The following is a 115343-nucleotide window of genomic DNA, read 5'->3' as shown; positions in this document are numbered from 1 at the left end:
GGCACCGCCATCATGTAAAGCCCGACTCCTTCTTCACCGATAAAACGGGCGATAACCACCCGGTTGACAAACCCGAGCATTCTTGTAACCATTCCAGCTGCGATAAGGATAAGAGTGCCCTTTAAAAACGTCTGTTTCGCCATTTTTACCCCCTGCCTTCTCAAACTACCTGTAATCATATACAATAAAGATATGCGTATATATCGTCCAAGCATGACAAGTCTTCTTGAAAAACAATAAAAAGGAGCGTGGAATTCATGGAGAAGCATCCCGCCGATCTATATAAAGACCACGTCAGGCCGTTTCTTTACAGCAAACTGGAAGAGTTTAAGATTCTCGGGTATGATGATGTTGAACTCGAAAGTTTGTGGTCATACTTAACAGGTAAGAAGTGGAAAAAGAAAACGGAACTGCACATTTATGAGATGACGAGCGATATTTTATCAGTGAAAATTGGCGAATTTATGAACTATGCAACCGTTGAGTCATTTAAAACGTCTAATTGGCTGGGAAGTGAAGAAGGCCAGGAAGCATTGGAAGAACTGCTGAGATAGCAGGTTGATTCGCACAGGTTTAAGGGAGGATATACATAATGAAAAAAGGACGCTTGATTGCGTTTTTCCTTTTCGTTTTATTGATCGGCACGGGCTTGGGCTACTTTACGAAGCCTGCCGCTAACAATATTACGTTAGGATTGGATTTGCAAGGCGGATTTGAGGTGCTGTATGATGTACAGCCCGTAAAAAAAGGTGACAAAATCACAAAAGACGTTCTGGTCAGCACAGTAGAGGCGCTGAACCGCAGGGCCAACGTTCTCGGTGTCAGCGAACCGAACATCCAAATTGAAGGAAATAACCGGATTCGCGTTCAGCTCGCTGGGGTGACAAACCAAAACAGAGCGCGTGAAATCTTGGCGACTGAAGCCCAGCTTTCTTTCAGAGATACGAATGACAAAGAATTGCTGAATGGCTCTGACCTCGTCGAAAACGGAGCCAAACAAACATATGATGCCAAAACAAATGAACCGATTGTCAGTATTAAACTGAAAGATGCTGATAAATTCGGTGAAGTGACCAAAAAGGTCATGAAAATGGCGCCAAATAACCAGCTTGTCATTTGGATGGATTACGAAAAAGGGGACTCCTTCAAAAAAGAAGTTCAAAAAGAGCATCCTAAATATGTATCCGCTCCAAATGTAAGTCAGGAATTAAACACAACAGACGTTACAATTGAAGGACAATTTACCGTTCAAGAAGCGAAAGATTTAGCCAGCATTTTAAACGCCGGCGCGCTTCCTGTGAAACTGACTGAAAAATATTCGACATCAGTAGGCGCACAATTCGGCCAGCAGGCACTCCATGATACGGTGTTTGCCGGTATTGTCGGTATTGCAATTATTTTCTTATTTATGCTTTTCTATTACCGCCTGCCGGGATTAATCGCTGTGATTACGCTATCAGTTTATGTATACATTACACTCCAGATTTTTGACTGGATGAATGCTGTACTTACACTTCCGGGAATTGCCGCTCTCATTTTAGGTGTCGGGATGGCTGTTGACGCCAACATCATCACCTATGAGCGGATTAAAGAAGAGCTCAAGCTAGGAAAGTCAGTCCGCTCTGCCTTCCGTTCAGGAAACAGACGGTCATTTGCGACGATTTTTGACGCGAATATTACAACGATTATTGCAGCAGTTGTGCTCTTTATCTTCGGGACAAGCTCTGTTAAAGGGTTTGCGACGATGCTGATTCTGTCGATTTTGACAAGCTTTATCACTGCCGTTTTCTTATCAAGATTTCTTCTCGCTCTCCTTGTGGAAAGCAGATGGCTTGATCGGAAAAAAGGCTGGTTCGGCGTCAACAAGAAGCATATCATGGATATTCAGGATACGGACGAAAATACAGAGCCGCATACACCGTTCCAAAAATGGGATTTCACGAGCAAACGCAAATATTTCTTTATTTTCTCCAGTGCGGTCACGATAGCCGGGATTATTATCCTGCTTGTGTTCAAGCTGAATCTTGGCATTGACTTTGCAAGCGGTGCACGGATTGAAGTGCAAAGCGACCATAAGCTGACGACAGAGCAGGTGGAGAAGGATTTTCAATCTCTGGGTATGGAACCTGATACTGTAGTTCTGTCAGGCGAAAAGAGCAATATCGGTGTTGCCCGTTTTGTTGGAGTGCCAGATAAAGATACCATTGCAAAAGTCAAAACGTATTTCAAAGACAAATACGGATCTGAGCCAAATGTCAGCACAGTTTCACCGACAGTCGGCAAAGAGCTGGCAAGAAATGCGCTGTACGCAGTTGCTATAGCTTCAATTGGCATCATCATTTACGTTTCGATCCGATTCGAATACAAAATGGCGATTGCCGCAATAGCTTCACTGCTTTATGACGCTTTCTTTATCGTCACGTTCTTTAGCATTACAAGGCTTGAGGTAGATGTTACGTTCATCGCGGCCGTCTTGACGATTATCGGGTATTCTATTAACGATACTATCGTTACATTTGACAGGGTTCGAGAGCATATGAAAAAGCGCAAACCGAAAACATTTGCCGACCTGAATCATATTGTAAACCTGAGCCTGCAGCAAACCTTTACACGATCTATTAACACAGTATTAACTGTCGTGATTGTTGTCGTGACATTGCTGATCTTTGGAGCATCTTCTATTACAAACTTCTCAATTGCTTTATTGGTCGGGCTGTTAACAGGCGTTTATTCCTCTCTCTACATTGCCGCACAAATTTGGCTTGCATGGAAAGGAAAAGAACTGAAAAAAGATTCGGCACAATAAAAAAACAGGCTGTCCTTTGCAGGGCAGCCTGTTTTTTGAAGTTTCATTGAACTTAAAATAGACATTTGCTATAATGACATACGCTTACATTTAAACATATAAATGGTGTTAAGAGTGTTTGTGACAGGTTTTCAGAATGTGGGAGGGTTATATATGAGGGTTCGCGAATCAGAGCTGCCGGGCATAGGGCAAAAAGTTGAAATGATTACTAGAAACCACGATAAAATTTCAATTATTATTCATCATGACGGCCGGAGAGAGCTGTACTATTTTGACGAAAACGATCATGAAGAATGTGTTGCCTCCGTGCAGTTAGATGACGCTGAAGCTAGGCAAATTTCTGCAATTCTCGGCGGAATGGCATATAAACCGAAAGCATTAGAAAGCGTCGAGGCAGCCCTTGGTGATTTGATCATAGAATGGTTTAAAGCAGAGACTGGAGCGCCTGCCATTCATCATACAATTGGTGATTTGGATGCAGGGCAGGAATATCATGTGACTGTCATTGCGATCATTAAGAAGAATCATGAAAAACAATTAAATCCGGGATCTGAAACAGTCATTGATGAGGGCGATACCCTTGTGATTTCCGGTGAGAGAAACGGACTGAAGAGGCTGATCCGGGAAAAATTAACTGCAAATGAGGCTTGACCTAGCGTCAAGCCATGTTTAAAACCAGTCTTGATAGGGAAAGTTACCTCAATAAGTGAAGTTTGGGGGAAAGAGAATGAATAAACAATGGACCATTATTTTCGCACTTATTTTTACCTTAATTGTCGCTATTTTTGCAGTCATTAATGTCAGATCGGTAGAAGTTGATTACCTGTTTGGCAGATCAGAATGGCCGCTCATTCTTGTCATTTTAGGCTCAGTTTTAATGGGAGCGCTGATCGTGTTTTCTGTTGGGATTTTTCAGGTGATGAAATTAAAGCGCGAAATAAAAGTGCTGCGGAAAGAAAACAAAACTGAGATACATAAACAAGAGGATACTCAACTTGCTGATCAGACCGATACACAGGATGCATCAGCCGTGATTGAGAAAAAAGACTAGTTTTCGAATAATATTTGAAACCCCTCAGCTTGCTCTAGTATAATAGGGTGGTTGAGGGGTGAATTTATGTTAGCGTCAAAAATGCGATGGGAAATCCAGCGACCAGATCAGGATAAGGTCAAATCACTCACAGAACAATTGCATATAACACCTCTTGTTGCGTCCCTGCTTGTAAAAAGAGGCTTTGATACGGCAGAAAGCGCAAAGCTGTTTTTACATACAAAGGATGCCGATTTTTATGACCCTTTTGAAATGAAGGGCATGAAAGAAGCGGCAGAGCGTATAAAACAGGCGATTTCACAACAAGAACAGATTATGATATATGGCGATTATGACGCCGATGGAGTTACCAGTACGTCAGTGATGCTGCACACACTGCAAAAGCTGTCGGCTCAAGTTGATTTTTATATACCTGACCGCTTTAAAGAAGGATATGGCCCTAATGAACAGGCGTTCCGTTCGATTAAAGAACGGGGCTTCTCTCTGATTATTACGGTTGATACAGGAATTGCCGCTGTGCATGAAGCAAAGGTGGCAAAGGAACTTGGGCTGGATGTCATTATAACCGATCACCATGAGCCGGGACCGGAGCTCCCGGATGTTCACGCGATCGTCCACCCGAAGCAGCCGGGTTGCACCTACCCGTTTAAAGAATTGGCCGGGGTCGGAGTCGCGTTTAAGCTTGCTCACGCTTTATTGGGCGAACTTCCAGAGGAACTGCTTGACTTGGCGGCAATCGGTACTATTGCCGATCTTGTCCCGCTGCATGACGAAAACAGATTAATTGCAACACTAGGACTTGAAAGGCTTCGGCGGACGACTCGGCTGGGTTTAAAAGAGCTGATCAAGCTGTCAGGCGGGGACATCGGAGAAGCGAACGAAGAAACAGTCGGTTTCCAGCTTGCACCAAGGCTGAATGCCGTCGGAAGAATTGAACAGGCTGATCCCGCTGTTCATTTGCTCATGTCAGAGGATCCGTTTGAAGCGGAAGAGCTTGCCGCCGAAATTGATCAGCTGAACAAAGAACGCCAAAAGATGGTCAGCAAAATGACGGATGAAGCGATTGAAATGGTTGAACAGCAAGGTCTCAATCAAACTGCAATCGTCGTGGCCAAAGCCGGGTGGAATCCGGGAGTCGTCGGGATTGTGGCTTCAAAGCTAGTGGACCGTTTCTACAGACCGGCCATTGTGCTCGGCATTGATGAAGAAAAAGGGATTGCTAAAGGATCGGCCCGAAGCATCAGGGGCTTTAATTTATTCGAGAGCCTTTCTGAATGCAGAGATATTCTCCCTCATTTCGGCGGCCATCCAATGGCGGCGGGGATGACGCTGAATGCCGAAGATGTGCCGGATTTGCGTAACAGACTGAATGAAATAGCGAACAACACGCTTACGGAAGAAGATTTTATTCCTGTACAGGAAGTCGATCTTGTCTGCGATGTCGAGGACATTACAGTTGAAAGCATCACAGAGATGAACCAGCTGTCCCCATTTGGCATGCTGAACCCGAAACCGCACGTTCTCGTAGAAAACGCTGTGCTGGAAGATGTCCGCAAGATCGGGGCTAATAAAAATCATGTCAAAATGACGGTCAGAAACGAGTCATCCCAGCTTGATTGCGTCGGTTTTAATAAAGGTGAGCTTGAAGAAGGCATCGTCCCGGGTTCAAGAATTTCAATTGTCGGCGAGATGTCAATCAACGAATGGAACAATAGAAAAAAACCGCAGCTTATGATTAAGGATGCCGCTGTTTCTGAATGGCAGCTGTTTGATTTAAGGGGAAAACGGATGTGGGAAGACACAGTTTCCGCCCTTCCATCTGCTAAACGGGCCATTGTCTCTTTCAAAGAAGACTCAACAACACTTCTTCAGACTGAAAACCTTCGCCACGAAGTGCACGTCATTAGCTCTGTAGATCAAGCGAAGGCGTTTGACCTCGATGGTGCATATATTGTATTACTTGATCCGCCGCCTTCGTTGGACATGCTTGCACGTTTGCTGGAAGGCAAGACGCCCGAGCGGATATATTTTATTTTTCTCAATCATGAGGACCACTTTTTATCAACTTTTCCCGCAAGAGACCACTTTAAATGGTATTATGCGTTCTTGCTGAAAAGAGGCGCTTTTGACGTAAAAAAACACGGTTCAGAGCTTGCAAGACATAAAGGCTGGTCCGTTGAAACAATCAATTTCATGACAAAGGTGTTTTTTGATCTAGGTTTTGTTAAAATAGAGAATGGTGTGCTGTCTGTGGTTAGCGGAGTAAAGAAACGCGACTTAACAGACTCACAAACATATCAGGAGAAACAGCAGCTAATGGAACTGGATCAAAAGCTGAATTATTCTTCTGCTGAAGAGCTGAAGGAATGGCTGAATAAGCTGATGAAACAAGATTCAGAGGCTTATGAAAGTACGAGGAGGACATAAAACAGATGGATTTAAAACAATACGTAACAATTGTACCGGATTACCCGAAAGAGGGCGTGCAATTTAAAGATATTACGACACTGATGGATAAAGGCGATGTATACCGCTATGCCACAGATCAAATTGTTGAATATGCGAAAGAAAAACAAATTGATTTGGTCGTCGGCCCTGAAGCGCGCGGCTTTATTATCGGCTGTCCCGTTGCTTACGCGCTAGGCGTAGGTTTTGCGCCGGTCCGCAAAGAAGGCAAACTGCCACGTGAAGTGATCAAAGTGGATTACGGCTTGGAATACGGAAAAGACGTATTAACGATCCACAAAGATGCCATTCAACCGGGGCAGCGTGTGCTTATCACAGACGACCTGCTTGCGACAGGCGGCACAATTGAAGCCACAATCAAACTTGTTGAAGAGCTTGGCGGCGTTGTTGCTGGTATCGCTTTTTTAATCGAGCTTTCTTACCTTGACGGCAGAGAAAAACTTGATGATTATGACATTTTAACATTAATGAAATACTGAGGATAATCGCATAACGGAAAAAGCACTCCATGTCAGGGTGCTTTTTTCCTATTGTTTTGACATTTATTTTATATAATATTTGGCTATTTGAACTTCTGCTCTTTACATCTTTCGTTTTTTTCTTGATAATAAACTACAATACAGTTTACATTTTAAAAAAGGTGATTCCATGGCGAACGAACAAGTATTGACTGCCGAGCAAGTTATTGATAAAGCGCGCAGCTATCTATCCGATGAGCATATCGCATTTGTCGAAAAAGCATATCTGTACGCTGAAGGTGCTCATCGCGAGCAATACCGCAAATCGGGCGAGCCATATATAATTCATCCGATTCAGGTTGCGGGCATTCTCGTTGATCTTGAAATGGACCCTTCCACGATCGCAGGCGGATTTTTGCACGATGTCGTGGAAGATACAGATGTGACGCTCGATGACCTGAAAGAAGCATTTTCCGAAGAAGTGGCAATGCTTGTGGACGGCGTAACGAAGCTCGGCAAAATTAAATATAAATCTCAAGAGGAACAACAGGCGGAAAATCATCGCAAAATGTTTGTCGCTATGGCTCAAGATATCCGGGTCATACTGATCAAGCTGGCGGATCGTCTTCACAATATGCGGACGCTGAAACATCTTCCTCAGGAAAAACAGCGGAGAATTTCAAATGAAACGCTGGAAATTTTTGCTCCTTTGGCGCATCGTCTCGGGATTTCAAAAATTAAGTGGGAATTGGAAGATACGGCGCTCCGTTATTTGAATCCTCAGCAATATTACAGAATTGTCAACCTCATGAAGAAGAAACGCGCAGAACGTGAGCTTTATGTCGAAGAGGTTGTCAATGAAGTGAAGAAACGTGTCGAAGAAGTGAACATTAAGGCTGACTTCTCGGGACGTCCAAAGCATATTTACAGCATTTATCGAAAAATGGTACTGCAAAATAAGCAATTCAACGAAATTTACGATTTGCTGGCTGTCCGCATTCTTGTGAATAGCATAAAGGACTGCTACGCGGTGCTCGGCATCATTCACACATGCTGGAAACCGATGCCCGGCAGATTCAAAGATTATATCGCAATGCCGAAGCCGAATATGTATCAATCTCTTCATACAACGGTTATTGGACCTAAAGGCGATCCGCTTGAAGTGCAGATCCGCACCTTTGAAATGCATGAAATTGCGGAATACGGGGTTGCGGCTCACTGGGCTTATAAAGAAGGGAAAGCGGCCAATGAAGGCGCAACCTTTGAGAAAAAGCTTTCTTGGTTCCGTGAAATTTTAGAATTCCAAAATGAATCAACTGATGCAGAAGAATTTATGGAATCGCTCAAAATCGATTTGTTTTCTGACATGGTGTATGTCTTTACGCCGAAAGGAGATGTAATCGAGCTTCCGTCCGGTTCTGTTCCGATTGATTTTTCTTACCGGATTCACTCTGAAATCGGCAATAAAACAATCGGTGCCAAAGTAAACGGAAAAATGGTAACGCTGGACCATAAGCTTCGGACAGGTGATATCGTTGAAATTCTCACCTCTAAGCATTCCTACGGTCCGAGCCAGGATTGGGTGAAGCTTGCCCAAACATCCCAGGCGAAGCATAAGATCCGTCAATTCTTTAAGAAACAGCGGCGCGAAGAAAATGTCGAAAAAGGCCGTGAACTGGTAGAAAAAGAAATTAAAAATCTGGATTTTGAAGTGAAGGATGTCTTAACGCCGGAGAATATCCAGAAGGTTGCTGACAAGTTTAATTTCTCAAATGAAGAGGATATGTACGCAGCGGTCGGCTACAACGGCATTACAGCCTTGCAGGTGGCAAACCGCCTGACGGAAAAAGAGAGAAAGCAACGCGATCAGGAAGAACAAGAAAAGATCGTTCAGGAAGTCACTGCGGAATCTAAGCCATACCCGCAAGGAAGAAAACGGGAAGCGGGCGTTCGCGTCAAGGGCATCGACAATCTTCTTGTCCGTTTATCAAAATGCTGCAATCCTGTACCGGGTGACGATATTGTCGGATTTATCACAAAAGGCAGAGGGGTTTCGGTCCATCGTGAAGACTGTCCGAATGTCAAAACGAATGAAGCCCAGGAGCGGCTGATCCCGGTAGAGTGGGAACATGAGTCACAGGTTCAAAAGCGCAAGGAATACAATGTTGAGATAGAGATTCTTGGTTATGACCGCCGCGGATTGCTGAACGAGGTGCTTCAGGCAGTGAATGAAACGAAAACAAATATTTCATCTGTCTCTGGCAAATCGGACCGCAATAAAGTGGCAACCATTCATATGGCGATTTTCATTCAGAATATTAATCACTTGCATAAAGTCGTCGAGCGTATTAAACAGATAAGAGATATCTATTCTGTGCGCCGCGTCATGAACTAGAGGGGTTAAAAAATGAGATTAGTTGTTCAGCGAGTAACAGAAGCAAACGTTACTGTGGATGAAGACGTTGTCGGTCAAATTGGACAAGGCCTCATGGTGCTGGTCGGCATCACTCACGATGATACAGAAGAGGATGCAGCTTATTTAGCCGATAAAGTTGTTCATCTACGTATTTTTGATGACAGTGAAGGAAAAATGAATCTGTCTCTTTTAGATATAGGAGGAGAGATTTTATCTGTCTCACAGTTTACGCTTTACGGAGATACGAAAAAAGGGCGCCGGCCGAACTACATGAACGCCGCCAAACCTGATAAAGCTTTAGGGCTTTATGAAAAATGGAATGACCTACTTCGTGAAAAAGGAATCAAGGTGGAGACCGGAACGTTTGGAGCAATGATGGATGTTCAGCTAACAAACTCCGGACCGGTCACGCTCATTATGGATTCAAAATAAAAAAAGCTGCCAAGAGGCAGCTTTTTTTATTGGAAATATTTCTCTAATCCACTTTCGATCCCGTCTGTTACTTTTTCTTGGTATGAATTGCTATGTACAATGGCTTCTTCCTGCGGATGGCTTACATATCCCAGCTCATACAGCATAGCGGGCTGCCTGTTTTCCCTGAGCACAAAATAATCTCCGAATAACACGCCGCGGTCAGGAATGGAAGAACGCTTTACCACTTCAGAGTGTACATCTGATGCCAGTTCCTGATCTTTGGCAGGACTGTAGTAATAAGCAGTGCTGCCTCTTGTGGAAGTATCTGCATAGCTGTCATAGTGAATGCTTATAAAGGCGTCAGCGTTGCGATAGTGAGACGTGGAGACCCGTGACTGTAAACTGACAAAGGTATCATCCTGGCGTGTCACATACACATCTGCTCCAGCTGATCTGAGTTTACTGGCGAGCAGCTTTGCCGTCTTGATCGTCAGGTTTTTCTCAAATTTGCCCGAATAGCCGATCGTTCCGCTGTCTTTTCCTCCGTGTCCCGGGTCAACAATAATCGTTTTATTGTTCAGAGAGCCGTTTCCGGACGGGGAATCAGAGACAGGCGGCTCACCTGCTTCTTCTGCGCTTTTAGACGTTTGGACCACCCAATTGGCTACATAAGCAGTCTGCCCGTTATCAAGCTTTATTTCATACCAGCTTCCCTTTGAACCAGTAATGGTATACGAATCGCCTTTGGCAGCACGTTCAACGATCGAAGCTGATGTTGACGCTTCACTTCTTAAATTCGTTCCTCCGTATACGATATAGGCTTTTTTAGCGGTGGATGAACTGCTGGCATTTGCTGAATCTTCAGCTGGATCAGAACTAGTCAAAAGGTAATGACTTGCAACCCAGCCTTTCAGCCCATTCACCTCGATGTGAGCCCAGCCATTTTTCTCGTTGAGAATCGTCAGTTTCGTTCCGCGGTCAAGTTTTGTTATAATCGCCGCGTCATGTGAGGCGGAGGCTCTTACATTAAGTGAAGAAACACCGACTGTGCCCGTTGATGCCCCGGAAGATTCGGTTTGATCGCTCTCATCAGACGCTGAACTGCTGCCGCCTGACGTGACATATTCAGATGACACCCATCCGGTGGCATTTTGATAGGATATCTTGATCCAGCCGGAATCTTTATCAATGACAGATGCTTGGCTGCCTTGAGGGAATTTGCCGATGACTTCGTATGAAGTGCCCGGTCCGGTTCTCATCCGCAGATCGGGGTCTGTTGATGTCACAGTGTCACTGCTTTCTGAAGAACTTGAGCTGGCCTGGTCTTCCTTTGTAATAAGCCAGGAGACCACCCATCCTTTTTCTCCGGAACCAAGCTGTATCTGCACCCAGTCTCCGTCTTCCTTTAAAATCGGGTAGTGCTCTCCCTTTCTCACTTCCGCTGTAATGCCGTAGCTAAGCCCCGGGCCGCTTCTGACGTTCATTTCATCTGTTGCGATGACCGCTTCTCCCTGAGCGGCTGTAACAGATGAAAAAGGCGGGAAAAGCGCCCCGGCGACGATAATACATACAATAAGAACAAAGTATTTCTTGCTCATTGTGTCCTCCTTTCGATGATCATAAAAAAGCATTCTTGCTTAATATCGTAAAGTCCTTTCTGATTTTTAAATAAAAATAAAATGATTTGTTTATACTAGGCATAAATAAATCAAAAAGGTGTGCAAATCATGAAATATCATCCAAAAATGGGACGCGCATTTCACGACGGTGAAGCAAATCTGCATTACAGCGATCACGCTGACCCCGATACGACCGGTTATCTTACGGAAACAGCTTCTGAATTTGGTCTTATGTCCAAAGAAGCAGCGATGAGGAAAAACAACCGGAATAAAGCTTGACAGAGAACCCCAATCCCATTATTATAATAGAAATTGAGTACATAGCAAATGATGAATGATTTGAACCAATAATGGAGAAGAGTAGGTCAGATTGCATGGCTAGAGAGGAACCGCCCCGGCTGAAAGCGGATCCCATTGCGTCTTTCTCGAAACAACACTCCGGAGGTTTCCTGCTGAACGCGTTAATCCCGTCATTAGGCAGTGAACGTGAACCTGCGTTAAAGGATCGAGCGGGAATATGAACATATTCCAATTAGGGTGGCACCACGGGTATAACTCTCGTCCCTACTATACATGTATAGTAGGGGCGGGGGTTTTTTTCATTTTCATCATTAACGATAATTGTATATTTTATAAGGAATACATAAGGAGGTCTACATATGGGATATAACATTCCGAGAGGAACACAGGATATTCTGCCTGAAGAATCAGATCGCTGGCAGTTTGTTGAACAAATTATGAGAGACACTTGCCACACTTATCAATATAAAGAAATCCGCACACCGATTTTTGAGCATACAGAACTGTTTGCCAGAGGTGTCGGGGAGTCAACGGATATCGTACAAAAAGAAATGTATACCTTTCAGGACCGCAAAGGCAGAAGCCTGACGCTTCGTCCAGAGGGAACAGCCGCGGCGGTTCGCGCTTTTAATGAAAACAAGCTATTCGCAAATCCTGTTCAGCCGACAAAGCTTTATTATGTCGGGCCGATGTTCCGTTACGAACGTCCGCAGACGGGCCGCTTCCGCCAGTTCTATCAGTTCGGAATTGAAGCGATTGGCTCGAAAGACCCTGCGATCGATGCAGAAGTAATGGCGCTTGCGATGAGTATTTATCAAAAAGCAGGCTTGCAAAATGTTAAGCTTGTTCTTAACAGTCTCGGCGATCAAGAAAGCCGCAAAAGCTACAGAGAAGCGCTCGTGAAACATTTTGAGCCTCGCATCGAAGAGTTTTGTTCAGACTGCCAGTCACGTCTGCACACGAACCCGCTCAGAATCTTGGACTGCAAAAAAGACCGAGATCATGAGCTGATGAAATCGGCACCTTCGATTTTGACCTATTTAAATGAAGAATCAGCTGCTTATTTTGAAAAAGTGAAACAATACTTAAACGACCTTGGCATTTCGTATGAAATCGATCCTAACCTTGTGAGAGGATTGGATTATTACAACCACACCGCATTTGAAATCATGAGCAATGCGGAGGGCTTTGGCGCGATTACGACACTTGCCGGCGGCGGACGCTACGACGGACTTGTCGAACAGATCGGCGGACCTGAAGCGCCGGGCATCGGATTTGCGATGAGCATTGAACGCCTGCTTGCCGCAATTGATGCTGAAAAAAGAGAACTGCCTGTTGATCAGGGAATTGACTGCTATATCGTCACACTCGGCGAAAAAGCGAAGGATTATTCTGTTTCATTGGTGTACAAACTGAGAGAAGCAGGCATTTCCAGCGAAATTGATTATGAAAATAAGAAAATGAAAGGCCAGTTTAAAACAGCTGACCGCCTGAATGCCAGATTTATTGCGATTTTGGGTGAAGATGAGCTTGCCCAAAATAAAATCAATGTAAAGGATTCACAGACGGGCGAACAGATTGAAGTGGCACTTGATGAATTTATACATGTGATGAAGGCAAACCAAAAGGGATAAGGAGTGGAACGCATTGTTTGGAAGAACATATTATTGCGGTGATATAACTGAAAAAGCAATTGGTGAATCTGTAACGCTGAAAGGCTGGGTCCAAAAAAGACGGGACCTCGGCGGATTGATTTTTATTGACTTGCGTGACCGTACAGGAATTGTTCAGGTCGTTTTTAACCCTGATGTGTCAAAAGAAGCGCTTGCTATTGCAGAAGGCATCAGAAACGAATACGTCCTTGATGTTAAAGGGAAAGTGGTAGCGCGTGAAGAAGGCACGGTCAATGCGAATTTGAAAACAGGCGCAATCGAAATTCACGCTGATGGAGTGACAGTATTAAGTGCTGCAAAGACACCGCCGTTTGCGATTTCTGATCAAGCAGAAGACGTATCAGAGGACGTCCGTTTAAAACACCGTTACTTAGATTTGCGCAGACCGGCTATGTTTCAAACGATGCAGATGCGGCATAACGTGACGAAAGCAGTCCGCATCTTTTTAGATGATAACGGGTTTCTTGATATTGAAACGCCGATTTTAACAAAAAGCACACCTGAGGGAGCACGTGACTACTTGGTGCCGAGCCGTGTGCACGAAGGTGAGTTCTATGCGCTGCCTCAGTCTCCGCAGCTATTTAAACAGCTTCTGATGGTATCCGGCATTGAACGCTATTATCAGATTGCCCGCTGTTTCCGCGATGAAGACTTGCGTGCGGACCGCCAGCCTGAGTTTACGCAGATCGATATTGAAATGTCCTTTATGAGCCAGGAAGACATTATGTCATTGGCTGAGGATATGATGGCAAAGATTATGCGTGAAACAAAAGGGGTGGAGCTCAAGCTTCCTCTTCCTCGAATGACGTATGACGAGGCAATGAACAAATACGGTTCTGATAAACCTGATACGCGTTTTGACATGCTGTTGACAGATGTGTCTGACATTGTGAAGGATACAGAATTTAAAGTATTCTCATCAGCTGTGGAAAACGGCGGCGTTGTCAAAGCGATTAATGTAAAAGGCGGAGCCGGCGATTACTCCAGAAAAGACATCGACGCTCTTGGCGCTTTTGCTGCAAACTACGGGGCAAAGGGACTTGCCTGGGTGAAAGTTGAGGCAGACGGAGTAAAAGGCCCGATCGCCAAATTCTTTGATGAAGAAAAGCAGTCTAAGCTGATTGAAGCACTTGAGGCTGCTGAAGGTGATTTGCTGCTGTTCGGAGCGGATAAATTCGAAGTTGTAGCCGCATCACTCGGCGCCCTGCGCTTAAAGCTTGGAAAAGAGCGCGGACTGATTGACGAAAACCTGTTTAATTTCTTATGGGTCATCGACTGGCCGCTCTTAGAGCATGATCCGGAGGAAGGCCGTTTTTACGCAGCCCACCATCCGTTCACAATGCCTGTCCGTGAAGACCTTGAGCTGATTGAAACAGCGCCTGAAGACATGAAAGCACAAGCCTATGACCTCGTCTTAAACGGCTATGAGCTTGGCGGAGGTTCGATCCGTATTTTCGAAAAGGATATTCAGGAAAAAATGTTTGCGCTTCTTGGCTTCTCACAAGAAGAAGCAGCTGAGCAGTTCGGATTCCTTTTAGAAGCATTTGAATACGGCGCTCCTCCGCACGGCGGAATCGCGCTCGGCTTAGACCGACTCGTTATGCTTCTCGCAGGACGTACGAACCTAAGAGATACGATCGCATTCCCGAAAACGGCAAGTGCAAGCTGCCTGATGACAGAAGCGCCAGGGGAAGTAAGCGACGCCCAGCTTGATGAGCTTCATCTTTCTATTAAGAAAAAAGTTAAGAACTGAATGAGCAGTTCGATTCTTGAAAATCAAAATCGTCTGTGATATGATTTTGACAAGTTAAATAAAGTCCTGATGTGTTAGTTGTACACCTAGTTTTGACCGAACATTTTTTTGATTTGGGAGCCCGCATTTTTAAATGGCGTACATGCCTCTTTTCATTCGGTAAAGAGGACTTACAAGATTTAAAAGAGGGCACCCACCTGCTGAGAGCGGGTTCAAAACAAAGGAAAGCTGCAACGGCACTATTGGGACTTTATTTTTTGTGCGCAGAAAAAACGGCTGCTCATGGATCAGCCATTTTATAGATGAAAACCAGAATACGAATGTGGAGTGAGGTTCTTGTTACACCAGTTTTCACGCAATGAATTAGCTATCGGAAAAGAAGGCCTTGAAACGCTGAAAAACAGCACGGTTGCTGTTCTTGGGGTCGGCGGAGTCGGATCGTTCGCGGCGGAAGCTCTCGCACGGTCAGGCGTCGGCCGCATTCTGCTTGTCGACAAAGATGATGTAGACATTACAAATGTAAACCGCCAGCTTCACGCGCTTCTTTCAACAGTCGGACAGCCGAAAGTTGATTTAATGAAAGCGCGGATCGCAGACATTAACCCAGAGTGTGAAGTGATCGCGTTAAAAATGTTCTATACGGAAGAAACGTATGAGCAATTTTTTGAATATAATCTTGACTATGTCATTGATGCGTCAGACACCATTCATTATAAAATTCATTTAATGAAAGAATGTCTGAAACGGGATATTCCGCTCATTTCCAGCATGGGTGCAGCGAATAAAACGGATCCGACACGCTTCCAAATCGCTGATATTTCAAAAACGCACACTGATCCAATTGCAAAGGTCGTCCGTACGAGATTACGCAAAGAGGGTATCAAAAAGGGCGTTCAAGTGATTTTCTCTGACGAAAGCCCGATTGTCATTCGGGAAGATGTCAGAAAAGAAGTGGGAAATGATGAAGCGAAAATCCGCAAAGCGAAAATGCCGCCATCCTCTAATGCTTTTGTGCCGTCAGTTGCCGGTTTGATTATGGGCGGACATGTTGTCATGGATCTTTTGAAAGACATTGAAATCAAACGTGTGAAAGATAAATAACCCGTAAAAAACAGCCTTGAGTCATCAAGGCTGTTTTTGTCTTATTTTCTTTTCATTAATTTGTCGTATACCTGTTTTAACGCTGATTCGAACTTGCCCGTTTGCTTCGGCTTGTAATATTGCTTGTTCTTTAAAGGATCAGGGAGATATTGCTGTTCGATCCATCCGTTGTCGTAATTGTGCGGGTATTTATAGTCGATTCCTCTTCCTAATTCCTGTGCTCCTTTATAATGCGCGTCCTTTAAATGCTTCGGGACATCCCCGATTTTTCCGGCTCTGATATCCGCCAGCGCCTCATCGATTGCGAGAATGGCTGAGTTTGATTTCGGTGAGAGGCAAAGTTCAATGACTGCGTTGGCCAGCGGGATTCGTGCTTCGGGAAATCCGACTCGCTCAGCGGTCTGGATAGCGTGCAGCACTCTTGGACCGGCTTGCGGGCTTGCTAAGCCGATATCTTCATAGGCGATAACAAGCAGTCGTCTTGCGATGCTTTCCAGATCGCCAGCTTCAATTAATCTTGCCAAATAGTGAAGAGCGGCGTTGGCATCAGAGCCGCGGATTGATTTTTGAAAGGCGGACAAAACATCATAATGCGCGTCACCATCTTTATCGTGAGAAAAGCTCTTTTTCTGCAAACATTCTTCCGCGGTTTCTAATGTAATGTGAATTACTCCATCGGCAGATTCCTTTGTTGACAAGACGGCCAGCTCAAGCGCATTTAAAGCGGATCGGACGTCTCCTCCGCATCCGTGGGCAAAATGCTCCATCGCCTGATCATCAATGGATACAGAATATGTGCCAAGGCCCCGATGCTCATCATGAAGCGCCCGTTCCAGAGCCTGTTTAATCAGTTCCGGTGTTAACGGCTCAAGCTCAAAAATCTGTGTCCGGCTTCTGATCGCAGGATTAATGGCATGATACGGGTTAGCCGTGGTTGCTCCGATCAAAATGATCATCCCGTTTTCTAAATAGGGCAATAGAAAATCTTGTTTCCCTTTATCCAGCCTGTGAACTTCATCCAGAATCAAAATCACCTGACCTGACATTTTAGCTTCCTGGGCTACGATTTCCATATCTTTTTTATTGTTAATGACAGCATTCAGCTTCCGAAAAGCAATACTTGTTGAACCGGCGATTGCTGTTGCGATTGATGTTTTTCCAATTCCGGGCGGCCCGTACAAAATCATGGATGACAAATGTTTTGCCTGAACCATTCTGCCGATAATTTTATCTTCAGCCACCAGATGCTGCTGGCCGATAATATCCTCTATTTTTGTCGGACGCATCCGATATGCCAATGGCTTCATCATCATCTCTCCTTACTTAATTACAGGGTAACGGAAAACTGGACATTAGAAAAGAGGGAAGGCCCGTTTCCGCCTGGCTCAATGAAAATTTGCTGAAGGTATGTTATAATAACAGTTGGTCTATTAGATAATAAACGGACGAATCATATAGAAATTACCATTATAAATGTGGAAAATCATGAAATAACAGAGGTGTTCATGTTGAAAATATCAACTAAGGGAAGATACGGACTCACCATTATGATCGAGCTTGCAAAAAAGCATGGTGAAGGCCCGACTTCATTAAAAAGCATCGCACAGACGAATAATTTGTCCGAGCATTATTTGGAGCAGCTGGTATCGCCGCTCAGAAATGCCGGTTTAGTGAAAAGTATCAGAGGCGCATACGGCGGATATGTATTAGGCAGCGAGCCGGATGCGATTACGGCGGGAGATATTATCCGTGTACTTGAGGGGCCGATCAGTCCTGTTGAAGTGCTGGAAGACGAGGAGCCTGCCAAGCGTGAGCTCTGGATTCGCATTCGGGATGCTGTGAAAGAGGTTTTAGACAGTACAACACTAGAGGATCTTGCAAGCTATACAGACGGAGAGCAAGAAGCTTATATGTTCTATATTTAGATCAGAGGTGTAAACATAATGGAACGGATTTATTTAGATCATGCCGCAACGTCTCCGCTGGATGAGCGCGTGCTGGAAAAAATGATACCGCATTTCTCCGGCAATTTCGGCAATCCATCCAGTATTCATTCATTTGGAAGAGAATCTCGAAAATGGGTGGACGAAGCAAGAGCGCAGATTGCAGCTGAAATCGGAGCTACAGAGCAGGAGATCATTTTTACAAGCGGGGGCACGGAAGCCGATAACTTGGCTATCATGGGAACCGCGCTTGCAAGAAAAGATTTGGGCAGACATATCATCACGACAAAAATTGAACATCATGCCGTGCTTCACACGTGTGAAAAACTTGAGGAAGACGGATTTGAAGTAACGTATCTGGACGTTGACCAAAATGGAAGAGTCAGTGCAAATCAGGTGAAAGAAGCACTGCGTGATGATACAATCCTTGTGACAGTGATGTATGGAAATAATGAAGTCGGAACAGTGCAGCCGATCGATGAAATCGGTGAGCTGCTGAAGGAACACCAGGCTTATTTTCATACGGATGCTGTTCAGGCATTCGGGTTGCTGCCAATTCATGTGAAAAACAGCCATATTGACCTTCTGTCTGTTTCTGGGCACAAGCTCAACGGGCCAAAAGGGACAGGCTTTTTATATGCAAGTAAAGATGTGAAGCTTTCCCCGCTCTTATTCGGAGGAGAGCAAGAAAGAAAACGCCGTGCCGGAACAGAAAATGTTCCCGGTATTGTCGGGCTGAAAGAAGCCATCAAGCTGTCAAGTGAAGAACGGGACGAAAAAAACGAGAAGTATCAATCGTTTAAAACAATTGTTGCCGACACGCTTGAAAATGCCGGTGTGGCATTCGAGATCAACGGGGACAAAGAGCATAGTTTGCCGCATGTACTAAACCTGTATTTCCCCGGTGTATCAGTAGAAGCACTGCTTGTAAATCTTGATATGGCGGGAGTCGCTGTCTCAAGCGGATCAGCGTGCACCGCCGGTTCGGTCCTGCCGTCACATGTGCTGACTGCCATGTTCGGAGAAGAAAGTGACAGGCTGACGTCCTCGATTCGGTTCAGCTTCGGCCTCGGCAATACGGCTGAGCAAGTGAAAACCGCTGCCAAACATGTGGCCGACGTTGTCAAACGGTTGACACAATAAGGCGGCTTAGTTATTGGAGTGAATAAAATGGAAAAACGGCCGGAGGATACAAGAGTCGTCGTCGGCATGTCCGGCGGAGTAGACTCATCTGTGGCGGCCCTGCTGTTAAAAGAACAGGGCTATGATGTAATCGGAATCTTTATGAAAAACTGGGATGATACGGACGAAAACGGTTTTTGCACAGCGACAGAGGATTATGAAGATGTGATCCGCGTCTGCAATCAAATCGGAATTCCGTACTATGCCGTTAATTTTGAAAAGCAATATTACGAGAAGGTATTTCAATACTTCCTCGATGAATATAAAGCAGGCAGAACACCAAACCCGGATGTGCTGTGCAACAAAGAAATTAAATTCAAGGCATTTTTGGAGCATGCCCTGTCACTTGGCGCCGACTATTTAGCGACTGGCCACTATGCAAGGGTCGACAGAAGCGGCGGCAAAGTCAGAATGCTGCGCGGCATTGATGAAAACAAGGATCAAACGTACTTCTTGAATCAGCTGACAGAAGATACGCTAAGCAAAGTCATGTTCCCGATCGGCGAGCTTCAAAAAAGCCGTGTGCGTGAAATTGCCAAAGAGGCAGATCTTGCAACGGCAACGAAAAAAGACAGTACGGGCATCTGTTTTATCGGCGAACGCAACTTCAAAACGTTTCTCAGCCAATATCTCCCTGCACAGCCGGGCGATATGATGACGATGGACGGCGAAGTAAAAGGACGCCACGACGGGTTAATGTACTACACGATCGGACAGCGTCACGGCCTTGGCATCGGCGGAAGCGGCGAGCCTTGGTTTGCGGTTGGTAAAGATCTTGAAAAGAACATCCTCTACGTGGATCAAGGGTTCCATAACCCGCTTCTTTATTCCGACAAAATTACAGCTACGAATATTAGCTGGGTTCGTTCGGATATCATGAAGGGCGAAGAGATTTCCTGCACGGCTAAATTCCGTTATCGCCAAGAAGATCATAAAGTGACGGTGCGCATGACAGGTGAAGGCGAAGCGGAAGTCATCTTTGATGAACAAGTCCGCGCTGTCACGCCGGGACAAGCCGTTGTCTTCTATGACGGAGAAGAATGCCTTGGCGGCGGAACAATTGATGATGTGTACAAAGACGGAACAAAATTGTGGTACGTATAAAAGATGAAAAACCTCAACACTGAGTTGGGGTTTTTTAATGAAAGGAAGATGGTCGGTGGATTATAATCAACTCGGTATAGAGGCGATGCAAAAAGGCGATTACGAGAAAGCGGCAGAGGCATTTACAAAAGCGATTGAAGAAAATAAAGAAGACGCGATTCCGTATATTAACTTTGCTAACCTGCTTTCATCCGTGAACGAGCTGGAACGGGCTTTAGCGTTTTATGATAAAGCGCTTGAATTAGACAGCAGCGCCGCCACTGCTTATTATGGAGCAGGAAATGTCTATGTTGTAAAAGAAATGTACAAAGAAGCGAAAGACATGTTTGAAAAAGCGCTTCGTGCCGGGATGGAAAACGGCGACCTGTTTTATATGCTCGGAACGGTTCTTGTCAAGCTCGAACAGCCTAAGCTTGCACTGCCATATTTACAAAGAGCGGTCGAACTGAATGAGAACGATACAGAAGCGCGCTTTCAATTTGGGATGTGCTTAGCGAACGAGGGCATGCTGGACGAAGCGCTCAGCCAATTCGCAGCTGTAACAGAGCAAGATCCTGGGCACGCTGATGCATTTTACAATGCCGGTGTTGCTTATGCTTATAAAGAAAATCGAGAAAAAGCGCTGGAAATGCTGGACAAGGCGATTGACATCCAGCCAGATCATATGCTTGCGCTTCATGCAAAAAAACTGATCGACCCATCATAACAGGCAGAGGAGGAGGGACAGCTCGTGCAGCAGCATCCGGATCAGCTTAAACTGGAGGAAGAGCCCTATTTAAAAGGGACAGTCAACACAGTCATCTATCATAATGACACCAATTTATATACGGTTCTGAAAGTGAAAGTCACAGAGACCTCCGAAGCTATTGAAGATAAAGCCGTATCCGTGACGGGCTACTTCCCTGCGCTTCAAGAAGAAGAGACCTACACGTTTTACGGAAAGATCGTAACCCATCCAAAATTCGGGCTCCAATTTCAGGCGGAGCATTTCAAAAAGGAGATTCCGACGACTAAGGAAGGCATCATTCAATATTTATCGAGTGATTTGTTCGAGGGAATCGGCAAAAAAACAGCCGAGGAAATTGTGCAAAAGCTGGGCGACAGCGCTATTAATAAAATATTGGCTGACGCTTCAGTGCTTTATGACGTTCCGAAGCTGTCAAAAAAGAAAGCTGATACGCTGGCCGGCGCCTTGCAGCGTCATCAGGGACTGGAGCAAATCATGATTTCCCTGAATCAGTTTGGCTTCGGCCCTCAGCTGTCTATGAAAATCTACCAAGCCTATGAATCCGAGACGCTTGAAAAGATTCAGGAAAACCCTTATCAGCTTGTGAAAGATGTAGAAGGCATCGGATTTGGGAAAGCGGATGAGCTGGGCAGCAGAATGGGCCTTTCGGGTAATCACCCTGAGCGGGTAAAAGCCGCCATATTGTACACGCTTGAAACGACTTGTCTGTCAGAAGGGCATACGTACATAGAAACGGAGAAGCTGATTATTGACACCCAATCTCTGTTAAATCAATCAGCTCGGGAGGGGCAGCGCATCACTGAAATGGATGCCGCTAACGCGATTATTGCCCTTGGAGAAAATAAAGACATTGTCATAGAAGATGGCCGCTGTTATTTTCCATCGCTGTTTTACGCTGAACAAAATGTTGCTAAGCGAGTGAAACATATCGCAAGCCAAACTGAATATGATGACCAGTTTCCCGAATCAGAATTTCTGCTCGCTTTAGGAGAACTGGAAGAACGGATGAACGTTCAGTATGCCCCTAGCCAGAAGGAAGCGATTCAAAAAGCCCTTTCCTCACCGATGCTTCTTTTAACGGGGGGACCGGGAACAGGGAAAACGACGGTAATCAGAGGGATTGTCGAACTGTACGGAGAGCTTCACGGTGTGTCACTCGACCCGTCAGCGTATAAAAAGGATGAAGCTTTTCCGGTTGTATTGGCCGCACCGACAGGAAGAGCGGCGAAACGGATGAGTGAATCAACGGGGCTTCCGGCAGTGACGATTCACAGGCTGCTTGGCTGGAACGGCGCTGAAGGATTTACCCATACAGAGGATGAGCCGATTGAAGGGAAGCTGTTAATAATCGATGAAGCCAGCATGCTTGATATATGGCTGGCGAACCATTTGTTCAAGGCGATCCCTGATCATATTCAAATCATCATTGTCGGTGACGAAGATCAGCTGCCTTCTGTCGGTCCGGGCCAAGTGCTGAGAGACCTTTTGGCATCCCAGGTGATACCGACTGTGAGACTGACAGACATCTACCGCCAGGCGGAGGGTTCATCGATTGTCGAGCTTGCCCACCAAATGAAAAATGGGTTGCTGCCAAACAATTTGACTGCCCCGACGAAGGACCGTTCCTTTATTCGCTGCGGAGGCTCGCAAATTAAAGAGGTAGTTGAGAAGGTTGTCGCCAATGCATTGAAAAAAGGCTATACGGCAAAGGACATTCAGGTTCTCGCCCCGATGTACAGAGGAAAAGCTGGGATCAATGAACTGAATGTGATGCTGCAGGACATTTTGAATCCTCCTAGAGAAAAACGGAGGGAAATAAAGTTCGGGGATGTTGTCTACAGAACCGGAGATAAAATTTTGCAGCTCGTCAATCAGCCGGAAAACAATGTGTTCAACGGAGACATTGGTGAAATTACGTCGATATTTTATGCGAAGGAAAATACAGAAAAAGAAGATATGGCCGTCGTATCTTTTGACGGCAATGAAATGACATTTACGAAAAAAGATTTTAACCAGTTTACTCATGCGTATTGCTGCTCTATTCATAAATCGCAGGGAAGTGAATTTCCGATTGTGGTTTTGCCTGTTGTGAAAGGCTATTATAGAATGCTCAGAAGAAACCTTCTTTATACCGCTATTACAAGAGCAAAGAAATTTCTCATTTTATGCGGAGAAGAGGAAGCGCTGGAGTGGGGCGTGAAAAATAACGACGCAACTGTCAGACAGACTTCTTTGAAAAACAGGCTGTCATTACAGGTTGAGGAAATGGATGCTGAGCTTGAAGCTTTGCAAAAGGAGCTCCCATTCAGCGTACACGATGCCAATATTGGCATGGAAGGCATTACACCATTCGATTTTATGAAAGAAGAACAGCTGTAAAAAGGCTCCCGTGATAGCGGGAGTTTTTTTATTTGCGGTGGAAGTGATTTCATCGTATGAGTCAAAGGCGCAAAGCAAAACCTAAGCCTGTTCAACAAAAGGTGGTTGATCACACTTTGAGAACATGCCATGAAGTAGAAGGATTCCCAGTATACTCAGAACGAACTTCTTGTTATCTCGGGACAATATCCGATATTTGTTTTTCTCTTGAGGGAGATTGTCTTGGGTTTATTCTTGCACAAAAACGGTTTTTGCATCATCATCATGCGCTATTAAGGGCGTGTGATATCTCTTGTATTCTTGATGACCGCATATTGGCCTCGGTCAGTTCAGATCAGCTTTTGCCTCTTCCGAAATCATGCTTCACATACGAGCAGATGAAAATGAAGCTTGTGAAATCGCAAGAGGGAGATATATTGGGGATGCTGGAAGATGTATACTTTTGTCTGGACAGGGGCATAATCGTAGCATATGAACTCTCGGACGGTTTCTTTTCTGACCTGGCGGGAAGCAAGCGCCAGATCCAAAGAGCGGATTCGCTTGTCGAGGTGCGGAAAGACGAGATCGTTCTGAACGGATAGAGGTGTGAGATATGCTTATATGCCCGAACTGCAAAAGTAAGGATATCGGGAAAATCGGCGTGAACCAATATTATTGCTGGGGCTGTTTTATTGAACTGACAGTGGCGAAAGGGAAGATTGCAACTCATCAAGTGGAAGAAGACGGAACGTTAAGCAGCTTGGATGATTTGTTTTCTGAGGATGAACGCAGCATCAATTTTTAATCATGAAAGGAGATGCGCAGGATGAATCGGACGATGACTTCTCTTTTGGCATTGGGAGCCGGAGCTCTCGTATACCGAATGGCGACTCAATCCGACATGCTGAATAATCGAAGCATGAAGCGGATGAGAAGAAGAATAACGAAAATGTTTTAATGCGAAAAAGGATACTCTCCGAAGAGTATCCTTTTCTATGTTTGCCGTGCCTCAAGGCGCCTGGCTGCGAGTGAAAGGCTGTAGTTGACTGCAAAATACATAAGTGCCGCAAGTAAAAAGATCGGGAAAAAATAACTGCCGTCTGCGCTTTGGCCGTTTAAAATCTGCGCGTTATGAATCAGTTCGGGCAGGGCGATCACTACAGCAAGCGATGTATCTTTTAATAAAGAAATAAACTGGCTTACGATTGGCGGAACCATGCGGCGAAGCGCTTGCGGTATGACAATGAAGAATAGGGCCTGTGTATAGCTCAGCCCGGAGGAGCGCGCCGCTTCAATTTGTCCTTTGTCAATTGATTTCAGCCCGCTTCGGATAATTTCAGATAGCATAGCGGATTCGAAAATCGTTAATGCTGTAATTGCTGCAGCTGTAATTTCAAGCTTAATCCCGATTTCCGGAAGGGCAAAGAACGTAAAGAAAATAATTAATAGCAAGGGGAGGTTTCTGATCGTTTCAACGACAACCACAATCAATTGAGAAAGAACGGGAACTTTCGCATAGCGCAGGGTGCCTGCGATTAAACCGAAGAAAAAGCTCAGAATGATGGAGATGAAAGCAACGTACAAGGTGACGAGAAAGCCATCCCATAAAAACGTCAAATGCTCTTGCGAATAAGCTCCGATAAAATCCAATGTATCTCACTCCTTATCAATAGCTTCTTTCCAGCCGTTTTTCCAAATAGTTAACACCGATGCTAAGCGGTATCGTCAGCACTAAGTAAAAAAGCGCCACAAAAATATAAACATCAAATACAACGAGTGTGCTCGAAGAGACCAAATCGGCCTGATACATAAGATCCAGGCCGGCCACAACCCCGAGAATCGAAGAGTTTTTGACCAAGTTTAAAAATTGATTGCCCAATGGCGGCATGACGATTTTGATTGCCTGCGGCAAAATGATATGGAGCATGGCCTGGCTGTAGGTAAAGCCTGACGAACGCGCCGCTTCCATCTGTCCTATTGAAACAGATTGGATGCCTGCTCTGATGGCTTCTGCGATAAACGCAGAGGTATAAATGGTGAGTGCAACCGTTCCCGCTTGAAAACCATCAAGTCTCAGGCCTGCGTTTGGAAGGCCGAAATAGAAAACAAAGGTTATTAAAAGAAGAGGAATATTGCGGATAAACTCCACATATGCGGTCCCGAGCCATTGCAGCGGCTTAAAGACTGTAATTCTCATAACCGCTACAACAACGCCGAGAACAAAACTGCCGGCCAGCGCGATGACGCTTGCGAGCAGGGTATGGTAAAAACCGTCCATATACATGCCGAAGTTATCGAAAAGAATTGACACATTCATCTGCCTATTCACTCCTTATCAAATCGGGATGAGCATCACCTGCTCATCCCGGGATGGTCGTTATTCAGCTGGGTCTTCTTTGATCCATTTTTTATAAATATCATCATATCTGCCATCCGACTTCATCTTTTTGAGTGAAGCGTTAATTTCTTTCGCGAGAGCAGATTGCCCTTTTTTTACGGCGATCCCGTAAGGCTCATCTGTAAAAGGCTCCCCTGTTAATTGATAATTTTTATTTTCATCAGCCATCCCATATAAAATCGCATTATCCGTTGTGAGAGCATCGCCTTGCCCTGATTTGAGCGCCGTAAAGGCTTCTGCGTAGTTTTCAAATTCTAAAACAGATGCTTCAGGCGCTTTTTCACGAATGTTTTGAGAGGAGGTGGAGCCTTTTACTGCAAGAACTTTTGAGCCTTTGCCAAGATCTTCAACACTCTTGATTTTGCTGCCTTTTTTCACAAGAAGCGATTGCCCAGCCTCGAAATAGACATCAGAAAAGTCAACTTCCTTTTTTCGTTCTTCAGTGATCGTCATTGTGGCGACAATAGCATCGATATCCCCGTTTTGCAGCATAGGAATCCTTGTTTTTGAGGTGACCTCTTTAAATTCAGCTTTTTTTTCGTCACCTAAAATGTCTTTAGCGATTTGCTTGGCAATATCGATATCGAAACCCTCAATCTCACCTGATATCGGGTTTTTAAGACCGAACAGTCTGGTGTCTGTTTTTACGCCGAAGACAATTTTGTCATTGTCTTTAATGGCGGCTAGCGTATCTTTTTTGCTTTCCTTTGAGGCTTCTCCGTTTGACCCCTTGCTGCCGCAAGCGGCAAGCAAGATGACAGCGAATAAAGAAATGAATGCTAAAGATAAAATCTTTTTCATACAAGTTCCCCCATTTCTGTTTTAATGATTTAAAATACGGCTTAAGAATAAGCGGGCCCGTTCTTCCTTCGGATTCGCGTAAAACTCAGCCGGTGCTGCTTCTTCTAAAATTTTTCCTCCGTCAATGAAGACAATGCGGTCGGCAACTTCTTTGGCAAACCCCATTTCGTGCGTCACGACAACCATTGTCATGCCTTCTTTCGCAAGTGTTTTCATGACATCAAGCACCTCGCCGATCATTTCGGGATCAAGTGCTGATGTCGGCTCGTCAAACAGCATGACCTCCGGCTTCATCGCAAGTCCTCTTGCGATGGCTACACGTTGCTGCTGTCCGCCAGAAAGCTGGGAAGGGTAGGCGTCAGCCTTGTCTGGGATGCCGACTTTTTCAAGGTAATAACGCGCCGTTTCCTTTGCTTGTTCAGGTGATTGTCCGAGCACTTTTACAGGCGCCAGCATGATATTTTGCAGCACTGTTTTATGCGGATATAAATGAAAGTGCTGAAATACCATCCCGATGTTCCGCCGCACTTTATTAATGTCAGTTTTTCTGTCGTTAATGACAGTGCCGTTTACTGTCAGCGTCCCCTTACTGATCGTCTCCAGCCTGTTGATGCATCTGAGCAATGTGCTTTTACCGGAGCCGGATGGGCCGATGATGACAACAACTTCGCCTTTTTCGATTTGAAGATTAATTTGCTTTAACACGTGAAAATCTCCGTAATGCTTGTTTACATTTTGAAATGTGATCATCGCAATCCTCCTATCAGAACTTCAGACAAGTTGTTTGAAAATAACTACCTTTTAATGTAATCAAAAGTAATATAACCTTAAACGTCAAACTTTTCTGAAAATTTAATGTGAAAAAATGTTCATGACTTCTGACTGACTGAAGAAACATAAAGAATAATTCCTTATAAACCTCAAAAGATATAGAAGAGGTGAAAGCAGATGCTTCAAAAACCGGTGCAGCTTTTGTTATGGGTGGCAATTTGTTTGCTGGTCCTGTTAACAGTCTATGTCTTTTTTATGCTTGATATGTTATGGTCGCCCTTTTGGCTCGTTATAAAAACGATCTTTATCCCCTTGATTATTTCCATTTTTATTTCTTATTTATTACTTCCGGTCACGGAGTGGCTGCACAGCAAAGGATTGCCGAGGACTTTGAGCATCTTGGTGATTTATGTTCTTTTTTTTGGCGGACTTGGTTGGGCGCTGTATAAAGGGGTACCTGTTTTAATCGTGCAGCTGACGGATTTATCAGAAAATATACCTATGTTTGCCGAAACGTATAACGGGCTCCTTCTTCATGTGCATAACCATACTGATGACTGGCCTGACGGCATGCATCATCGTATAGATAAAATGATCCGCCAGACGGAGGCGTTTTTCGCGGGAACGATCGAGGGTGCAATCAGCGGAATCCGCAACGTGCTTGATTATTTCTTAATTGCGGCAACAATTCCTTTTCTCGTGTTTTATATGGTAAAGGATATTGAGTTGATGAAAAAAACGGTATGGTACTTGACTCCGAAGTCGTGGAGAAAGCGGGGCAGCGACTTCTTGCGGGATGTGGATGACTCCCTTGGCGATTACATCCGCGGACAGCTTCTGGTCTGCTTGATTCTCGGCGTGATGGCGGGCATTACGTTCTGGATATTTGGGCTTCCATATCCGCTGATCTTGGGACTTATTTCTGGGATAACGAATGTCATACCATATTTCGGTCCTTTCATTGGAGCGGTTCCTGCGCTTTTAATTGCAATGACGATCTCAGTGAAAGCAATTCTTGTTGTGGTGATTACAGTATTTATTCTGCAGTTTATGGAAGGGAATATCCTCAGTCCGTTCATTGTGGGCAGAAGCCTTAAAATGCATCCTGTCGTCATCATGCTTGCGCTCCTTGCCGGGGGAGAGCTTGCGGGAATCGTTGGAATGATTCTGGCTGTTCCCGCGACGGCTGTTTTAAAAGTGATGATGATCCATTTTTTGCGGATGAGGACGGAGCATTGACATTGGCGTGCTGCTTGTCTATAATTTCTCGTAGAATACATACGAATCTCGAGTGACGGATCTGAGTACGCCGAAGCCCTGTTAAAGAGAGAAGCTCCGCAAGCTGAAAGGAGCTTTATCAGAAGATCGGAGGAAGCTAATCCTGAGTGCAGTTAATCACTGCCGCACATCCTGCGTTACAGGGTAAAAGGTGACGGGCGAATGATAATGTCCGTAATCAGGGTGGTACCGCGAGACAGCTCTCGTCCCTGTGTAAACGTGTGGTTTGCATAGGGGGAGGGCTTTTTTGCTGTCACTGAAGAGAATTTCGATTTTTATAGAGGAGGAAATACAATGAAACACTTAACTTCTGCGGAAGTGCGTCAAATGTTTTTGGATTTCTTTAAAGAAAAAGGACATGCGGTAGAGCCAAGCGCGTCATTAGTGCCTCATGAGGATCCTTCACTGCTTTGGATCAACAGCGGTGTTGCGACGCTGAAAAAATATTTTGACGGCCGTGTTGTTCCGGAAAATCCAAGAATCGTAAACGCTCAAAAAGCGATCAGAACAAACGATATAGAAAATGTAGGTAAAACTGCGCGCCATCACACATTCTTTGAAATGCTCGGAAACTTTTCCATCGGCGATTATTTCAAAGAAGAAGCCATTACATGGGCTTGGGAGTTTTTAACGAGTGACAAGTGGATTGGTTTCGACAAAGAGCTTCTCTCTGTTACGGTTCATCCTGAAGATGAAGAGGCGTATGAGTTCTGGGCGAAAAAAATCGGTATTCCTGAAGAAAGAATTATCCGTCTTGAAGGGAACTTCTGGGACATCGGTGAAGGGCCGAGCGGACCGAACACGGAAATCTTCTACGACCGCGGTGAAGCATATGGTAATGATCCAGAAGATCCGGAGCTTTATCCTGGCGGAGAAAACGACCGTTACTTAGAAGTATGGAACCTTGTGTTCTCTGAGTTCAACCATAACCCTGACGGCAAGTACACGCCGCTTCCGAAGAAAAACATTGATACGGGCATGGGACTTGAAAGAATGGTATCTGTCATCCAAAATGTTCCGACAAACTTTGATACCGATTTGTTTGTTCCGATCATCAAAGCAACAGAAACCATTTCTGGTGAAACATACGGCAAAGACAATGTGAAGGACACTGCGTTTAAAGTGATTGCCGACCACATCAGAACGGTTGCCTTTGCTGTCAGTGACGGGGCGCTTCCGTCAAATGAAGGCCGCGGCTATGTATTAAGACGCTTATTGCGCCGGGCCGTGCGTTATGCCAAAACGATCAACATCCATCGTCCGTTCATGTACGATTTAGTGCCGGTTGTCGCTGAAATCATGGCAGATTTCTATCCTGAAGTGAAAGAAAAAGCGGATTTCATCGCAAAAGTCATCAAAACCGAGGAAGAGCGCTTCCACGAAACACTTAATGAAGGGCTTGCTATCCTGTCAGAAATGATCAAAAAAGAAAAAGACAAGGGCAGCAGCGTTATTTCAGGTGCCGACGTATTTAAGTTGTACGACACGTATGGATTCCCAGTTGAGCTGACGGAAGAATACGCAGAAGACGAGAACATGACGGTTGACCATAAAGGCTTTGAAGAAGAAATGAACCAGCAGCGTGAACGGGCAAGAAACGCCCGCCAGGATGTCGGCAGCATGCAGGTGCAGGGCGGCGCATTGCGCGACGTGACCGATGAAAGCACATTTGTCGGCTATTCTCAAACAAAAGCTGATGCCAATGTCATTGTGCTTCTTCAGGACGGCCAATTAATTGAAGAGGCTCATGAAGGGGAAAGCGTTCAAATCATTCTTGATGAAACCCCGTTCTATGCAGAAAGCGGCGGCCAAATCGGCGATAAAGGCTATCTCCGCAGCGAACAGGCAGTGGTGAGAATTAAAGATGTGCAAAAAGCGCCTAACGGCCAGCATGTACATGAAGGTGTTGTGGAGAGCGGCACTGTTCAAAAAGGCTTGCATGTTACTGCTGAAGTTGAAGACCATATGAGAAGCGGCGTCATTAAAAACCATACGGCAACGCATTTATTGCATCAGGCACTAAAAGACGTTCTTGGAACTCATGTCAATCAGGCAGGATCTCTTGTGACTGAAAACCGTCTTCGTTTTGACTTCTCGCACTTTGGCCAAGTGACAAAAGAAGAGCTTGAACAAATTGAAAGAATCGTAAACGAAAAGATCTGGGCGAGCATCCCGGTCAGCATTGATTTGAAACCGATCTCTGAAGCAAAAGAAATGGGCGCGATGGCTCTGTTCGGCGAAAAATACGGCGATATTGTCCGGGTCGTTCAAGTCGGAGATTACAGTTTAGAGCTGTGCGGCGGCTGCCATGTCAGAAACACAGCAGAAATCGGCCTGTTTAAAATCGTTTCTGAATCCGGAATCGGAGCAGGTACAAGACGGATTGAAGCTGTAACAGGACAAGGCGCTTACGTCGAAATGAACAGCCAGATCTCAGTATTGAAGCAGGCTGCTGACGAGCTGAAAACAAATATCAAAGAAGTGCCGAAACGGGTTGCGGCTCTGCAGACTGAACTGAAGGATGCACAAAGAGAAAATGAATCTCTTCTTGCGAAACTCGGCAATGTTGAAGCAGGAGCGATCCTGTCAAAAGTTAAAGAAGTTGACGGCGTGAGTGTGCTTGCGGAAAAAGTAAATGCGAAAGACATGAACCATCTCCGCACAATGGTGGATGAACTGAAAGCAAAGCTTGGCTCTGCGGTGATCGTGCTTGGTGCGGTACAAAATGATAAAGTCAATATCTCTGCCGGAGTCACAAAGGATCTCATTGAGAAGGGCCTTCATGCCGGCAAGCTGGTCAAACAAGCTGCGGAAGTTTGCGGCGGAGGCGGCGGAGGCCGTCCGGATATGGCGCAGGCAGGCGGCAAACAGCCGGGAAAATTAGAAGAAGCTTTGGCTTCTGTAGAAGATTGGGTAAAATCCGTTTTATAATTTGCCCATGTAGTGTAGAATGATGGTAAGATTAGGACCCCAGGCTGAACTTTGCCTGCGAATTTGGGAAAGAGGTGCAAAACGGTGAGCTCGTTTGATAAAACGATGAAATTTAATTTCTCCGATGATTCTGCTGAGACTAACGTAAATGAGGTGCTGATTACAGTGTATGACGCGCTTCAGGAAAAGGGCTACAATCCAATCAATCAGATTGTCGGATACTTGCTGTCAGGTGATCCCGCTTATATTCCTAGGCATCGTGACGCTCGCAATTTAATTCGCAAACTTGAAAGAGACGAATTAATCGAGGAATTGGTAAAGTCTTATTTAGAACAGCATAAAGAGGCGTAAATAAAGAATGAGAATATTAGGACTCGATTTAGGAACCAAAACACTCGGTGTTGCTCTGAGCGATGAAATGGGCTGGACTGCTCAAGGCATTGAGACCATAAAGATAAATGAAGCGGAAGGCGATTATGGTTTATCCCGTTTATCTGAACTGATAAAGGACCATACTATAGATAAAATCGTGCTCGGCTTTCCTAAGAACATGAACGGAACAGTCGGGCCGAGAGGCGAAGCCAGCCAAACATTTGCGAAAGTGCTTGAAACAACGTACAATGTTCCTGTTGTGCTGTGGGACGAGCGTCTTACCACAATGGCGGCTGAAAAAATGCTGATTGCCGCTGATGTCAGCAGGCAAAAACGAAAAAAAGTCATTGATAAAATGGCGGCTGTTATGATATTGCAAGGATATCTCGACAGCTTAAATTAAAGCCAGAGGTGAAGAAAATGGAACACGGCGAAAAAAATATTACAATTGTTGACGATCAAGGAAATGAACAGCTTTGTGAAGTGCTGTTTACATTTGAAAACGAAGAGTTTGACAAGTCTTATGTGTTGTACTACCCAATTGAAACAAAAGATGACGAAGAAGTAGAAATTCTTGCTTCCAGCTTCACGCCAAACGAAGACGGTGAAAACGGTGAGCTATTCCCGATCGAAACTGATGAGGAATGGGATATGATCGAAGAAACACTAAACACATTCTTAGCGGACGAAGACGAAGAATAAAACACCGCGCCAAAGCCGGAGCCATACTGCTCCGGCTTTTTTTCTGCTGTATGAAGGCCTCTTTCACCCTTTTTTTGTAATAAATTGCCGAAATACAATGAATCATGTAGTATAAGAGCTGATGGGAGGAGACCTAATGTATATCAATCAGCAAAAAAAATCATTTTTAAATAAAAAAAGAATTCTACTGTCTTCCATTATTGTGCTGCTTCTCATCGTTGGCGGGGCATTTTTATATGGGAAATCATTGCTTGAACCTGTTGAGGAAAACAGTAAAACGACAGTTAATATTAACATTCCGAGCGGATCGTCTGTTTCGGCCATCGCATCGATATTGAAGAAAAACGATGTCATAAAAAGCGAGAAGGCATTTCAGTATTATGTGAAATATAAAGGTGCTTCCGGGTTTCAGGCGGGATTCTATCACCTGAATAAAGGAATGGATTTAGATGCCATTATTCATAAGCTGACAAGCGGGGCTACAGGCTACGCCTTTCAAATCACGGTAACTGAGGGAGAACAGCTGACACAAATTGCAGCCGCTATTGCTGATGAAACGAAATACTCTAAAGAACAAGTCATAGCGAAGCTGGACGATGAAACATTTATCAATCAGCTGAAGAAAGAATTTCCGGACACTGTTACAAACGATGTTTTCAATAAAAACATTAAGCATCCGCTGGAAGGGTACCTATTCCCGGCTACATACCCTTTTAACGATCCGGATACATCACTTGAAGACATTATTACTGCAATGGTCAAACAGACAAACTCTTATGTGGAAACTTACAAAGCAGAAATGAAGAAAAATAAACTTTCTGTGCATAAGCTGCTGACGATGGCTTCTTTAATTGAAGAAGAAGCAACTGAAAAAGCCGATCGCCATAAAATTGCGAGCGTCTTTTATAACCGCCTGAAAGAGAAAATGCCGCTTCAAACAGATCCGACCGTGCTATACGCAGCAGGCAAGCATAAAGACCGGGTTCTTTATAAGGATCTGGAAATCGATTCACCGTACAATACGTATAAAAACACGGGACTGACGCCAGGGCCGATTGCCAACGCCGGCATGTCGTCATGGGAAGCGGCGCTGCATCCGGATAAAACAGACTATCTGTACTTCTTGGCCAAATCAAATGGTGAGGTTGTATTTACAAAAACGCTAAAAGAACATAATAAAGCAAAAGAAAAATACATTTCCTCAAAAAATGAGAAATAAAAGGAGAGCAAAAAGCTCTCCTTTTGTTCGCTTTCCGCAAGGTTTTATGATAAAATATATCGGGTTGTTTACCGATGTATCATGATGTATTCAGAGAGTGTCCTGTGTTAAAGACTAGGGCACTCCTTTTTAGAACGGGAGGCTGTTTGTTGTGACTGACCGCTATGAACAAATAAATGACTATATAGAAGCATTATTGAAGCCTCGGCCGGAAAACGTGAAGAAGCTTGAAGCATATGCAGAAGAACATCATGTCCCGATCATGGAAAAAGCGGGCATGGAGGTGCTGCTTCAAATTTTGTCTGTGAAACAGCCGAAAAAAATACTAGAAATCGGAACGGCCATTGGTTATTCCGCCATTCGAATGGCGCTGGAGCTGCCGTCTGCTGAAATATATACAATTGAACGCAATGAGAAACGGCATGAAGAAGCGGTAAACAATATCAAGGAGTTTCAGCTTGATGACCGGATTCATGTTTTTTACGGAGACGCGCTTGAATTAGCCGACGCCGTTCGTGTGACCGCGCCTTACGATGTCATTTTTATTGACGCTGCAAAAGGTCAGTATCAAAACTTTTTTCATTTATATGAACCGATGCTTTCACCGGACGGGGTGATTATAACAGACAACGTGCTGTTTAAAGGTCTGGTGGCAGAGGATTACAGCAAAATAGAACCGAAAAGAAGGCGCAGGCTGATAACAAAAATTGATGAATATAATCATTGGCTGATGAATCATCCGGATTATCAAACTGCGATTATTCCTGTCGGGGACGGACTTGCGATTAGTAAAAAGAAGAGGTGAACGTCATGAAAAAACCAGAGCTCTTAGTGACGCCGACGAGTACAGCGGACATTTTGCCGCTGATACAGGCGGGGGCAACTGCGTTTTTAGTTGGGGAACAGAGATACGGCTTGAGATTAGCCGGAGAATTTTCTCGTGAAGATGTAACAAAAGCTGTAGAGATCGCTCACAAAGAAGGGGCAAAAGTATACGTTGCTGTAAATGCAATTTTCCATAACGATAAAGTGGGAGAGCTTGGCGAATATCTGGCTTTCTTAGCGGAAACCGGTGTCGATGCAGCGGTGTTCGGCGATCCTGCCGTGCTTATGGCTGCCCGTGAATCTGCGCCTGGCCTGAAGCTTCATTGGAGCACAGAAACAACAGGCACCAACTACTATACATGCAATTACTGGGGACGCAAAGGGGCGGCACGTTCTGTGCTTGCCAGAGAGTTGAATATGGACAGCATTGTGGAGATTAAAGAAAACGCTGAAGTCGAAATTGAAATCCACGTGCATGGAATGACATGTATGTTCCAATCGAAGCGTTCTTTGATTGGAAACTATTTTGAATACCAAGGCAAAGTCATGGACATTGAAGGAAAGAAAAAAGAATCGGGCATGTTTTTGCACGATAAAGAACGTGATAACAAATATCCGATTTTCGAAGATGAAAACGGCACGCACATCATGAGCCCGAACGATGTGTGCATCATTGATGAGCTAGAAGAATTAATAGATGCAGGCATTGATTCTTTCAAAATCGACGGTGTCCTGAAAACGCCTGAATACCTAATAGAAGTCACCAAAATGTACAGAGAAGCCATTGATCTGTGTGTGGAAAACCGTGACGAATACGAAGCGAAAAAAGAAGACTGGATTGAGCGCATTGAAAGCATCCAGCCAGTTAACAGAAAAATCGATACCGGATTCTTCTTCAAAGAAACGGTTTATTAATCAAAAGGAGGTTAAGCTATGACTGCCGTAAATGATAAAATATCCACAATCGTCAATGGTAAACGTGTGATTACGAAAAAGCCGGAGCTTCTCGCACCTGCGGGTAATCTTGAAAAGCTGAAAATTGCTGTTCATTACGGAGCGGACGCGGTCTTTATCGGAGGACAGGAATACGGGCTGCGCTCGAATGCCGATAACTTTACGATCGAAGAAATTGCAGAAGGCGTTGAATTCGCGAAACAATATGGCGCGAAGATCTACGTAACGACGAATATTTTCGCCCATAATGAAAACATGGACGGGCTTGAAGAATATTTAAAAGCGCTCGGAGACGCCAACGTTGCCGGCATCATTGTGGCAGATCCGCTTATTATCGAAACATGCCGCAGAGTGGCGCCGAATGTTGAGGTTCACTTGAGCACGCAGCAGTCTCTTTCAAACTGGAAGGCTGTCCAGTTCTGGAAGGAAGAAGGCCTTGACCGCGTCGTGCTGGCACGTGAAACAAGCGCGCTCGAAATCAGAGAAATGAAAGAAAAAGTAGATATCGAAATCGAATCCTTTATTCACGGCGCGATGTGCATCGCATATTCCGGCCGCTGTGTCCTGAGCAATCACATGACAGCGCGGGATTCCAACCGCGGAGGCTGCTGCCAGTCATGCCGCTGGGATTATGATCTCTATCAAACAGATGGTGCTAACGCCGTTGCTTTGTATGGTGAAGAAGATGCGCCATTTGCGATGAGCCCGAAAGATTTGAAGCTGATTGAATCCATTCCGAAAATGATCGAAATGGGCATCGACAGCTTAAAGATTGAAGGCCGCATGAAATCAATTCACTATGTAGCAACAGTAGTTAGCGTATACCGCAAAGTAATTGACGCTTATTGTGCTGATCCGGATAACTTTGTGATTCAAAAAGAATGGCTTGAAGAGCTTGATAAGTGCGCCAACCGGGACACTGCGACAGCTTTCTTTGAAGGAACGCCAGGCTATGAAGAGCAAATGTTTGGCGAGCATGCCAAAAAAACAACGTTTGATTTTGTCGGCTTAGTGCTGAATTATGATGAAGACACACAAATGGTCACGCTTCAGCAGCGCAATTTCTTCAAAAAAGGCGACGAAGTGGAATTTTTCGGTCCGGAAATCGAAAACTTTACACACACGATTGAAACCATTTGGGACGAAGACGGAAATGAGCTAGATGCTGCCCGCCATCCCCTGCAAATTGTCAAATTCAAACTAGACAAAAAGATTTATCCGAGCAACATGATGAGAAAGGGGAAGTAACACCCATGGGTAAGAATCCAGTAGTCATTGGAATCGCAGGAGGTTCCGGTTCAGGAAAAACGAGTGTCACACGGTCAATTTATGAACAATTTAAAGGACACTCGATTTTAATGATCCAGCAAGACCTTTATTATAAAGACCAAAGCCATCTTCCATTTGAAGAAAGGCTGAACACAAACTATGATCATCCGCTTGCGTTTGATAATGACTATTTAATCGAGCATATTCAGGATCTATTGAATTACCGTCCGATTGAAAAGCCGATTTACGACTATAAGCTTCACACACGTTCAGAAGAAACGGTTCACGTAGAGCCCAAGGATGTTATTATCCTTGAAGGCATTCTTGTTCTTGAAGACAAAAGGCTCCGTGATCTGATGGATATCAAGCTTTACGTTGATACAGACGCTGACTTGCGTATCATCAGACGGATTATGAGAGATATTAATGAGCGCGGCCGCTCTATTGATTCTGTTATTGAACAATATGTGTCAGTTGTCCGCCCGATGCATAACCAATTTGTCGAGCCGACGAAACGATACGCTGATATTATTATCCCGGAAGGCGGACAGAATCACGTCGCAATTGATCTGATGGTCACAAAAATCCAAACCATTCTTGAACAAAACGCGATTTTGTAATACCATAGCATAGACATAAATAACTCTGACCATATTATGTATAGGCAGGAAGGGAATGTGCGAATTCCCTTCTTTCCCTGTTTATAAACGCGAAATATTTGCAGAACGACAAGATTCAGTTTAAGATAAACAGTACCTATATGGGAGAGAAGAACGAGGACTGCCCTGTGTTCTCATTCTTGTATTTTTTAGTTTATGCTCTCATACATAATCGAAGATGTTGAGGGACAACCAGAAGGAGTGAAGGGACATGGCACAAGAGAAAGTTTTTCCTATGACTGCAGAAGGAAAACAAAAACTTGAACAAGAATTAGAATATTTGAAAACGGTTAAACGAAAAGAAGTAGTAGAGCGCATCAAAATTGCGAGAAGTTTCGGAGACCTTTCCGAGAACTCTGAATACGATTCAGCAAAAGAAGAGCAGGCATTCGTAGAGGGCCGTGTGACGACTCTTGAAAATATGATCCGCAATGCGAAAATCATTGAAGATGACGGCGGCTCTAATGTTGTCGGTTTAGGTAAAACCGTCACTTTCGTCGAACTGCCTGACGGTGACGAAGAATCCTATACAATTGTTGGAAGCGCTGAAGCTGATCCGTTTGAAGGAAAAATCTCAAACGATTCTCCAATCGCCAAAAGCCTGCTGGGCAAAAAAGTAGATGATGAAGTGACAGTTCAAACACCAGGCGGAGAAATGCTCGTGAAAATTGTGAAAATTTCATAATATCCGTTTAGCAAAGAAACACCTCGTCCACAATGTGGGTGAGGTGTTTTTTTATGAAGATATCGAAACGAATGAAGCTGACAGTCATCGCTTTTTTGATCGTGTTTTTTTTCCTTCTGCTAAGGCTGGCGGAAATCCAGCTGTTTTTCACCGAATCATTTTCTAAAAAGAAAATCAATTTGATCCAAGAAAGCGTGAAACAGCGGACGGAGGAAGTGCTCATTTCTGATGGAAGAGGTTCCTTTTTAGATCGAAACGGGCAGGCGCTGACCGGCAAAAGTGAGCCTGCGGTTGTTTTGTTCCCTTTTCTGCTGACGCAGGATTGGCCGATCAAAAAAGTTGCAGACATCCTCGGCATGTCTGAAGATGAACTGCACCATACTCTCGCAAAAGCAAAAAAACCGGTCATTTTACAACAAAAGAAAATCAAAACACTTTCGAAACAATCCATCACAAAAATCAATTCTTTGAAATATCCCGGAATTTACGGCGTATATATGGAGAATGAAGACAAGCCCAGCCTTGCTTCACATACGATCGGGAGCACGAATCAAGATCCGGCGCTTCTCCGCAGGAAATATCCTGATAAGGAGACCCTTCCGGTTACAACGGAAATCGGAACAACGGGATTAGAACGGACATTTGATGAGTTTTTGCTTCCGGAACAAGACACAAAACTTTTATATCATGTGGACGGAAAAGGAAACCCTTTGTTTGGCATGGACGTCAAATACACAGCTGAAGCCAATACGTTTTATCCGCTTCAGGTCAAAACAACGATCGACCAAAGCTTTCAAAAAGCGATGGAGGAGGTATTGGATGAACAGGGGCTGAAAAAAGGAGGAGCCGTGCTGCTGGACATCGAAAATAGCAGTGTTCTGGGAATTGTAAGCAAACCGGATGCCGATGTGTCTCAGCAAAACACGCTTCAAAATTACATGCTGACGCCAATCTATCCCGGCTCTGTTTTTAAAACAGTCATTGCCGCAGCTGCGATCGAAAATGATACAGTGAAGCCGAGCCAAACCTTTAATTGCAATTTAAACCTGTACGGGGAACCGGGCGACGACAAAGGAACCTTGTCTTTTGATGAAAGTTTTGCCCAAAGCTGCAATTACACATTTACGAGTCTTGCTGAACAATTAATGAAAAAAGACAGCTCAGTTATTGAAGACATGTCCGAAAAGCTGGCTCTCACTGATCGGGCAGGCTGGGAAGGAAAACTGTATCACGAAACAGATTTCCGCCAGTTGTATAATGAAAAAAGCGGCGTGATTTGGGGGGATGAAAAAGACAAATCAGTCAAAAAAGCCATTGCGCAAACAGCAATCGGGCAGAAAAATGTAAAGGTAACGCCGCTCGAGGTAGCCAATATGATGGCAACGATCGCCCGCGGCGGAGAAAAGCGGCAGGTGAAAATCGCTGAACAGATTGAATATAAAAACGGCACAACGCTCGTCAAGTTTAAAGACCAGAAGCTCAAAGGAGAAACGATAGACAAATATACGGCACAGCAGCTTCAAAAAATGCTGCGGCGGGTGGTGGAATCTCCTTCCGGAACGGGCAGAAGGTTTCAGGATCTTCCGTATACTGTAGCAGGGAAGTCAGGCACAGCCCAGACAGGCAAGCTTTCAAAAGAGAAAGAAACGCTTTATGAAAAATGGTTTGCCGGATATTTTCCTGCGGATAAGCCGAAATACGCTCTTGTCGTTTTACACATGGATACACCGGGGGATAAGGCTCTGACAAATTCGGTGTTTTATGATATTGTTAAAAAAGTACACGAAATTGAAATCAATCAGAAATAGAACAACTTCTCAGCACATGGTAAAATATATGCTGAGCCAAGAGGGATAAAGGAGTGCAGAATTATTGAGCAATAATCAATCTCGTTATGAAAACCGTGATAAGCGCAGGAAAGCTAATTTAGTGCTTAACATTTTAATCGCAATCGTATCCATACTAATTGTCGTAGTAGCAGCTAATCTATTCATTAACAGTCCTTCTAGCAAAGATGTCAGCAAGGATTCTGAAACGGCGCAAAAACAGGAATCTCCGGCTTCAGGAAAGACGGAAAAGAAATCGGATGAGGATATAAAAGACAGCAAGAAAGATACATCTGACAGCGAAAAGGATTCTGAGAAGTCTTCTGACTCAGATTCAGATTCCAAAAAAGATGATTCTTCTAAAAGTGATGAATCAGATTCTGATTCAGACTCAAGCTCAGACGACCCGCTTAAAGACGCAAAAGTAACAGAAGGCGGCTCATCAAGCGATGTGGAAAAAACGTATGAAAACCCTGACTGGAAAGCAGTCGGAACTGAGCAGACGGGCGAGCATGCCGCCACTTATGACTCAAGCTCACAAGACTGGGCTGAGATGCTTAAAGCCATTTCATATGCAACCGGAGTCTCAACAGATCACATGACGGTGCTTTGGCTCGGAAATAACGGCAGCCCGCAGGATGCCAAAGGCAAGATTTTAGACAAGACGACTGGAGATAAATATCAAGTCACGATTACATGGGTTGATGAAAAAGGCTGGAAGCCGACAAAAGTAGAAAAATTAAAATAAACAAAAGCAGCCGGATTAGAACCGGCTGCTTTTGTTTTAGGCTTCAGCTGCGAAATGAACAACCGCGCTGTACAATATTCTTCCGTCTGCCGCAGCAGTTTGGTGTGAAACAGATTTCACCCGGAGCATGATGGCTTTATTGTTTTCAATTTGTGTATTGATTTTCTTTTCAAGCTCCTGCAATGAAGCCGCTTCAAAAAATTCCACTTTGTCTTTTATCAGATCTAATTGAAAATTCATATCTCGACCCTCCAGCTTTCACAAGTCATATGAAGTATAAGCTTTTTGACGGGTAACGCGCAATATAGATGGCATAAAATACACAAAGTGTTTTAGTACCTGCTTTCCAGAAGATGTGGTATTATAGGAACTGTTCCATCATCAATTCATAGTATGCTTATAGGAATTATAAAATATGGAGTGTGACAAATATGGGACGTGAATTTATCCCTCTCTTTGAAGATTGGGCAGCAACTTATGATCAAACAGTACAAGGTTTTGATATTCAGTATAAAGAAGCGTTCAGAGGCTATGGTGATATTCTTGATGCCATCGTCAGCAGGTCTGGAACGCATGTGTTAGAATTTGGCCCGGGGACCGGAAATTTGACAGCCAAGCTGCTGGATGCGGGCAAATCTGTATTTGGAATCGAACCGTCTCCCGCAATGCGCAAATTGGCTTCTGACAAGCTTTCAGGCAGGGCAGAATTCGTTGACGGAGACTTCCTGACATTTCCTGAGCCGCCATTTCAAGCTGACACGATTGTCAGTTCATATGCTTTTCATCATTTGACCGACGAAGAAAAGCGGGCTGCTATAAAGCAATATGGCAAATACCTTCACTTGCATGATAAAATAGTGTTTGCCGATACCGTCTTTGAAGATGTGCAAGCATATCAACAGGCTATTGATAAAGCACGTTCTCAAGGCTTCTATCAGTTGGCAAACGATTTAGAGACGGAGCATTATCCTACATTGGATGCGTTGAAAGAGATGTTTACAGCTGAAGGTTTTGCAGTCCAATTCACTCAGCACAACGATTTCGTGTGGATAATGGAGGCGATCAAACGGTAAAGTGAAGGGAATGTGAATAGATGAAACTAGCAGTCATCGGAGCAATGGAAGAGGAAGTCACCATCCTAAGAAGCAAACTTGAACATGCAAAAACAGAAACAATCGCACATTGTGAATTTACAACAGGCGAATATGAAGGAACCGAAGTGATTCTTTTAAAATCAGGAATTGGAAAAGTAAATGCTGCGATCAGCACGACGCTTTTGCTTGATCGTTACAAGCCTGATTATGTCATTAACACAGGCTCAGCGGGCGGATTTCATCATACATTGAATGTAGGAGATGTCGTCATTTCCACTGATGTTCGCCACCATGATGTAGATGTAACGGCCTTTGACTATGAATACGGGCAGGTGCCGGGTCTTCCGGCTGCTTATGCCGCGGACGAAAAGCTGATCAGCATCACTGAAGAAGCAATTTCTGAACTCGACGGCATTCAGGTTGCAAAAGGAACGATCGCAACAGGCGATTCTTTCATGAACGATCCGAAGCGGGTTGAAGAAGTGCGTGCGAGATTTTCTGATCTGTACGCGGTTGAAATGGAGGCTGCGGCAGTAGCTCAAGTGTGCCATCAATTTAAAACGCCGTTTGTCGTCATCAGAGCGCTATCCGATATCGCAGGAAAAGAATCACATGTATCATTTGACCAATTTTTAGAGCAGGCAGCTGTCAATTCAACAGAGCTTGTGTTAAAGGTGATCAAACGAATTCATTAAAACGGGGGAAAGTTCTCCTCCGTTTTCCCTAAAAACAACCTCTATCAAGGAGGAGGACATATATGACTGTCATTACGGACATTACCGAGCTGATTGGGAATACACCGCTTCTCCGCCTGAAGAACTTTGATGTTCCTGAAGGAGTCGCAGTGTATGCCAAGCTTGAAATGATGAATCCCGGCGGAAGCATTAAAGACAGACTGGGAGATATGCTGATCCGTGACGCGCTGGATTCAGGCAAGGTGAATCCTGGCGGAGTAATTATAGAAGCTACGGCAGGCAATACAGGAATCGGCCTTGCGCTGAGTGCCAGAAAATATGGGTTAAAAGCGATTTTCTGTGTCCCTGAACATTTCAGTACAGAGAAACAGCAAATTATGCAAGCGCTTGGAGCATCAATCATTCATACACCGCGTCAAGACGGAATGCAGGGAGCCATTCAAAAAGCCATGCAGCTGGAGACTGAAATTGAAAATTCTTATTGCGTTTTGCAATTTAAAAACCGAGTAAATCCATCGACTTACTACAAGACGCTTGGACCTGAAATATGGGAAGCGTTAGACGGCAATATCCATACGTTTGTCGCAGGGGCAGGATCAGGAGGCACATTCGCAGGAACTGCTTCTTTCTTGAAAGAAAAAAATCCAGCAGTCAAAACAGTGATTGTCGAACCGGAAGGCTCCATTTTAAACGGAGGAGAGCCTCACGCTCATAAAACAGAAGGCATCGGCATGGAGTTTATTCCCGACTATATGAATGAAAGCCATTTTGATGAGATCTACACCGTAACAGATGAGAATGCGTTTAAACTTGTGAAAGAAGCGGCAGAAAAAGAAGGTCTGCTGATCGGAAGCTCTTCAGGTGCAGCGCTTTATGCAGCATTGGAGGAAGCGAAAAAAGCATCCGCAGGAACAAACATTGTCACCGTATTTCCTGACAGCAGCGATCGATATATCAGCAAACAAATATATGAAGGAGGCATCTGATATGAAGAAAAAAACATTGATGATACACGGCGGAATCACAGGTGATGAGAAAACAGGCGCGGTTTCTGTGCCTATTTATCAAGTAAGCACGTACAAGCAGCCGAAAGCAGGGCAGCATACCGGCTATGAGTATTCAAGAACGGCCAATCCGACTAGAACCGCTCTCGAAGCACTTGTGACAGAGCTGGAAGGCGGGGAAGCAGGCTATGCGTTCAGTTCTGGAATGGCTGCCATTACAGCAGTTATGATGCTGTTTAACAGCGGAGATCATGTCGTGTTGACTGATGATGTGTACGGCGGAACATATCGCGTGATGACAAAGGTGCTTAATCGTCTTGGTATTGAATCAACATTTGTCGATACAAGCAGCAGAGAAGAAGTGGAAAAAGCGATTCGCCCTAACACGAAAGCCATTTATATTGAGACACCGACAAACCCGCTGCTCAAAATCACCGATCTGTCGCTCATGGCTGATATCGCAAAAAAAGCCGGTGTTCTGCTTATCGTAGACAATACCTTTAACACCCCTTATTTTCAGCAGCCGCTTACTTTAGGAGCTGATATCGTGCTTCACAGTGCGACAAAATATCTTGGCGGACACAGTGATGTCGTCGGCGGTTTAGTTGTGACAGCTTCAAAAGAGCTTGGGGAAGAGCTTCATTTTGTGCAAAACTCCACAGGCGGCGTGCTTGGCCCTCAAGATTCCTGGCTGTTAATGAGAGGAATCAAAACATTGGGACTCAGAATGGAAGCGATCGATCAAAACGCGCGGAAAATCGCAAGTTTTCTTGAGAGTCACCCTGCTGTCCAAACGTTATATTATCCTGGTTCTTCAAATCATCCCGGACACGAGCTCGCAAAAACTCAAGGATCTGGCTTCGGCGGCATGATCTCCTTTGATATCGGCAGTGAAGAGCGAGTTGATGCGTTTTTAGGAAATCTAAAACTGTTTACAATTGCTGAAAGCCTGGGCGCGGTAGAAAGCTTAATTTCTGTTCCGGCAAGAATGACACATGCCTCTATTCCGAGAGAACGCCGGCTTGAGCTCGGCATTACGGACGGCTTAATCAGAATTTCTGTAGGGATTGAAGATGCGGAAGATTTGCTGGAAGATATCGAGCAAGCGCTTAAAAATGTATAACAAATGGATAGAATTACTTTCTCTGTAAGCTGCCAGATTATATTATAATAGTCGTATACTATGAATCTGGCAGGTGATTCTTTTGAACAAAAATAGAATGAAATCTTTAAAAGAAGACTACAAGCATTTTGCTTTTACATTGCTTGCAGTCAGCACTTTTTTATATATAGGCGCAGTTCTCCCCGATCAAGGCTTAACGTTAGGGCAGAAATCGACGATGTTTTTAGCGGACTGCGTATTTTTAGCCGGTGCTTTCTTTTGCGCTGATCGTTCATTGATTTACAAGAAGCGTTTGGAAGAAGCCGACGAATAAAAAACAGCCATCAACTCAGCGATGGCTGTTTTTTGTTATTTTTCCTGCAGTTCTTTTCCCATGCCTTTAAAAAACTGAAGGCCGAAGCCAACGGCTCTGTTGATATCAGGATCGTTCATTGCTTTTAAAAGGTCGAGAATCCCGACTTTCTTGTCTTCTTTTAAAAAGCTCTGCGCCTGTTCAGTACCAGCCATCACGCTTTCTAAAAGCTTTCCTGTAAACTCTGGATCGGCTTTAGTCAATGCGCCTCCGGCGGCCATCATCGTGTTGATGAGATTGGTGACAGGCTCACGTGAAACTTGGCCAAGTGCAATCTTGGCGATGTCTTCCTTCGCTCTCAGCATGCTTGTTGCCGCGTCAAAGATTCCAAGTTCATTGAGTTCATTCATTAATGTCATCGTTTTTGAGACGGCATCCTCATTTTCCGCCAGCAGCTCTTTCAGCTCTTCTATTTTTTCAAGCTTCATTTGCTCTGCTGTTTTTGTTTCTTTTTTGATCGTCGTAATCGGAGTGGCCATTCGTTTTCCTCCTTTCGTTTAATCAGTCAGATGGACATAGCCCGGACGGTTCCATTTTCTTTCTGCTTCGACCCCGTTTTGCGGGTGCCGTTTTTTGTTGCGCGGATTTGTTTTCGGAAGCGGCGCTGTTTCACAGCCTCCAAGCACCTCCATGCGGACCTTTGTCTGTTTATAAGCAGGCGTGTTCGTCCGTTTATCAGCTGCAGGCCCCGTCAGGAAGTTAATCGCTGACTCCTTGTCTGTTGAGTTCATTGGCAGATAGAGTTCATTTTTCCGCACACGGTCTGTGACCAGCGCGTTTAATTTGACTGCTCCGAACGGAGAAACGAGCCGTACGAGCGAACCGTCACAAACCCCTCGCTCCTCTGCAAGCTCAGGCGAGATTTCAACGAATACATTCGGCACTTTTGCTTGAATGCCTTTCGATTTATTTGTCATATTTCCTTCATGGAAATGCTCCAGCATCCGTCCGTTATTGATATGAAGATCATATTCTTCAGGAAATGCCGCTGGCTCAGTCCAATCAGAAAGGGCAAAGCGGGCTTTTTTGTCAGGGAAATTAAACCCGTCTTCATACAGAAGCGGTGTGCTTTCACCTGAGTAGCTGCCCCATAGGAAGCTGTTCCAGCCTTCAAGCACCTCATAGCTTGCTTTACCAAACAGAGGTGAAAGGCTCGCCATTTCTGAGAAAATGTCACTTGGATGGCTGTAATTCCAGTTCGCTCCTAAGCGGTTTGCCACCTCTTGAATAATCCACCAGTCCGGTTTCGCGTCACCAAGCGTCGGAAGCGCCTGATATAATCGCTGCACGCGGCGTTCTGTATTGGTAAATGTTCCGTCTTTCTCAAGTGAAGGAGTAGCTGGCAATACGACATCGGCATATTGAGCTGTTCTTGACAGGAAGATGTCCTGCACCACGAAGAAATCAAGGCTTGATAAAATATCATGCACATGGTTTGCGTTTGAATCGACAAGTGCCATATCCTCGCCGACAAGATACATAGCCTTCATTTTGCCTTCTTCAATGGAATGAAGCATTTGAATATTATCTAAACCAGGCTTTCCGTCAATCTTGACACCATAAGCCTCTTCAAATTTAGCGCGGGCATTGTCATCTGTAATATGCTGATATCCCGGCAGCCAGCCAGGCAATGTTCCCATATCGCAAGCGCCCTGAACGTTATTGTGTCCGCGCAGAGGATAAGCCCCGGCACCCGGACGGCGATAGTTGCCCGTAGCGAGAAGCAGGTTTGAAATCGCTGCTGACGTATCAGAACCGCCTGTATTTTGTGTGACACCCATTCCCCAAAGGACACAAGTGCCGTCAGCGTCACGAATCATTTCGGCAATTCGAATGATGTTTTCTTTAGAAAGGCCTGTGATGCGTTCCGCATAATCAAGCGTATAGGTTTTAAGCGTTTCTTTATAATCTTCAAAGTAATTCACGTTTTCATCAATAAACGCCTGATCGTGCCAGCCTTGGTCGATCATATATTTCGTAACAGCCATCAGCCAAACTTGGTCTGTGCCTTGTTTAGGGCTGATGAACAAATCAGACCGCTCAGCCATCTCATTTTTACGCAGGTCGGCAACGATCAGTTTTTGACCGTGGAGCTTGTGTGCCCGTTTGACACGTGTTGCAAGCACGGGATGTCCTTCCGCCGGATTGGCGCCGACAATGATGACGAGACCGGCTTTGGCAATATCTTTAATCGTGCCGGCGTCACCGCCCATGCCGACAGTGCGGAACAATCCGTCTGTAGCAGGAGACTGGCAGTAGCGTGAGCAGTTATCGACGTTGTTTGTTTCAAAGACCTGACGCGCTAATTTTTGAATGACATAGTTTTCTTCATTCGTAATTTTAGAAGAAGAAATAAACCCGACAGAGCCTTTGCCGTACTGCTCTTTAATCGATCCTAATCTGCTTGCGACAAGATCGAGGGCTTCTTCCCAAGAAGATTCAACAAAAGCCCCGTTTTTACGGATTAAAGGCTTTGTGATCCGCTCTTCAGAATTGACGAAATCCCAGCCGAATTTCCCTTTCACACATGTAGAAATCGCGTTAACCGGAGCGTCAGAAACAGGCTGGATCTTTAAAATATCCCGTCCTTTTGTCCAGACTTCGAAAGAACAACCGACACCGCAGAACGTACATACAGTTTTTGTTTTTTTCGTTCTCGTTTCACGCATTGCCGCTTCGACTTCAGAAATGGCAAAAATGCTGCCGTACCCCGGTTCAACGTTTTTCACGAGATCAATCATCGGCTCCATGACATCCTCTTTAATGCCAGTCATAAAACCTGCTTGCCCAAGCATTGATTTTTCCATCAGCGCATTACATGGGCATACTGTGACACACTGGCCGCAGCTGACACAAGAAGATTCATTGATCGGAACTCCCTCATCCCAAATGACGCGAGGGCGTTCGCGTTCCCAGTCGATTGAGAGTGTTTCATTTACCTGAAGGTTTTGACAGACCTCAACACACTGGCCGCAGGCAATACATTGGTTTGGATCATAGCGGTAAAACGGATGAGACATATCAACCGCGCAAGAAGGATCTTCTTTTGGCGTGTATGGGTATTTTTGATGCTCGATCCCCATCATTTCCGCTGTATTATGCAGCGTACAGTTTCCATTGTTGTTATCGCAAACTGTACAATACAGCAAATGATTTTCAAGAAGGCGGTCCATCGCTTCGGTTTGCGCTTCTTTCACTCGATTTCCTGAAAGATCAATAGACATCCCGTTTTCTGCAACCGTCGCGCATGAACGGACCAGCTTGCCGTTTGCCTCTACTATGCAAGTATCACAAGTTTGAATCGGGTCAACCTCTGGTACGTGGCAAATCTGCGGGTACTCAATTCCGTTTTCATTTAAAATATCTAAAATTGTGGCCCCTGCTCGTGCTTGAATTTCTGTTCCGTCTACACGGACATTGATCGACTTAACGTCCATCATCTTCATATTCCCCTCCATCTTTCTTTCAAGAAGTCAAAAAAGCCATGTATAGATACACCTGTCCTAAAATTCTTGAAGGTGTAAACACACATGGCGGAATAGTTCACTAGCAAGTCTTACTAACAGACCAATCCTTGATTTTTATAAAACGATAGACTCATAACAAGATCCTATTACAAATCCATCAACACTGCTTTTATTATAAAGTGATATTTATTATAATACAATATGGCAGGAAAATTTTAACCAAGTGAAATGTCCTAAGGGGAGCCGGGAAAAGCTTTATGAGGCAATATCGGAAGGGGTAATCAGCATGTCTAAAAAAATTCATGAGTTCAATGATATTATTCGAAAACTTCGCAAAGAATTGTTCGGCAAAGGGCCTGAACGGATTCATACTGTATTTGTAGAAAACATGGCAGTCTCAACATTATACGGAAATCTGAGTGCAAGCGAGCAGTTTATCGCCCGCACGCCTGAAGGAAGAGAAATGGTACATGCAGCCCGGACAAGCCTGATTCAAGATCTTTATTCCAAACAAACGCCGGAAGGAATGGAGGAGCTGATGGGGGCTAAGCTTGTCCATTTGTTTTCTGATATTAAAATTGAGGAAAATATCGCTGTATCTGTGTTTGTCTTTGACAAAAAAATAGATGATCAAAAAGAAGCCCTGCAAAGCTAGCATATTTGCCATTGACACAAATTTGTCACATTTGATATGATGTTGCTACAGTTATAGAAGGCAAAAAGCGATGGGAATGTATGCACGAACTGTTTATATTCTCTTTCAATATCTTAATTCTGCTTGATATTGTTGTATGGGTATGCATACAAGTTAGGCAGCATTCAAACGCCTGGTTGACACAGGTTATTTGAGTGCTGCCTTTTTTATTGCCTTTCTGCCATAACTGTAAGAAAAGAAGAAATAATGGAGGCGTTTTAGTATGGCTTTTCGGAAACCGGATGAAATAGCGGATACAGCAATTGAAGCAGGGATGAACAAAGTAAAGCTCCCGCTGCCGTCTCTGCTTGTGCTGGGGTTTTTAGGCGGCGCATTTATCGCGCTCGGGTACTTGCTTGATATCAGGGTAATCGGCGACCTTCCGAAAGAATGGGGAAGTCTGTCCAGCTTGATCGGAGCTGCAGTATTTCCTGTCGGTCTGATACTTGTGGTTCTCGCTGGCGCTGAACTGATCACAGGAAATATGATGTCCGTTGCGATGGCTTTATTTTCAAGAAAAATATCAGTTAAAGAATTGGCGGTTAACTGGGGAATCGTCACGATTATGAACCTAATCGGCGCATTGTTTGTTGCTTACTTTTTCGGGCATTTAGTTGGATTGACTGAAACAGGTCCTTATTTAGAAAAAACGATCGCCGTGGCGCAAGGAAAGCTCGATATGAGCTTCGGCAAGGTTCTTATTTCCGGCATCGGCTGTAACTGGCTTGTATGTCTTGCCGTTTGGCTTTCTTTCGGCGCTCAAGACGGAGCAGGGAAAATTCTTGGCATCTGGTTCCCGATTATGGCATTTGTGGCAATCGGATTTCAGCACGTTGTCGCCAACATGTTTGTGATTCCCGCTGCCATTTTTGCAGGGTCATTCACGTGGGGGCAGTTTATCGGAAACATCATTCCGGCTTTTATCGGCAATGTCATCGGCGGAGCGGTGTTTGTCGGTCTCATTTATTTTATTGCATATCATAAGAAAGACCGCTCCAGAAAAGAAATGAAGCAGGTGTCATGAACAAAGGGCAAATCCACTCGATGATTTGCATAATTTCCGTCCATTTTTAGAAAAAGATGTTTACAAAATGGAATTTGGTGGATATACTTACAAAGTAAGAAAAAAGCAAAGGAGGCTGAACAAAATGACAATGAGACAACGACGTCAACCTGTACGTGAAACACAAGTAAAAGTTCATGGTTCATTCAGCCTGTGGAAGAGTTCGTGTCCTTCCTTAACCGATGCTTATCGCACGCATTAAATTGGGAATAGTCGGACATACGCAACTCCCCGCAGGCAGTAGAGGCATTGGTGTCTTCTTTTGTCTGCGGTTTTTATTTGCCCGCGGCAGAAGGAATGATGCCGCGGGTTATTTCGCTTGAAGCGGAATTTGAAAGGGGGTGAGTGATATGACGATTAACCTATTCTTTTTAACGTTAACGATTAACAAACGGTTTAAAAGCCCGGAAGAATTCGAACGAGAACAGCAGATTGAGCAGATTTATGATGAAATGAAAGAGTCTCAGTTAAAGCATCTTTATTTGACAAACTGGCGCTAAAAAACAATGAAAAATACTGAAGGGGGAGATGGCATATGCTTAGAATGGAATTATTGATGCATTATACGATGGAGAAGGACCAAGTTTAGCAAAAACAGCTGTCAAGAAAATGCCTGCCTGCATATGATAGATCAACGTTACGGGTAAGGCAGGTGATGGCATGATGAACGATTATCAAAAAAGGCTGCCGTCGATTGGCCATGGTTATGCGTCCATGCCGCATTCCTTCAAACATGGTTATGGAAATCCATTCCGCCAGCAGAGGCTGATGGCCATGCAGCAGCATAGGCAGTATGTATTCCCTTATTATTGGCATTAGAAAGAGGGCAGAAAACATTTTGTTTTCTGCTTTTTTTTGCGGAAAAAAATGAAAAAGTTCAGTTCTATTGAAACATTATTAAACACATTGCCGTCTAGTTGATATCTTCATTCACATTTTAAAATGAAGGTGATGTTTATTTTTTTAATATAATAAATAAGCATAGGAAACCAAAAGCAGGTGTTTAAAATGCTAGAAAATAGACTCTATAAACGATCGAATCTTTTGAAATTATTTTCTCGGAAATATAAGCAAACAAAAACCATTGAGCATATGATGATTGACTCTATAGACATACAGGAAAATGACAGAATTTTAGAAATTGGAATTGGAAATGGCACTGTCTTTAAGAACATAACCGAGAAACTGGAAAAGGGAAGCTTAAAAAGCATTGACCCGTCAAAGCGAAAGGTAAGACAGATATCACGAGCGAATCGAAAGAACATGGGGAAAGGGGAGATTTTTCATGGTTATCCTGAGAACATTCCCTTTGATGACCGTACCTTTAATAAAGTGTTTTCCTTACATACGGTTCAGAGCTGCACTGATATGAGGCTTGCATTAAGAGAAATTTATCGGGTGCTTCAAATTGACGGCAGGTTTTACATCAGTATCGATACAAATACCGGTGAGAAAGAGAAAACGTATATTCAGCTGCTGAAAGATCAGCATTTTAGGGATCTTTCCGTCATCAGGCGTGATTCCTGTCTGTGCATTGTGGCTGTTAAATAAAAAAATTTCTCGGGAAATATATCCAGGGCCCTCATTTTGGTTTTGGGTATATTTTCTTAATTTTTTATTTTTTGCATATACTTTATATTAAATAAAGTTTTTTTCATATAAACTGATAACATAAGCAAGGGTAAAGAGGTGATATCAGACAGATCGGACATGTTTATTATGAACAAAAGGAATGAATGTTCATTCCGCGATGAATCGGAGGTTGCAACATTACATGTTATCCGCATCCAGCAGTAAATACGACATGATTATGAAAGCGTCGGTCTCACTATTTACGGAAAGGGGATTTAACGCTACCACTATCCCTATGATAGCTGAACGAGCTCATGTTGGGACAGGAACGATCTACCGCTATTTTGACAGCAAAGAAACGCTTGTCAACGTATTGTTTCAAGAAAGCATCCAGCGCTTTACGGAAAAGCTGAAGCAGGATTTTTCGGAATTGCCTGCCAGAGAAGGCTTTCGCCATGTATTTTGCTGTCTCGTTCAATTTACGAAAGAGAGCGACTATGCGCTTTTTTTTCTTGAAACGAAAAAAGACGCTCATTACTTAAACGACACAAGCAGAAAAATGATAGAAAATCTGACTCAAATGCTTGATGACTATTTTAACAAGGGAAAAGCAGAAGGCGTGATACGCGGCCTGCCCTCTAATGTGTTAATTGCAATTGTGTTAGGGGCGTTTCTCAAGATATATCAGCTTGTCCAAACGGGTGATATAGAGATGGACACTGATTTAATTACTGAATTGGAACAATGCTGCTGGGACGCCATTAAGCTTCATTCATTTACTTCACAAAAATAAGAGAGGAAGATGTTAATGAAACAGGCAAGCGCCATACCTCAGCCCAAAACATACGGACCTTTAAAAAATCTTCCGCATCTGGAAAAAGAGCAGCTTTCTCAATCCTTATGGAGGTTAGCTGATGAATTGGGACCGATTTTCCGTTTCGATTTTCCAGGGGTGTCCAGTGTTTTTGTATCCGGACACAATCTTGTGGCTGAAGTGTGTGATGAAAGCCGTTTTGACAAAAACCTTGGCAAAGGCTTGCTAAAGGTGCGCGAGTTCGGCGGAGACGGCTTATTTACAAGCTGGACCCACGAACCGAACTGGCAAAAAGCCCACCGCATTTTGCTGCCAAGTTTCAGTCAAAAAGCGATGAAAGGCTATCATTCTATGATGCTGGATATCGCAACCCAACTGATTCAAAAATGGAGCCGGCTTAATCCTAATGAAGAAATTGATGTAGCGGACGACATGACCCGTCTGACGCTTGATACGATCGGATTATGCGGGTTTAACTATCGCTTCAACAGCTTTTACCGTGATTCTCAGCATCCGTTTATCACCAGCATGCTCAGTGCCTTAAAAGAGGCGATGAATCAATCGAAAAGATTGGGTCTGCAAGATAAGATGATGGTGAAAACGAAGCTGCAGTTCCAAAAGGATATAGAAGTCATGAACTCCCTTGTCGATAGAATGATAGCGGAGCGAAAAGAGAATCCGGATGAAAACATTAAGGATCTTTTATCGCTCATGCTCTATGCAAAAGATCCTGTAACAGGTGAAACGCTGGATGATGAAAATATTCGATACCAAATCATCACATTTTTAATTGCAGGGCATGAAACAACAAGCGGTTTGCTTTCCTTTGCGATTTACTGTCTGCTTACACATCCGGAAAAACTGAAAAAAGCGCAAGAGGAAGCCGATCGCGTGTTAACAGACACGCCGGAATATAAACAAATCCAGCAGCTGAAATACATTCGGATGGTGTTAAATGAAACACTCAGGCTGTATCCAACAGCTCCGGCCTTTTCTCTCTATGCGAAGGAGGATACTGTTCTAGGCGGGGAATACCCGATCAGCAAAGGTCAGCCTGTCACTGTTTTGATTCCGAAGCTGCACCGGGATCAAAATGCTTGGGGCGAAGATGCAGAAGATTTTCGTCCGGAACGATTTGAAGACCCTTCGAGTATTCCTCACCATGCTTATAAGCCGTTTGGAAACGGGCAGCGCGCTTGTATTGGCATGCAGTTTGCTCTCCAAGAAGCGACGATGGTTCTCGGTCTTGTATTAAAGCATTTTGATTTGATAAACCATACTGGATACGAACTGAAAATCAAAGAGGCATTAACAATCAAGCCGGATGAATTTAAAATTACTGTGAAACCGCGGAAAACAGCAGCAATCAATGTACAGAGAAGAGGACAGGCTGATAACAAAACAGAAACGAAGCCAAAAGAAACAAAACCTAAACACGGCACACCTTTACTCGTTCTTTACGGTTCAAACCTTGGGACAGCGGAAGGAATAGCCGGAGAATTGTCTGCTTACGGCCGCCAGCTGGGATTTACAGCCGAAACAGCTCCGCTTGATGATTATATTGGCAAGCTTCCTGAACAAGGCGCTGTCGTCATCGTTACGGCTTCTTATAATGGGGCGCCGCCTGATAATGCTGCCGGCTTTGTAGAATGGCTGGAAGAGCTTGAGGAAGGCCGATTGAAAGGGGTCTCCTATGCGGTATTCGGCTGCGGAAACCGGAGTTGGGCCAGCACGTATCAGCGGATTCCGCGCCTTATAGATGACATGATGCAAGCGAAAGGGGCATCCCGTTTAACACCGATTGGGGAAGGTGATGCCGCCGATGATTTTGAAAGCCATCGCGAGTCTTGGGAAAACCGCTTATGGAAGGAAACGATGGAAGCATTTGATATAAACGAAATATCTCAGAAAGAAGACAGGCCTTCATTATCGATTACTTTTCTCAGTGAAGCGACGGAAACGCCGCTTGCCAAAGCATATGGTGCGTTTGAAGGGATTGTCTTAGAGAACCGGGAGCTCCAGACAGCTGATAGTCCGCGTTCCACCCGCCATATTGAATTGCAGGTTCCTGACGCCAAAACATATAAAGAAGGCGATCATATCGGAATACTGCCGAAAAACAGCCAGGAGCTGGTTCAGCGGGTTCTCAGCAGATTCGGTTTGCAGTCCAATCATGTGATAAAAATGAGCGGAAGCCCTCATATGGCTCATCTTCCGATGGATCGGCCGATCAAAGTGGCGGATTTATTGTCGTCCTATGTGGAGCTGCAGGAACCGGCTTCAAGGCTTCAGCTTCGGGAGCTGGCTTCTTATACAGTCTGTCCGCCGCATAAAAAAGAGCTGGAACAGCTCGTTTCAGAAGATGGCATTTATAAAGAGCAGGTACTGGAAAAACGTCTCACCATGCTTGATCTTTTAGAGGATTACCCTGCCTGCGAAATGCCGTTTGAGCGGTTTTTAGAACTTTTGCCTTCACTAAAACCGCGATATTATTCCATATCAAGCTCACCGAAAGTGCATGCTAATATCGTGAGCATGACAGTAGGAGTTGTTAAAGGCTCAGCCTGGAGCGGGCGCGGAGAGTACCTGGGAGTCGCCTCTAATTATTTAGCAGAGCTGAATAAAGGTGATGCCGCAGCCTGCTTCATCCGAACGCCGCAATCCGGATTTCAAATGCCAGATGACCCTGAAACGCCTATGATTATGGTCGGGCCGGGTACAGGAATTGCGCCATTCAGGGGCTTTATTCAGGCAAGATCTGTTTTGAAGAAGGAAGGAAACATGCTTGGTGAAGCTCTTTTATATTTCGGCTGCCGGCGCCCCGATCATGACGATCTTTACAGAGAAGAGCTGGATCAGGCGGAACAGGATGGTTTGGTTACAGTCCGCCGGTGCTATTCACGCGTCGAAAACGAATCAAAAGAATATGTCCAGCACTTGCTCAAACTAGATGCACAGAAGCTGATATCACTCATTGAAAAAGGGGCTCACATTTACGTATGCGGTGATGGATCGCGAATGGCTCCTGATGTAGAGAATACTTTGCGACTGGCGTATGAAGCTGAAAAAGGAGCAAATCAGGAAGAATCAGCTGAATGGCTGATGAAGCTGCAAAACCAAAAACGCTATGTCAAAGACGTTTGGTCAGGTATGTAATAAAAAATCGAACCCCGCCATCAATCAGAATGGCGGGGTTATTTTGCATATGAAAAAGCCGGCACGATATTGAAATCTACTGAAAAGGATGTTATAGGGAGTATCGCGCCGGCCTTATTGTTAATATCGTCATACAGGGACAAAGGTTTAGGTTTTTTGCCTTATTTTTAAAAATAAATAGTCAAAAAGTCTTGTTTTTATATATTGTGCTTCAGATTTTCTTGTCAGTTTGTTTTCGTTAAGCAAATATTTCTATTCCTCAAGACCACAAGCATGAGGATTAATCGGCTGAAGATCGATGTTTAAATTGGCGCTCCACATGTTTTCTATAATGAAAGTCATGAACCAAACGAATCGTCGGCCTGATTAACAGCAGCAAGCTCCCAATTACAAACAGCCATATCCCTGCCGACATCAACTGGTCATAAAAAAAGAAAAAGCTTCCGACAAGAAACAAAGCACCAATGATAAAATCATTTACTGTATAAAGAACCTTATATCGTTTTTTGAAAAAAAGCTCGTATCGATTGAGTTCTTTTTTGATGTCATGTTCTTCATTAGCGGCCACTATCATCCCTCCATTCTATTTTGGCTTACCCTCACGTAAACGACATGTAAACATAAGAATTGCCTTGAAAAAAGTAGATGGTTAGAGAATGATCAACGATCTCAGGCACTTTTTTCTGCTTCAACTGTTTAGTCATATAAAAAAGAGGTCTAAATAGGACCTCTTATCTTACAAAAACGATTTCATCGCCTGAACAATAAGACCAGTCAAAGCTTTAGCCCCTTGAGGAACCAAGTGTACGCCATCAGGTGTAAAATATTCTGGGTGCTGTAGAGCTTCTGTGTGCCAGTCAACTAACGTAACATTTTGATGTGCGTGGGCCTGTTGCTGCAAAGATTCATTTACCTTGCTTTCCCATTGGCGGGGAACTCGTGTATTAACAAGATAGATATGAGCTTTTGAGAAAGATTGAAGCAATTGTTCGATTTGGCTGTTTGTAAAGTAGCCATTGGTTCCCAGCTCAATGATGACAGCCTTGTTCGGCTGATTAAAAGACTTGTATTCTTTTGCGAGTTCCAGGGCTTGAGACATTTGTCTCCCCACCTTTCCATCAATCGTAACATGTGAAAGTGACTGGCGGAGGTGTGAGGCAATATCAAGCATGACGGAATCTCCTATAGCTAACACTTCTTTATCAGAGTCTGCTGGTTCTTTCGCCTGCTGAGATTGCTTGTCTTTATTTTTACTAGTCTCTTGATCATTATTTTTGTTTTCCTTTTGATCTTGATTGGAGTCTGTTGTCTTTTGTTCAGGATTGTTTTCCCTGTCTTTATCAGCTTCAGCTTTCTTTCTATCCTCAGAAGCCTGGCTGGTATCAGCGTTTGTTTTTTGTGAGCTATACGTCCATTTGGTGGGGTGCTTTTGCTCTCCGGCTAGCCCAGACAGCCCTCCTGCAAAAATAAGTATAGCGAGAATGACGAAACCAATTGACGTTTTGCTGATGACAGATGTCGTTTTCCATTCTCTGATTCTATGTATAAAAATACGGCGGAAAAATGATCTAAATCCCTGTGTCCGTACGGGTTTCTCGATAAAATGATAGGAAAGCTCGGCGAGTATAAATGTAACAATGACCTTTAGCACAATATGCCAAAAAACAGGGTTTCCGATTTCTTGAACTGGCGTGCTTAACACAATAACAGGGTAGTGCCAAAGATAAATACCGTAAGACCTCGTTCCAAGCCAACGGAGCGGCCTCCATGAAAGCAGATTGCCTAAAAAGCTGCTCGGATGGCATACACATGCAATAAGGATTGCGGCAATCATGCTAATCAAAAGCATTCCGCCTCTGTAAAGAAAAGGCTCATATTCATCTGTGAAATAGACACACAACACTAAAATACAAAACGCCGAAAGTTCAGTAGCGTGCAAAGTGTGCTTCAGTTTGTTTGACAGCCTGTTGGAAGACAGTCTTTTCATCGGCCATACAAGAGCCAGGGCACACCCGATGAGAAGCGCAAACGAACGAGTATCTGTGCCGTAGTACACGCGGCTCGGATCTCCGCCGGGTTCATACAATATGCTCATCATCACGGCTGAACAAAGCGCTAGCAATGACACCGCCGCCGCCAATCTGGCGCGGTTTTTAAATATGTACATTCCAACAACCAAGAACATCGGCCATATCATATAAAATTGTTCTTCAATCGCCAGCGACCAAAGGTTTTTCAGAGGTGATGGGGAACCGAAACTATCAAAATATGATAGTTTGTGAAAAATAAACCACCAATTACTCATATAAAAAAGAGAGGAAATGGCATCTCCGCGTATAGTGTGCAATAGTTCCCTGTCAAACAATACAACCCAAATAACAGTAAAAAAGATCATGAGGTAAGCCGCTGGCAGAAGCCGCCGAATTCGGCGCACCCAAAAGTCCCAAAAATCAAGGCTGATATCATTTCCATGTGCCGGCAATAGAATGGATGTAATTAAATAGCCGGATAAAACAAAAAAGATATCAACTCCAATGAAGCCTCCGTTAGCCCAACTGAAGTTTAGGTGATAAGCGATAACTGACAGGACGGCAAAAGCCCGAAGGCCATCGAGTCCAGGGATATATCGATGATGCTGTGTCTTGTGATACATGGGTATTCCTCCAATAGTGTGCAGAGATTCTCGTTGTTTTGGCAGCGAGGTTACGACCTCAAATAGAGAAGAGAGAAAACATCCATGATATGAGATGGATGTTTTTTATATTATCGAACATAACGTTCTCCCACGAGCAAGTTTGAAATGACGCTGGTTGGAATTTTAAACTCGGTAACGCCCATATAGCCAGGGGCAACTTCATATTCATCAAATGAGATCACAAGTTTATGGTCTTCAGTAATATAAAACGTTTGATCAGGCAGAATCGTTTTGAACGGTTCTGCATCTTCGTCAGTGAGCCAATATATTTTATTTGGATCTTCCTTCATTTGCTGTTTCATTTGTTCTTTGATGTTTTGGCTGATGACTTTAATATAGCTTTCATCTTTGAACAAGCTTTTTAATGTCAGTAAAATATCATTCTTTTTGTCAATCGTGATATAGCGGCTTTGTGTGTAAGATGATGCTTGTGTTTTTTCAATATCACGCCGAATAGAGAGTAGATCTGGCGTGTCTGTTACTGTCTCGTAATCACTGTAGATACTGAGATGTCCTTTTTTGTTTTTGGATGTAGACTGTATAAATTCTTTGTACAGCTGCTTGCTTTCTTTCAAGTATTTCTGGTTAATGCTGTTTTCAAGCTCTTTATTAGAGAGTCCGGACAGAGCAGGTGTTTTGACATCGATGCTCGATTGATCTTTCTCCTCTTTGATCTCAATAAAAGTGATGGCCTTGACAATCTTGCCGATGACAGGGATTCTTGACATCGCTTGAGCTGCGTCTGGGTTGATATTGACAAGTGCAGTGAATAAAATAGCCGCCGCGACAGCTGCTGATGTCGGCCACATGACGATTCTTTTCTTTTTTGGTTCTTGCTGAAGGGCTTTTTCAACAATGATATCAAGTTCCTTAGGAATCTGAACACTTTTATATTCTTCTCTTAATTGCTGCAATCTCTTATCCATTAAGAAAGATCCTCCTTCGTCAACTGAATGCGCATCAGCTTCAATGCTCTGTATAAGCGCGTTTTGACGGTATTCATGTTTTCCCCTGTAATTTCCGCAATTTCTTCTAACTTTAGGTCTTCAAAAAAGCGCAAAATAATAATGGTTTTATAACGGTACGGCAATGCGTCAAGCGCCTCATGAAGATCAGTGTCCTTGTAATGGTCTTCCTTTCCGTTGCTTAAAAACTCTAACGTTTCGTCATCCATCACTTTTACCTTTTTTTGTTTGCGCAAAAAATCAATAGCTGTCCGTACTAAAATTTTATAAAACCAGCTTTTTATCGTCTCAGGGTTTCTGACCGTTTCAACTGAGCTCAGTGCTTTTTTTATAGATTCCTGAACAATATCTAATGCGTCATCTTGATTTTTTACATAACTGAAAGCCAACCTGTAGAAATCTTGCTTATGATCAGTTATGCATGTGACAAGCAACGCTTTTGTTGTTTGTTTTTTCTTCATTGCAATAAAGGGCTCCTTTTTGAATATACGTATATCATAGGCTGTTACCTAGGATAGACGCGGCAGACTGAAAAATAGTTTGCGCAGAATCACATTTTTTTAAAGAAGTGATCAGAGCGGGGGAGGAGTGCAAAAACTTTGCAGAAAGGAATGCATATAAAAACATGGCTTGTTGATACAAGCCATGTTTTTATACTATTGCTCTATTCCAGATAATGTTTTTTGAAATCTGAGTGGATAGAAAATTTGCGGCGCAGCTGGATGAGATTTTTTCCAAAGCTTTCTTCTAAAAGCCCTCTATGCTTTTTCAAAATTTCCATGAGGTACAGATCATGAATGATCACTTCAGTAATAGGCATGACTAAACCTACATGCATCGTCCAAGCAGCACGGCTGTCGTTACCAAGAGAGACGATACCCGCTACAACTTCTGAATCATCTCCGCTATAGACAAGCCACCGCCCGTCATACTCTTCTGTAATTTCACTGCTCATATCATGAAGGTACACAGCAGCAAAATCAGATGCGATATCTCCGTACGCAATGATGGTGACATTTACACCTTTAGTTGCCGCCTGTCTCAGCTCTGTTTCTATTTCTTCATAATCCTCTTTCCAGATTTCTAAAAGAATTCTTTTTTTTGCGGATAAAATACAAGCCTTCACCTTTTCAAGAATTTCACTGCGTCCGGTGATATTCCAGATATTTTCCCGATCATTTGCGGTCTGCTCGAAGTTTTCAAAGTATTTCTCAGCCTGGTCAAAATGCTCTTCCGCTTTGAGCCGGCGGTTTTTAATCAGTTCTTTAGCGGGGACTGGCACATACTGAGGCGTATTTCCGTGACTTACAAAAACATCTCCCCTTAAGACAAGGCTTTCCAAAACTTCATAAATTTTTGAGCGGGGCACTCCGGAATTTTTGGCGACGGCATAGCCTGTTAAAGGCGATTCTTGCAATAAAGCAAGATATGCTTTCGATTCATATTCGGTAAAATTGAGGTTTTTTAAAATGTCTAACATATTTTCCTTCATATATCCTCCAATATAAAGAGCAGTCGCCTGCCTTTGTAATCGCTATTTTAACAAACCATATTGATTTATTCCAAACGTATTGATACAATTTTTTAAGTAGTTACTTTTGTAGTCACTATATGTCGGAGAGATTTTTAAAGGGGGAGAAGAAATGCATAGCTTACTCGCATACATTCCGATCGCTGCCATGATGGTTATCATACCGGGAGCAGATACGATGCTTGTTATGAAGAATACCCTTAGATATGGCGCAAAGGCTGGCCGTTACAACATTCTCGGATTGGCAACAGGACTTTCCTTTTGGACGGTTATTGCCATTTTAGGATTATCAGTGGTGATTGCAAAGTCAGTGATTCTTTTCACAACGATTAAATATTTGGGAGCAGCATACCTAATTTATTTAGGTGTAAAAAGTTTTTTTGCCAAAAGTATGTTTTCTATAGATGACATGCAATCCCAAGCAAACACCACGGCAAATTCTCCGAAACGTTATTATAAAACTTCCTTTATGCAGGGATCACTTAGTAACATTCTCAATCCTAAAACTGTTTTGGTTTATGTTACAATCATGCCCCAATTTATCAATCTGAAGGGAAATATAAACCAGCAACTCATTATTTTAGCTTCAATCTTAACCTTAATAGCGGTGTTGTGGTTCCTCTTTCTCGTTTATATTATTGATTACGCAAAAAAATGGATGAAAAACTCGAAGTTTCAGAAAGCTTTTCAAAAAGTAACTGGCATTATATTAGTTGGTTTCGGCATCAAAACTGGTTTGAATTAATTTTCGGTTCCGTTGGTGTTGGAGACCAAAATGAATTTAGTGTTTGGCGCATACAAAAAAGACAAGGGAGTGAGTATCCCTTGTCTTTTTTGTTATTTTATCTTATGTCCTCTGATGGTTTGCACCTTATACAAAATAATCAATAAAACAAACCAGACCGGAGTGACAAACAAAGCAACACGTGTATCATTCGCCAGTGCCAATACGACAAGAATGAACGCGAGAAATGCAAGTGTTAAGTAGTTGGATAATGGGTAAAAAGGCATTTTGAATTTGCTTGCTTTCGCTTCATGCGGCCTTGTTTTTCGATATTTCAAATGGCAAATCACCGTAATGCCCCAAATGAAAATGAAGCATATTGTAGAAACACTAGTAATCAGTGTAAAGACTTGCTCCGGCATTATATAATTCAGGCTAACGCCAATCAGAATGGCGATGGTTGAGAAGAACAGTGCATTGCTTGGAACTTTAGATGAAGTCAGTTTCTTTAGCAAGCCAGGTGCGTGATGATCCTTGGCAAGAGAATAGACCATGCGGCTTGTGCTGAATAAAGCGCTATTGGCCGCTGATGCAGCTGATGTTAATACAACAAAATTGATCATACTGGCAGCGGCAACGATGCCTACAGCAGAGAACACTTGAACAAACGGGCTTTCATTTGGATTCAAAACATTCCAAGGATAGATACACATAATCACAAAAAGTGCGCCGACATAAAAAAGTAAAATCCGGGCAGGGATTTGATTGATGGCTTTAGGGATCACTTTTTGGGGGTTTTCAGTTTCACCTGCTGTCAGTCCGACAAGTTCAATTCCCACAAAAGCGAAGACAACCATTTGGAATGAAAGAATAAATCCATGCCATCCATTTGGAAACATGCCGCCATGGCTCCAAAGATTCGTGAGGCTGGCTGAGCTGGAAGCTGCAGAAAAACCTTTCGCAATCAAGAAAATACCAGTTACGATAAGAGCCAGTATGGCAATGACTTTGATCAATGCAAACCAGAATTCTAATTCCCCGAAAAGTTTAACGGTGGCAAGGTTCATGATCAGCAGGATGATCAGCGCAAGAAGACCCGGCAGCCATTGAGGCACATCGGGAAGCCAATATTGCATATAAATACCGACCGCCGTTAAATCAGCCATCGCGAGAGAAATCCAGCAGAACCAGTAGGTCCAGCCAGTGATAAACGCTGCCATGTCGCCTAAATAGTCCCTTACAAAATCAACGAAAGAGTGATACCCCGCATTTGATAAGAGCAGTTCTCCGAGCGAACGCATAATGAAAAAGCAAAAGACTCCCGTGATCAAGTAAGCAAATAAAATGGATGGTCCCGCAAAGTGGATGGATTTCCCTGAACCTAAGAATAAGCCTGTTCCGATTGCACCCCCAATCGCCATTAATTGTATATGCCTGTTTTTAAGGCCTCTAGACAATTTTTGTTGTTGTCCCAAATTGTCTTTGTTAGAATTGCCTGTCAATTTTATTTTCCTCCAATAATAAAAGATGAATAAAGTTTTATCGGATATTATACCATTTAAGAGAATATAATGTTTAATTTTTAAATTTTAAAAATAAATTTTCCTTGTTCGTAAAGCTGTTAAATGCCTTTTACTTTCTATTATTACTTGCCAGTTATATTGAATAGTAGAAAAACATGAAAATCATCAGTGTTGTGCATATGAAAAAAATGTAAAATATTCTTAGCCTGAAAAGGAGGAAACCAATCAAAAAGACATCGTTTTGATGGTGTCTTTTTGTTTTGCTAGGATATATGATGACAGTATGCTTATGAGGGCCAGCTCGTTTATAAGGATACAGGCGAAATGAATGACACGAGGCAGGACATAGAATGAAATTACAAACAGCACAGCTATTGACTATCTTATCTGAATACCAGTTTTTTGATTGGGAGCATCATGAGAATAATAAACATCGCATCATGATTGGTTTCCCGGAGAATATGCTTATCATAAAAGATTTTTATCAATCATTCGGTTTTGACTCAGTCGAGAATCCGTATTCAAAAATAAAAATCTCGAAAAAACAGTGGGTCCATATGGAGGATCTATTTTTTCAATGGATATCTCCTTATCTATCAACTTTCGGCCAAACAGTTGTTACGCCATTTCTAAGTAATGACTGGGAGGGAGAATGCCATCTGGACAATATAATGGATGATGAGTTTGCTGATGCTTATAAAGCGTACAAGGCTTTTTTAATAGGTAACGGATTATATGGTATTACGCCCACTTTGATTGAAAACTGCAGGGGATATCAAATCGATCATATCGGTGATTTTTCAATCCTGGGCAAGATGGCTGCTAGAAATCATCATTATTTATTCTTTGCTGATGGAGATAAAGTTTTTATGTTTACTGAATCATTGACCTTCCAAATGTATTGTAAGGATGGAGAAGTTTTGCATAATGAGAAGAGAAAGATCGAGCAGCTGCTGCATCCTGATTTCTTATCGTGAATCACTATGGCGGACACATAAAGTGTCCGCCTTTTTTTGTTATTCAATTGATGTCATGGATGGGAATATATTTTGGGGAAATTGTCCTGATCTATTAGAATCATTTTCTGTCATTCGGGATTTTGCCATCATTACGTTCCTGAAGAATGATAAACTGTTTACTGATTATTACTTTGGAAGGGGCACAGGCTTGAAGAACTGCGAATCTAAAATACTAATATGAAATATAAATGATTCGAAGTGATAAACACATAGGCATAAAAGGTCAGTATGTCAATCTGCTATAAAGACCTTTCTGGAAGTGTATCAATAGATAATTTCAAGGCTGTCCGCCATAAAAAATTCGGAATATTCTTGTTAAGGGCTTATCTAATAAGGACAAAGGATGATAGACGTGAAAAGAATAGATAAAATATACCTTCAGCTCATGCATAATTTTCATGACTCCAGCTTAGATCATCTTTTAAAAGTACAGGGGAATTCAGCAAAGGAAATTGCTGAGCAGCTGAAAATGGAGCGGTCTAATGTCAGTTTTGAATTGAACAATCTCGTTCGGTCCAAAAAGGTCATAAAAATTAAAACGTTTCCTGTACGATACATCCCAGTCGAAATAGCGGAAAGGTTATGTAACAAGAAATGGGATACAGAGATGATGGAAGTGAAAGACCTTGAGCCGTTTTCCGGGAATCCAAAACAGAATCATCAACATATTTCCACGAATCCTCTAGAACTTATGATTGGGGCAAAAGGCAGTTTGAAGAAAGCAATTTCCCAGGCAAAAGCAGCTGTCTTTTATCCGCCAAACGGTCTGCATATGCTCCTCTTAGGGCCTACAGGTTCCGGTAAATCCCTTTTTGCGAACCGGATTTACCAGTTTGCCATTTACTCTGACATTTTGAAGGCGGGCGCACCGTTTATTACATTTAACTGTGCAGATTACTACAACAATCCTCAATTATTGCTTTCTCAATTATTCGGGCACAAAAAAGGTTCATTTACAGGCGCAGGGGAGGATAAGGCTGGTTTAGTCGAACAGGCCAATGGGGGCATTCTTTTTATGGATGAAATCCATCGTCTTCCTCCTGAGGGACAAGAAATGCTGTTTTATTTTATTGACAGCGGTTCTTATAACCGGCTTGGAGAATCTGAACATAAACGAACATCGAACGTATTGTTTATTTGCGCTACTACAGAAAATCCGAGTTCTGCACTATTGAAAACATTTTTGCGAAGAATCCCAATGACCATTCATATTCCTTCGCTTGAAGAACGATCGCTTAAAGAAAGAGTGGATCTGACGACGTTTTTATTAGGGAAAGAAGCAGAGCGAATTAAGAAAAATCTGAGTGTGCACATAGATGTCTATAATGCGCTTATTCATTCTGCAAAATTTGGGAATGTGGGGCAGCTGAAATCAAATGTCCAGTTAGTTTGCGCACACGGATTTTTGCACAACCTTGACCGAGATGAGGTTATTGAACTGACTGTCCGGGATCTGCCAGATGAAATCAAGCAAGAATGGATGTCCAGCAGCAAAAACATGCAAAGAAGCAAAGCCATTTCTGAATATGTCAATATTACAACGATCATATCTCCGATTGTAGAAGATGAAACAACAAAAATTGACGAAGACCTCTCATTTAACTTGTATCATTTGATTGAGGAAAAAGTGAAAACCCTCATGAAAGAAGGATTATCCAAAAAGGATATTAACCAATACATCTTGACTGATGTCCATTTGCATGTCAGAAGTTTTTTTCAACACCGGGCGTTTCAAAAGGACAGCCTGCTGACATTCGTTGAAGACGACGTGATTCAAATGACAAAACAGTTAAAAGAAATAGCTGAACATGAGCTTGATTGCTCATTTGACCGTAAATTTATTTATTTCTTGAGTATGCATATTGACGCTTTTTTAAAGCGCGGAAAGCAAATTGATGTTTTAAATACACAGGAGACTGATGAAATCCGTGAGACTCATGTGAAAGAATACCGGGTGGCGATGATTTTTAAAGATAAAATTCAGGAATATTTTAAAGTCGCCATTCCGGAAATAGAAGTCATCTACTTAACGATGCTGATTCATTCCATCAAATCGTTAAAAGAGAACAAAAGAGTAGGGATTATCGTGGCTGCTCATGGAAACAGCACGGCGAGTTCAATGGTTGAAGTCGCAACAGAACTGTTAGGCAGCACTCCAATCGCAGCAGTTGATATGCCGCTTACTGTTTCACCTTCGGAAATTATCGAATGCTTAGCGGAAAAAATGAAACACGTTGATGAAGGCGAAGGTGTTTTAATGCTGGTAGACATGGGGTCACTTGCAATGCTGGAAAGCAAGCTGGAGGAAAAGACAGGCATTGCCATCAAAACAATCAGCAATGTTACAACCTCAATGGTGCTGGATGCCGTCAGAAAGGTGAACTATTTGAATTTAAATTTGCATGCAATATATCAATCGGTCACGAAAGATTTTATCGAGTTATGGGAGCGGCAGCCAGCGGCATCCGGCAAACAGAAGGCATTGGTCTCCATCTGCACGACAGGCAGCGGAACGGCCAAAAAGCTGGAAGACATCCTGACAACGATTGCCAACAAGGCCTCCGATACCCCGATTCACATATTGACCGTTTCATCCATTAAATTGGCAAACAGCATTAAAGAAATTGAAAAAGAGTATGAGATCCTTGCAACAGTCGGAACGAAAGACCCTAAAATCAATGCTCCGCATGTATCTTTAGAAGTGTTAATTGAAGGGGAGGGAGAGAAGCTGATTCAACAGGCGATTACAAAAGGCAGCATTCCGTTAAGCAGCGGATTAAACGGAGCAAATATCATTGTCAGGGAGCTTTGCGAGGATAGCTTGAAAAAGTATCTTGTCTTCTTGAACCCTCACCATATTATTGAAATGTTATTAGAGTGGCTGCAAACCGTTCAGGATGAGCTGGGAGTCATTTTCAATAATGCAGTTTTGATCAAAGTCATCATGCATACGGCTTTCGCCTTTGAAAGGGTAATTAAGCAGAATCCGATTGCTTTCTCAGAGGAAGAAGAAATAAATGATCAGCTGAAAGAAATGTTTAACGTGACAGAGCGGACATTAGCCCCATATGAACAAAAGCTTGGACTTCGCATAAGTGATGATGAAAAATTATTTATTGCCGCCATATTCGCTGAAGAAGTGCATGGCCAGCTGTTTTAAAAGCGGTTTTTTCAAGTGAACCTGTATTAAATGGAACGCCATTTTAATACAGGTTTATTTTTTTGATCTCAAGTGTTTCAACAGCAGACTGTCATTGGCTGAAATTTAAATGAAAACGCTTAACACAACTTTGTTGGCACGATCCTTGCATTATAAATGGATGTACAAAACAAAGAAAGGAGCAATGGATATGATTTCAGTTATTATCAGTGGCCATGGAGATTTTCCCATAGCATTAAAAGAATCTTCAGGGATGATATTCGGTGAAGAAAATAATCTAATCGCAGTGCCGTTTTTTAAAGGAGAAGGCATTCAAACGCTGCAAGAAAAATATCATCAGGCGCTCAAGGACATTCCGGAAGAAAATGAAGTGCTTTTTTTAGTTGATATTTTTGGAGGGACCCCATATAACGCGGCAGCTTCCTTCATTGCTGAGGATCAAAGAATGGATATGGCAGCCGGCGTAAACCTGCCGATTCTGCTGGAGGTATTAAGCCTGAGAGAACATGTGACTCTCAAAGATTTGCTGAACAACTTAAAAACAATGAGCCAGCAAAGCTTTCAAGTGTGCAGTGAACATTTAGAAAAAGTGAAAACAGCCAATCAAGAAACAAGAGAGGATGAATTGTGATGAACATTGTGTTAGCAAGAATTGATGACCGCTTTATTCACGGCCAAATCCTGACAAGGTGGATTAAAGTCCATGCGGCAGACCGAATCATCGTTGTCTCCGATGATGTTGCACAGGACGAAATGAGAAAAACGCTGATCCTTTCTGTTGCGCCTTCAAATGTAAAGGCGAGTGCCGTTTCGGTTTCAAAAATGGCAAAAGCGTTTCATAGTCCGCGCTATGAAGGGGTAACGGCAATGCTCTTGTTTGAAAATCCATCCGATATTGTATCGCTTATAGAAGCAGGCGTGCCGATCAAAACCGTAAACGTCGGGGGAATGCGTTTTGAAAATCATCGCAGGCAAATTACAAAATCAGTCAGTGTCACAGAACAAGACATAAAGGCGTTTGAAACATTAAGTGACCTGGGTGTGAAACTGGAATTGAGGCAGTTGCCTTCAGATGCCAGCGAGGACTTTGTACAGATTTTACGGAACGTAACAAAATAATCAAGGGGATGAGAATATGTCTTCATTACAAATTATTTTGTTGTTAATCATTGCAGCAATCACCGGCATCGCAAGTGTATTGGATGAAGGGCAGACACACAGGCCGCTTGTGGCCTGCACGCTAGTCGGCTTGGTGCTTGGGGATTTAAAAACAGGAATTATTCTCGGAGGCACACTAGAGCTGATGGCGCTGGGCTGGATGAACGTCGGCCTTGCCATGGCGCCTGATACAGCGATCGCCTCTGTCATTTCTACCATTTTAGTCATTACCGCTGATCAGGGAATTGGCGAAGGCATTGCCGTCGCTGTTGCTTTGGCAGCTGCGGGTCAGGCTCTGACTATTTTTGTGCGGACGATCACTGTCTTTTTCATTCACCGCGCTGATCGATATGCAAAAGAAGGGAATATAAAAGGAATTGAAATTATGCATATTACCGCGATGGTGTTTCAAGCGCTGCGCGTCATGATTCCTACATTGATTGTAGCTTTGATTAGTGTCAGCGCTGTTCAGGCGTTCCTGGGAAATATTCCAGATGTCATTACAAAAGGGCTGCAAATAGGCGGAGGCATTATCGTTGTAGTCGGATATGCCATGGTGATCAATATGATGAATATTCCTTACTTAAAGCCATTTTTCTATATTGGATTTTTATTAGCGGCGTTTACCGATTTCAACTTAGTAGGATTTGGAGCACTTGGTCTCTGTCTGGCGCTTTTATACCAGCAGGTGATGCAAAGACATAACGCGCACGGAGCGGTGGCCGCCGCTTCAGACAGTGGGAATGTTGCTGTTTATGATGATGACGATCTTGATGCCTAAACAATGAGGGGTGATGAAAAGATGGAGAAAGAAAAACGATTAACGAAAAAAGAAATTTTCAGCATGTTTATTCGTTCAAATTTTTTGCTCGGCTCCTTTAACTTCGAACGTGTGCAGGCCATGGGATATTGCTATGTCATGATACCTGCGATCAAAAAATTGTACGGTCCCGGAGCGAAAAGAAATGAAGCCTTACAGCGGCATTTGGAATGGTTTAATACACATCCGTGGCTGACAGCGCCTATATTTGGCGTGACGGCAGCCATGGAAGAAGAAATGGCGAACAATAAAGGAATTGATGGAAAAGCAATAAGCGGAATGAAAATCGGTTTGATGGGCCCGATAGCGGGTGTAGGCGACCCGATTTTCTGGGGAACGATTCGCCCAGTCTTAGCTGCGTTAGGGGCATCGCTTGCTTTAGGAGGAAACATTGCCGGCCCTTTGCTATTCTTCTTCTTGCTGAATGCCATAAGGTTAAGCACAAAATATTATGGATTAAAGTATGGCTATGTAAAGGGAATGGAGATTCTTCAGGATTTAGCGGGGAATCGCATTCAAAAGCTTACAGAAGGCGCTTCGATTCTCGGATTATTTGTAATGGGAGCTCTCGTTTCCAAATGGACCACCATCAACATTCCAATCGTTGTGTCCAGGATTAAGGATGAAAGCGGAAAAGTGGATGTTCAAACCGTACAAAATATATTAGACAGCATCATGCCGGGTGCGCTGCCTCTCGGATTAACGTTATTGGTGGCGTGGATGCTGCGCAAAGGGGTGAATCCTCTTCTCATTATATGCGGCATCTTTATCATCGGGATTCTTGGGTATTGGGCTGGATTCTTAGCATAAGCTGTGTGACGTAAGAAAGAAGAGGGAAACTGCAGCCGTCTTTTCATATATGAATCATTCAGATAGCAGCGAAACAGAGGAAGAGTGCCAGAAACGGATCAACTTGCGCAGCAGTCTCTCTTGAAATTGTTCAAACATGAAGAGAGGAGCGAAGAAACAAATGAAAAAAAGACTTATTCAATTCGTCATCATGTTCACCCTGCTGTTCACTTTGGCATTTCCAGCTGAGGCAGCCGATTCAAGCTACTATGATGAGGATTATCGTCCTCAATATCATTTCACGCCGGAGGCAAACTGGATGAATGATCCAAACGGAATGGTCTATTATGCTGGAGAATATCATTTGTTCTATCAATACCATCCATACGGTATGCAGTGGGGCCCCATGCATTGGGGGCATGCCGTGAGCAAAGATTTGGTTACGTGGAAGCACCTTCCTGTTGCGCTGTATCCGGATGAAAAAGGCACGATCTTTTCCGGAAGCGCAGTTGTAGATAGGAATAACACAAGCGGTTTTCAGACAGGCGAAGAGAAGCCGCTTGTGGCCATTTATACACAGGATCGGGAAGGCCATCAAGTGCAAAGCATTGCCTATAGCAATGACAAAGGAAGAACGTGGACGAAATACGCAGGCAACCCTGTCATTCCGAACCCGGGAAAAAAAGATTTTCGCGATCCAAAAGTCTTTTGGTATGAAAAAGAAAAAAAGTGGGTGATGCTGCTTGCGGCCGGTGACCGAATCCTTATTTATACATCCGAAAATCTGAAGCAGTGGACGTATGCAAGTGAGTTTGGACAGGGACAAGGAAGCCATGGGGGAGTATGGGAATGCCCGGATTTGTTTGAGCTTCCGGTAGACGGAAACCCGAATCAAAAAAAATGGGTGATGCAGGTCAGTGTAGGAAACGGAGCGGTCTCGGGAGGATCAGGCATGCAGTATTTCGTAGGGGACTTTGATGGAACACATTTTAAAAACGAAAATCCGTCAGACAAAGTTCTCTGGACAGATTACGGCAAAGACTTTTATGCGGCTGTATCCTGGTCCGATATTCCGTCCTCAGACGGCCGGCGGCTTTGGTTAGGCTGGATGAGCAATTGGCAATATGCGAATGATGTTCCTACATCCCCATGGAGAAGTGCAGCGTCCATTCCAAGAGAGTTAAAATTGAAAACGCTTACCGGGGGAGTTAGGGTCGTCCAAACACCAGTAAAAGAGCTGCAAACCATTCGCGGGACCTCTAAGAAGTGGAAGAATCAGACCATATCGCCCGCAAGCCAAAATGTGTTAGCAGGCCTGTCTGGAGATGCGTATGAATTACATGCAGAATTTCAAGTATCTCCAGGTTCAGCTCCTGAATTTGGTTTTAAGGTTCGAACAGGCGAAAATCAATTCACGAAAGTCGGCTATGACCGAAAGAACACCAAACTGTTCGTTGACCGGAGCGAATCGGGAAACGTCACCTTTAATCCAACATTTAACACTGGGATACAAACAGCTCCGCTAAAGCCGGTAAATGGAAACATAAAGATGCGCATCTTTGTCGACCGCTCTTCAGTTGAGGTATTCGGGAATGACGGACAGCAGGTCATAACCGATATCATTCTCCCGGATAGATCAAGCAAAGGTCTTGAATTATATGCTGAAAATGGAGGTGTAAAGCTAAAATCTTTAACGATATATCCTTTAAAAAAGGTGTGGGGAACGTCGCCTTTTATCTCTAATTTGACTGGCTGGACGACTGTAAATGGCACGTGGGCCGACACAATTGAGGGGAAACAAGGGAGGTCGGACGGCGATTCCTTTATCTTGTCTTCAGCATCCGGATCAGACTTCACCTATGAAACTGATATCACCATTAAGGATGGAAACGGAAGAGGGGCAGGAGCGCTTATGTTTCGCTCTGACAAAGATGCCAAAAACGGTTATCTTGCCAACGTGGATGCGAAGCATGACCTAGTGAAATTCTTTAAATTTGAGAACGGTGCTGCTTCTGTCATTGCCGAATACAAAACGCCGATAGACGTAAATAAAAAGTATCATCTGAAAACTGAGGCCAAGGGCGATCACTTTAAAATCTATTTAGATGATCGTCTTGTGATTGATGAGAATGATTCCGCATTCTCAGAAGGTCAATTTGGCTTGAATGTGTGGGATGCGACTGCTGTCTTTCAGAATGTAAACAAGGGGCCTTAAAATAGCGGGATTTTCATGAAGTTCAATTCCCTGACCTGCAACATTTTCTCTTGAAAAAGGCACAGACCCAAATGGTCTGTGCCTTCTCATTATTTCAACAAATTCAATGATTCGCGGTTAAATGCTTCCAAATCATCAGGTGTTCTGCTTGTGACAATGTTGTGGCTGACGACTACTTCTGCATCTTTGTAGTTTGCGCCGGCATTGATTAAATCTTTGCGGATGCTGCGGTAGCCTGTGATATCTTTGCCTTTCAAAAGATCCGTATCAATCAATACTTGCGGGCCGTGGCAAATAGCGAAAACAGGTTTTTCATTTTCGACAAAGGCTTTAGCAAATTCACCCGGACGGTCATCTGCACGAAGCAAATCCGGAGAGAATCCCCCAGGAATTAAAAGTGCATCAAATTCACTTGCGTCCACATCAGAGATTGCTTTGTCGATCTTTACTTTCTCACCATGCTTACCGGTAACTTCTTTTCCGGCTTCTAAATCGATAGCTACGACACTGTAGCCAGATTCCTCGTATGCTTTTACCGGACTTGTATATTCGATATCTTCGAATTGGTCTGTAACGAGAACTGCAATTTTTTTGCTCATATAAAAAACCTCCTATAACCTCTCTATGCCTATAGGATAACAGGTAGATTAACCGGCCTTCAAAACATTTGCTTAAGGAGATCGTTTTTCCGTGAGTTTCATTTAAATAAAAACGGGACAGCCCATGGAAGGACTAACCCATTTTTTAGACTTATAATGTGGAAATATCAATCACAAATCGATACCTGACATCGCTTCGGTGGATACGTTCGTATGCTTCGTCCACTTGGTCAGCGCGGATCACTTCGATTTTAGGTGCGATGCCATGCTCAGCGGCGAAATCCAGCATCTCTTGAGTTTCTGGAATTCCGCCGACAAGAGAACCTGCAAGGCTGCGGCGGCCCATGATTAAGGAAAACACACTGTATGTGTCCTGCTCGGCAGGTGCTCCGACATTTACAAGTGTTCCGTCTATACGAAGCATTGATAAATAGGCATCTACATCAAGATTCGCGGACACCGTATTTAAGATTACGTCAAACCGCCCGGCTAATGCAGTGAATGTAGCTTGGTCACTTGTTGCAAAGTAATGATCTGCCCCAAGTTCCAGAGCTTCCTCTTTCTTATTCATGGAACGGCTCAGGACGGTTACCTCTGCACCCATTGCATGTGCAAATTGAATTGCCAAATGTCCAAGACCGCCCACGCCTACGATGGCAACCTTTTTACCAGGCCCAACATTCCAGTGTTTCAGCGGGGAATAAGTTGTGATGCCTGCACACAATAGCGGACTGGCAACATCCATTTCCAAACTGTCTGGAATTCTAACAACAAATCTGTCAGTGACAACGATTTTTTGGCTGTACCCGCCATACGTCGGATTTCCATCGTAGTCTAGTGAGTTGTAAGTTTGAACAACACCCTTTGTGCAGAACTGTTCCTCACCGCTGAGACAGTATTCGCATTCTCCGCAGGAGTCAACAAAACAGCCGACACCGACGCGGTCCCCGACAGCAAACTTCGTCACTTCTGTCCCAACAGCTGCGACAACCCCGGCAATTTCATGTCCGGGCACCATTGGGAAGATGCCACCGCCCCATTCATCAAATGCACTATGGATATCGGAATGGCAAATACCGCTGAATTGAATATCGATTAAGACGTCATGCGGCCGTAATTCTCTTCGCTCAATCGTTGTTTGTTCAAATTTAGCTTTTGCATGTGATACGCGTAATACACGGGTTTGATGTTGATTACACATATGAACCTATCCTTTCTTCATCATAAGTGGTGTAAATAAAAAAACATGCACTTATTTATGTTTTATGGTGTCTTCAACATAACGATAAACCTTAAAGTCCGCTTTAAGGCAAGGGGTTTTTTGAAAAAACTTCATCTCAATTGCTGAACGCAAAACGAGAACAATTTTATAAGGTATGATACAGCTCATCATGAACAGGCTCTAACCAATCCGTTTCCCCCGGCGTAATGGCTAAGTGCACAAACCATCTGTCTTTCGTCGCCCCGTGCCAATGTTTTACACGGGGCGGAATATTGATGACATCTCCAGTTTTGAGTAATTGAGCTGGTTTTCCTTCTTCTTGATACCAGCCTTCACCGCCTGTCACTAACAAAACTTGCCCAACTTTATGAGAATGCCAGTGATTGCGGGCTCCGGGAGCAAAAGTGACATTCCCGATTGAGGCATTGAGGGGCGTCTCATCGGTAAATATCATTTGTAAATATGCATCCCCAATAAAGTTCGCTTCAATTTTTTCACCTAACGGAAAGATTGTGCTGTTGCTTAATTGATTAAATGTCATCAGTTGACCTTCTTTCTTTTCATTTTTGAAGATTTCTTTTGCGAAATGAAATGCTGACCAAGCTTTGGGCCATCCGGCATAGAACGAGAGGTGAGTGGTTAAGTTCAGCAAACTTTGGCGCAAATTCTCCTAGTATATCTCCTCCAGCAGTTTGTTTTTTTGCCATACAATAATCCCTCCGTCTAAACTGTTTTTATTGCATGGAGAAGTATAGAGCTTAAAGTGTGCTTTAAGGCAAGCCCTGGATTTTTGAAAAAAGTTCAGCAGCTAAAACTTGTTTGATGCTTGACTTAAAGTTAACTTTAAGTGTTACCTTCAAAACATACAGGACAGTGAGGTGAAGAGTATGAATATTGCGCAGGTAGCCAAGCAGTTTGGCCTGACAGCGGCGACACTCAGATATTACGAACGTGTCGGGTTGATCCCGCCGGTAAAACGAAAAGAAAGCGGCATTCGCGATTATGATGAAGAAGATATCAAATGGATTGAATTCATTAAATGCATGCGAAATGCGGGCCTATCAATAGAAGCGTTAATTGAATATACAACGTTATTTACTGAAGGAGATCGTACGGTAGAAGCCCGCAAAAATATCCTGGCTGATGAAAGACAGCGGCTGATAGAGAAGCGAAAAGAAATTGATGAAACAATTAAAAGATTAGATACAAAAATTGAAGATTATGATGGGAAATTGCGTGAAAATGAGGCACAGCTCAAAAGCAGGCCAAAAACGGAAAGTCTTCAGGATAAGTGACGCAAGATAGCATTCTTTGCGTCCGAGGGGGCAGGTTAAAAATAAAAATTTACCCCGCAAGAAATCATACCAAAAGAGGTGGTTACGATTCCTTATTCCATTGGAGAATTAGCAAACATCATCGGTGTGACAACAAGTACCCTCAGGTATTATGAAAAGGAAGGGCTCCTGACTCCTCATCGAAATGAGAATAATATACGGGAATTTACGGATCATGATATCGGCTGGGTGCGGTTTTTGCTCCATTTGAAAGATTCAGGAATGTCGATGACAGAGCTAAAACAATATACAACATGGCGAGCAATGGGTGATGAAACGATTCTTGATAGGATGCATTTACTTGAAAAGCGTAAGCACTTTGTAGAATTAGAAATTCAAGCTTTACAGCAAAACCTGCATGTATTAAACCGTAAGATTGAATTCTACAAGGACCAGATAAAGGGGGATCAATATGAGTTTGTCCTTTATCCAAATGAAGAGGGAAAGCCATAAAAACAAATGGTTTAAGGCTGAAGGTGATTTTTAAAAATAAAAAATCTCTTCAGCCTTTATTGTTTAGGAATGAGGAGGAAAGCAGCTTTTATATTTGACGTTAAGTCGAAAACTTACTTTAGCTATCAAAAAAACAGTTAGTATGGTCTTTAAAAAATATAAATCCCCGTTGCTCATTTAGTCAGATTTTCCCCTCAGCCGTTTAATATCTTCTTTAGGCGGAAAACCAAACATGCGGGAGTATTCACGGCTGAATTGTGATGGACTTTCATAGCCGACCCGGAATGCAGCATCTGCGGCATCTGTTGACTTCGTTAATAACAGGCGTCTGGCTTCCTGCAGTCTCAGCTGTTTTTGGAACTGAATCGGGCTCATAGCTGTCACAGTTTTAAAGTGCCTGTGCAGGGAGGAAACACTCCTATTCGCTATATCTGCAAGCTCCTCAGTTCGAAGGGGCCGGTCAAATGCCCTCATGATGTGTTCGATGACATCTTTGATTCGATAGGTATAGCTCCCCTCAATCGCAATTTGCTCCAGAGTGCGTCCATGCGGCCCTTGCAGAACCCTATAGAGAATTTCTTTTGTAAATATAGGGGCAAGTACCGGGATGTCTTTCGGGGTGTCCAGCAAAGAGGCTAACCTGAGAACTGCATCCAGCAAAGCCGGCTCTATTTTACTGACAAACATAGCCCTCTCCGTGTGTTTTTTTGGCCCTGCTTGAAAGTCAGAATCACTTAAAACCTCTAAGACTTGGCTGGGAGTAAATTCTAGCTTAAGGGCCAAATAAGGCTCATCACATGAGGCTTTTATCACTTGCCCGGCAACCGGCAAGTTAACAGATGCAACAAGGTAATCAGCAGGACTGTACCTCATGCGCTCCTTTGCAAGTAATACTTCTTTTTCACCTTGAACAATCACACAAAATGATGGCTTGTAAACGCTATAAACCGGTTCGGAAGCATGAGATTCACTGATGAAAAATAAAGACGGAACAGCAGTCTTGTGAACACCGTCCCGGCATGAATAACGTTCAATGAGTTCGGCAAGCTCTTCCTGTTGTTCGGCTATTCGTACAGACATACGTCATTCTCCTTCACTTGATATTTTTCATTATAATGCTTGTTTGCAAGTGGTGTCATTGGCTGTGAGAGGATTAGGCAATCATTTGATACAAATGGGATAACGGCTGCTTTTGCATTCATTGCATAATGAGAAGCAGATAAAAGGAAAGAGGGGACTCAAGAAATGGATTATGTAAAACTTGGACATTCCGGTTTAGATGTCTCCAGGCTTTGTCTGGGGTGTATGAGCTTTGGTGCAGTAGAAAAGTGGGTTCATCAATGGGTACTCGATGAAGAAAAGAGCCGCCCCATCATCAAAAAAGCGCTTGAGCTTGGCATCAATTTTTTTGATACGGCGAATGTGTATTCAATGGGAGCAAGTGAAGAAATACTTGGCAGAGCATTAAAGGATTATGCCAATCGAGATGAAATTGTGCTTGCGACGAAGGTCCATCAGCGAATGCATGAGGGCCCAAATGGTGCCGGCCTCTCACGAAAGGCGATCATGAGTGAAATTGATAAAAGTCTTAAGAGACTGGGAACAGACTATGTAGACCTTTACATCATCCATCGCTGGGATTACCATACACCCATTGAAGAAACGATGGAAGCATTGCATGATGTGGTGAAGGCCGGGAAGGCAAGGTATATTGGCGCTTCTGCGATGTATGCGTGGCAGTTCCAGAAGGCGTTACATGTTGCAGAGAAGAATGGATGGACCAAATTTGTGTCGATGCAGAATCACTTAAACCTGATATACCGAGAAGAGGAGAGGGAAATGCTGCCGCTTTGCAAAGAAGAAAAAATGGGAGTGACTCCGTACAGCCCGCTCGCATCTGGAAGATTGACACGTGAATGGTCTGAAACAACGCATCGCTCCGAAACCGATCAAATCCAGAAATCCAAATACGATGCGACTGCTGATGCTGACCGGCTGGTCGTGGAGCGGCTTGCGGCAATCGCAGAAAAACACGGAGTTTCCCGAACCCATATCGCGCTTGCTTGGCTGCTGCAGAAGGAACCAGTAACAGCTCCTATTATTGGTGCTACGAAAATGTCCCATCTCGAAAATGCTGTCAGAGCTCTATCTGTTAAGTTAACATCTGAAGACATCGCGCTTTTGGAAGAACCATATGTACCCCATCCGATAGTCGGCCACCATTAAATGCCGTTACTATGGGGATAAGGAGCATGGGAGCATGATTGAAAAACAGTATACAATTATTGCAATTACAGGGTTTGCCCGTGCAGCAACCTTGCTGGTTCGTGCAGCCTGCAAGTTTCATTCTCACGTATTTCTTCTACATCAGAAGAAATGCGTTAATCTGAAAAATCCGCCAAAGTCCCTTATTGATGTGATGTCATTAGGCATTACACCTGGTACTCACATTCAAATCAGAGCTGAAGGGATTGACGAGGAACAGGCCTTGCAAGCGATTGAAGATCAGATGAGAAAAAGCGGGTTCATAGACAGCTCATGAATCGGGCGGAGAAGGAGAAGCGGAGGAATTTATGATTCCTCATAGTCGCCCTCACTTCTATTCAGCTTTTTCTTAACATACAGAAGCTGAGGCACAGTTATGGTCAATCAAGACTGTTCCTCAGCAAATCAATCATTGTCCGTTAAAGGGTTGGCAATTGAATCGCCGTATCAATATTTTGTAAATTCAGCTTGACTTGTTCGTCTGTATTCCAAGGATGGTACCAGCCCTTTTCCATCATATAGCTTGAGATTTGTTCGTGCATATCGAGGGCTTCCTCTAAATGCCGGATAAGGATCTCTTTCACTTCAGGCGTTCCCGCTTCCGTTGCGGCCATCGCATAATTTCTGACTCCGTTTTTTGCTGCAATCAATAAGTCCATGGCGATGATTTGGTCTGTTAGAACATTCATGCCGGTCAGATATTCAATGATAGGATTCATTATTCACTCATCTCCTTATTCATGCTTTGCATTAGATAAAATAGAGGCAAATTCCTGCAGCTGCCGTGTGGTGATGTCAACGTCTTGCTGCATGATTGCCTTAAGCTTCGGATCAGACACCAGCGCCTTCATTGTTTTGGATTTCGTTAAACAAAGTGTCTTAAATGCAGTCATTTCTTGGACTTCTAGCACTTCATGTGAGGCGTATTCCATTCCTGTCACCTCCGTTTTCTTAAGGTTTTAACACAACTTTTATACAATCATCCATTTTGGTATCAAAAATGTCATAGCCATGCTTGGCCTCACTGAGCGGCAGCACATGACTTACAACGTCTCCCGGATCAATTTTACCTGTCGACACTAACTCAAACATGTATGGCATATAGTGGATCACTGGGGCTTGTCCAGAGCGTATATTGACGTTTCGCTGCATAATATCACCTAATGGAAAACCGTTATATCTGCCGCCATACACACCTGTAATTTGTATCGTTCCTCCTTTGCGAACGGCCTGGGAAGCAATGACCATTGCACTCATTGTTCCGCCATGAAGCTTTAATCCGCTGGCAAGGAACTCGAGGTCGCTCATTTTCCCATCCATCCCAACAGCGTCAATAACTACATCCGCTCCGCCTTTGGTGATTTCCTTCAAGTAACTCCCTGTATTCTCATGGTCTTCAAAATTAACGATTTCTACTTTGTTTGTTCGTTTGGCATGCAGTAAGCGATAGTTTACATAGTCAACTGCTATGACGCGTTTTGCGCCCTTTAGCCAACAAAACTTTTGAGCAAACAGGCCGACTGGTCCGCAGCCGAGAACGATAACTGTATCGCCGTCTTTTACCCCGGCATTGTCAACACTCCAAAAGCCGGTGGTCATGGCATCCGCAATCACGCTTAATTTTTCATCGGGTTCCTCGCAGGTTTCAGGAATTTTAAAATGGGTAAAATTCGCAAACGGCACTCTTAAATATTCTGCCTGCCCGCCTGGATAACCGCCGGTATGCCCTGAATAGCCGAAATAGGCGCCCATTTCTCCATTGTCATTAGATTGATCACATTGGCTTTCCAGTTGGTTTTTACAAAAAAAGCATTCACCGCAGGCGATAGTAAAAGGAATAATGACGCGGTCACCTTTTTTCACCTGTGTAACCCCTGGTCCAACTTCTTCCACGATTCCCATCGGTTCATGGCCGATGACATAGTCTTCTTGCAGATTAGGAATCAATCCATGGATTAAATGTAAATCTGATCCGCAAATGGCTGTACTTGTGACTTTTATAATCATGTCATCGGACTTTTCAATCTTTGGATCTGGCACATCTTTGACAACAACATTTTTAATGCCTTGATACGTTACTGCCTTCATGCTGTAAAACCTCCAGTGTTAGTGTTCATCAGGTGTCCTGTCAAACATCCCTTTTCGATTTGTGTCCTCAGGAAAGAGGTTCATGTTGCCGACCATGATCGTGTTTTTTGCAGAGAGCTGATCCAGCTTATACTGTTCGCTTAGTTCATATGGATGGAACCATTTTTTGCTTATCATCAATTCCGTAATTTCTTGGTGCATCGTGATTCCTTGCATCAGCTGCTTCCGCAACAAAGCTCTTACATCCGGTGATGCGGTTTCAGTCAAGGCTACAGCAGTATTCCTCACGCCTTCTTTTGCTCGAATAAGAAAATCCATCGCAAATGTGGTATCTGCAAGTTCAGGCATATTTAGCGAATTAATTGGGTCTAAGTGATCATGATTCAAAGGGGCTTACCTTCCTTTCAATTGATGATTGGCGTTGGACGGCTTTGAGGGACGGGGGCTTGAAATGGCGCACGCTCATAAACCGCTTGTAAATCAGTAAGGTCTTGAATGGATTGCTGCACATCTTTTTGCATCAAGTCCTTAAGGTCTTGGTCAAACACAAGTCCCTGCATTAATTTCGATTTCGCTACACAAAGTGTTTTAAAGTTAACGATTTCATGTAAGTCTACAGCCTCGTGAGCAGCTAATGTTTGATGATCCATCTTTAATTACCCTCCTTTAATCAACGTTACATTTCCCGAAAATAAGATGAAGCATACAGAAAGAACTTTTCTCCGATAAAAATGGCATATTCGGAATGGTCACAAGTCGCTTTATTCTCATCAAACACACAAAGCGCTTTTACGCAGTGACGTTTATTCTCGTTTCTAATTAAACAGCTTCTGTTGCACAGTTAATGAAATGATCACAAAAAAGTGATTTACTGCCTTGTCTCATTAAAAATGGATAGGTCATATTTGCAAATTTTGAAAATGCACGATGTCACGAGTTTTTTGTCGAAAACATAGGAATAATTCCACTTTTGAAAGATCTAGTTTATGGTACATTGATAAATATATGGCAGAGAGAGGGGGCGCGGTTTTTCCTTAACTGGATGTAAGAAAGTCAAACGCACGACATTTAAGGGGGAGGATATAAGGTGAAGACATTAAAAACGCTAAGTACACTAACGGTGATGATTGCATCATTGCTCATTTTTTCTAGCCATGCACTTGCCGCTCAGTATTATACGGTCTCAACAAGCAGCGGTGCGCCTGTAAATATGCGCAGCGGCCCAGGTACAAGTTGGGGGATCGTAACGACTATTCCGAGCGGAACCCGCATCCCGATCTATTGCTACAAAACCGGTACAACTGTAACTGGAAAGTATGGAACGAGTAATATTTGGAATTACACAGAGCGGACGCTTGCCAGCGGGGAGATCGTTCCTGGATTTGTCTCTGATACATATATGTATACAGGCTCAGACGGTCCGGTTGTTCCTAAATGCAGCTGGTAGCATATGTTCTATCATTCTTAAAATGAAGGAATTGAAGAAAGAGGGATGACATTGACTAAACTGAAAATGCTGAGTATGTTAACCGTTATGATTGCATCATTATTTATTTTTTCCAGTCAAGCACTTGCCGTTCAGTACTTTACGGTCTCAACAAGCAGCGGTGCGCCTGTAAATATGCGCAGCGGTCCAGGTACAAATTATCCTATTATGCTTTCCATTCCTAGCGGCTCGCGTGTTCCTTACTATTGTTACGCTTATGGAACGACTGTTACCGGGAAGTATGGAACGAGTAATATTTGGGATCAAATCCAGTGGAAAGATTCCCGGGGGATCGTGAATATTGGATATGTTTCTGACACATATGTATACACAGGTTCAGACGGCCCTGTCGGTTACAAATGCAATTAGCTTCGGATCAAAAGTAATATTGAGATAGGCCCTCTCTTAGGTGGCCTACTTAAAGAAACCATACCAAGTATTATCGGTATGGTTTTTTATGTTTATATTTTTGGATTTGCCAGAACAGCTGAGACGTTTAATAAGCAGATCAAGGAGAGGCTTGAGCATAAAAAACATGTTATCGGTATTCTGAAAACTCGAACTAACTTGTATATACAAGTTAGAATATAGCAGTATGAATAGTGAAAAGGCTAAGGAGATTACATCATGAAAACTGAAAAGCAAAAAATGTTAGATGGCGAACTTTACAACGCAGACGACCCTGAATTAAGAATTGAAAGAATGAATGCTAGAAGATTAACTAGAATTTTTAATGATTCACTTGAAACGGATAGCAAGAAAAGAACCCGTTTATTAAAAGAATTGTTTGGTTCTACTGGGGAACATGTTCACGTAGAGCCGACATTTCGTTGTGATTATGGCTACAACATACACGTTGGAGAAAATTTCTTTGCTAATTTTGATTGTGTGTTTCTTGACGTTCATGAGATTCGAATAGGGGATAACTGTTTTATTGCACCAGGAGTTCATATTTATACTGCGACTCACCCGCTCCATGCACATACAAGAATATCGGGAGCGGAATACGGAATTCCAGTCATAATCGGTTATAATGTCTGGATTGGCGGGAGAGCTGTTATTAACCCAGGGGTAAAAATCGGCAATAATGTTGTAATCGCTTCGGGTGCAGTTGTCACAAAGGATGTACCAGATAACGTCGTGGCGGGTGGAAATCCTGCGAAGATACTGAAGCGGATTGTAGAATAGCTGATAGGGTATATCCTCAAAAAACTCATCATGTTTTAATGACAAAAAAACGTATAGAAGGTAAAACATAAATACGAAGAAATTATGATTTAACTGGCAAGCAGATTAGATTCTCTCATTTACTTCATTACGTTTTTCTTTTAAACTATCAATACCTTCATTTTTTGACAGAGGTGAATAAACATGTTCTGGGCTCCATTATTTGAAAATGATGTACCAGTAGCACTTCTCCGCCCTTAGTGGAGTAAGGTGACTACTTCTCTCCGTTAGGGGCATTTATTGACCTAAATGAAAAACGGAGGGTGCAAAAATGAAAAACACTTTGTTAGGTTCTATATATTTGGCTTTAGCCGCCAGCATTTGGGGTGGTATGTACGTTGTCGTAAAGGTTGTCGTATCGGTTATACCCCCATTAGAGCTGGTATGGATGCGATATGCTGTAGCAATTCTCGCATTGCTCATTATCGGTTTGGTAAAAAGGCTATCCTGGCGAATTCACAGACGTGACCTTTTATTAATCATAGGCATTGGGATCATTGGTAATACAATTTCAATCGTTACACAGGAAGTTGGCACTAACCTATCTTCGGCACAAATGGGAGCCATTATTACTTCTTCCACACCTGCATTTATGGTGATCTTTGCTAGGCTTTTGCTAAAAGAACGGTTGAATGTAAAAAAGGGAATATCTGTGGCTTTGGCGACTATCGGCGTTTTAATGATTGTAGGGAACGGTCACATTGACATGACGAATCAAATGGGCGGAATTTCGTTGCTAATTGCTGCTTTAACATGGGCGCTGATGTCTGTTCTTTTAAAACGTGTTCCAAATCATTATTCTCCCATTGTGGTGACAACTTACTCAATCTTGGTTGCCATGATTATTTTGACTCCTTTTGTATGGATGAACGTAAATGAAGTTCATTTCTCGCAGCTGGCCCATCCGACAATATGGGGCGGGCTATTATACTTGGGGATTGTTTCAACAGCTTGTGCATTTATACTTTGGAATCGCGGATTACAAATGCTGAATGCATCAAGCGGAGGATTATTTTTCTTTTTTCAGCCTCTCGTTGGAACATTGCTCGGATGGCTTTTGTTAGGAGAACGTATAGGCGGAACCTTCTGGGCAGGTTCAACTTTGATTCTAGTTGGTGTGCTATTAGTTATCCGGGAAAAAAAGTAGATGAATAAAAAAAGAAACCTGCGGATTCACAAAGTCCATAGGTTTCTTTTTTTATTTTAAGATCATATAACAAAAATAGCTAAAGAGTAAAAAACGCTCCTGTGAAATTCTCCGATAATCTGAGTTAGTTGTACATGGTCCTATGTTTATTTTCTAACATATCGTGTAACCTCTCAGCGAATTCTTTATGATGAATTGTGTTATAACCTGTATGGTTTCCGGGAAATTCAACAATTTCTGTTTCCAAATGCTCCGCTAAGGCGTTTGCGCAACGATAAGGAAAAAAATCCCGTGAAGCACTTCCGCCAGCTGGGAGTACCTTCATCGGAGCAGATGTAAACACCATCTTTAATGCTTCGATATCTAATGTATAGTTGAGAATTCCCTGAATTTCATATTCAGTGAAATACGTTGAATTACCGAGAAGCCGCTCTGCCAGCACATCCTTTGATTGTTCGTCTGTTTCTAAACTTGACAATAATGTAATGACCTCATTTCGGTGATTTTTCTTAAGGTCTTCCATGAATTGCTTGGCTTGTTTCAGCTCATTTTCATTTAAAAACTGCAATAAGACTGGTTCGTGAGGGATCATGACGCTTACCTGTTCGGGATGGCGTATGCACAGATCAAGCCCGATAACAGCGCCGGAGCTGCTTCCAAATACGTATGCCGGCTTGTCGGTGAGTTTGGCTAGAAGACGGTGGGCGTCATCACTGTGTGTTTCCACACGGTAATCCTCAGTCTGATTGGCGAGATTGCTGCGGGAATGTCCTCGGCGGTCGTAAGTAACAACCGTGTACCAGTTAGCCAGATGGTCTGCAACATGATGGAACTTGTCGGCATCACCGCCTCCGCCATGGATCAAAAGAATAATTGGACCTGTGCCACGCACCTTATAGTGGATGTTCGCTCCAGGTACTTGCAATGTTCCATTGTTTACTATATTCATTTGTAAATCCTTCCTTTCTTCTCATCTCCCTTAATGTTACACAATTGTCCAATGATATCATATGCAGGAAATAACTAAGAAACAAACTCGCCATATCAAAAAGCACTGATTACATTTCATCAGTGCTTTCGTTTTGTTTATTTAGAGTAGACAATTTTTTTTATTGTTTCAGTAGAGAGGTGATATTCATCAGATAATTGATTAATTGTTTTGCCGTTTTTAAATGCTTGTTTAATAGAAGCGTTTCTGTCATCGATTAGCTTTCTTGTTCCTGAACACGCACCCCATTTTTGATGAGAGGTTTCAGGCTTAGGGATATATATTGTTTTTCCTTGAACGTACTTTTGAATTTCCGATATCAGCTTTTCAGGTAAAATAGCGGTTGCTTTTACATATGCCATATCTGCCAGCTCCTTATTTTTTTATAGCCAAATAAGGTGCAAAGCCACTATATCAGAAAAGCTTACTTGGGCGATCTTTTAGAAAGTCTACCCCATGCAAAGTATCGCCTTTCCAATCATAGGCTTTGCATGGGACGTTGCGGAATCTAGCATTCTTATCTTACTTGCCATTTCATCACCTCCCAACTATTCGATGATCATTTCCATTATAAAATAGATTAAAGCCTTATTGCATTTTGTTAAATAAAGTTGTAGCAAAAGGGCTTTTCCCAGAGAGAGGGGCTAAGGCTGATTGGCAATAAAAAAAGAGTAAGATTCAAGCCGAAAGCTTTTTATTATTACTTTAGATTCAAAATATTGACAAAACAATGTATTTTCAACAATAGAGCAGCCCCTTGATGTATACTGTGTCTGTATTTACAATATTTAGTAGGGGGTAATCGAATGAAAATCAGTTTGAAGAAAGCAGCGATTTCATCACTTGTTTTCACCCTGTTTTTTACCTTGATGATGAGTGAAACGGTTTTTGCGGCGGGACTGAATAAGGATCAAAAGCGCCGGGCAGAACAGCTGACCAGTATCTTTGAAAACGGCACGACGGAGATCCAATACGGATATGTGGAGCCATTGGATGATGGAAGAGGCTATACATGCGGACGGGCAGGCTTTACAACAGCTACCGGGGATGCATTGGAAGTAGTGGAAGTATACACAAAGGCGGTACCGAATAACAAACTGAAAAAGTACCTGCCTGAATTGCGCCGTCTGGCCAAAGAAGAAAGCGATGACATCAGCAATCTCAAGGGATTCGCTTCTGCCTGGGAGTCGCTTGGAAATGATAAAGAATTCCGCGCTGCTCAAGACGCAGTAAATGACAGCTTGTATTATCAGCCTGCCATGAAACGATCAGATCATGCCGGACTGAAAACGGCACTGGCAAGAGCTGTGATGTACGATACAGTTATTCAGCATGGCGATGGTGATGACCCCGACTCCTTTTATGCCTTGATCAAACGCACGAACAAAAAAGCGGGCGGTTCACCTAAAGACGGGATTGATGAGAAGAAATGGTTAAATAAATTCCTGGATGTGCGATATGACGACCTGATGAATCCGGCAGATCCTGACACCCGTGATGAGTGGAGAGAATCGGTTGCCCGTGTGGACGTGCTTCGCTCAATCGCCAAGGAGAACAACTATAATTTAAACGGACCGATTCATGTTCGCTCAAACGAATACGGTAATTTCGTAATCAAATAAGCAGTGAAAAGAAACCGGTCTGCAAAGGGACTCAATTTGACAAAGAAGATACCAATGATGTTGGTATCTTTTTATCTAATCGTGATGATCTGATTTCTCATGAATCTACATTTATTTTTAGAAATTACTTTTTTGAAAAGGAAAGGACATAGAATACTTCCGGCTAACCCGGTGCATTCGTAGAAAATATTATTTTTATATTTAAAAATCCAATATGCTGTCGACCCTATGATCATTTCAAAAATCAAAAATTCTTTTAATTGTTTTTTTGATAAAGAGATGATCAAAACTCTTGTTGGTTTTATTTTATTCATGGTGATCACCGCCTCATTGAACAAATGTATTCAGGAATTTTATAATAAATTACAAGTATGAACCAACTGGCCGGTTTTGTTGGTAGAAAGTCAAGTTCCCTAAGCTCCGCGAACTTTGGTTTCATTTTTTGGCAGGTTTGTTTGCAAGCTGCGGTAGCATGTATGTAAATGCAATAGAGAAAAGCGGGAATCTTCTAAATCATTTCCCTTCGTTTTCTTCCGCTTTTCCTTCTCATAAAATTCATTTGGATGCTTTATAACAAAAAACAAAAAGAAGATGAATTTTTCTAATTGAAGCTGGCAATACGCTGCCAGATACCATTCGCAATATTAGGAGCATTTTCCCTTTGATGTTTGACGAGATATATGTATAATATAAATCGTAATGTTTTCGATTTGAATAAAAGGAGTGTAGGAATGAAGATTTTATTTGCAAAGAAGTTAGGTATATTAACTATTGGTTCATTACTCGTATTGGCAGGATGTCAGACTTCCGGTTCATCAAAAGGTGAGTCTAATAAAACAACATCATCCTCGGCTGTTGCAGAAGACTCTTCCAAAACGCAAGAGCAAGCATCTGAAAGTCACACACACGAAAGTGCTCACGCTCATGATCATGAGCACGATCATAGTCATGCACATGATGAAGAAACAGAAAAAATTTATGAAGGCTATTTTAAAAACAGCCAAGTAAAGGATCGTTCACTTTCTGATTGGGAAGGAGACTGGCAATCTGTATATCCATACCTGCAAGATGGTACTCTTGACGAAGTATTTTCATATAAATCAGAACATGAAGGTGACAAGACAGCTGAAGAATATAAAGAGTACTATAAAAAAGGGTATAAAACAGATGTTGACCGTATCTTAATTCAAAAAGATGCTGTAACGTTTTTCAAAAATGGAAAAGAATATTCTGGTAAGTATACGTATGACGGGTACGAAATTTTAACATATGATGGGGGCAATAGAGGGGTAAGATACATATTCAAACTAGCTAAAGAAGCTGAAGGGCTCCCTCAGTATATTCAGTTTAGTGATCATAGTATCTATCCGACTAAAGCTAGTCATTACCATCTGTATTGGGGTGATGACCGTGAAGCTTTACTTGATGAAGTCAAACACTGGCCTACCTACTACCCGTCAAAAATGGATGGACACGATATTGCCCATGATATGATGGCGCATTAAATGATGATTACCATGAAATATGGTGTTCTTTTATAATAAAGTTGTTCTGTAATTTATAGAATGCGGAAACACGCCTAGTCCTTTATGAATGCTTAGATGCCCCTGTGTTAGCTGCTGGCTCCTCGTCAGCAGCTTTTTGCTTCTGTAGTTTTCTTCCGTTTCTTTCTCTCCGCTTGTAGGTGACTTCTATTTCATTGACGCCCTAGAAAAAATAAACAAAACATTAATAAAACAACGCTATTTCATTAATAAATGTAAGATACGATCAATAATAACTTGACGGTTGGGGAAAAGCTTTTTGAGATAAGAGTAAGGGAGAGTATGATGAAAAAATGAAATTACTAAGGATGAAGAAGCATTTAGTAGTGGCTTTATTTTCTCTGGTATTATTTCAGAGTTCTGTGAGTGAATGTTATGCGAGCACAACAACGAAAGCCAAAACTGTAACACTGCCGCCGCCCCCTCCTTCAGGATATTTCGTAGATCATTACAAAAATAACAGCTCTGCTAATACTACAGTGAATTCCAATCCCACGATGGGGGTACTTTCCGAATTTAATAAGCTTTGGACTCCCGGAAGTACTTGGGATAGTGGTGCCAAACTGAACAGCAGCGTGTTGGATGCCAACATTCAAAAAGTTGTTGACATTGCTGAACGCCGTACGATTAGTGAGGAAAATGCCGCATATTTTGATGATCGCAGGAATCAGAGCTACAGTGTGATTGACGGTCTAGGTCCGCTTACCGATGTATATCGAATGAAGGCGGGCGCGACGACAACGATCAACAGTATCCCGGCAGATGCTACAATAAAAAAATATATTGACGAAGGAACCAATTCTGGCAGCACGAGTTCCAGTCTCGGCAGCATCGTGAGTTTGGTCAATACGTTACGCGGCCCCTATTCTTCAACGAACCCGGCTAAGGGATACTTTCAATATCCCCGCCCGTTTCGCTGGGAAAGCAATTCTATTCTTGTTCCATCCCTTGTTCCCGCTATCAATCCTGATCCGAGCAAAGACGGAGGTTTTCCCAGCGGACATACGAATGCCGCATACCTTAGCGCTTTTGCTATGGCTTATGCCGTACCAGAGCGTTATCAGGAACTCCTTACCCGGGCTTCGGAGCTCGGCAATAACCGCATTGTTGCCGGTATGCATTCCCCGCTTGATGTAATGGGAGGACGTGTCATGGCAACTGGCTTGGCGGCTGCAATTTTATCTGATCCAGCCAATAAAAGTTTGAAAAAGGCTGCTTATGATGAAGCCCACAGTAAGTTGTTAACGCAAACTGGTACAGCGGAAGATCGATTCAGCGATTATGACATGAATAAAAAACTATATATTCAACGATTGACATACGGATTTGGGCAAATCAAGTCACCTGCTAAATCAATGGTGGTTCCTAAGGGAGCTGAAGTCCTGCTGGAAACTCGTTTTCCTTACCTTGACAACACGCAGCGCCGTTGGATTTTAGCTACTACCAGTCTTCCTTCCGGCTATCCTGTTCTTGATGATCCAGAGGGGTGGGGACGGATTAATCTCTTTTCGGCCGCCGATGGATATGGCGCTTTTGCCAAAGACGTTACTGTGAGTATGGATTCTTCAAAAGGCGGTTTCCATGCATTGGATCGCTGGCGCAACGATATCTCCGGCACCGGAAAGCTGACTAAAAAGGGGACAGGCACATTAAAGCTGGAGGGGAACAATACATATTCCGGCGGTATACGGATTGATCAGGGAACACTTGAGGGCGACTCGAAGACAGCCTTTGGGAGAGGTGATGTTTCAAACAACGGAGGCACCCTGAAGGAAGAGGTATCAGGAAAACTGGTCATCGGAGGAGACTACAAACAATCTGCCAAAGGTATACTTGAGCTGAATCTCAGCGGAAAAAATGATCTGCTTCACATTAAGGGCAAGGCAAAAATGAAAGGGACATTACGTCTCAACTTTTCGGACGATTATGTACCAGCTGACGGATCCACGATCATCACCTATGATAAGCGTCATGGATCATTTTCTTCAATCGAGACCGTAGGCTTGCCAAGCAAGTACAAAGTGAAGATCATCTATAAGTCCAACAGTATCCAATTAAAAGTCAAAGCAGCTTAAAAAAGAGCAATGGTCATTACTTAGGGAGTTTACTCTATAAAGAATATGTTTTCAAGCTGGTGCTAATTGCCGCCAGCTTGTTTTATGTTTAGCTGTTAGATCGGTTGAGAGAGAATACAAGAAATATTATTAACCCTAGAGTTTTTTGCCTTACAATGCATCTGTCATTGACGAGGTGTTTTTATTTGTTTAGACATGATTCGCAACGCAAATGTTTGGATCACTATTGTATAGGTTCTTATCCTGACAGGAATAGCGTCTTTTTACGTTTTGTTTACAAGTTGATCAAACTTTAGATACAACTGCCCGCTATATTGAATACAGTTAGGTCTCATCCAAATATAGGCAATGGAACAAGGGAAACATTGATCTTTTTAAGGAGGAATACAAGTTGTCAATCAGTATTAAACTGCCTAACGTATCTGTCAGAGAATACGAAAAGGAAGCAAACATCAAGGATGTCGCGGCTTCCATTAGCAGCGGGCTGGAAAATGAGGTTGCAGGTAAATTAAATCGAAAGCTGGTAGATTTATCAACTCCACTTCAGGACGGTGCGCACGTAGAAATCGTCACCCGGGATTCTGTCGAAGGACAGAAGATCATAAAGAGGAATTCGCGTGGGACAGGGCGTCTTGTGGCGCTTGATTCAGCGCGGGGACTGGCAGTCTTAGGAATGTATTTGCAGCACTTCGCCTTGAATGAGACGAATGCTTCCATCGTCTCCGGGAACACGACGTTGCTATTTGTGCTCTGCGGCGGCATCTCTTACTCAATTATGGCTGGGCGCATGATGGATCGAGGAACGGAGCCGACTGCATTCCGGGCACGGATGCTCGCTCGCGCGGTGTTCGTCGATATCATTGGATATCTTCTCATCATGCTGAATACTCCGTACGGGGTGATCTTGCCCGCTTATGCGGCATTGTTCGTGCTGGCGTTGGTGCTGGTTCGCCGTTCGACTCGTGTACTGATTGCGACATCAGCAGCTCTAATGGTAGTGAGCCCGCCACTGATGATTCTCGGAGGGAGTGTCCTGCCAAAAGCATACTTACTTAGTGATATTGCAGGCGGCCCGCTGTCCGCGCTTGCACTTGCTCCCGCTTTCGTCGCCGGTATGGCGATCGGACGCTTCGACCTTACTAAGATCCGCACTGCACTTTCGCTTGCGGGCAGCGGTGCAATCATGCTCGCCGTCTCTAAATTGCTGGGTATTTTCGTTCTGCCGGGGCTGAGCCGTTCCTTCGAAGAATGGCTCGTAGGCGTTCAAGGCACCGCCAGCGCCCAGCCGGACCAGTATGCAATCTGGCCGCACAACGTGGAAGCGCCGCTTTGGCATAATCTTCTCTCGATAGCCCCGCACTGTGCGTCAACGTTCCAGACGTTGCTGGGGCTGGGGGCGGCATTCCTAGTGCTCGGATTGGTATGTCTCGTACCGAAGAAGACCTCTGGCGTGTTAATGCCATTCGCAGCAGTTGGTCGCGTGGCGTTAACGATGTATGCAGCTCAGTTTGTCTTCATATGGGGTCTCGAAATAGCTGGGGTCACGTATGATCTCGGAGCGATTCCATTTGGTGATCTGCTCGTTGCAACAGTTGCGCTGGTGATGGGATGGTTGATCGCACGATTCCCTACTGGTCCGCTTGAAACGTCGATGCGACGCTTCGACCGGGTATTCAGCGCCTTGCGGCCAGTCACGGAACCGACATCGAAGTAGGCAGTGTCTTCAACATCTCGTAAGTATTGCCTGAAGGAAAATATCTGAGCTGAATATGGACAGTTTTCCGGCCTTTAGGCTTCAATCTCATAAGCAGAACTCCGAGATATAACAGAGCAGAGTGAGAAGTTTTCGAAATTGATTTTTTCCAAGGTTCTCCATATGTTAAACCCGATTTTGTTCGTCACAGTGTTTTATGGAAACGTGCAGTCTGGAGAAATTGTATGGGATCCCGGAAACCTTGGAAGGGCTTCATGTCTTGGTTAAATTTAACAGAATCCTCATTCATGGACGAAATCTATTAAAAGAACGAAGAGATTATGAGGAGCCTAATCCACCTTGCTATTTTCTCCTAATGAGGCATGAAAAACATTTTGTCGTTTAAACAAAAATAATAAACGGTTAGAGGGTGTAGAAAAAGAACCAATGGTTTAAAGCCAACGGTTCTTTTTCTATGTCATATTTAAAGCAGGAAAAATGGTTGAAATGCGGCATGTGTAGCCGTGAGTTGAAGGAATGTAACAGATCGCAGTCATCATTTGATGCAGTTAACGGTGCAACCGTTCTATTGATATCAGCACTCCATGCTTTGAACAACAAAAGACATGCCGTACTTGTTAAAGCAAATATCATGAAAAAACGATGTAACCGGGAATGCTATATCTACACGCGATTTTCTTATTGTAGCATCGTCCCTCTTCCTATCGAACGAAAGCGCGGGTGTTCTGCAAGTATGGAGCTTCTCATTTCTTTTACTGCTGGATGGTCTGATGCAAAGAACTGAGGTTTGGACTCGTAAAGCTCAACTAATTTTCCGTTATCCAGTACACCTAGTGTGTCACTCAATTGATAAGCGGCTTTCAAATCATGCGTAATAAAAAAATACGATAACCCAAACTCGTCTTTGAGCTCTTTTAACAAATCGAGTATAAGCGTTTGGGTAACCATGTCCAGACTGCTGACTGATTCATCTAATACGATCAGTTTCGGTTTGAGCGAGATTGCTCTGGCGATATTGATCCGCTGCAATTGACCGCCGCTGAATTGGTGCGGATATTTTGTTAAATCACTTTCGCTTAGGCCTACCCTTTCCAACAACTCGATAATAGTTCGTCTCTGTTCCGCCGTAGTGAGGGTTTCATAGTTTTCTAATGGTTCTGCAATAATCCGTTCCGCCGTCATTCGCGGGTTGACGGACGAGTATGAATCTTGAAAGACAGCTTGAAGGTCACGACGGATTTTTCGCCGGATCGATTTATCTGCGCTATACATATCATGGCCTTGAAAAAGGATTTGACCTGATTGCGGCCGTTCTAAACCAAGCAACACTTTTCCCAATGTACTTTTACCGGCTCCACTTGCCCCAATCAAGCCTAAGCATGTACCCTTCTCAATCGAAAAGCTGACATCGGATAGGACTTGTTTAGATTGAAATTTCCATTTGAACAATGAACGCTCCGCATAACGATGAGAGACTTCTTTCACTTGTAATAAACTCACTTGTTCACCTCATTAAAATGCCGCTCTTTTGTCAAATTGACCCAATGGCACGTTCATCAATTGGCAATGTCAAACGTGCACTTAATAGCTTTTTTGTATATTCATGCTTTGGTGCATCAAACAGCTGAAACACATCTGCTTTTTCTGCGATTCTCCCTTTCTGCATCACAGCGACTTCATCCGCCATTTCAGCAATGACGCCCAGATCATGAGATATAAGCAAAATCGCCGTTCCACATTCAGAGCGCATGGCGTCTAAATGTTTCAACACGGTCTTCTGATTATTTACGTCTAATGCAGTTGTGGGTTCATCCGCAATGAGAATGCTTGGATGTAAGCATACAGCGGTTGCAATCATCACCCGTTGAAGCATTCCGCCGCTTAATTGAAAAGGGTAAGATTTTAAAAGTTTAACAGGATTGGATAAGCTCACATTATGCAATGCTTCTATTGCAAGCTCCTTTGCCTGCTTTTTGTTAAAAGACGTATGAGAGCGAATCGTTTCAATCATTTGATGACCAATCGTAAAAACGGGTGTAAAAGCGTTCATCGGATTTTGCATAATATAGGCAATATCTTTGCCGCGTATCTTGCGCATTTCTTTATCTGCCAATCCGTTTAATTCTCGGCCTAGTATTGAAATGCTTCCTTCCACCTTGGTTGTTTTCTGATGAAGCATCTGAAGAATGGACATGCCTGTTACTGTTTTTCCGCATCCGCTCTCACCAATCAGGCCAAGGACTTGACCGCGCTTCAGTTCGAAATTGACGTGTTGAACTAGAGTTGATACTCCTTTGTGCGTTTTGGCCTGTACATGCAAATCTCTAACTTGCAGCACCGGTGATTGTTCTGTTCCCAACTTCCTCATTCCTTTTATCATCGACGTTTGATTTCGTATTTTTCTGATAAGCTCTCGCCCAATAAATTGAACGTTACAACCACAATCATGATCATCATCCCTGGATAAATCATCAACTCAGGGTTCGTCCGGATATACGATTTACCTTCATGAATCATCGCTCCCCATTCCGCAGCCGGTGGCTGGACGCCTAATCCAAGAAACGACATAGCGGATATGTCCATAATGGCCCAGCCCATTTCCAATGTACCCATGACAACGAGGGGAGGGAGCACATTAGGTATGATATGTTTTTTTAGAATCTTCCATTGTGATGATCCATTGATTTTTGCGGCTTTAATAAAGTTTTCCTCTTTCAGACTAAGCACCATTCCTCTAAAGATTCTCGCATAGTAGACCCATTGCACAAGCATGAGGGCAAGAATGACTTGAGGAAGTCCAGGTCCGAATATGCCTACTAGACCAAGAACTAAAATTAAGTTCGGAAAGGCCATCACACCATCACAACATCTCATTAACAAATGATCAATCCATCCGCCTTTATATCCCGAAATCGTACCGACGATGAGACCGATCACAAGTGAGGAAATAAAAATGAGCACTGCAAATCCCAAAGAAATTCGTGTTCCGTACAAAAGGCGGGATAAGTTGCATCTTCCTAAATGATCAGTTCCTAAAGGGAACTCCATGGATGGAGGGTGCAGCTTATATGCCAAATGAACAGCAACAGGGTTATTCGGCGCAATCCAAGGGGCAAATACAGCGATGAGAAATAGGATTGATAATATGATGATACATGCCGTTATCACTTTTTGACTTTTATATATCATGCGTATGCTTGTGATCATCGATACTGCCCTTCTTTCCTGGAAATGCGCGGATCAATATACATTTGAATGAGATCAACGATTAAGCTGCTCAATATAAAAAATGTGGCGGCTATGAACACATAGCATTGAATGACAGGGATGTCACGATTGAAAATGGCTTCAATAAAATAACGGCCAAAGCCAGGCCAAGAAAAAACCACTTCAACAATAATTGTTCCGGTGAGAAGTTTGCCAAGATTCATTCCTAGGCCTGTAATCATCGGAGAAATGGCCATTTTCAATACATGCTTAGCCATAATGCTTTTATTCCTCAGTCCTCTGATTTTTGCGTATTGTACATACGGTTCTTGCAGGTTTTCTATAACACTGGCGCGCAAAAGCCTTGTATACATTGCAATTAAAGGAAGTGCCAGCGTCATTGACGGCAGTACGAGGTGCTGCCATGTTCCAATTCCTTCTACTGGAAAAAGATCTAATTGAACAGAAAAGAAAAAAACCAACATATACCCTAACCAAAAAGTCGGAATGGATGCCCCGAAAAAGGAAATGAAGCGACTGATATGATCAAGTGCGCGATTTCTTTTGATTCCCGCAAAGAAGCCGAGAGGCACACTGACAAGCACCGCGAACAATAAACTCCCAAGAGCAAGTTCGATCGTTGCTGGCATTCGGAGTGTAACCTCGTCCCAAACCGGCTTATTCGAAACATAAGAAATGCCGAAATCCAATTGGAATATCTTCAAAATAGAGTTTACATATTGAATAAAGAATGGTTGATCTAAGCCAAACTCATGTCTTTTTTGCTCTAGAATGTCATCGGTTGGCTGGATATGCGCTGCGGCTACATATGCTTCAGCCGGGTCAACCGGTGAGAGTTGAATCATTCCTGTTGTCAGAAGCGTAGCTAAAAGAAACACTGGTATGATGGACATGATTCGTTTTAATATATAGATGCCCATAAAAGCCTCCTACTGCTTAATGCGAATACCTGTAAATGGATGTTCGTCACGGTTGGCAGGGAAAGTAAAGTCTGTAATATTTTTTTGGTAGATCGCTGTCTTTTTTATATAAGAGATAGGAACGATGGCTCCCTGATCTTGAAGAGATGTTAAAATAGATGAGTAAAGATGTTGACGCTCTTTTTCATCAGTTGTTTTGGGAACCCTTGCCATCTGCTTCAATAGCTCATCCTTGTTTGGATATGCCGAAATCGCTTCATTAAATCCAAATCCTTTTGACGCGACAATGTTTACAAATGTATGCGGGTCATAAGGCGCGCCATAGTTGCTAAAGAAGTTCATATCAAATTCATTCGCTTTGAACCGTTTAACCTGAGTTGCCAATTCTACTCCTTCAAGATTCAACTTCACCCCAATCGCTGCCCACTCTGCTTGCAGCGTTTCTGCCATTGCTTTTTGAATGGATTCCGCTGAATCATACATTAAACTAAATTCAAGAGGCTTTCCGTCTTTCTCACGCACCGTCTTGCCATTAGGAAGCTTCCAACCTGCTGCATCTAATAACGCTGCCGCTTTTTCCGCATCATATTTCACTGGCTTTACATCAATATCAGACGTGTATGGGAAGGTTGTCGGCAAAATATAATCTGCTTTTTCTTCTAACCTGGAGGTAATGCCTTCCACCATGGCGTCTTTATTAAAACCATAGTGCAGGGCTTGACGAACACGTTCATCAGAAAGCTGTTCTTTTTTCGTATTCATGACAAGCTGTCTCGTCGCCACCGGTTCGGAAAGGCTTGTTTCATATTGACCTGTTGATTGCAGCTGCTTATATGCATCCAAACTGATGACGCCTTCACCGTAAATTAAGTCCAGTTCACCTTTTTCAAATGCGAGTACTCTTGTTTCTGCGTCTGGGATGACTTTCACCTTGATTTTCTCGACTTTAGGCTTTTCACCCCAATAATTTTCATTGCGTTTAAAAATCGCATATTCATCGGTTTTATGCTCTTCCAATACCCATGGACCCGTCCCAACCGGTTTTGCTACACCTTTTGATGTATCGCCATCTTTAGGGAATCCAGCCTCTCCTAAAAACCGAACAGGCCGTACAACTGCCAGCTCCTGAATGGTTGGATAATATGATTCAGTCAGTGTCAATTGAAATGTATGATCATCGATCACTTTTGTTTGAGCTATTTTTGTAATAAATCCTAACCAGCTATGTAACTCAGGATGTTTTAAAATGGAGTCAAAATTCTTTTTCGCGATTTTTGCATTAAATGTTGTTCCATCAGAAAATGTTACATTCTTACGCAAATGAAACGTATACACTTTGCCGTCATTAGATATATCCCAAGACTCAGCTAAATGCGGTTTAAGCTTTCCGCCCGCTTCATAAGAGACCAAAGGCTCATACACCATTGACTGTGTAAACAATTGGGAAGGATTATAGACATGTGGGTTTATTTCTCCTATATCTCTAGGCCAAGCAATTGTGACCATATTGTTAGGATCTTTTTTCTCTGTTTGTCCTGCATTTGTACATCCTGCTAATAAAATAGAAAAGATGAGCATCGATAAGAAAGTAAATTTAATTTTCAAACGAATCTTCCCGCTAAGCATCTGTATTTCCTCCTAAGTGATGTTGATAATCATTTTCATTTTATGGAGGCAGCATACCCTTGTCAATGTAAGAATATAGGTATTGATTTTGAACCCGATGTTCTGCCAACGGCTGCGGGTAGTAATCGCAACAAAAACAAGTAATTGATTTCGAAAAGGGTAACAAATAATCCTTCGAATGATTAAGATGTAACCGACTAAGCATCACTAATCCCCCATCGTTCGTGAAGAGGTTTAATTAAGACGTTCCGATAATGTTGTAGTTGGCGGTAATCCGGCCAAAATTATAAAACAAATAACCCGATGAGCTAACTGTGAGATTTAGTTCCCTTTTTGGAATTTTGGTGTGATTTTAATACTTATTTAGAAATAAGAGTCCAAACCTGACTCATATAAAAATACATGTTTTTGTTCCATTTTCATATAAAAATTTATATAACGTGTAAAAATGTCGAGCTTAAAGGAATTCTCATACATGACGGGCATTCTTATAAAGCGAAAAGTATAGAACATTGTAAAGAACTTTAAAGGCATTTACCAACAACCAACAAGCAGCTCAACCCGTTGATAACAGTGGTACACTTGCAGAAGGCATTGCGATTGCCAAACGAATTAAAAGTGCTGAAAAAATAACAAACACTTGACCCTATACTTGCTATAGGATTTATAATTTGTGCATCATACTTATGAATATTTGAAAGGAAGGTGTATAAGATGACAAATAAAGAAGATAAGACGCTTCGGTTACTCATGCCGCAATGGCAAGGTGGAAACAACCCTCCGTACGTACTGGGAGCACACTTATTAAACTGGCTTGCTCCTAAAACGAATGGTCCATTTGAAGAAGTACCTGTCGATTTAGATGCGAGCCTTGAAAAAGAGCAGGGGATTGTTGGCAGGAGTGTTTTATTAAAGCAAGCTCGATCTGCCAAAAGCTTAATTCAAAAGCACAGGCCTGATCGTGTTATCGTTCTTGGCGGCGATTGCGGTGTAGAACTTGCTCCTTTTGCATACTTAAACGAAAAATACGATGGAGATACTGCTTTGTTATGGGTCGATTTACATCCTGACGTGTCCATTCCTGAGGATTGGCCAAACCACCATGCTCATGTACTTGCTAATTTAATGGGTATCGGTGATAAGGAATTCGTCGCTGAGGTACCTCGTCCATTTAAACCGGAACAGGTATTGTTTGTCGGGTTGAACGATATGATGGAAGCACTTCACTCTAAACCGTTGCAGAATATGAAATTCGACATTGCAACCCCAGATGATATTGAAGAAGACAGTTCCAAGGTACTTCAGTGGCTGGATTCACGCAAACCTTCTAAGGTTATCGTTCATTTTGATTTAGATGTACTGGACCTAAGGGAATTCCGTTCTCTCTTAATTGCGAATCCTGATACTTACGATGAAATGGTTGGAAAAGCTCCAAAAGCATCCAGCATCGAAACAATTATACGGGTGCTTCAAGATGTAGCCAAAGCCCATGATGTTGCAGGATTAGGGATTACAGAACATTTTCCATGGGATGCGTATAACTTACAAAATATGTTGCAGCGACTTCCATTACTGGGGGATATCAATAAAAAGGATAAAGCCCCATTTAACTGGATCTTTTAAACATGATGAAAAAACCAACCTAGAATACTTAGAACCAACTAATTTCTACATGATCGTCAAATGAAATGGGTTTTTAAGTTTTCCGTTTCGCCGTTAATAAAGGGAAAAGGCTTTACCTGCCCAAAACGAGAATGATTTACATGACGCAGAAGGTTGTTGTTTACTTAAATATCTGTTCGTTGTGTCATTAATGGACGTAATGAATGAGAGAAGAAGTTATTTAACAGTTCACTGCTGTTAATAAAAGCCTAATTAAAGCACACCAGCTCTTGAAGTGACAAATTAGCTCAAAAGTATGGTGAAGGAAGATAGACTCCAGAACAATGAAGTTAATCATATTAGAGCTGTACGTACTCGCTTTAGCTTTTGATAGCGTTTACGTTGAAACACGTTTATCGTATCTCAATTTCTAATAAAAAATGAAAACAAAAGGAGCGATGAATATGAGAGCACCTATAGATGAACCAATTTGGTACGCCTACCCTGGAATGGTAGCTGTAGTTACGGCTCAATATGAAGGTAAAAAAAACGCAATGGCTTCCGGTTGGCATACGTATATCGGATCTTCTCCTGGAATGTATGGGATATCAGTAAACAAAGAGACATATACTTACAAAATGATTGAGAAAAGTGGTGTTTTCGGTGTGAATTTCCTTCCAGCGAGATGTTCGGAATTCATCCAAGCATTAGGCACCCATAGTGGCAGAGATATAAATAAGTTTGAAGAATTTAATATTCAATACGAAGAAGGGCTAAAAGCTGAGATACCAATTTTAACTGATGCGTATTTTGCTTATGAGTGTAAAGTACACAGTATTTCCACTTTGGGCGATCAAGAGTGGATTGTGGGAGAAGTTTTACAGAGATATCAAGATAAAGAGCTTTTCTTAAAAAATGGAATGCCAAATTTAGAAAAATTGGATATTCCGCTTCATATTGGAAAGTCTAGCTACCGAATATTAAATAGTAAAGCAGAGGAACGTCAACACGACTTTTATCCCAAAACTGATTGAAACATTCAGGTTCCTCCACATTCATTGTTACGTGGCATACATGCTCATAAAACCACTATGCCTTGGGGTGCAGTGGATTCCGCTGGAAATCCATTGACTTAAACTAAGCAAAAAGAAACCTTAGACCGCAAAGCTTCTTCAAGAAAGCTTTGCGGTTTATATTTCTAAGCCCCGATTCATCTCACTCTGAAAAGGTATTTCAACTTTCTCTTTCATCAACAAAGTCCATAAAGAACATTCCCTCACAAAATGAAAAGAAGGATCATGTAATGCGTTATTTCTCTTATCTATTAGCGTTTCTAGCAGGAACAGCTCTTAGCTTTGAAGGAGGCATATATTCCGAAAAACAATAGGGAAATTGGAAACTAGTTTTTACAACTTCTCTATGGAGTCCGAAAAAAGAGGGGAGAGATCCAGTATTTGATCCGGAAAAACTCGGGATAAAGAATGTACATTTTTGGGAGAAAGAGTATCAAGTAATAGAAAACGATGAAGAAGGAAGTAAGGTCAAGGAAATGCTTTAATATTCTAGGTGAACGAACGACATCGTTGGAATATTCTGTTAGCTAAAGAACCAAGGGTTTTTAGCCATTGGTTCTTTTACTATTAGATGTTATTAATATGAGGACCAACAGATTATGGTTTTATTTCATAGTATCGTTCGACAAATTCCGTGAATTGTAGACAACTTCCCGATTATTTGGATAATTATCTGGATAGGAGGGGAAAAGTTGTCATATTTCATTATACTTATATTTGTTGCATTAATCGGAGCATTGGTAACAGCAGCAGTCGGTGTCATATCTTTAAAAGTGGAGATGATCTCTCCGAAAACTCCAATAGAGTCTAAAGAGGAAGAACAGAAAAGCTTTTATACGCTGAAATAAAGTAGAGAAAGAGCATCTCCTGCGGGGTGCTTTTTAATACAGAGGAGTTGGGAAAACTGAATCAAACTAATTTACTTTTAAGATTCGCCCTTGAAACCGCTGCACTCATTTCCATAGGTGTGTTTGCATGGACCCACTTTAATGGTTTTTTTAAATATGTTCTAACATTAGTTTTACCGATTGCAGTTATGATGATCTGGTCCGTGTTTGCAGTGCCTAATGATCCTAGTCGAAGTGGACAAACTGTGATAGCTGTAAACGGGGTAACAAGATTAGTTATTGAATTATTGATCTTTGCAATGGCTGTTGCAGCGCTTTATTTTAGTCATGTAAAAGCGGTTGGTATTATGTTTTTATGTCTAATATTGCTACACTACATAATTTCAGCTGATCGTATAAAATGGCTTCTAAATCAATAGTAAATTAACAAACACAGTGACGATTTTTAAAAACATATAGCTCAATATACAGTAATTTCCCTGGTTCAGAAACTTTGCAGGGTGAGTTAGACACATAACAAAACAGACGCCATAAAGATTTCTTATGGCGTCTGATGGATATGGGGTAAGGTGAGTTCTTAACAGCTACCGAAGAAAGATGTCCCAACGATAATTAATAGGATGAATAGCACCACAATTAATGGAAATGACCGCATAACATCACCTTCCTTAAAAGAGGATAGTACATGATATGCTGATTGAGCTAATTCGATAGTGATGATAGTTTAATTGATTATAAAATGAGTTTTTAGTCTAATCTGTACTACTAACTGATCGTTGCATCATACGTATCTTTTTGAATTTGTTCCTTTTCAAAAATGATGCGTTGTTTCCGACCAATCTCTTGTTAATCTTCCTGATGCAAGTGTGCTATATGAGGTCACCCCGATTGAGGAATGGAGATGAAGGAAGCATGTTCATCATAAACGCAGATGAAAAAAATGAGTAGATATGAATGAAATTATTGAATATGCAGCCGACTCGCTTTCTTCCTTTTCTCCTTCTCTGCCCGATAAACTTATGAAACATCTTCATCAGCGCCCGCTTTTCAATCCGCGATACATAGTTGCACGAAATACTGAGTTCTTTGGCAATCTCCCGCTACGTTTTTTCCTTCTTTAAATCAAGTCCAAACCGCCCGACAATCCTATGATAGAGTATTATCATTGTATTATAAACAGCACCTTCTTATAATTGAGTGAAAAAGGATGCGTATCATGCCGATTAATTCTTTTGAAAACTATCCGATGAGCTGGAAGCCATCGATTGATAAAACGGAAAAGCCTATCTATAAAGCACTTGCAGGGCAATTGGAACAGGATATCGTAAACGGAGTTTTATTACCTGGAACAAAACTTCCTCCACAGAGAGAACTGGCTGATTATTTGGATTTAAACGTAAGTACCATTTCAAAAGCGTTTAAAGTTTGCGAGTTAAAGGGCTTGCTAAGTGCATCTGTAGGAAGCGGCACATTTGTATCATACGATGCGTTATCAAATGCGTATTTACTTGAGGATACAAAGCCGAAACATTTAATTGAAATGGGAGCTACACTGCCTGATAATGCTTCTTACGAGCCCCTGTTACTCCAACTAAAAAACATGCTGCAAGATGAAGATTACGGAAAATGGTTTGGTTATGGTCGGGCAGGTGAAAGCCTTTGGCAAAAGGATGCAGCTGTAAAGCTAATCCGAAGAGGCGGATTTGAAACAGCCGTTGATCACATTTTATTTGCAAATGGGGGGCAAAATGCGATTGCTGCTGCATTGGCGAGTCTTTGTAAGCCTGGAGATCGCATTGGTGTTGACCATCATACATACCCTGGATTAAAAACTGTTGCATCAATGCTTAGTGTGCAAATCGTACCGATAAAATCAAAGAACTATGAAATGAGTCCGGAGTCACTTGAATATGCTTGTAAAAATGAAAATATTAAAGGCATTTATTTGATCCCAGATTATCATAATCCGACAGCTTCCTTTATGTCTGTTGAGAAACGAAGAATGATTGCAGAAATTGCAAAGAAATATAATCTGTTTGTTATTGAAGATGCATCGTACCATCTTCTCAACAAAAATCCACTTCCAGCACTTGCATCATTCGCGCCGGAACAGGTTATCCATATTGCAAGTTTATCAAAATCGTTAGCACCAGGGCTGCGACTGGCCTATGTAGCAGTGCCGAGTCAATTTAAGGAGCAAATGTCAAAGGCGCTCTATAATTTAAATATAACCGTTTCCCCGCTATTAGCTGAACTTACTGCACGCACGATTGTATCAAATCAATTTGAAGTCTTAATTGAGGGGCATCGGGAACAAACCATTCGCAGAAACCAAATCGTCAACCGATATTTTGCGGACTATACATGTTTAGGTGTAGAAACAGGCATTTTTCGTTGGTTGTTGTTGCCGGGGAAAATGACTGGTGCTGAATTTGAAGAATTAGCTGCACAGCATGGAGTGCAAGTGTATGCGGCTGAACGCTTTGTAGTTGGAAATAGTTGTCCGGAAAGGGCTGTAAGGGTTTCTGTATGTGCACCAAAAACTCTCGAAGAGCTTGAGCAAGGATTAATAATCCTTAAACGTTTGATAAACGGTATTACTTAATATTGTTCGCCATACAATTATTATATTGTATGGCTTTTTTGTGCGTGTTATGATGATCCACATCTAGAGGGAGGTTTATAAATTAGGCTTTACGAAAGGCAGGTCAGAGTATGTTAAAAACAACAGACGTTCAAACAGCTTCATTACAAAGTTACATCAGTTCTCCAGAAAAACAAAAAGCATTATACAAGCGTACATTATTTGTTGTAAGTATTTCGCAAATTTTTGGCGGTGCAGGGCTGGCGGCAGGAGTTACTGTCGGTGCGCTTATTGCACAGCAAATGCTTGGTACAGATGTGTTTGCTGGTCTGCCTTCTGCTTTATTTACTTTAGGATCAGCAGGATCTGCATTATTTGTCGGGAGACTATCTCAACGCTATGGCCGCCGTACAGGTCTTTCAGCTGGCTTTGTGATTGGCGGACTTGGAGCAATAGGAGTCATCATTGCAGCCATCATAAATAGTTTTTTCTTGTTATTTACTTCATTGCTTATTTACGGTGCTGGAACAGCGACAAATTTACAAGCTCGTTATGCAGGTACGGACTTAGCAAATAATAAACAGCGGGCGACTGCTGTTAGTATTACAATGGTTTTTACAACATTTGGCGCAGTTGCGGGTCCAAGTTTAGTGAATGTCATGGGGAATTTTGCTCTTTCTATTGGTGTTCCATCACTTGCTGGCCCTTTCATTTTAGCAGCAGCAGCGTATATCTTAGCAGGTGTTGTCCTTTTCATCATGCTTCGTCCAGATCCATTAGTGATAGCAAGAACAATCGAAGCGACCAACCAAGAACCTAGTGATAAAGGACATTTGAAAACAACCGAGCACACAGAAAACAAAAGAGGCATAATTGTTGGTGCTGCGATTATGGTTCTTACCCAAATTGTAATGGTGGCTATTATGACAATGACACCAGTCCATATGAGTCATCATGGACATGGCTTGGGTGCAGTCGGTCTTGTCATTGGTTTTCATATAGGTGCCATGTATCTCCCTTCACTGGTTACAGGTGTTCTTGTTGATAAGCTGGGACGTACTGCAATGGCTATTGCTTCTGGAACGACGTTGCTTCTGGCAGGCTTAATGGCAGCATTTGCACCAGGAGATTCTATGGTTCTTCTCGTCATTGCTCTTTCTTTACTTGGATTAGGATGGAATTTTGGTTTGATAAGTGGGACTGCACTTATTGTTGATTCAACTGAAACGGCCACACGTGCTAAAACTCAAGGTACAGTGGATGTTCTGATTGCGTTGTCAGGAGCTGCTGGCGGAGCATTGTCTGGGATGATTGTGGCAGGTTCAAGTTTCCTAACATTATCATTTACTGGAGGGATTTTATCCTTATTGCTCATTCCAGTGGTGGTATGGTCTCGTGGAGGTAAAAAATAAGCCCAAATTGTTTTGTGAACAGTAAAATTGTGGAACTGGTTGGCTGCGATAGTTGTTTAGGAATGGGGATTACATATTAGTCTTCTTAAATATGTAATCTCCTGTATAAGAAATAGAGAAAGCCAGAATACTAAATCTTTTTTTATTAATTTGCCTAATTTTGAAATGGCTTTATGGAAACCATCTAAGAACCTATAGTTCTTTTACCATTACCTTCTCGCCGTTAAAATCGAGTTCACCATTAAAGTGAAAACCAAACCTCTGATAAAGGCATAGAGCATGAATATTATTTTCAAATATACTTAAATAAATTCTCCTACATTTATATAGATCAGCAAGGTGCTGAATAAGAGCTTTAAGCATTTTCTTTCCTAATCCCTTTCCCTGATAGTGTTCGTCAATAAAGAATCGATCAAGCCAGACTCTCCCATTCTCATTGTCTTCATCATACTCAGGAAACAATCCATACATTGCAAAACCGACTAGATCTCCTTCATAGTAAAGTCCGACAGGTTTATAATAGTGACATTCTTTTGCATCCTCTAAACATACTTTTGCTGATTCAATATATGATGCTTGATTCTCGCTGACATGTAAAGCAAGAATAGCGGCACGATTATCATCAGTTACTGCTTTTATTTCGATACTCATACTACACTCTCCTTATTTCTTATTCTGCAAAGGATAATATACATTCACGGGTTTATATGCATGTTGGAGTGAGTATGGAGACTTTCAGCGATTAATCCACTGGATAGTCACCATGTTTGTAAAAAAGATGTGATGTTTAAAATAAATCCATGACTTTATAAGAATGTCGTGATGCCATTTTTCCTTAGATAATTTTTGTTAAAGTATGTTCTTTTTAACTAAACGGGGCACTATAATTGAATTATAGGTTCATAGAAAAACAAAAAATTTATAAGGAGGATTTTTGTGTTTCAAACCTTAGACCATTTTTTAAAATCTTGGGAGTTCGAAGCCGATGCTACACAAAAACTACTAAATAGTCTAACTGATGAATCGCTTAAACAAGAAATAACTTCACAAAATTGGACTTTAGGCCGTATAGCTTGGCATACTGTTGCTGCTATTCGCATCATTACCTCAAACACAAACTTAACGTTTCACGCTCCAGCTGAAGATTATCCTGTTCCTTCTTCAGCTCAGTTTATAGCTGACAGCTATCATCAAGCAAGTAATGCATTTGTACAGGCGTTAAAAGACCAGTGGACTGACCATACACTTCAAGAACGTATCAACTTTATTGGTCAACAATTGCCAAATGGTTCACTCTTGATGTTTTTAATTCAACATCAAAATCACCATCGAGGACAAATGACTGTTCTTATGAGACAAGCAGGTTTAACTGTTCCAGGTATTTATGGTCCAGCAAAAGAGGAATGGACAAAATTCGGTTTGGAAGCCCCGAAAATGTAATCAAACTTTTTTATAAAGAAGTTAAGCCATTACAACATGTTCTTTCCTTTTGTTCGTTTATTACTGTTATTAACATCATTTTGATTAATTTTTATTCGAAACACTTCAAATTCTTGAAATAACAGGCTTTTGTAACTGGAAATATACCTCTACTTTAAAGGGACTCGAACTAACAAAGAAGATACAAAACAATACTTTGTATCTTCTTTGTTTTTTCTTTAGAGTTATATACCCTTATATGGTATCCATGACATGGCACCAATTTCAAGTAAGAAGTAGTTAACTAGGGGTTTCAGGGATAGAAAAAGAACAAAGTTTCCTTAAGAATTAACGAGGCAAGATTATCAATATGAAGATAACTAGAGAAAAATTAGAAAAACAACAAATTTGGATATATGGTATATCTCTTATTTTCATAGAAGATACCAGGAGTAGCATCAGTCATTTTAGTTAGACCAATGTTAGTTCCCATCGCCATCATTGCAGAGGGGTTTTGGTATTTAAAATGGATGAGTTTTTAGTGCTTTTGTTTAAAATAACCAAGTACCATAAACAGTCGTTTTTAGAACTTGCTAATTGAATGTATCTTATTGAAAAATTACAGTTGACCATTGAACCAATATCCGATATATTGGTTTTATGAAAAAAGATATTATTAAACCCATTAAACGTACGTCATTAAGAGATGAAGTATATCTAACTTTGAAAAAAGCAATTGTTACATTAGAGCTGCAACCGGAGCAACGCTTAAATGACAAAGAGTTAGCAGAAGAATTCGGAATTAGCCGTACTCCGGTTAGAGAGGCTCTAAAACGTCTTGAAGATGAAGGACTGGTTGAATCTATTCCTGGTTCAGTGACTCGCGTTGCACCATTAAATCTTGAGGAGGCAAAACACGCATTTACTGTGGTAGCAGCTTTACATTCATTAGCAGCTCGTTTAGCAGTACCATTACTCAAAGAGGCAGATATTCAAGAATTAGAGTTCAGTAATAAAGCCTTACTACTATCTATTGAGAAAAAAGATATTATAAAAGCAATTGAAGCCGATGAGTTATTCCATAATGTTTTTCTAGATGTGGCGGGAAATCCTGAAATCATTCGCGCGCTAGAACGAAGTATATCTAAGATTCAACGCCTTGAAATTTCTCAGTTCACTTCTATAAATGGTTTGAAATCAGTAGAACAACATCAGCACATTATAGAAGCATGCAAAAATAAAGATAAAGAAACAACAGCACATCTTGTAGAACAAAACTGGTTAAGTCTGGGGGAATTACTGACTTATGAGACAGATTGAGGTGAGAAATTTGCGCCCTATTTTTTTAGGTATATGTGCTGCTTTCTTTTTTGCTTTCACATTTATATTGAATCGAGCAATGGAATTATCAGGTGGTAGCTGGATATGGAGTGCCTCATTACGATTTGTTTTCATGCTTCCATTTCTTTTACTTCTTGTTATGAGTAGGAAAAAATTAAAAGTATTATTACAAGTTATGAGAGAGAATTTAAGAGCATGGTTTTTATGGAGTTTCGTAGGTTTTGGTCTATTTTACGCTCCATTATGCTTTGCCGCTGTACATGCACCAGGATGGATAATTGCTGGGACATGGCAAATTACTATTATATCAGGATCTTTGTTAGCTCCTCTTTTTATTCAAACCATTGAAACACCAGATGGAATTCTTAAGAAAAGAGGAAAAATCCCAATGAAAGGTATGGGGATGTCATTAATTATTCTTCTTGGTATTTTCTTTATGCAAATGGAACAAGCAAAATCGCTTGCTGTAAAAGATATTTTGTTAGGTATTATCCCTGTTATTGTAGCATCTTTCGCTTACCCGCTCGGGAATCGTAAGATGATGGAGATTTGTGGAAATCGTCTAGATGCTTATCAACGTGTCCTTGGAATGACATTAGCTAGCTTACCATTTTGGTTTTTACTATCCCTGTATGGTCTTTTTACAGAAGGATTGCCTAGTAAAGAGCAAACTATGCAATCTATTTTAGTTGCTATTTGTTCGGGTGTAATTGCAACTATCTTATTTTTTAAAGCGACTGATATGGTTAAAGGAGATATGCAGAAACTTGCAACTGTTGAAGCAACACAATCCATGGAGGTACTTTTTGCTGTTATCGGGGAACTAATTTTATTACATTCTTCATTTCCTTCTATTTTATCTTGGTGTGGTATGTTTGTAATAATGCTAGGAATGATAGCACATAGTTATGTTTCCCATAAAGGTGAAACGGCGCATAACCCAAATATTAGTGCTTAATTGATATTTTAAAATGTATAGTATGAACCCTTTTCTAGTTAGTATAGGTGATTTTATTACTTTTTGAAAAATGTAGCACTCTAAGTTTTATGTCAAAATTTAATAACTAAGTAAAAGGATACGAACAAAAACCGATGTCCCGCACATATAGGAACATCGGTTTTTTCTTTATGAAATGAAATTTTGCTTTAGCGTACGAAATTCGCGTTTTGTTGGTGCTTCCCCATTGACATCCAATTCAAAAACGAAATTACATTAATTAAAAAAAGGAGAAGTGATTATGGCACTAACAGAGGTAGTTATAAGAGAGATTTTAGATAGGTTTTTTTAGTACAGCAATGGGGAACAAATCATTCTATGCCGAGATCCTCTTGGACTATCAGGTATGTGTAGCTATACGAACTTGACACCAATGGCTAGTTGAACAGCTTATTAAAAAATTAGAAGGGAGCACCTTAAACAAGGACTTTATTTCAAATCGTAAAATAACCTTATCAATTAATTCTCATATGAATTTTTTTGTATGAGAATGGTGTCATATTCATAGCTTGTTGAAATTTACTAATGAAATAACTGGTACTGTTAAATCCAACTTGATAAGACACTTCTGTAACATTGGTTTCCGGGTGTTGCAGTAACAATAAGCTTTTTTGGATTCTATAATCCAGTACATAACGTAACGGCGTCTTATTCAGCATTCGTTTAAAATAACGGCAGCACTCAGATCGGCTCAATTGGCCAGCTTTTGCAATGTCCTCTAATGTAATTTTTTCAGCATAATGGAGATGTATCCACTTTAACATTTGTTTCATTCGATGACTTTTTATCATTTCAGATTGATCATACTCTAATTGAAAACCATTAACAACCAAATTTTTCCACATCAAAGTTAATTGCATGGTAATGTCAATTTCATAAAGCGATTTCTTTTGTTGAACCAATTGATTTATTGTTTTTACAGCTTTTAGAATGTTTTTTGCCCAATGCTGATTTCCATCCAAAAATAAATAGGATAAATTGGTTGAAAAAATATAGGGCTGAACATAGCTTGAAAACAGTTCTTGAGATAACACGAAATGGGGTGAAACATTTAAGCAAATATACGTACAATCTGAGCCATCCTTTTCTTCTGCCATGTGCAGGCAGCCACTATTGATAAATAATCCATCCCCTTCTGGAACCACTATTTTTTCTTCATTTATTTGAAAGACAGCTTCCCCTTTTCGTATCAAAACAAATTGAATCTCATCATGCCAATGAAACGGAATATAGCCATTTATATTTTGATTGATTCTTGTCTCGTAACATGCAACTGGTAATTCTACCGTTCGGTGCTCTGTTAATTCTTTTAAGTTTTGATCAATCATAAAACTTTTCATTTGGACATTCTCACCTCAATATATTTATATTTTTTCATTCAATTTGAGTATTTTTTATGTATATCTGCATTTATTATAACACTATTATTATATTTATTAGTGAGGAGTCATGTATGAATACTTCTAAAAGAAGAATGGGATTGTTCTATGTTATAACAGGAGCGACATGTTGGGGAATTGGGGGTACAGTAGCCAAAAAACTTTTTCAAGGATATCAAATTGATGTCAATTGGCTTGTAACAATACGCTTGCTTACGGCTGGCATTTTACTCTTAATGCTCCAATTGTTCAGAAAGAATCGGTCTCAGGTTATTGAGGTTTGGAAAAACAAAGCGTCAGCTGGTCAGCTTCTAATTTTCGGGTTGTTTGGAATGCTTGCTGTGCAGTACACATATATGGCATCCATTCAACATGGGAATGCTGCTGTTGCTACGTTATTACAATATTTATCCCCAGTAATCGTCATTATCTACTCGGTTTTGCGAAAAAGAACTGTTCTGACCAAACAAGATATCATAACAGTATTGCTTGCGCTGGCGGGGTGCTTTTTTCTGCTAACAAATGGTTCCATTTCTCAACTTTCAGTACCGGAAATTGCAGTAGTATGGGGAGTTTTATCAGGATTCGCGGCAGCTTTTTATACTTTATATGCCGTTGGTTTATTAAATAAATTTGATTCCCTTGTTGTTGTAGGTTGGGCTATGATTATTGGCGGTTTTGCATTAAGTTTTATTCATCCGCCATGGCAAATGGATTTTAAAAGCTTAACTGCTGAGGCATATGTATATATTTTATTTGTTACAATATTTGGAACAATGATTGCGTTCTGGTTCTTTATAAAAAGTTTGCAAAGCCTTTCACCCAAAGAAACAAGCCTGTTAGGAAGCTTAGAGCCTCTATCAGCAGTAGTAACAACTGTCGTTTGGCTAAAAGAACCATTTGGTTTTTTTCAATGGGTTGGTGCTTTCTGTATTATAGCTATAACTTTAATATTGGCTTTAAATAAAGAGCCCTCTATGCAGAGTGAAAGACCTATATTGAAGATTGGGGAATAATGCAAATAAGTTTCTGTCTATAAAAAGGTCATCGTGATGTTGGTGTCAAGTCGTAAAAATATTGTTGAGACCTATTGTTAGCTGTTATTGGGGAGCAACTAATAATTAAAAGAGGAGAGATAGATTAAAAAGGTAAATGACTTAATGGATTCGGTGCTTTATAAATTCTTAACAGAACTAATGATTAGAATAATAAAAATAAAGAAGACGAAGAATATGTATGTTTAAAAAAATTGGTGTTTTTATATTACTCTCTTTAATAAGCGTTTCAGCTTTTTCACAAACGACATCTGCTCATACAGTTAACCCCGTGAATCCTAATGCTCAGGCGACAACGAAGGAGTTGATGAATTGGCTAGCTCATCTGCCAAACCGATCTGAGAATCGCATACTGTCAGGTGCATTCGGCGGATTCACAAATGCATCGTTTTCAAAGATTGAAGCCAATAGAATTAAAGATAATACTGGACAGTCACCAGCCATGTACGGTTGTTACTATTCGAGTGGATGGTTGGAGAAACCCGATATTTCTGATCTTACTGATACCATTGACTATAGTTGTAATAGTGACTTAATCTCATATTGGAAGAGCAGTGGAATACCTCAGAGTAGTCTACATCTAGCTAATCCCACGTCCAGTACTTTTGGAAAAAATGCTTCCCATATCAGGTTTGGACAACCTGATATGGGTTTACTCACCGGACGCCAACCGAGACTTTAAGACTGACTTTTACCCTGGCTCTTCATATGTGACATTGTTGGATTAGACGCTTATTTCTCAGACCCTTATTCAATTAAAGGTGATGATGAGTTTACAGCTCTTAATAAGCCATTTGTTTTCACAGAAGTCGGTCCGCAAACCAAAGATGGCAGCTTGGATTATTCAATGTTTATCGATGCAGTCAAGCAAAAATATCCTAAAACCATTTATTTCTTATCCTGGAATGAAATGCGAAAATGAAGGAAGCAGACCATGAGTTTCCTCTTTTTTCTGTGTGTATAAAATTTGGATAATAGTGTGCGAAATCCGCATGCTTAAAAGTTTTACATTGTATTATAAGTCCTAAAAGGAAAGCAGAGATGTGACTTCTCATTTATATGTAAGAAGCAGGGGAAAAATCTCTTCAAGACATACTCATATTTTTATGCTCAACAATAGTCTTAAGTAGGCTGCGCATCGAATTTGTCAGGTAAGCATCTTTGTGCCGTATAAAGACTGTTGAGATACAACTATATTTCTCAGGTAATGGGTGGCAATAAACCTTACCTGCGGTAGAAAGATGCCTAACAGCAGATTCCGGTACGACTGTTATGCCAAGACCGAGTGCAACACTATTTAAAATTGTCTCTAGAATGTTAAATTCCAAAATTCTGTTTGGAAGTAAGCCTTCATCCTGAAGCCAATGTTCCAACCTAGAACGATACCCGCATCCTCGATTAGAAACAAGAATGGGCGTTGTTAAAAAATCCTCTATATTAAACGTTTTGTTAGTCGTTACTAGTGTAAGCTTTTCGGTATAGACATCATATTGTTCAAGAATTGAATGTTTAATAGGCCCTGATATAAAAGCCCCGTCTAATTCCTGATTTGTTACCTTTTTAATAAGTTCCTCTGTTAAACCAGCCTGCAATGATAAATCCACGTTAGGATACTTTTTATAATAAGAGGCTAAGATGGTCGGTAGTATCCTCACTGTTTCTACTGTACCAATTTTTAATATTCCGGATGGTACATCACTATCAAGAAAGGCTTTTTTCAATTCTTCAACATCTTTCAAAATTTTGTTAACGTGTTCAATCATTTTTCGGCCCTCTGGGCTTAATGACACCCCTTTTTTATGGCGATTGAAAAGAGGTGTTTTGAGCTCATTCTCTAATTGCTTAATCCGTGCCGTTACATTAGATTGTACATAACTTAATTCCTTTGCAGCACCGGTTATACTTTTGTGATGTACAACGCTTTTGAAAATTTGTAAGTCTCGCAGTTCCATTTAGATCCCTCCTTCATTAAAGTATCATTATAAATGATGTTTTTCATCATTTTTGTTCATTTTACATGATGTATTCTTCTTTTTATAATTCTCATTGTAATGATAAAGAAAAGGAGGGGAATTCAATGAAAAAAGGTCAATTATTCATTGGTGTCCTCACATGTTTAGTAGCAAGTATGTCTTGGGGCGCAATGTTTCCAGTTGCAGATCATGCATTAGAATATGTTGATCCATTTTATTTTTCATTTATTCGCTACGGTGTGGTAGCAGTTATCTTAGTGTTTTTATTATTGGCGAGGGAAGGGAAGAAATCATTTCGTTTTGAGGGTAAAGCAAAATTGCTCATTTTATTTGGGGTGATGGCGTTTACGATATACAACGTTCTTATTTTTTTAGGTCAAAGGTTGATGGGGAAGTCTGGAATTATGACTGCGTCTATTGCGGAGGCACTCATGCCGATGCTTTCAATTGTTATTCTATGGGGATATAAACATGTGAAACCCAAAAAATATACAATTATAAGTATGTTGATTGCCTTTTTTGGAGCTTCGTTCGTTATTACGAAAGGTAATATGAACTTCTTTTTTTCATTGGGAGATAATCTATTCCCATTAACTTTTATATTGATTGGTGTTTTAGGGTGGGTAGTCTACACAATGGGAGGACAGATATTTCGAGAATGGTCTACACTTCGCTATTCAACTTTGACATGTTTATTCGGTACAGCTATAACAGGAGTCATTACAGCTATACTTACCGCGCAAGGATATGTGTCTATACCGAGTAAAGAAGTGATTGCAGAAATTAAGTATGATTTTTTATTTATGATTACTTTACCAGGTATCATAGCTCTCCTTAGTTGGAACTATGGTATTAAAATCTTATCACCCATTAATGGGATTTTATTTATTAACTTTGTCCCCATTACTACATTGTTAATCATGATGATACAAGGATATAAAATAACTACTTTTGATGTAGTAGGAACACTGTTTGTAATTACTGCACTTATTCTAAATAACATATATCAGCGTAAAGAAAGTTATAAGCAGGTTTTAAAAAATGAACAAACACATCTGACTATCTCTTAGACGTTGGAGGATAAGGTATGCTTGAAGGTTTATTGTTTTTCATTTCAGCCGGAATTGTCTGTGAACTTGCGGCAATTAATCGAAATGGCCGCAAAAATATAAAGCAACAGGAGGAATTGATTCAAGTTCTAAAAGAATTCCTTAACAAAGACATCAAATCCAAATAAGTTGAGGTTTGTTATTAGGCTAAAACAGTGCTCATTTTGTGTCCAAAATAGATATAAAATGATGCAAATGAGTGTAATGCATGACCTAAAATGCTTGAAATAACAGGATTTTTTAACTGAAGATATACTTTCATTTAATGAAGGGCTCGAATTAATTGAAAAAGATACCAATCTATTTTGGTATCTTTTTTTTGCTAAAACTTTTTTCTAGGGTATGCATAACTACACTATCATTCAGTGGCTTATTGCAAGTCTAAAAGCCCTTAAGAATTGATTAATTTTACTCTCTTGACGCACCTATTAAAATGGACGCATTCTATTGACGTTTGAGAAAAAGTTCAAATATAGTCAGAAAACTGTTTTGGATTATTTTTAAATGTAATGTAGTATCTTTAAAATATTGTAGGTTGAAAATATATGAT

General features: G+C 42.2%; 115 protein-coding genes, 1 other RNA gene, 3 pseudogenes and 1 other annotated feature (1 of these 120 running past the window's edge). Of the genes and pseudogenes, 80 read left to right on the top strand and 39 right to left on the bottom strand.

The features are described 5' to 3' along the window. A protein-coding gene (spoVB, locus tag LWH95_RS06150; RefSeq protein WP_100275606.1) for a stage V sporulation protein B crosses the window boundary here: on the bottom strand, positions 1–143 show its beginning. The gene continues 1414 nt to the left of window position 1, outside the view; the window shows 143 of its 1557 coding nt (coding positions 1–143); its start codon is at positions 141–143; its stop codon lies beyond the left edge, outside the window. A 114-nt stretch (positions 144–257) separates the two neighbouring features. Here spoVB and comN point away from each other — a divergent pair, with 114 nt between their 5' ends. From comN to dtd, 8 genes are all read left to right on the top strand, one after another. Further along, positions 258–554 carry a post-transcriptional regulator ComN gene (comN, locus tag LWH95_RS06145; protein WP_003222684.1) on the top strand — a complete coding sequence of 99 codons (297 nt, stop codon included), beginning with the start codon at positions 258–260 and terminating at the stop codon, positions 552–554. Between the two features lie 38 nt (positions 555–592). Further along, a complete protein-coding gene (gene secDF / locus LWH95_RS06140; protein WP_133486674.1) occupies positions 593–2806 on the top strand; it encodes a protein translocase subunit SecDF in 2214 nt (737 codons plus the stop codon). Between the two features lie 153 nt (positions 2807–2959). Beyond that, positions 2960–3457 (top strand): cation:proton antiporter regulatory subunit, encoded by a 498-nt coding sequence (locus LWH95_RS06135; protein ID WP_232919164.1) that lies wholly within the window; start codon positions 2960–2962, stop codon positions 3455–3457. A gap of 76 nt (positions 3458–3533) precedes the next feature. Then, on the top strand, positions 3534–3857 hold the full coding sequence (locus tag LWH95_RS06130) for a LapA family protein (RefSeq protein ID WP_232919163.1): 324 nt from the start codon (positions 3534–3536) through the stop codon (positions 3855–3857). Between the two features lie 66 nt (positions 3858–3923). Beyond that, positions 3924–6284, top strand: a complete 2361-nt coding sequence (gene recJ / locus LWH95_RS06125; protein WP_232919162.1) for a single-stranded-DNA-specific exonuclease RecJ — start codon at positions 3924–3926, stop codon at positions 6282–6284. Between the two features lie 5 nt (positions 6285–6289). Further along, positions 6290–6802: an adenine phosphoribosyltransferase gene (locus tag LWH95_RS06120; protein ID WP_003237508.1), complete on the top strand. Its 513-nt coding sequence runs from the start codon at positions 6290–6292 to the stop codon at positions 6800–6802. Positions 6803–6971: 169 nt separating this feature from the next. Beyond that, positions 6972–9176: a GTP diphosphokinase gene (relA, locus tag LWH95_RS06115; RefSeq protein WP_003237506.1), complete on the top strand. Its 2205-nt coding sequence runs from the start codon at positions 6972–6974 to the stop codon at positions 9174–9176. A 12-nt stretch (positions 9177–9188) separates the two neighbouring features. Further along, positions 9189–9629, top strand: coding sequence for a D-aminoacyl-tRNA deacylase (gene dtd / locus LWH95_RS06110; protein ID WP_100275609.1), 441 nt, complete (start codon positions 9189–9191; stop codon positions 9627–9629). 26 nt (positions 9630–9655) lie between these two features. On the opposite strand, the gene LWH95_RS06105 is transcribed toward dtd, so the two are convergent. Next, positions 9656–11209: an SH3 domain-containing protein gene (locus LWH95_RS06105; RefSeq protein WP_232919161.1), complete on the bottom strand. Its 1554-nt coding sequence runs from the start codon at positions 11207–11209 to the stop codon at positions 9656–9658. 129 nt (positions 11210–11338) lie between these two features. Here LWH95_RS06105 and LWH95_RS06100 point away from each other — a divergent pair, with 129 nt between their 5' ends. From LWH95_RS06100 to LWH95_RS06080, 5 genes are all read left to right on the top strand, one after another. After that, positions 11339–11509: a YrzK family protein gene (locus LWH95_RS06100; RefSeq protein WP_003237500.1), complete on the top strand. Its 171-nt coding sequence runs from the start codon at positions 11339–11341 to the stop codon at positions 11507–11509. Between the two features lie 59 nt (positions 11510–11568). Further along, positions 11569–11799 (top strand) — a binding site (T-box leader). Between the two features lie 90 nt (positions 11800–11889). Next, positions 11890–13164 carry a histidine--tRNA ligase gene (hisS, locus tag LWH95_RS06095; protein WP_232919160.1) on the top strand — a complete coding sequence of 425 codons (1275 nt, stop codon included), beginning with the start codon at positions 11890–11892 and terminating at the stop codon, positions 13162–13164. Between the two features lie 13 nt (positions 13165–13177). Then, positions 13178–14956: an aspartate--tRNA ligase gene (gene aspS / locus LWH95_RS06090; protein WP_232919159.1), complete on the top strand. Its 1779-nt coding sequence runs from the start codon at positions 13178–13180 to the stop codon at positions 14954–14956. Between the two features lie 60 nt (positions 14957–15016). Then, a non-coding RNA gene (gene ssrS, locus LWH95_RS06085) (6S RNA) lies at positions 15017–15209 on the top strand. Between the two features lie 83 nt (positions 15210–15292). Beyond that, entirely contained in the window at positions 15293–16057 is a 765-nt protein-coding gene (locus tag LWH95_RS06080; protein ID WP_003237491.1) for a tRNA threonylcarbamoyladenosine dehydratase, read from the top strand. 41 nt (positions 16058–16098) lie between these two features. Here LWH95_RS06080 and LWH95_RS06075 read toward each other — a convergent pair whose 3' ends face one another. Then, positions 16099–17364, bottom strand: coding sequence for a replication-associated recombination protein A (locus LWH95_RS06075; protein WP_232919158.1), 1266 nt, complete (start codon positions 17362–17364; stop codon positions 16099–16101). Positions 17365–17565: 201 nt separating this feature from the next. Between LWH95_RS06075 and cymR the strand changes: the two genes are divergently transcribed. The 8 genes from cymR to LWH95_RS06035 all read left to right on the top strand — a co-directional run bounded on the left by cymR (position 17566) and on the right by LWH95_RS06035 (position 24350). After that, on the top strand, positions 17566–17982 hold the full coding sequence (gene cymR / locus LWH95_RS06070) for a cysteine metabolism transcriptional regulator CymR (RefSeq protein ID WP_003225879.1): 417 nt from the start codon (positions 17566–17568) through the stop codon (positions 17980–17982). Positions 17983–18000: 18 nt separating this feature from the next. Then, complete coding sequence (locus tag LWH95_RS06065) at positions 18001–19143, top strand: cysteine desulfurase family protein (protein WP_232919157.1); 1143 nt, start codon at positions 18001–18003, stop codon at positions 19141–19143. A gap of 27 nt (positions 19144–19170) precedes the next feature. Next, the gene (gene mnmA / locus LWH95_RS06060) at positions 19171–20286 is read left to right on the top strand and encodes a tRNA 2-thiouridine(34) synthase MnmA (RefSeq protein ID WP_003237485.1); all 1116 of its coding nucleotides are present in this window, start codon (positions 19171–19173) and stop codon (positions 20284–20286) included. Between the two features lie 85 nt (positions 20287–20371). Then, a complete protein-coding gene (locus LWH95_RS06055; RefSeq protein WP_232919234.1) occupies positions 20372–20992 on the top strand; it encodes a tetratricopeptide repeat protein in 621 nt (206 codons plus the stop codon). 24 nt (positions 20993–21016) lie between these two features. Continuing rightward, a complete protein-coding gene (gene recD2, locus LWH95_RS06050) occupies positions 21017–23413 on the top strand; it encodes an SF1B family DNA helicase RecD2 (RefSeq protein WP_232919156.1) in 2397 nt (798 codons plus the stop codon). A 56-nt stretch (positions 23414–23469) separates the two neighbouring features. Next, positions 23470–23994 (top strand): PRC-barrel domain-containing protein, encoded by a 525-nt coding sequence (locus LWH95_RS06045; RefSeq protein ID WP_080429038.1) that lies wholly within the window; start codon positions 23470–23472, stop codon positions 23992–23994. A gap of 11 nt (positions 23995–24005) precedes the next feature. Then, positions 24006–24197 carry a hypothetical protein gene (locus tag LWH95_RS06040; protein WP_003225893.1) on the top strand — a complete coding sequence of 64 codons (192 nt, stop codon included), beginning with the start codon at positions 24006–24008 and terminating at the stop codon, positions 24195–24197. Positions 24198–24218: 21 nt separating this feature from the next. Next, complete coding sequence (locus LWH95_RS06035; RefSeq protein ID WP_003225895.1) at positions 24219–24350, top strand: YrzQ family protein; 132 nt, start codon at positions 24219–24221, stop codon at positions 24348–24350. Positions 24351–24385: 35 nt separating this feature from the next. Here LWH95_RS06035 and LWH95_RS06030 read toward each other — a convergent pair whose 3' ends face one another. From LWH95_RS06030 to LWH95_RS06015, 4 genes are read right to left on the bottom strand one after another with little or no spacing between them, the layout of a single operon-like run. Continuing rightward, positions 24386–25042 (bottom strand): amino acid ABC transporter permease, encoded by a 657-nt coding sequence (locus LWH95_RS06030; RefSeq protein ID WP_232919155.1) that lies wholly within the window; start codon positions 25040–25042, stop codon positions 24386–24388. 16 nt (positions 25043–25058) lie between these two features. Further along, entirely contained in the window at positions 25059–25709 is a 651-nt protein-coding gene (locus tag LWH95_RS06025) for an amino acid ABC transporter permease (RefSeq protein WP_232919154.1), read from the bottom strand. Positions 25710–25769: 60 nt separating this feature from the next. Beyond that, entirely contained in the window at positions 25770–26591 is an 822-nt protein-coding gene (glnH, locus tag LWH95_RS06020; RefSeq protein ID WP_232919153.1) for a glutamine ABC transporter substrate-binding protein GlnH, read from the bottom strand. A gap of 21 nt (positions 26592–26612) precedes the next feature. Then, entirely contained in the window at positions 26613–27341 is a 729-nt protein-coding gene (locus tag LWH95_RS06015; protein WP_148982077.1) for an amino acid ABC transporter ATP-binding protein, read from the bottom strand. Positions 27342–27539: 198 nt separating this feature from the next. On the opposite strand from LWH95_RS06015, the gene LWH95_RS06010 reads away from it, so the two are divergent. The 13 genes from LWH95_RS06010 to LWH95_RS05950 all read left to right on the top strand — a co-directional run bounded on the left by LWH95_RS06010 (position 27540) and on the right by LWH95_RS05950 (position 40830). Next, positions 27540–28601, top strand: coding sequence for an AI-2E family transporter (locus tag LWH95_RS06010; RefSeq protein WP_019259031.1), 1062 nt, complete (start codon positions 27540–27542; stop codon positions 28599–28601). Positions 28602–28934: 333 nt separating this feature from the next. Then, entirely contained in the window at positions 28935–31571 is a 2637-nt protein-coding gene (alaS, locus tag LWH95_RS06005) for an alanine--tRNA ligase (protein WP_232919152.1), read from the top strand. 84 nt (positions 31572–31655) lie between these two features. Then, on the top strand, positions 31656–31922 hold the full coding sequence (locus LWH95_RS06000; protein WP_003225903.1) for an IreB family regulatory phosphoprotein: 267 nt from the start codon (positions 31656–31658) through the stop codon (positions 31920–31922). A gap of 7 nt (positions 31923–31929) precedes the next feature. After that, the gene (gene ruvX / locus LWH95_RS05995) at positions 31930–32346 is read left to right on the top strand and encodes a Holliday junction resolvase RuvX (RefSeq protein ID WP_003237472.1); all 417 of its coding nucleotides are present in this window, start codon (positions 31930–31932) and stop codon (positions 32344–32346) included. Positions 32347–32363: 17 nt separating this feature from the next. Next, positions 32364–32645, top strand: a complete 282-nt coding sequence (locus LWH95_RS05990) for a DUF1292 domain-containing protein (protein ID WP_003237470.1) — start codon at positions 32364–32366, stop codon at positions 32643–32645. A gap of 136 nt (positions 32646–32781) precedes the next feature. Next, a complete protein-coding gene (gene mltG / locus LWH95_RS05985) occupies positions 32782–33864 on the top strand; it encodes an endolytic transglycosylase MltG (protein ID WP_232919151.1) in 1083 nt (360 codons plus the stop codon). A gap of 151 nt (positions 33865–34015) precedes the next feature. Then, complete coding sequence (locus LWH95_RS05980) at positions 34016–34669, top strand: O-methyltransferase (RefSeq protein WP_133486702.1); 654 nt, start codon at positions 34016–34018, stop codon at positions 34667–34669. A gap of 5 nt (positions 34670–34674) precedes the next feature. Continuing rightward, entirely contained in the window at positions 34675–35604 is a 930-nt protein-coding gene (locus LWH95_RS05975; protein WP_133486704.1) for a peptidase U32 family protein, read from the top strand. An 18-nt stretch (positions 35605–35622) separates the two neighbouring features. Continuing rightward, positions 35623–36891, top strand: coding sequence for a peptidase U32 family protein (locus tag LWH95_RS05970; protein ID WP_014114598.1), 1269 nt, complete (start codon positions 35623–35625; stop codon positions 36889–36891). A gap of 5 nt (positions 36892–36896) precedes the next feature. Then, on the top strand, positions 36897–37532 hold the full coding sequence (gene udk / locus LWH95_RS05965; RefSeq protein ID WP_003225916.1) for a uridine kinase: 636 nt from the start codon (positions 36897–36899) through the stop codon (positions 37530–37532). Positions 37533–37782: 250 nt separating this feature from the next. Continuing rightward, entirely contained in the window at positions 37783–38256 is a 474-nt protein-coding gene (greA, locus tag LWH95_RS05960; RefSeq protein ID WP_003237373.1) for a transcription elongation factor GreA, read from the top strand. Between the two features lie 53 nt (positions 38257–38309). Further along, positions 38310–40064 carry a peptidoglycan D,D-transpeptidase FtsI family protein gene (locus tag LWH95_RS05955; RefSeq protein ID WP_232919150.1) on the top strand — a complete coding sequence of 585 codons (1755 nt, stop codon included), beginning with the start codon at positions 38310–38312 and terminating at the stop codon, positions 40062–40064. Between the two features lie 64 nt (positions 40065–40128). Next, positions 40129–40830, top strand: coding sequence for a YrrS family protein (locus LWH95_RS05950; protein WP_019259025.1), 702 nt, complete (start codon positions 40129–40131; stop codon positions 40828–40830). A gap of 36 nt (positions 40831–40866) precedes the next feature. On the opposite strand, the gene LWH95_RS05945 is transcribed toward LWH95_RS05950, so the two are convergent. Next, complete coding sequence (locus LWH95_RS05945) at positions 40867–41070, bottom strand: YrzA family protein (protein WP_232919149.1); 204 nt, start codon at positions 41068–41070, stop codon at positions 40867–40869. Positions 41071–41261: 191 nt separating this feature from the next. On the opposite strand from LWH95_RS05945, the gene LWH95_RS05940 reads away from it, so the two are divergent. From LWH95_RS05940 to LWH95_RS05920, 5 genes are all read left to right on the top strand, one after another. Then, complete coding sequence (locus tag LWH95_RS05940; RefSeq protein WP_232919148.1) at positions 41262–41903, top strand: class I SAM-dependent methyltransferase; 642 nt, start codon at positions 41262–41264, stop codon at positions 41901–41903. Between the two features lie 20 nt (positions 41904–41923). Continuing rightward, entirely contained in the window at positions 41924–42619 is a 696-nt protein-coding gene (mtnN, locus tag LWH95_RS05935) for a 5'-methylthioadenosine/S-adenosylhomocysteine nucleosidase (protein WP_019259023.1), read from the top strand. Positions 42620–42681: 62 nt separating this feature from the next. After that, on the top strand, positions 42682–43605 hold the full coding sequence (locus tag LWH95_RS05930) for an O-acetylserine dependent cystathionine beta-synthase (RefSeq protein ID WP_232919147.1): 924 nt from the start codon (positions 42682–42684) through the stop codon (positions 43603–43605). A 1-nt stretch (position 43606) separates the two neighbouring features. Continuing rightward, complete coding sequence (locus tag LWH95_RS05925) at positions 43607–44746, top strand: bifunctional cystathionine gamma-lyase/homocysteine desulfhydrase (protein WP_003237360.1); 1140 nt, start codon at positions 43607–43609, stop codon at positions 44744–44746. An 82-nt stretch (positions 44747–44828) separates the two neighbouring features. Beyond that, positions 44829–45059: a YrhC family protein gene (locus LWH95_RS05920; RefSeq protein WP_003237358.1), complete on the top strand. Its 231-nt coding sequence runs from the start codon at positions 44829–44831 to the stop codon at positions 45057–45059. A 35-nt stretch (positions 45060–45094) separates the two neighbouring features. Here LWH95_RS05920 and LWH95_RS05915 read toward each other — a convergent pair whose 3' ends face one another. Both LWH95_RS05915 and fdhF read right to left on the bottom strand, forming a co-directional pair. Beyond that, positions 45095–45577 carry a DUF1641 domain-containing protein gene (locus LWH95_RS05915; RefSeq protein ID WP_232919146.1) on the bottom strand — a complete coding sequence of 161 codons (483 nt, stop codon included), beginning with the start codon at positions 45575–45577 and terminating at the stop codon, positions 45095–45097. An 18-nt stretch (positions 45578–45595) separates the two neighbouring features. Beyond that, on the bottom strand, positions 45596–48538 hold the full coding sequence (fdhF, locus tag LWH95_RS05910) for a formate dehydrogenase subunit alpha (RefSeq protein WP_232919145.1): 2943 nt from the start codon (positions 48536–48538) through the stop codon (positions 45596–45598). Positions 48539–48851: 313 nt separating this feature from the next. Between fdhF and LWH95_RS05905 the strand changes: the two genes are divergently transcribed. From LWH95_RS05905 to cypB, 7 genes are all read left to right on the top strand, one after another. Next, complete coding sequence (locus LWH95_RS05905; RefSeq protein WP_003237353.1) at positions 48852–49220, top strand: DUF2294 domain-containing protein; 369 nt, start codon at positions 48852–48854, stop codon at positions 49218–49220. 262 nt (positions 49221–49482) lie between these two features. After that, positions 49483–50283, top strand: a complete 801-nt coding sequence (locus tag LWH95_RS05900; protein WP_232919144.1) for a formate/nitrite transporter family protein — start codon at positions 49483–49485, stop codon at positions 50281–50283. A 389-nt stretch (positions 50284–50672) separates the two neighbouring features. Continuing rightward, positions 50673–50822, top strand: a complete 150-nt coding sequence (locus tag LWH95_RS05895) for a YrzI family small protein (protein WP_003237348.1) — start codon at positions 50673–50675, stop codon at positions 50820–50822. A 160-nt stretch (positions 50823–50982) separates the two neighbouring features. Next, positions 50983–51141: a hypothetical protein gene (locus LWH95_RS05890; protein ID WP_133486717.1), complete on the top strand. Its 159-nt coding sequence runs from the start codon at positions 50983–50985 to the stop codon at positions 51139–51141. Between the two features lie 189 nt (positions 51142–51330). After that, positions 51331–51873: a class I SAM-dependent methyltransferase gene (locus LWH95_RS05885; RefSeq protein ID WP_003237342.1), complete on the top strand. Its 543-nt coding sequence runs from the start codon at positions 51331–51333 to the stop codon at positions 51871–51873. Between the two features lie 223 nt (positions 51874–52096). Next, positions 52097–52687, top strand: coding sequence for a transcriptional regulator FatR (gene fatR / locus LWH95_RS05880; RefSeq protein ID WP_032731971.1), 591 nt, complete (start codon positions 52097–52099; stop codon positions 52685–52687). A 15-nt stretch (positions 52688–52702) separates the two neighbouring features. Beyond that, positions 52703–55864 carry a bifunctional cytochrome P450/NADPH--P450 reductase CypB gene (gene cypB / locus LWH95_RS05875; protein WP_232919143.1) on the top strand — a complete coding sequence of 1054 codons (3162 nt, stop codon included), beginning with the start codon at positions 52703–52705 and terminating at the stop codon, positions 55862–55864. 280 nt (positions 55865–56144) lie between these two features. Here the strand turns inward: cypB and LWH95_RS05870 are convergent, their stop codons facing one another. The 5 genes from LWH95_RS05870 to LWH95_RS05850 form a co-directional block, all read right to left on the bottom strand. After that, the gene (locus tag LWH95_RS05870) at positions 56145–56432 is read right to left on the bottom strand and encodes a YrhK family protein (protein WP_100275627.1); all 288 of its coding nucleotides are present in this window, start codon (positions 56430–56432) and stop codon (positions 56145–56147) included. Positions 56433–56600: 168 nt separating this feature from the next. Further along, positions 56601–58517, bottom strand: coding sequence for an acyltransferase family protein (locus LWH95_RS05865; protein ID WP_232919142.1), 1917 nt, complete (start codon positions 58515–58517; stop codon positions 56601–56603). 110 nt (positions 58518–58627) lie between these two features. After that, complete coding sequence (gene rsiV / locus LWH95_RS05860) at positions 58628–59485, bottom strand: anti-sigma-V factor RsiV (protein WP_084994693.1); 858 nt, start codon at positions 59483–59485, stop codon at positions 58628–58630. After that, the gene (gene sigV, locus LWH95_RS05855; RefSeq protein ID WP_003237331.1) at positions 59485–59985 is read right to left on the bottom strand and encodes an RNA polymerase sigma factor SigV; all 501 of its coding nucleotides are present in this window, start codon (positions 59983–59985) and stop codon (positions 59485–59487) included. Before sigV ends, rsiV begins: the two co-directional genes overlap by 1 nt. A gap of 203 nt (positions 59986–60188) precedes the next feature. Next, positions 60189–61016 carry a TrmB family transcriptional regulator gene (locus LWH95_RS05850; protein WP_148982063.1) on the bottom strand — a complete coding sequence of 276 codons (828 nt, stop codon included), beginning with the start codon at positions 61014–61016 and terminating at the stop codon, positions 60189–60191. Positions 61017–61167: 151 nt separating this feature from the next. Here LWH95_RS05850 and LWH95_RS05845 point away from each other — a divergent pair, with 151 nt between their 5' ends. After that, positions 61168–61800, top strand: a complete 633-nt coding sequence (locus LWH95_RS05845) for a LysE family transporter (protein WP_003237327.1) — start codon at positions 61168–61170, stop codon at positions 61798–61800. 92 nt (positions 61801–61892) lie between these two features. Here the strand turns inward: LWH95_RS05845 and LWH95_RS05840 are convergent, their stop codons facing one another. After that, complete coding sequence (locus tag LWH95_RS05840) at positions 61893–63281, bottom strand: amino acid permease (protein ID WP_003237325.1); 1389 nt, start codon at positions 63279–63281, stop codon at positions 61893–61895. 371 nt (positions 63282–63652) lie between these two features. Between LWH95_RS05840 and LWH95_RS05835 the strand changes: the two genes are divergently transcribed. From LWH95_RS05835 to LWH95_RS05800, 8 genes are all read left to right on the top strand, one after another. Next, positions 63653–64279: a hypothetical protein gene (locus tag LWH95_RS05835; protein ID WP_133486729.1), complete on the top strand. Its 627-nt coding sequence runs from the start codon at positions 63653–63655 to the stop codon at positions 64277–64279. Positions 64280–64673: 394 nt separating this feature from the next. Continuing rightward, a complete protein-coding gene (levR, locus tag LWH95_RS05830) occupies positions 64674–67481 on the top strand; it encodes a transcriptional regulator LevR (RefSeq protein ID WP_133486731.1) in 2808 nt (935 codons plus the stop codon). 190 nt (positions 67482–67671) lie between these two features. Further along, entirely contained in the window at positions 67672–68112 is a 441-nt protein-coding gene (levD, locus tag LWH95_RS05825; protein ID WP_003237317.1) for a PTS fructose transporter subunit IIA, read from the top strand. Beyond that, positions 68112–68600 (top strand): PTS fructose transporter subunit IIB, encoded by a 489-nt coding sequence (gene levE, locus LWH95_RS05820; RefSeq protein WP_003237315.1) that lies wholly within the window; start codon positions 68112–68114, stop codon positions 68598–68600. Before levD ends, levE begins: the two co-directional genes overlap by 1 nt. A 16-nt stretch (positions 68601–68616) precedes the next feature. After that, the gene (gene levF, locus LWH95_RS05815) at positions 68617–69420 is read left to right on the top strand and encodes a PTS fructose transporter subunit IIC (RefSeq protein ID WP_232919141.1); all 804 of its coding nucleotides are present in this window, start codon (positions 68617–68619) and stop codon (positions 69418–69420) included. Between the two features lie 21 nt (positions 69421–69441). Next, the gene (gene levG / locus LWH95_RS05810; RefSeq protein WP_003237310.1) at positions 69442–70269 is read left to right on the top strand and encodes a PTS fructose transporter subunit IID; all 828 of its coding nucleotides are present in this window, start codon (positions 69442–69444) and stop codon (positions 70267–70269) included. An 84-nt stretch (positions 70270–70353) separates the two neighbouring features. Beyond that, entirely contained in the window at positions 70354–70497 is a 144-nt protein-coding gene (locus LWH95_RS21705) for a hypothetical protein (protein ID WP_133486735.1), read from the top strand. Continuing rightward, positions 70430–72463, top strand: coding sequence for a GH32 C-terminal domain-containing protein (locus LWH95_RS05800; RefSeq protein ID WP_232919140.1), 2034 nt, complete (start codon positions 70430–70432; stop codon positions 72461–72463). Before LWH95_RS21705 ends, LWH95_RS05800 begins: the two co-directional genes overlap by 68 nt. Positions 72464–72552: 89 nt before the next feature. Here the strand turns inward: LWH95_RS05800 and yraA are convergent, their stop codons facing one another. The 4 genes from yraA to LWH95_RS05780 all read right to left on the bottom strand — a co-directional run bounded on the left by yraA (position 72553) and on the right by LWH95_RS05780 (position 74991). Further along, a complete protein-coding gene (gene yraA / locus LWH95_RS05795; RefSeq protein ID WP_232919139.1) occupies positions 72553–73062 on the bottom strand; it encodes a cysteine protease YraA in 510 nt (169 codons plus the stop codon). 151 nt (positions 73063–73213) lie between these two features. After that, positions 73214–74263: a formaldehyde dehydrogenase AdhA gene (gene adhA / locus LWH95_RS05790; protein WP_232919138.1), complete on the bottom strand. Its 1050-nt coding sequence runs from the start codon at positions 74261–74263 to the stop codon at positions 73214–73216. Positions 74264–74429: 166 nt separating this feature from the next. After that, complete coding sequence (locus tag LWH95_RS05785; RefSeq protein WP_232919137.1) at positions 74430–74825, bottom strand: cupin domain-containing protein; 396 nt, start codon at positions 74823–74825, stop codon at positions 74430–74432. A gap of 19 nt (positions 74826–74844) precedes the next feature. Further along, positions 74845–74991 carry a hypothetical protein gene (locus LWH95_RS05780; RefSeq protein WP_232919136.1) on the bottom strand — a complete coding sequence of 49 codons (147 nt, stop codon included), beginning with the start codon at positions 74989–74991 and terminating at the stop codon, positions 74845–74847. 180 nt (positions 74992–75171) lie between these two features. Here LWH95_RS05780 and adhR point away from each other — a divergent pair, with 180 nt between their 5' ends. After that, a complete protein-coding gene (adhR, locus tag LWH95_RS05775) occupies positions 75172–75579 on the top strand; it encodes an aldehyde stress transcriptional regulator AdhR (protein ID WP_133486741.1) in 408 nt (135 codons plus the stop codon). Positions 75580–75657: 78 nt separating this feature from the next. Next, entirely contained in the window at positions 75658–76071 is a 414-nt protein-coding gene (locus tag LWH95_RS05770; RefSeq protein ID WP_442860839.1) for a MerR family transcriptional regulator, read from the top strand. 177 nt (positions 76072–76248) lie between these two features. On the opposite strand, the gene LWH95_RS05765 is transcribed toward LWH95_RS05770, so the two are convergent. Beyond that, positions 76249–77151 carry an AraC family transcriptional regulator gene (locus LWH95_RS05765; protein WP_232919135.1) on the bottom strand — a complete coding sequence of 301 codons (903 nt, stop codon included), beginning with the start codon at positions 77149–77151 and terminating at the stop codon, positions 76249–76251. A 165-nt stretch (positions 77152–77316) separates the two neighbouring features. Here LWH95_RS05765 and LWH95_RS05760 point away from each other — a divergent pair, with 165 nt between their 5' ends. Together LWH95_RS05760 and LWH95_RS05755 are read left to right on the top strand one after the other, a co-directional pair. Continuing rightward, the gene (locus tag LWH95_RS05760; protein WP_232919134.1) at positions 77317–78297 is read left to right on the top strand and encodes an aldo/keto reductase; all 981 of its coding nucleotides are present in this window, start codon (positions 77317–77319) and stop codon (positions 78295–78297) included. Positions 78298–78331: 34 nt separating this feature from the next. Then, a complete protein-coding gene (locus LWH95_RS05755) occupies positions 78332–78613 on the top strand; it encodes an HPr family phosphocarrier protein (protein ID WP_232919133.1) in 282 nt (93 codons plus the stop codon). Between the two features lie 142 nt (positions 78614–78755). Here LWH95_RS05755 and LWH95_RS05750 read toward each other — a convergent pair whose 3' ends face one another. From LWH95_RS05750 to LWH95_RS05730, 5 genes are read right to left on the bottom strand one after another with little or no spacing between them, the layout of a single operon-like run. Further along, positions 78756–79055, bottom strand: coding sequence for a spore coat protein (locus tag LWH95_RS05750; protein WP_003237286.1), 300 nt, complete (start codon positions 79053–79055; stop codon positions 78756–78758). 15 nt (positions 79056–79070) lie between these two features. Next, positions 79071–79268 carry a hypothetical protein gene (locus LWH95_RS05745; RefSeq protein WP_133486745.1) on the bottom strand — a complete coding sequence of 66 codons (198 nt, stop codon included), beginning with the start codon at positions 79266–79268 and terminating at the stop codon, positions 79071–79073. A gap of 19 nt (positions 79269–79287) precedes the next feature. Continuing rightward, positions 79288–80424, bottom strand: a complete 1137-nt coding sequence (locus LWH95_RS05740) for a zinc-dependent alcohol dehydrogenase (protein WP_232919132.1) — start codon at positions 80422–80424, stop codon at positions 79288–79290. An 18-nt stretch (positions 80425–80442) separates the two neighbouring features. Next, positions 80443–80811 carry a spore coat protein gene (locus LWH95_RS05735; protein WP_133486747.1) on the bottom strand — a complete coding sequence of 123 codons (369 nt, stop codon included), beginning with the start codon at positions 80809–80811 and terminating at the stop codon, positions 80443–80445. 17 nt (positions 80812–80828) lie between these two features. After that, positions 80829–81074: a hypothetical protein gene (locus LWH95_RS05730; RefSeq protein WP_003237277.1), complete on the bottom strand. Its 246-nt coding sequence runs from the start codon at positions 81072–81074 to the stop codon at positions 80829–80831. A gap of 437 nt (positions 81075–81511) precedes the next feature. On the opposite strand from LWH95_RS05730, the gene LWH95_RS05725 reads away from it, so the two are divergent. The 4 genes from LWH95_RS05725 (at position 81512) to LWH95_RS05710 (ending at position 84284) form a co-directional block, all read left to right on the top strand. Further along, positions 81512–81871: an SH3 domain-containing protein gene (locus LWH95_RS05725; RefSeq protein WP_003237274.1), complete on the top strand. Its 360-nt coding sequence runs from the start codon at positions 81512–81514 to the stop codon at positions 81869–81871. A gap of 51 nt (positions 81872–81922) precedes the next feature. Continuing rightward, on the top strand, positions 81923–82279 hold the full coding sequence (locus LWH95_RS05720) for an SH3 domain-containing protein (RefSeq protein WP_014664754.1): 357 nt from the start codon (positions 81923–81925) through the stop codon (positions 82277–82279). 258 nt (positions 82280–82537) lie between these two features. Next, on the top strand, positions 82538–83098 hold the full coding sequence (locus LWH95_RS05715) for a sugar O-acetyltransferase (RefSeq protein WP_232919131.1): 561 nt from the start codon (positions 82538–82540) through the stop codon (positions 83096–83098). Between the two features lie 310 nt (positions 83099–83408). Further along, positions 83409–84284: a DMT family transporter gene (locus tag LWH95_RS05710; RefSeq protein ID WP_148982053.1), complete on the top strand. Its 876-nt coding sequence runs from the start codon at positions 83409–83411 to the stop codon at positions 84282–84284. Positions 84285–84408: 124 nt separating this feature from the next. Here the strand turns inward: LWH95_RS05710 and LWH95_RS05705 are convergent, their stop codons facing one another. After that, positions 84409–85233, bottom strand: coding sequence for an alpha/beta fold hydrolase (locus LWH95_RS05705; RefSeq protein WP_232919130.1), 825 nt, complete (start codon positions 85231–85233; stop codon positions 84409–84411). Positions 85234–85370: 137 nt separating this feature from the next. Further along, positions 85371–85634 (bottom strand): CD3324 family protein, encoded by a 264-nt coding sequence (locus LWH95_RS05700; RefSeq protein ID WP_148982051.1) that lies wholly within the window; start codon positions 85632–85634, stop codon positions 85371–85373. Between the two features lie 444 nt (positions 85635–86078). Here LWH95_RS05700 and csn point away from each other — a divergent pair, with 444 nt between their 5' ends. From csn to LWH95_RS05680, 4 genes are all read left to right on the top strand, one after another. Continuing rightward, positions 86079–86894, top strand: a complete 816-nt coding sequence (gene csn / locus LWH95_RS05695) for a chitosanase (RefSeq protein WP_232919129.1) — start codon at positions 86079–86081, stop codon at positions 86892–86894. Between the two features lie 731 nt (positions 86895–87625). Then, the gene (locus tag LWH95_RS05690) at positions 87626–88399 is read left to right on the top strand and encodes a metal-binding protein ZinT (protein ID WP_232919128.1); all 774 of its coding nucleotides are present in this window, start codon (positions 87626–87628) and stop codon (positions 88397–88399) included. Positions 88400–88731: 332 nt separating this feature from the next. Continuing rightward, positions 88732–90513, top strand: coding sequence for an acid phosphatase (locus LWH95_RS05685; RefSeq protein ID WP_232919127.1), 1782 nt, complete (start codon positions 88732–88734; stop codon positions 90511–90513). A gap of 391 nt (positions 90514–90904) precedes the next feature. Continuing rightward, entirely contained in the window at positions 90905–92227 is a 1323-nt protein-coding gene (locus LWH95_RS05680) for a TGS domain-containing protein (RefSeq protein ID WP_232919126.1), read from the top strand. A 678-nt stretch (positions 92228–92905) separates the two neighbouring features. On the opposite strand, the gene nikE is transcribed toward LWH95_RS05680, so the two are convergent. From nikE to nikA, 5 genes are read right to left on the bottom strand one after another with little or no spacing between them, the layout of a single operon-like run. Then, positions 92906–93727, bottom strand: coding sequence for a nickel import ATP-binding protein NikE (nikE, locus tag LWH95_RS05675; protein WP_133486759.1), 822 nt, complete (start codon positions 93725–93727; stop codon positions 92906–92908). A 31-nt stretch (positions 93728–93758) separates the two neighbouring features. Continuing rightward, positions 93759–94586: a nickel import ATP-binding protein NikD gene (gene nikD, locus LWH95_RS05670; protein ID WP_060399099.1), complete on the bottom strand. Its 828-nt coding sequence runs from the start codon at positions 94584–94586 to the stop codon at positions 93759–93761. 17 nt (positions 94587–94603) lie between these two features. Then, on the bottom strand, positions 94604–95434 hold the full coding sequence (gene nikC, locus LWH95_RS05665; protein WP_133486761.1) for a nickel ABC transporter permease subunit NikC: 831 nt from the start codon (positions 95432–95434) through the stop codon (positions 94604–94606). Next, positions 95431–96375 carry a nickel ABC transporter permease subunit NikB gene (nikB, locus tag LWH95_RS05660; protein WP_232919125.1) on the bottom strand — a complete coding sequence of 315 codons (945 nt, stop codon included), beginning with the start codon at positions 96373–96375 and terminating at the stop codon, positions 95431–95433. The genes nikC and nikB overlap by 4 nt, the downstream gene beginning before the upstream one ends. A gap of 9 nt (positions 96376–96384) precedes the next feature. Next, positions 96385–98001, bottom strand: a complete 1617-nt coding sequence (gene nikA, locus LWH95_RS05655; RefSeq protein ID WP_232919124.1) for a nickel ABC transporter substrate-binding protein — start codon at positions 97999–98001, stop codon at positions 96385–96387. A 714-nt stretch (positions 98002–98715) separates the two neighbouring features. Here nikA and LWH95_RS05650 point away from each other — a divergent pair. The 4 genes from LWH95_RS05650 (at position 98716) to LWH95_RS05635 (ending at position 101943) form a co-directional block, all read left to right on the top strand. Beyond that, the gene (locus LWH95_RS05650; RefSeq protein ID WP_232919123.1) at positions 98716–99624 is read left to right on the top strand and encodes an arginase family protein; all 909 of its coding nucleotides are present in this window, start codon (positions 98716–98718) and stop codon (positions 99622–99624) included. A 443-nt stretch (positions 99625–100067) separates the two neighbouring features. After that, positions 100068–100637, top strand: a complete 570-nt coding sequence (locus tag LWH95_RS05645; RefSeq protein WP_133486769.1) for a flavin reductase family protein — start codon at positions 100068–100070, stop codon at positions 100635–100637. Between the two features lie 731 nt (positions 100638–101368). Then, a complete protein-coding gene (locus LWH95_RS05640; RefSeq protein WP_019258976.1) occupies positions 101369–101524 on the top strand; it encodes a hypothetical protein in 156 nt (51 codons plus the stop codon). Positions 101525–101571: 47 nt separating this feature from the next. Then, the gene (locus tag LWH95_RS05635) at positions 101572–101943 is read left to right on the top strand and encodes a DUF2568 domain-containing protein (protein ID WP_148982239.1); all 372 of its coding nucleotides are present in this window, start codon (positions 101572–101574) and stop codon (positions 101941–101943) included. 158 nt (positions 101944–102101) lie between these two features. On the opposite strand, the gene LWH95_RS05630 is transcribed toward LWH95_RS05635, so the two are convergent. The 3 genes and pseudogenes from LWH95_RS05630 to LWH95_RS05625 all read right to left on the bottom strand — a co-directional run. Further along, entirely contained in the window at positions 102102–102179 is a 78-nt protein-coding gene (locus LWH95_RS05630) for a YjcZ family sporulation protein (RefSeq protein ID WP_080010850.1), read from the bottom strand. A gap of 119 nt (positions 102180–102298) precedes the next feature. Continuing rightward, a pseudogene (locus LWH95_RS21700) lies at positions 102299–102413 on the bottom strand (aldo/keto reductase); the annotation flags it as partial. A gap of 71 nt (positions 102414–102484) precedes the next feature. Beyond that, a pseudogene (locus LWH95_RS05625) lies at positions 102485–102669 on the bottom strand (sigma factor-like helix-turn-helix DNA-binding protein); the annotation flags it as partial. A 71-nt stretch (positions 102670–102740) separates the two neighbouring features. Here LWH95_RS05625 and LWH95_RS05620 point away from each other — a divergent pair. Together LWH95_RS05620 and LWH95_RS05615 are read left to right on the top strand one after the other, a co-directional pair. Next, on the top strand, positions 102741–104129 hold the full coding sequence (locus tag LWH95_RS05620; RefSeq protein ID WP_232919122.1) for an aminotransferase-like domain-containing protein: 1389 nt from the start codon (positions 102741–102743) through the stop codon (positions 104127–104129). Between the two features lie 110 nt (positions 104130–104239). Then, the gene (locus LWH95_RS05615) at positions 104240–105520 is read left to right on the top strand and encodes an MFS transporter (RefSeq protein WP_232919121.1); all 1281 of its coding nucleotides are present in this window, start codon (positions 104240–104242) and stop codon (positions 105518–105520) included. Positions 105521–105712: 192 nt separating this feature from the next. Here LWH95_RS05615 and LWH95_RS05610 read toward each other — a convergent pair whose 3' ends face one another. Beyond that, positions 105713–106171: a GNAT family N-acetyltransferase gene (locus LWH95_RS05610; RefSeq protein ID WP_133486775.1), complete on the bottom strand. Its 459-nt coding sequence runs from the start codon at positions 106169–106171 to the stop codon at positions 105713–105715. A gap of 285 nt (positions 106172–106456) precedes the next feature. Here LWH95_RS05610 and LWH95_RS05605 point away from each other — a divergent pair, with 285 nt between their 5' ends. From LWH95_RS05605 to LWH95_RS05595, 3 genes are all read left to right on the top strand, one after another. Beyond that, on the top strand, positions 106457–106960 hold the full coding sequence (locus LWH95_RS05605; protein WP_003237230.1) for a DinB family protein: 504 nt from the start codon (positions 106457–106459) through the stop codon (positions 106958–106960). Between the two features lie 639 nt (positions 106961–107599). Then, positions 107600–108259, top strand: coding sequence for a GntR family transcriptional regulator (locus tag LWH95_RS05600; RefSeq protein ID WP_003237229.1), 660 nt, complete (start codon positions 107600–107602; stop codon positions 108257–108259). Beyond that, positions 108246–109238, top strand: a complete 993-nt coding sequence (locus tag LWH95_RS05595; RefSeq protein WP_232919120.1) for a DMT family transporter — start codon at positions 108246–108248, stop codon at positions 109236–109238. The genes LWH95_RS05600 and LWH95_RS05595 overlap by 14 nt, the downstream gene beginning before the upstream one ends. A 494-nt stretch (positions 109239–109732) precedes the next feature. Here LWH95_RS05595 and LWH95_RS05590 read toward each other — a convergent pair whose 3' ends face one another. Further along, entirely contained in the window at positions 109733–110617 is an 885-nt protein-coding gene (locus LWH95_RS05590) for an AraC family transcriptional regulator (protein WP_232919119.1), read from the bottom strand. 113 nt (positions 110618–110730) lie between these two features. On the opposite strand from LWH95_RS05590, the gene LWH95_RS05585 reads away from it, so the two are divergent. Next, positions 110731–111672: a DMT family transporter gene (locus tag LWH95_RS05585; protein ID WP_442860838.1), complete on the top strand. Its 942-nt coding sequence runs from the start codon at positions 110731–110733 to the stop codon at positions 111670–111672. 220 nt (positions 111673–111892) lie between these two features. Continuing rightward, positions 111893–112621: pseudogene (locus tag LWH95_RS05580) on the top strand (glycosyl hydrolase); the annotation flags it as partial. A 175-nt stretch (positions 112622–112796) separates the two neighbouring features. On the opposite strand, the gene LWH95_RS05575 reads toward LWH95_RS05580, so the two are convergent. Further along, positions 112797–113663, bottom strand: a complete 867-nt coding sequence (locus tag LWH95_RS05575; RefSeq protein WP_232919118.1) for a LysR family transcriptional regulator — start codon at positions 113661–113663, stop codon at positions 112797–112799. 125 nt (positions 113664–113788) lie between these two features. On the opposite strand from LWH95_RS05575, the gene LWH95_RS05570 reads away from it, so the two are divergent. Both LWH95_RS05570 and LWH95_RS05565 read left to right on the top strand, forming a co-directional pair. Further along, positions 113789–114754, top strand: a complete 966-nt coding sequence (locus LWH95_RS05570) for a DMT family transporter (RefSeq protein WP_232919117.1) — start codon at positions 113789–113791, stop codon at positions 114752–114754. A 17-nt stretch (positions 114755–114771) separates the two neighbouring features. Then, positions 114772–114921 (top strand): YrzO family protein, encoded by a 150-nt coding sequence (locus LWH95_RS05565; RefSeq protein WP_119914052.1) that lies wholly within the window; start codon positions 114772–114774, stop codon positions 114919–114921. The last annotated feature ends 422 nt before the right edge of the window (positions 114922–115343 follow it).

The sequence above is a fragment of the Bacillus sp. G16 genome (assembly GCF_021282335.1).
Taxonomy (GTDB): Bacteria; Bacillota; Bacilli; order Bacillales; family Bacillaceae; genus Bacillus; species Bacillus inaquosorum.
This window is presented reverse-complemented; position numbering and strand designations above follow the sequence as displayed.

Excerpts from the sequence above, each read along its gene's own strand:
- LWH95_RS06135 (WP_232919164.1), top strand. The coding sequence starts at position 2,960 with ATGAGGGTTCGCGAATCAGAGCTGCCGGGCATAGGGCAAAAAGTTGAA.
- levF (WP_232919141.1), top strand. The coding sequence starts at position 68,617 with ATGTCTTCATTACAAATTATTTTGTTGTTAATCATTGCAGCAATCACC.
- LWH95_RS05740 (WP_232919132.1), bottom strand. The coding sequence starts at position 80,424 with ATGAAGGCAGTAACGTATCAAGGCATTAAAAATGTTGTTGTCAAAGAT.
- adhR (WP_133486741.1), top strand. The coding sequence starts at position 75,172 with ATGAATATTGCGCAGGTAGCCAAGCAGTTTGGCCTGACAGCGGCGACA.
- relA (WP_003237506.1), top strand. The coding sequence starts at position 6,972 with ATGGCGAACGAACAAGTATTGACTGCCGAGCAAGTTATTGATAAAGCG.
- alaS (WP_232919152.1), top strand. The coding sequence starts at position 28,935 with ATGAAACACTTAACTTCTGCGGAAGTGCGTCAAATGTTTTTGGATTTC.
- mtnN (WP_019259023.1), top strand. The coding sequence starts at position 41,924 with ATGAAACTAGCAGTCATCGGAGCAATGGAAGAGGAAGTCACCATCCTA.
- LWH95_RS06040 (WP_003225893.1), top strand. The coding sequence starts at position 24,006 with ATGCTTATATGCCCGAACTGCAAAAGTAAGGATATCGGGAAAATCGGC.
- LWH95_RS05575 (WP_232919118.1), bottom strand. The coding sequence starts at position 113,663 with ATGGAACTGCGAGACTTACAAATTTTCAAAAGCGTTGTACATCACAAA.
- LWH95_RS05970 (WP_014114598.1), top strand. The coding sequence starts at position 35,623 with ATGACTGCCGTAAATGATAAAATATCCACAATCGTCAATGGTAAACGT.
- LWH95_RS05900 (WP_232919144.1), top strand. The coding sequence starts at position 49,483 with ATGGCTTTTCGGAAACCGGATGAAATAGCGGATACAGCAATTGAAGCA.
- levE (WP_003237315.1), top strand. The coding sequence starts at position 68,112 with ATGAACATTGTGTTAGCAAGAATTGATGACCGCTTTATTCACGGCCAA.
- LWH95_RS05765 (WP_232919135.1), bottom strand. The coding sequence starts at position 77,151 with ATGTCTGTACGAATAGCCGAACAACAGGAAGAGCTTGCCGAACTCATT.
- LWH95_RS05975 (WP_133486704.1), top strand. The coding sequence starts at position 34,675 with ATGAAAAAACCAGAGCTCTTAGTGACGCCGACGAGTACAGCGGACATT.
- LWH95_RS05845 (WP_003237327.1), top strand. The coding sequence starts at position 61,168 with ATGCATAGCTTACTCGCATACATTCCGATCGCTGCCATGATGGTTATC.
- LWH95_RS05610 (WP_133486775.1), bottom strand. The coding sequence starts at position 106,171 with ATGAGTATCGAAATAAAAGCAGTAACTGATGATAATCGTGCCGCTATT.
- LWH95_RS05690 (WP_232919128.1), top strand. The coding sequence starts at position 87,626 with ATGAAGATTTTATTTGCAAAGAAGTTAGGTATATTAACTATTGGTTCA.
- recJ (WP_232919162.1), top strand. The coding sequence starts at position 3,924 with ATGTTAGCGTCAAAAATGCGATGGGAAATCCAGCGACCAGATCAGGAT.
- nikB (WP_232919125.1), bottom strand. The coding sequence starts at position 96,375 with ATGGGCATCTATATATTAAAACGAATCATGTCCATCATACCAGTGTTT.
- fatR (WP_032731971.1), top strand. The coding sequence starts at position 52,097 with ATGTTATCCGCATCCAGCAGTAAATACGACATGATTATGAAAGCGTCG.
- LWH95_RS05730 (WP_003237277.1), bottom strand. The coding sequence starts at position 81,074 with ATGGATCATCAAACATTAGCTGCTCACGAGGCTGTAGACTTACATGAA.
- LWH95_RS05565 (WP_119914052.1), top strand. The coding sequence starts at position 114,772 with ATGCTTGAAGGTTTATTGTTTTTCATTTCAGCCGGAATTGTCTGTGAA.
- glnH (WP_232919153.1), bottom strand. The coding sequence starts at position 26,591 with ATGAAAAAGATTTTATCTTTAGCATTCATTTCTTTATTCGCTGTCATC.
- LWH95_RS05865 (WP_232919142.1), bottom strand. The coding sequence starts at position 58,517 with ATGTATCACAAGACACAGCATCATCGATATATCCCTGGACTCGATGGC.
- LWH95_RS05895 (WP_003237348.1), top strand. The coding sequence starts at position 50,673 with ATGACGATTAACCTATTCTTTTTAACGTTAACGATTAACAAACGGTTT.
- LWH95_RS06065 (WP_232919157.1), top strand. The coding sequence starts at position 18,001 with ATGGAACGGATTTATTTAGATCATGCCGCAACGTCTCCGCTGGATGAG.
- LWH95_RS05885 (WP_003237342.1), top strand. The coding sequence starts at position 51,331 with ATGCTAGAAAATAGACTCTATAAACGATCGAATCTTTTGAAATTATTT.
- LWH95_RS05925 (WP_003237360.1), top strand. The coding sequence starts at position 43,607 with ATGAAGAAAAAAACATTGATGATACACGGCGGAATCACAGGTGATGAG.
- LWH95_RS05650 (WP_232919123.1), top strand. The coding sequence starts at position 98,716 with ATGACAAATAAAGAAGATAAGACGCTTCGGTTACTCATGCCGCAATGG.
- LWH95_RS05800 (WP_232919140.1), top strand. The coding sequence starts at position 70,430 with ATGAAAAAAAGACTTATTCAATTCGTCATCATGTTCACCCTGCTGTTC.
- LWH95_RS06025 (WP_232919154.1), bottom strand. The coding sequence starts at position 25,709 with ATGAATGTGTCAATTCTTTTCGATAACTTCGGCATGTATATGGACGGT.
- dtd (WP_100275609.1), top strand. The coding sequence starts at position 9,189 with ATGAGATTAGTTGTTCAGCGAGTAACAGAAGCAAACGTTACTGTGGAT.
- LWH95_RS05685 (WP_232919127.1), top strand. The coding sequence starts at position 88,732 with ATGAAATTACTAAGGATGAAGAAGCATTTAGTAGTGGCTTTATTTTCT.
- LWH95_RS05905 (WP_003237353.1), top strand. The coding sequence starts at position 48,852 with ATGTCTAAAAAAATTCATGAGTTCAATGATATTATTCGAAAACTTCGC.
- LWH95_RS06045 (WP_080429038.1), top strand. The coding sequence starts at position 23,470 with ATGAGTCAAAGGCGCAAAGCAAAACCTAAGCCTGTTCAACAAAAGGTG.
- LWH95_RS06075 (WP_232919158.1), bottom strand. The coding sequence starts at position 17,364 with ATGAAGCCATTGGCATATCGGATGCGTCCGACAAAAATAGAGGATATT.
- LWH95_RS06010 (WP_019259031.1), top strand. The coding sequence starts at position 27,540 with ATGCTTCAAAAACCGGTGCAGCTTTTGTTATGGGTGGCAATTTGTTTG.
- LWH95_RS05785 (WP_232919137.1), bottom strand. The coding sequence starts at position 74,825 with ATGACATTTAATCAATTAAGCAACAGCACAATCTTTCCGTTAGGTGAA.
- greA (WP_003237373.1), top strand. The coding sequence starts at position 37,783 with ATGGCACAAGAGAAAGTTTTTCCTATGACTGCAGAAGGAAAACAAAAA.
- LWH95_RS06055 (WP_232919234.1), top strand. The coding sequence starts at position 20,372 with ATGCAAAAAGGCGATTACGAGAAAGCGGCAGAGGCATTTACAAAAGCG.
- LWH95_RS05705 (WP_232919130.1), bottom strand. The coding sequence starts at position 85,233 with ATGAATATAGTAAACAATGGAACATTGCAAGTACCTGGAGCGAACATC.
- LWH95_RS05755 (WP_232919133.1), top strand. The coding sequence starts at position 78,332 with ATGATTGAAAAACAGTATACAATTATTGCAATTACAGGGTTTGCCCGT.
- levG (WP_003237310.1), top strand. The coding sequence starts at position 69,442 with ATGGAGAAAGAAAAACGATTAACGAAAAAAGAAATTTTCAGCATGTTT.
- comN (WP_003222684.1), top strand. The coding sequence starts at position 258 with ATGGAGAAGCATCCCGCCGATCTATATAAAGACCACGTCAGGCCGTTT.
- LWH95_RS06120 (WP_003237508.1), top strand. The coding sequence starts at position 6,290 with ATGGATTTAAAACAATACGTAACAATTGTACCGGATTACCCGAAAGAG.
- nikC (WP_133486761.1), bottom strand. The coding sequence starts at position 95,434 with ATGATCACAAGCATACGCATGATATATAAAAGTCAAAAAGTGATAACG.
- LWH95_RS06105 (WP_232919161.1), bottom strand. The coding sequence starts at position 11,209 with ATGAGCAAGAAATACTTTGTTCTTATTGTATGTATTATCGTCGCCGGG.
- nikA (WP_232919124.1), bottom strand. The coding sequence starts at position 98,001 with ATGCTTAGCGGGAAGATTCGTTTGAAAATTAAATTTACTTTCTTATCG.
- LWH95_RS06130 (WP_232919163.1), top strand. The coding sequence starts at position 3,534 with ATGAATAAACAATGGACCATTATTTTCGCACTTATTTTTACCTTAATT.
- adhA (WP_232919138.1), bottom strand. The coding sequence starts at position 74,263 with ATGTGTAATCAACATCAAACCCGTGTATTACGCGTATCACATGCAAAA.
- ruvX (WP_003237472.1), top strand. The coding sequence starts at position 31,930 with ATGAGAATATTAGGACTCGATTTAGGAACCAAAACACTCGGTGTTGCT.
- LWH95_RS05745 (WP_133486745.1), bottom strand. The coding sequence starts at position 79,268 with ATGGAATACGCCTCACATGAAGTGCTAGAAGTCCAAGAAATGACTGCA.
- LWH95_RS05760 (WP_232919134.1), top strand. The coding sequence starts at position 77,317 with ATGGATTATGTAAAACTTGGACATTCCGGTTTAGATGTCTCCAGGCTT.
- LWH95_RS05945 (WP_232919149.1), bottom strand. The coding sequence starts at position 41,070 with ATGAATTTTCAATTAGATCTGATAAAAGACAAAGTGGAATTTTTTGAA.
- secDF (WP_133486674.1), top strand. The coding sequence starts at position 593 with ATGAAAAAAGGACGCTTGATTGCGTTTTTCCTTTTCGTTTTATTGATC.
- LWH95_RS05700 (WP_148982051.1), bottom strand. The coding sequence starts at position 85,634 with ATGGCATATGTAAAAGCAACCGCTATTTTACCTGAAAAGCTGATATCG.
- LWH95_RS05585 (WP_442860838.1), top strand. The coding sequence starts at position 110,731 with ATGAATACTTCTAAAAGAAGAATGGGATTGTTCTATGTTATAACAGGA.
- LWH95_RS05780 (WP_232919136.1), bottom strand. The coding sequence starts at position 74,991 with ATGGCAAAAAAACAAACTGCTGGAGGAGATATACTAGGAGAATTTGCG.
- LWH95_RS05595 (WP_232919120.1), top strand. The coding sequence starts at position 108,246 with ATGAGACAGATTGAGGTGAGAAATTTGCGCCCTATTTTTTTAGGTATA.
- levD (WP_003237317.1), top strand. The coding sequence starts at position 67,672 with ATGATTTCAGTTATTATCAGTGGCCATGGAGATTTTCCCATAGCATTA.
- LWH95_RS05645 (WP_133486769.1), top strand. The coding sequence starts at position 100,068 with ATGAGAGCACCTATAGATGAACCAATTTGGTACGCCTACCCTGGAATG.
- yraA (WP_232919139.1), bottom strand. The coding sequence starts at position 73,062 with ATGAGCAAAAAAATTGCAGTTCTCGTTACAGACCAATTCGAAGATATC.
- rsiV (WP_084994693.1), bottom strand. The coding sequence starts at position 59,485 with ATGGATAAGAGATTGCAGCAATTAAGAGAAGAATATAAAAGTGTTCAG.
- LWH95_RS05940 (WP_232919148.1), top strand. The coding sequence starts at position 41,262 with ATGGGACGTGAATTTATCCCTCTCTTTGAAGATTGGGCAGCAACTTAT.
- hisS (WP_232919160.1), top strand. The coding sequence starts at position 11,890 with ATGGGATATAACATTCCGAGAGGAACACAGGATATTCTGCCTGAAGAA.
- sigV (WP_003237331.1), bottom strand. The coding sequence starts at position 59,985 with ATGAAGAAAAAACAAACAACAAAAGCGTTGCTTGTCACATGCATAACT.
- cypB (WP_232919143.1), top strand. The coding sequence starts at position 52,703 with ATGAAACAGGCAAGCGCCATACCTCAGCCCAAAACATACGGACCTTTA.
- mnmA (WP_003237485.1), top strand. The coding sequence starts at position 19,171 with ATGGAAAAACGGCCGGAGGATACAAGAGTCGTCGTCGGCATGTCCGGC.
- LWH95_RS05955 (WP_232919150.1), top strand. The coding sequence starts at position 38,310 with ATGAAGATATCGAAACGAATGAAGCTGACAGTCATCGCTTTTTTGATC.
- LWH95_RS05715 (WP_232919131.1), top strand. The coding sequence starts at position 82,538 with ATGAAAACTGAAAAGCAAAAAATGTTAGATGGCGAACTTTACAACGCA.
- LWH95_RS06035 (WP_003225895.1), top strand. The coding sequence starts at position 24,219 with ATGAATCGGACGATGACTTCTCTTTTGGCATTGGGAGCCGGAGCTCTC.
- LWH95_RS05990 (WP_003237470.1), top strand. The coding sequence starts at position 32,364 with ATGGAACACGGCGAAAAAAATATTACAATTGTTGACGATCAAGGAAAT.
- csn (WP_232919129.1), top strand. The coding sequence starts at position 86,079 with ATGAAAATCAGTTTGAAGAAAGCAGCGATTTCATCACTTGTTTTCACC.
- LWH95_RS05570 (WP_232919117.1), top strand. The coding sequence starts at position 113,789 with ATGAAAAAAGGTCAATTATTCATTGGTGTCCTCACATGTTTAGTAGCA.
- LWH95_RS05630 (WP_080010850.1), bottom strand. The coding sequence starts at position 102,179 with ATGCGGTCATTTCCATTAATTGTGGTGCTATTCATCCTATTAATTATC.
- LWH95_RS05710 (WP_148982053.1), top strand. The coding sequence starts at position 83,409 with ATGAAAAACACTTTGTTAGGTTCTATATATTTGGCTTTAGCCGCCAGC.
- udk (WP_003225916.1), top strand. The coding sequence starts at position 36,897 with ATGGGTAAGAATCCAGTAGTCATTGGAATCGCAGGAGGTTCCGGTTCA.
- LWH95_RS05930 (WP_232919147.1), top strand. The coding sequence starts at position 42,682 with ATGACTGTCATTACGGACATTACCGAGCTGATTGGGAATACACCGCTT.
- LWH95_RS06015 (WP_148982077.1), bottom strand. The coding sequence starts at position 27,341 with ATGATCACATTTCAAAATGTAAACAAGCATTACGGAGATTTTCACGTG.
- LWH95_RS05835 (WP_133486729.1), top strand. The coding sequence starts at position 63,653 with ATGAAATTACAAACAGCACAGCTATTGACTATCTTATCTGAATACCAG.
- LWH95_RS05750 (WP_003237286.1), bottom strand. The coding sequence starts at position 79,055 with ATGAATCCTATCATTGAATATCTGACCGGCATGAATGTTCTAACAGAC.
- LWH95_RS05890 (WP_133486717.1), top strand. The coding sequence starts at position 50,983 with ATGATGAACGATTATCAAAAAAGGCTGCCGTCGATTGGCCATGGTTAT.
- LWH95_RS05915 (WP_232919146.1), bottom strand. The coding sequence starts at position 45,577 with ATGGCCACTCCGATTACGACGATCAAAAAAGAAACAAAAACAGCAGAG.
- mltG (WP_232919151.1), top strand. The coding sequence starts at position 32,782 with ATGTATATCAATCAGCAAAAAAAATCATTTTTAAATAAAAAAAGAATT.
- LWH95_RS05600 (WP_003237229.1), top strand. The coding sequence starts at position 107,600 with ATGAAAAAAGATATTATTAAACCCATTAAACGTACGTCATTAAGAGAT.
- LWH95_RS05590 (WP_232919119.1), bottom strand. The coding sequence starts at position 110,617 with ATGAAAAGTTTTATGATTGATCAAAACTTAAAAGAATTAACAGAGCAC.
- LWH95_RS05850 (WP_148982063.1), bottom strand. The coding sequence starts at position 61,016 with ATGAAGGAAAATATGTTAGACATTTTAAAAAACCTCAATTTTACCGAA.
- LWH95_RS05615 (WP_232919121.1), top strand. The coding sequence starts at position 104,240 with ATGTTAAAAACAACAGACGTTCAAACAGCTTCATTACAAAGTTACATC.
- LWH95_RS06100 (WP_003237500.1), top strand. The coding sequence starts at position 11,339 with ATGAAATATCATCCAAAAATGGGACGCGCATTTCACGACGGTGAAGCA.
- LWH95_RS05620 (WP_232919122.1), top strand. The coding sequence starts at position 102,741 with ATGCCGATTAATTCTTTTGAAAACTATCCGATGAGCTGGAAGCCATCG.
- fdhF (WP_232919145.1), bottom strand. The coding sequence starts at position 48,538 with ATGATGGACGTTAAGTCGATCAATGTCCGTGTAGACGGAACAGAAATT.